Genomic DNA, 83,098 nt, shown 5'->3' on the forward strand with positions numbered 1-83,098 from the left:
CCACGGTGCGATCGCGCCGATCACGCCGTACGGTTCGGCGATCGTCATGCCGAGGTGGTCGTGATCGGTCGCGGCCACGTCGCCACCCAGCTTGTCGGCGAACTCCGCGTAGAAGCGGATGCCTTCGGCGGTGAACGGCACGTCCCAACCGATCGCCTGGGCGATCGGGCGGGTCGAGCCGAGCGCTTCCAGACGGCCCAGCGTCAGCGCATCGGCTTCGACCAGATCGGCGAAACGGCGCAGGATCTTCGCCCGCTCGCGCGGCGCCATCCGCGCCCAGCCGCTCTTGCGGAACGCCTGCCACGCATTCTCCACTGCGCGATCCACCATCGCCGCGCCGGCGAGCGGCACCGAAGCGTAGATCACACCGTCCGAGGGGCGCGCCACCTCGATACGGCGCTCGCCGCCGTTCACGCCCGTGTCGACATCTTCATCGACATACTGGCCGCCGATGAAGTGCCCGCTGCGAACCGCGACGTCGTCCGGATTGAAACTGTCCATGAGAAAGGTTTCCTGAGTGGCTTGCCGATCGCCTCGGGCAGTGCGCCTGAACGGCACCGCCGGCATGACGAAATCGTAGGGCCACGCGCGCGGCATATGTCGCCGACAAAAATCGCCGTTCAGCAGATCACGCTTGTTATGGACGTCCGGACCAGGCGTTTTGCGTCGAACTTCGCTGCGGGGCCGGCGAACGGCCGTGATAAAAAGATCGTCCTAGTCACGCTGCGCGCCGGATGACAAAGTGACGGCGTAAGTCTTCAGCCATTCAGCAACTAACTTGCATGGGACCGGAGTAAGTGCTTTGCATGGGTCCGGAGTAAGCACTTTGCGCTAACTCCCGCCGACAGCTTTGCACTAACTCCGATCAACAGGGAGTACGGCGTGTCCGAACCGATTACCTACAGACGCTTCACCAACGACGATATCGCCGCCGCGCACGCGCTGACAGTCGAGCTGAAATGGCCGCATCGCGCGGACGACTGGAGATTCGTCGCGCAACTCGGCATCGGTTTCGTCGCGGAAGACGCGAGCGGCGTGATCGGCACGGCGCTGTGCTGGAAGTTCGGCGCGGACCGGGCCTCGCTCGGCATGGTGATCGTGTCGCCCGCGCAGCAAGGGCGCGGCATCGGCAAAAAGCTGATGGAGCTGGTGCTGAAGGAACTCGGCGGCCGGGTCACGTTCCTGCACGCGACCCCCGCCGGTCAACCGCTGTACGAGAAGCTGGGCTTTCGCGCGGTCGGCACGCTCGACCAGCATCAGGGCGCGGCGTTCCAGCCGCCCCTCGTTTCTCTGCCGCCGGGCGAGCGTCTGCGCCCGCTCGGTTCGAGCGACACGGCGCGGCTCGTGGAACTGGCGTCGCAGGCGAGCGGCCTCGATCGCGGCGAAGTGTTGCCCGCGCTGTTGAGCTGCGCCGACGGCATCGCGCTCGACCGCGACGGCGAGCTGGTCGGCTTCGCGCTGTTTCGCCGCTTCGGGCGGGGTTTTGCAATCGGACCGGTGGTCGCACCCGGGTCGGCGGACTCGAGCCGCGCCAAGGCGCTGATCAGCCACTGGCTCGCGCTCAACGAAGGCGTGTTCGTGCGGATCGATACGCCGGGCGAGAGCGGTCTGACTGAATGGCTGGAACAGCTGGGGCTGCCGCGCGTGGATACGGTCGTGAAAATGGTCCGCCATGCCGCGCCGGGCGGCGCGGCTAATTCAACAACCCATGCAGCCAATGCGGCCTACGCCACCAAGGCAGCCGGCGAGGACGCGTCTTGTCTGCAGTTCGGCATCATCAATCAGGCGATCTGCTGATTCACCATGGCCTTCCTCTATAAAGCCGACCCGGCGCGCGGCGCGCAATGGGCCAAGCTGTTCGCGCAAAAAGCCCCCGATTTGCCGTTCCACCTCTGGCCGGATTTCGGCGACCCGGCCGCGATCCGCTACCTCGCCGCCTGGCTGCCGCCCGACGACCCCACGCGCATCTTCCCGAATCTCGAAGTCGTGTTTTCGGTCGGGGCCGGCATCGATCAGTTCGATCTGTCGGGCGTGCCGGCCCATGTCCCGGTCGTGCGGATGATCGAGCCGGGGATTGTCGAAGGCATGGTGGAATACGTCACGCAGGCCGTGCTGACGATTCATCGCGATCTGGTCGACTACGGTCTTCAGCAACAGCAGCAGGTCTGGCGGGAACAGCCGGTGAAGCCGGCCGGCGAGCGCCGGATCGGCGTGCTGGGATTGGGCGTGCTCGGCACCGCGGTGCTGCAACGGCTGCGCCTGTTCGGCTTCGCCTGTGCGGGCTGGAGCCGCTCGCCGCGCGAGATCGAAGGGGTCGATTGCCATGCGGGCGACGACGCGCTCGCCGGGTTTCTCGCCCGTACCGATATCCTGATCTGCCTGCTGCCGCTGACGCCCGCCACCCGCGGCCTGCTCGACGCAAAGCTGTTCGCGAAGCTGCCGCGCGGCGCGTCGCTGATCCAGACCGGACGCGGTCCGCATCTGAATCAGCAGGATCTGCTGGCGGCGCTGGACAGCGGCCACTTGCAGAACGCGATTCTCGACGTCACGGACCCCGAGCCCTTGCCCGCCCGCCATCCGCTGTGGACCCATCCGCGCGTGCGGATCACGCCGCATATCGCCAGCGCCACGCGCCCCGACACGGCCGTCGACGTGGTGCTGGAGAATCTGCGCCGGCATCGCGCCGGCCTGCCGATGCTCGGTCAGATCGACCGGACCCAGGGATATTGAACAGACATTGAGGGAACCTCGGGCGCGGCATGGCCGGGCCGCCTCCGCTTTTCAGCGTTCGCAGCAGAAAATGCTGAGCACGTGCAGCAAAACGCGTGGCGCGCGCTTTTCCGGCAATTGTTTAGGTGAGCGGGCACTCGTCGCAGATCAGTAGTATGGAACGGTCAACAGCTCCTTCCCGCGACGAGAAACCACCATGCCGATTCATTCGCTCATCGAAGCCGACCGCAAGCATCTGATTCACCCAGTCATCAACTACCGCGCGCACGAGGCTCGCGGCGTCACCGTTCTCGACTCCGCCAGCGGCGCGTTCCTGCGCGACGCGGCCGGCAACGAGCTGCTCGACGCGTTCTCCGGCCTGTGGTGCGTCAACGTGGGTTATGGCCAGCAGAGCATCGTCGAGGCCGCCACCGAGCAGATGAAGAAACTGCCCTACGCGACCGGCTATTTTCATTTCGGCTCGGCGCCGGCCATCGAACTGGCGGAAAAGCTGGTCGAGGCATCGCCCGCTTCGTTGCAGCACGTGTACTTCACGCTCGGCGGCTCGGATGCAGTCGACTCCGCCATCCGTTTCATCACGCATTACTTCAACGCGACGGGGCGGCCGGCGAAGAAACACATCATCGCGTTGCAGCGCGGCTACCACGGCTCATCGTCGATGGGCGCGGGGCTCACCGCGTTGCCCGCGTTCCATCGCAACTTCGATCTGCCGCTGCCGAACCAGCATCATCTGCCGTCGCCGTACGCGTACCGCAATCATTTCGCCGACGACGCCGCGCTGATCGCCGCCTCGGTCGCGGCCCTCGAAGCGAAGGTGGCGGAGCTCGGCGCAGATAATGTCGCGGCCTTCTTCTGCGAACCGATTCAGGGCTCGGGTGGCGTGATCGTGCCGCCGGTCGGCTGGCTGAAAGCGATGCGCGAAGCCTGCCGCAAGCTCGGCATCCTGTTCGTCGCGGACGAAGTCATCACGGGCTTCGGCCGCACCGGTCCGCTGTTCGCGTGCCAGGGCGAAAACGTCGAACCGGATCTGATGACCGTGGCGAAAGGACTGACCGCCGGCTATGCGCCGATGGGCGCGGTCTTGATGTCTGACGAAATCTACCAGGGCATTGCCGACGGCGACGCCGAAGCGATCGTCGGTCACGGCCACACGTACTCGGCGCATCCGGTCAGCGCGGCGATCGGCCTCGAAGTGATGCGCCTGTATCACGAGGGCGGCCTGCTTGCCAACGGCGTGGCGCGCGCCCCGCGTTTCGCCCGCGGCCTGGATGCGCTGCTCGAGCACCCGCTGGTCGGCGACTCGCGCCATCGCGGCCTGCTCGGCGCGCTCGAACTGGTTGCGGATAAGGACAGCAAAACGGGCTTCGATCCTGCGTTGAAACTGTCCGACCGGATCGCTGCCGCCGCGTATGAAAACCGCCTGATCTTCCGCGCGTTTGGCGACAACATTCTCGGCTTTGCACCGGCGCTGTCGTACACCGAGGCGGAGTTCGATCTGATGTTCGAGCGACTCGAAAAAACCCTCGACGACGTACTCGCGCAAGCCGATGTCCGGGCCGCTCTCAGGGACAAAAGCCATGTCGCTGCGTGCTAGAGTAGAGGGTCCTTCGACCCATTCATCCATCGCCGGAGCGATAACGTTACGATGAGCAGCGACTGCAAGCTGGACCGGATTGACCTGCGCATACTTTCACAGTTGCAGAAGAAAGGCCGCATAACCAACGTCGAGCTTGCCGACGCGGTCGGCCTTTCGCCCAGCCCTTGCCTGATCCGGGTCAAGCGCCTGGAGAAGGCCGGCTACATCATCGGCTACGGTGCGCAGATCCGGCTCGAAAAGCTCGGCGACGTGCAAATCGTGTTTACCGAAGTCACGCTTGCCGATCATCGGCGGGAAGACTTCATCAAGTTCGTCAACGCGATTCGCGACGTCGACGAGATCGTCGAGTGTCATCTGGCGAGCGGCGGCTACGACTATCTGCTGAAGTTCGTCACGCGCAGCGTGAGTCACTATCAGAGCATCATCGAAGGTTTGCTGGAGCGCGATATCGGCATCGAAAAATACTTCAGCTACGTGATCATCAAGTCGCCGTTCGTGAAGAGTCACTACCCGCTCGAAACGCTGTTCTCGCAGAACCACAATTAATGCACTTAGCCTGACCTTGAAAGCCCGCGCTCGTTGCATGAGGACTGCGGGCATCATGCGCGCCATTCAGCGGCGTTCTTAGCGGCGTTCTTAGCGGCGTTCTCAGCGGCGTTCTCAGCGGCGTTCTCAGCGGTCTTCTCAGCCACCCTCTCAGCGGCGTTCTCAGCGGCATACTCAAGCCCCCCGCTCGACCCGAATCGTTTCCCGGTCCGTCCCACGCTCCGCATTTCGCCCTCCTGCTCCGAATTCACAAAGTCTCCTCAATATCGCCATTGTTGCTCCCGCTTTCCTACCTATCATTCGCCCATCATCGATGGCGACCGCGTACGGTCCGCTTTTGAGTTCGATATGTCGTTCCAAAGTGGCGAATTGCTGAACGTGGCGCTCGCCCAGACTGCACCCGTGGATTTCAGTTGGGAGGTAATGCGGATTTATGACTATCAGCCTTCTTGTCGTCGAGCCGGACCCGTCAGCCCGGGATCAGTTGCGCTTTCACCTTCAGAAGAATCAGATCGCGCTCTCGGTACTGTATAGCGCGTCTCAGCTTGTCAGTCGGGTGGAACTGGAATGTCCGTCAGCGATTCTCCTGCGCGCCGAGTCGCCGATGATCGAGGCGCGAGAGGCGCTTCGGGAGCTGCGCCTGGCAGGCTACGACATGCCCGTATTCGTGCAAAGCACCTCCGACGAAATCGTCGACAAAATCGTCGCTTTCGAATTGGGTGCGGACGACTATATCGTCGACCCGATCAATCCGCACGAACTGACCGCCAGGATCAAGCGCGCCGTGCAACGCTGCAACCGCACGCTCTGCGATGCGCCGGAGATTCGCGAGAAGGTTTCGTTCGGCGGTTACCAAATCGACTTCACCACACGACGTCTGATCAGGAACGGTCGCGAAATCTCGTTGCGATCGGGCGAGTTTGCCTTGCTCAAGCTGTTCGCAAGCAATCCGATGCGGGTATTGACGCGCTCGATGGTCAACAGCCAGCTAGGAAGGGCCGAAAGCCAGAAGGGCAGTCTGGATGTGGCGGTCTGCCGCCTGCGCGGCGTGATAGAGGCAGATCCGTCCGCTCCGAGGTTCATTCAGACATTGCGCGGACGCGGCTATATGTTCGTGCCGTCGCCAGAGTAGCCATGCCTCACATGAGGCAGGACGAAGCGTGTGCGACCAGGATCGCACACGCTTGCGCGCATGCCGCCGCACAGCGCTATTCTCGATCTTCCGCCACCGCCAGCCGTGTCAAAGGCAACGTGATCGCGGCGTCGATCACATCGAAATAGTCGAGATACGGGTCACTGGTCGCAGCCAGGAGGCCGCCGAACCCGTAGTGGAAATCCGCCGCAACGATCGGCCTGAACCCCGACGCATAGTGGGCGCTCGACATGCACTCGTTCAGATCGTCCGCGACGCTCTCGAAGGCGCTGCCATTGTCACGAGTGAGAGCATCGATGCTGTCGAGGCGCAAACCATGGCGGATCACAGGACAACAGATCGATGCGGCGGCCAGGACGACTACGAGGATGCGCATAGATGAAACCAGTTCAGCCGCGTCGCAGACGCACGCGGCCCGCAGGCGTGCCGGGGTCGTCCGTCAGGGTGTGACGCTGGCCGTTGCGGTGCATACGCACGCGCTCCCTGATCTCCGCCGCGGTAGCGGCGCCTCGCACGGCAATACAGGAGTACTCGCCGTTGCGATCGATCCACTCCACGATCCTGCAGCATTCGCCCCATGGTTGGATGAGTGGCGCAGAAACGCGGCAGCCGCGTATCTTCACCACGTCTGTAAGCCGTGGCGCGCTAACACCGCTGTCAGCCTTGCCGCGCGTTCTGGCAGCGGCGGCTGTGTTTCGGCCGGGCCGGAAACCGCGCGACACGGCACGGTTCACAGGTGAGGGGACTTGCATGGGAATGCTCCACTGACGGAACTGACCACAGGACACGGCCTCTTTGTCAGGCCACCGTAAAACTGCCATGCCATCGTATCCAGACATCGCGCAGACACGACGAAGAAAGGAAGGAGAAGTTATGGAGATTCTCCGGAAACTGCGGATCGACACGGCCTTCATCTAGAATTCGGCCATGCAAAGCGAAACTATCCGCACTCGTCCGAGCCTCCCGTTCAGGTCCATGCTCTCTCACGCGCGGCAACAGCGAATGAAGGTGCGCTTTGGCATTACCTGGAAAATGTTCCTCGCGGTATTGGTCGCTTGCCTGGCAATTTCCGTAACGATGGGCTACGCCGTGCGCGTGAGCTTCGAAAACGGCTTCCTGCACTATGTGCGGGAGCGCAACTCAGGGCGCGTCAAAGCCGTCATGGCGAAGGTCACGGCGGAATACGCCGCTCACGGCAACTGGAATTTCCTGCGCGAGCATCCCGACGCATGGCTCGCGCTGCTGGATGGCGCCGCACACGACGCCCTGCGTGAAGAACTCGCCGCAGCGCAGTTGGGCAAGCTGCCGGCCTGGAGAACTTTCCCCGGCAGCGGCAGCGTTCAGCAACTGCTCGGGCCGCTCTCGGGCCCGTCCGAAGGACCGCACTGGGGCATGCGCCTGCCGCAGGGTCCGCCGCCGTCCAATCCGGGCATCATGATGGAGCGTGACCGTGTGTCCGCGAGCGGTGTCGCGGGCGGCGACAACAGCTATGAACGGCCTCCCCCGTCGCCCTCGTCGCCGCCGTCGAATGACGGCACGCCCCGCGGCACGTCGCCCGATGGTCCGCCCGCCACACTCTACGACGCCAGCCGCGAACTCGTGGCGAGCAGCGGCCAGCCTGCGCCGCCCGGCAGTCCGATGCGACCGGTTGTCTATAACGGCAAGGTAGTGGGCTGGCTCGCCGCGAACGGGCCCGACTCCCTCTCGGACGCGGCCGACATCGCCTTCCAGGCGCAGCAGATGCGCTCGACCTGGGAGATCGCAGGCGTTGCTGTGGTGCTCGCGGCGCTAGTCGCGCTGGTCCTTGCGCGCATCGTTCTCGCGCCGGTCAAGCGCCTGATGAACGCGACCCACCGCCTTGCCGGCGGAGACTACACGACACGGGTGCCGGCTGGCAGACGCGACGAGCTTGGCAGGCTTGCGTGCGACTTCAACGTATTGGCCGATTCGCTTCACAAAGCCGAGCGCTCCCGGCGCGATTTCATTGCCGATATTTCACATGAGCTGCGCACGCCGCTCGCGGTGCTGCGCGGCGAGCTGGAAGCCATAGAAGATGGCGTGCATGTATTCGACCGCGATTCGCTCACTTCACTGCAAGCCGAAGTGAACATGCTCAACAAGCTCATCGAGGATTTGTACGAGCTGTCCCTGAGCGATGTCGGCGCACTCAGCTATCGCAAAACGCCGACCCAGGTCGGGCAACTGGCGCGGGCTTCGATCGAGGCCATGCGGGAGTCGTTCAAGGCAAAACGAATTGCGCTCGACCTTGACTGCATGCCGGAAATCGCCAGCACGAGGTTCGCGGTCGACGCCGCACGTTTCGTTCAATTGCTGAAAAACCTGCTGCAAAATTCGTTGCGTTACACCGATCCGGACGGCCACGTACGCGTGTCGCTTTCGCAGAGCGCCGGCGGTTGGCAACTGGACGTGCAGGACTCGCTGCCCGGTGTGCCCGAGGCCGCGCTCGACAATCTGTTCGACCGGTTCTATCGGGTGGACGAATCACGCAGCCGTCAGAGCGGTGGCGCCGGTCTGGGCCTCTCGCTGTGCCGCGCTATTGTGACGGCGCACGGCGGCACGATCGACGCCAAAGCCTCGCCTCTCGGCGGCGTCTGGATCACGGCCCGCTTTCCGCCTGAAGGAGGCTGACATCATGACCGACGGGCGCGCTTCGCACATCCTGATCGTCGAGGATGAACCCAAACTCGCCGCCGTACTCGAAGCTTATCTGCACCTCGACGGCTTCAGCACCACGACCCTCGACGACGGCCATAGCGTGATGCCGTTCATTCGCTCGACGCCGCCGGCGCTGATGCTGCTCGATCTCATGCTGCCCGGGCGCAACGGCATGGATATCTGCCGCGAGCTACGGCAATTTTCGGCATTGCCCGTCATTATCCTGACCGCTCGCATCGACGAAATCGACCGTCTGCTGGGTCTCGAGATCGGCGCCGACGATTACGTCTGCAAGCCATTCAGCCCACGCGAAGTGGTTGCGCGCGTCAAGGCGATCCTGCGCCGCGCGACGCCTGCCGCCGTGGCCATGGACGGTTCGACACAAGCGCCACGCGGCCTCGAGGTCGACGAGCAGTTTCATCATGCTTTACTCGACGGCAAGGAGCTCAAGCTCACGCCTTTGGAATTGCGGCTCCTCGCGCTGCTGATGAAATCGCCCGGGCGCATCTTTTCTCGCGACTATTTGCTGAGTCATCTCTACGCGGATCACCGGGTGGTCACCGACCGCACCATCGACAGCCATATCAAGAACCTGCGTCGCAAGCTGCAGGGAGCGCGGCCGGACAGCGAGCCGATCGCGTCGGTATACGGCGTAGGTTACCGTCTGGAAATCTGACCGGGTTCAGTTGCGAGCGCTATGGCGCAGCCTTTCGCTGCCTGGCCCGCCTGATCCGCCTGATCCGCCTGGTCCGCCTGGTCCGCCTAGTCCGCCTAGTCCGCCTAGTCCGCCTAGTCCGCCTAATCCGCCTAATCCGCCGCCGTTGTCCCGGACGGCGGACTCCAATGCGCGAATTCCTCGCTCAGAAAGTCGACGCACACCCTCACCTTCGCCGATTGCGCGAGCCGCGCCGGATACACGGCCCACAGGTTCGCGGGTTGGGTCACGTCGGGAAGAATCTGCTGCAACTGGCCGCTTTCGAGCAGCGGCCGCACGTCCCACATCGAGCGCAGCACAATCCCGCGGCCGGCCAGCGCCCATTGCACGGCCACTTCGCCGTGATTGGTGGACAACGGCCCGGTGACCTTGATCGATACCGTCTCGCCGCGCGTGGACAGACGCCAGAGACCGAACGGATGATCGCGCTCCTTGATCGCCAGACACGCGTGCGCAGACAGGTCGGCGAGTTGCCGCGGCGTGCCGTGCCGCGCGAGGTAATCGGGCGACGCGCACAAGACCCGGTGATTCGACGCGAGCCGCTTCGCGATCAGATGCGCGGCGATTTCGTCGCCGATCCGGATATCGAGGTCGAAGCCCTCGCCGCCCACGTCGACGAGGCGGTCGAACAGATCCAGCCGCACGCTCAGCTGTGGAAAGCGGTCCGAGAAACGGGCGAGCGCGGGCGCTACGAAGCGGCGGCCAAAGCCGAAACTGCTGGAGATGCGCAACTTGCCGGCCGGAATGCGGCGGGTGGTGGAGACGTCTTCCACGAGCTGCTCGACGTCGTCGAGAATTTTTTCGGCCCACGTGTAGACCCGCTCGCCCGCCTCCGTGATCGCGACTCGCCGCGTGGAACGGTGCAGCAGTTTCGTGCCGAGTGTAGTCTCGAGCACGTTGATTCGCTTGCTGACGTACGCCGCCGACACCGACAAAGCCTCGGCCGCCGCGCTGAAACTCGATTTGCGCGCCACCTCGCAAAACACGCGCAAATCGCCAAGATCGGGTGCTGGGACGGTATTCATAGGCTCTTTTGTTTGTACACGAATCGTGCACAGTGGCTTAACTAAAGCAACCATTTTAAGCTCAAATAGCAGGAATAAAATAGTCACTGTCGAAACGTATAAAGCCCCATGGAGGAGCAGGAACATGTCGAAGAAATATCGCATCGCCGTCATCCCCGGCGACGGCATCGGTGTCGAAGTGATGCCGGAAGCCATCCGCGTGCTGGACATCGTCGGCAAGCGCTTTGGCATCGAAATGGAGTACCAGCACATCGAATGGGCGAGCTGCGAGTACTACGCGAAGCACGGCCAGATGATGCCGGACGACTGGAAAGCCCAGTTGCAATCCGCCGACGCGATTCTGTTCGGCGCGGTCGGCTGGCCCGACACAGTGCCCGACCACGTCTCGCTGTGGGGTTCGCTGCTCAAGTTCCGGCGCGAGTTCGATCAGTACATCAACCTGCGCCCCGCCCGTCTCTTTGCGGGCGTGCCTTCGCCGCTCGCCGGGCGCAAGGCCGGCGACATCGATTTCTGGATCGTGCGCGAGAACACCGAAGGCGAATATTCGTCGGTGGGCGGCGTGATGTTCGAAGGCACGGAGCGCGAGTTCGTGCTGCAGGAATCCGTGTTCACGCGGCACGGCAGCGAGCGCGTGCTGAAGTTCGCGTTCGATCTTGCCCAGCGGCGCGAGCGCAAGAAGATCACCGTCGCGACGAAGAGCAACGGCATCGCCATCAGCATGCCGTGGTGGGACAAGTGCGCGGCCGGCATCGCGGCGCAGTACCCGGACGTGACGTGGGACAAGCAGCACATCGACATTCTCTGCGCGCGTTTCGTGCTGAACCCGGATCGCTTCGACGTGGTGGTGGCGACCAACCTGTTCGGCGACATCCTGTCCGACCTCGGTCCGGCCTGCACCGGCACGATCGGCCTCGCGCCCTCGGGCAACCTGAATCCCGATCGCAAGTTTCCTTCGCTGTTCGAACCGGTGCACGGCTCGGCGCCGGATATCGCCGGCAAGAACATCGCCAACCCGATCGCGATGATCTGGTCGGCGGCGATGATGCTCGACTTCCTCGGCCATCACGCGGGCAAGGAACGCGAGGCGCACGACGCGATTCTGGCAGCGATCGAAGCAACGCTGGTCGAAGGCCCGCATACCGGCGACCTCGGCGGCAAGGCGAGCACGACCGAGGTCGGTCAGGCGATCGCGGCGAGGCTGGCCTAAACAAACCTGAGCAAAACTGGGCAAATCTGAGCACAACTGCGCAAAGCTGCGCAGCGTTAAGCAAGGTCGAGCAATTGGGGAATCTTGAGGAACCGTTATGGCACGTACTTTTGAACTGAGCGAACTGATTCGCTCCGACAATTTCATCGACGGGCGCTGGACGCCGGCGCAAGAAGGCGCGCGCTTTGCCGTCACCGATCCGGCCACCGGCAAGACGGTCGCCGAGGTGGCCGACAGCAGCCCCGCCGACGCGCGCGCCGCCACCGACGCCGCGGCCCGCGCGCTGCCGGCCTGGCGCGCGTTGCTGCCGAAAGAACGCGCGGCGATGCTGCATCGCTGGCATGCGCTGATCGTCGCGAATCAGGAAGCGCTCGGCGCGCTGATCTCGCTCGAACAAGGCAAGCCGCTCGCCGAAGGTAAAGGCGAAGTGGCGTACGGCGCATCGTACGTCGCCTGGTTCGCCGAGGAGGCCACCCGCATCTACGGCGATCTGATTCCGCAGCAGCAGCGCGGCAAGCGCATGACGGCCGTGAAGGAACCGATCGGCATCGTCGCGGCCATCACGCCGTGGAACTTCCCGCTCGCGATGATCGCGCGCAAGATTGCGCCGGCGCTCGCCGCCGGTTGCACGGTGGTGGCCAAACCCGCCGAAGATACGCCGCTGACCGCGTCCGCCCTCGTCCTGCTCGCGCACGAAGCCGGCGTGCCGGCGGGCGTGCTGAACCTGATCACCGCGTCGCGCGATCACGCGGTCGCCACCGTCGCCGACTGGCTGCACGATGCGCGCGTGCGCAAAATCACCTTCACCGGATCGACGCCGGTCGGCAAGTATCTCGCGCGCGAATCGGCGGAAACGCTCAAGAAGCTTTCGCTGGAACTGGGCGGCAATGCGCCCTTCATCGTGTTCGACGACGCGGATCTCGACGCCGCCGTCACCGGCCTGCTCGCGGCGAAATTCCGCAATGGCGGTCAGACCTGCGTGTGTCCGAATCGCGTGTACGTGCAAGCGGGTGTGTACGAGCGCTTTGCCGGCATGCTGGCCGAGCGTGTCGGTGCGCTGAAGGTCGCGCCCGCCACCGATCCCGCCGCGCAGATCGGACCGATGATCAACACGCGCGCGCTCGACAAGATCGCCCGCCACGTCGACGACGCGGTATCCCACGGCGCGCGCGTGCTGACCGGCGGCAAGCGCCTGCCCGAACTGGGCGCGCACTATTACGCGCCCACCGTGCTCGCCGACGCCACCGCGGACATGCAGTTGAACTGCGAAGAAACCTTCGGACCGATCGTGCCGCTGTTCCGTTTCGAAGACGAAGCGCAAGCCGTTCAGGCCGCCAACGACACGCCGTTCGGCCTCGCCGCGTATTTCTACAGCGAAAGCGTGAAACGCATCGACCGCGTGTCGCGCGCGCTCGAGGCTGGCATCGTCGGCATCAATGAAGGCGCGGTGGCGAGCGAGGCTGCGCCGTTCGGCGGCGTCAAGGAATCGGGCTACGGACGCGAGGGCTCGAAATATGGTCTGGACGACTATCTGTCGATCAAGTACCTCTGTCAGGGCAATCTCGAATGAGCACGGACATGAGCACGGATATGAGCACTGCGGCCTATCCCATCGAGGTCGAATTCCCGGACATTTCGGCGCATGAACACTCGTCGTCCGGCATAGCCTACGTCCATACGTTCGACTCGGGCGTGCCCGGAGCGCATGTGATGATCAACGCGCTGACGCACGGCAACGAGGTATGCGGCGCGATCGTCGTGGACGAATTGCTGCGCCGTGGCCTGAGGCCACGGCGCGGACGCCTGACGCTGGCCTTCGCGAACGTCGCCGCGTATCGCAGCTTCGATTCCGCGAGGCCCGACGCGGCCCGCTTCGTCGATCAGGACTTCAATCGCGTGTGGACCGCCGCGGTGCTCGACGATACGTCACGTACATCCAGCGAACTGGCCCGCGCGCGGCAAATGAGACCGGTGCTCGACAGCGTCGACGCCCTGCTCGATCTTCATTCGATGCATGAGAAAAGCGCGCCGCTGATCGTGTCGGGACCGTTGCAGAAGGGGATTGATCTCGCAGTGCAGCTCGGCACGCCAGCGACGGTGATCTGCGACGAAGGTCATCCGGAAGGCCGCCGGATGCGCGACTACGAAGGCTTCGGTGATCCGGACAGTCCGAAAAACGCGCTGCTGATCGAATGCGGCCAGCACTGGGAGCAGAGCGCGGTTGCGGTCGCGCGCGACACGACCGCGCGCTTTCTGCTGCTGGCGGGCGTGGTCGACGAAACGGATCTGCCGGCCGGCTGGATTGCTCCGCTGCCGGCCAGTCAACACGTCGTGCGCGTCACGCAACCGGTGGTGGCCGAGAGCATGGATTTTCGCTTTGCGGCGCCCTACACCGGGCTGGAAATTCTTCCGCAGGCCGGCGCCGTGATCGGCTGGTCGAACGGCGAACCCGTGCTCACGCCGTACGACAACTGCATGCTCGTGATGCCGTCGCTGCGGCAACTGCGTCCGGGCGTCACCGTCGTGCGGCTGGGCAAGGTCGAACAAACCATCGCAACCGGCCAGTGAGCCGGCTCCCGCACATTCAAAGGCAACGTGAGCATGAAGGTTCAACACATCAAACAAAGCGTGAATCTGCCGAACCTCGAGGATTGGGGCACGGCCGGACTGCCAGGCACGACGCCGATTCAGGTGTCGGGCGTGCAGCGCGTGATCAAGGGCAGCGAATCCATCGACACCGGTATTTTCGAGTGCACGGCGGGCACCTACCCCCGTTCAGTGAAGCAGGCCGAAGTGATGCACTTTCTGGCGGGTCGCGGACGCTTCACGCCGGACAACGAAGAGACCGTGCATTTCGAAAGTGGCGACACGTTGTTCTTCGAAGCCAACACGGAAGGGCTTTGGGAAGTCGAAGAGACCATGCGCAAGGTCTATGTGATTTTCTGAAACCGTTGCTGCGCGGCCGTACGCTCTGCTGCGCACGGCCGCGCCCGCTTTACCTTGCTCTTCGTGACTAGCCCAGAAATTCAAGCAGATCGGCATTCACCTTATCCGCCTCGACCGTGCACATACCGTGCTGGCCACCGGGATAGACCTTGAGTGTCGCGTTCTTCACGATCGTTGCCGTCTTGCGGCCCGCCGCATCGATCGGCACGATCTGGTCGTCGTCGCCGTGCAGCACCAGCGTCGGCACGTCGATCTTCTTCAGATCCTCCGTGTAGTCGACTTCCGAAAACTGCTTGATGCAGTCGTATAGCCCCTTGATCGAGCCGGCCATGCCCTGGGCCCAGAACGAATCGATCACGCCTTGCGACACCTTCGCATTCGGACGGTTGTAGCCGTAGAACGGCAGCGCCAGGTCCTTGAAAAACTGCGAGCGATCATCAACGACACCTTTGCGGATACCGTCGAACACCTCGATCGGCAAGCCGCCGGGATTCGCCTCGGTCTTGAGCATCAGCGGCGGCACTGCGCCGATCAGCACGGCCTGCGCAACGCGCTTCGTGCCGTGGCGGCCAATGTAGTGCGCGGCTTCGCCGCCACCGGTCGAATGGCCGACCAGCGTCGCGTCCTGCAGGTCGAGGTGTTCGATCAGCGCGGCCAGATCGTCCGCGTAGGTATCCATGTCGTTGCCATCCCACGGCTGACTCGAACGGCCATGCCCGCGCCGGTCGTGCGCGATCACCCGAAAACCCTTGTGGCCAAGGAACAACATCTGCGCATCCCAGGCGTCCGCGGACAATGGCCAGCCATGCGAGAAGACAACCGGACGGCCGCTGCCCCAGTCCTTGTAGAAAATCTGCGTACCGTCTTTCGTGGTGATCGTGCTCATCTGTCAACTCCTGTTGGGCTGAAGTCTGCCGATGCCGGCAGGTGGATGAAGCGGGACTCGATGCGGCCGTTCGATGTTCGGGCCGCACGCTCATACAAGCTTGACACCGCATGTACACATTTTTTGTGACGCGGTGGCTAAGCACCGAAGCGGTTCGTGTGGTGTTCGGAAATGGCTATTCGAATGGCGGCGCCGTGACCGTTTCAATGGACGTTTCAGGGCGTATTTCAGCCGCCGGCTAGCTGCTTGCATGGTAGGAGCAAACCATCCCATCGGCTAGCCGACAGACTGATACAAAGTCCGCTTTGACGGAGTTATTGTCTTGCCAAGGCGAACCGGCTCAGTCGATTCATAGCGGCCCTCCTTCAGCCATCCTCCCGACGTTCGATTCCCGGCCTTGTCATGTCTCCAATGCTGCCGGTCTTCGCTGATCCGCAGCAAAAACCGGCAGCGGTTCCTCAGAGCCGGTCGGACACCGGCTTGCGGGTTAATAACATATTTGTTACTATGGATATCAATGGCATTTCTGATCGACTTCTACAACGAAAAAGTCAAAGTGAACGTTGCCTCATTGCCGAAAACGTTGCTGGCGCGCTTTCTCGCGCTGGCCGATCGGATGGAGCAATACGGTCCGAATCTCGGCGAGCCGCACACCGCGTCGATGGGCGGCGGTTTGTTCGAGATGCATCTGAAAGGCGCCGAGGGCATTGCCAGAGTGTTCTACTGCGCGATAGCGGAACGCAAGATCGTCATGCTTCACTGCTTCTTGAAGAAGTCGCAACAAACGCCGCGCAATGAGCTGGACGTAGCGCGCAAAAGACTGCAGGTGATTAAAAATGGCAACCTATAAGGCAATGCGTGAACGGGCACTGGCGGACCCGGAGGTACGCGCCGAATACGAGCGGCTGAACCGCGAAGAATTTGCGCTGCTCGATCAGATGCTGGCAGCGCGGCGCGATGCCGGTCTGACTCAGGCACAGGTCGCCGAACGCATGGGCACGAAGGCGCCCGCCATCACCCGGCTTGAACGGGCGCTCGCATCGGGGCAGCACTCGCCTTCCATCGACACGTTGCGCAGGTACGCGGCCGCATGCGGCAAGCAACTGTTTATCTCGATCGCGTAGCCGGCGCACGCCACGATGAAACACCAGTTCATCTGTGGGCCGACGGGCGCGAACTACGTTGTTGCAGCGCGGTCGATTGACGCAGTTGTCACTTCAAGCGGTGTGAACGAGCGCAAGCGCGTATTCATGAAAACTTGATACCCATCAATGCTTTAGCGTCTCGAAAATCTGATTCGGCACAAAACAACGCGGTTTTTTGACGCACGTCGCGCCGCAGCAAAAAGTTCCGCCATCCCCTACTCTTGCGTCATCTGCCAAGCGCAGTGCGCACCGACAACGGTCGACGCGCGTAGTCCGCTCCCGGGCATCACGCAACCTCACGCTCATGAACTCCGCACTCACGGCATTCGACCTCGCCCGCATCCAGTTTGCGTTCACCGTTTCGTTTCACATCGTTTTTCCGGCACTGAGCATCGGCCTCGCCAGCTTCATCGCCGTGCTCGAATGGCGCTGGCTCAAAACCGGCAAGGCGTACTACAAAGATCTTTGCCTGTTCTGGTCGAAGATCTTCGCAGTCGCCTTCGGCATGGGTGTCGTCTCCGGCGTGGTGATGAGCTATCAGTTCGGCACCAACTGGTCGGGCTTCTCCAGTTTTGCCGGTCCCGTCACCGGACCGCTTCTGATGTACGAAGTGATGACGGCGTTCTTCCTCGAAGCGGGCTTCCTCGGCATCATGCTGTTCGGCTGGCAGCGCGTGAGTCCGCGCGCTCACTTCGGCGCGACGCTGATGGTGGCGATCGGCACACTGATCTCGACCTTCTGGATCCTCGCCTCGAATAGCTGGATGCAGACGCCGCAAGGCTTCGAAGTCGTGAACGGCCGCGTCGTGCCGCTCGACTGGTTCAAGATCGTCTTCAATCCGTCGTTCCCGTACCGGCTCGCGCACATGGCGCTGGCGGCGTTCATCGTCGCGGGGCTGGTGGTGTCGGCGGTGGGCGCATGGCATCTATTGCGAGGGCGGCGCGATCCGGCCGTCAAGAAGATGTTCTCGATGGCGCTCTGGCTGCTGCTGATCCTCACGCCGATCCAGGCGTTCGTCGGCGATCAGCACGGTTTGAACACGCGCGAATATCAGCCGGCCAAGATCGCCGCGATCGAAGGTCTGTGGGAAACCGAGAAAGGCGGCACCGCGCTGAATCTGTTCGGCATCCCGGACATGCAGGCGGAAACCACACGCTATGCGGTGTCGGTTCCGCATCTCGGCAGCCTGATCCTCACCCATAGCTGGGACGGCGAGATTCGCGGCCTGAAGGAATTCCCGCCGCAAGACCGGCCGAACTCGACGGTGGTGTTCTGGAGCTTCCGCATCATGGCCGGGCTCGGCGTGCTGATGATCCTGATGTCGGTAACCGCGTGGGCATTGCGCCGCGGCGACAGACTGTTCGAAGCGAAGTGGTTCCAGCGGCTCGCCATCGCGATGGGCCCGACCGGCTTCATCACGCTGCTGGCCGGCTGGGTCACCACGGAGGCAGGCCGTCAGCCGTGGGTGGTGTACGGCGTGATGCGCACGTCGCAGGCGGTGTCGCCGCTCACCACGCAACAGGTCGGCATCTCGCTGATGGCGTTCGTGCTCGTCTACTTCCTGGTGTTCGGCACCGGCATCTACTACATGCTCAAGCTGATGCGCTCGGGTCCGGCACTGCCGGGACAGACGCCGCACGGCGTGCCGGAGCACTCGCCGGATGGGACCGCACGCCGCCCGCTGTCGGCCGCCGATCAGCTGATCGATGTCGCCTGACCGTAACGGCTTCACTACCCGCTTCACTACCTGCTTCACTACCCGCTGACGAGATAAAAAATGGACGTAACCGTGGTGTGGGCCGCGATCATCGCGCTGGGCCTGTTCATGTATGTGGTGCTCGACGGCTTCGATCTGGGCATCGGCATCGTATTTCCGTTCTTCCCCGATGAAAAGGAACGCGACCTGATGATGAACACGGTCGCGCCCGTGTGGGACGGCAACGAAACCTGGCTGGTGCTCGGCGGCGCGGGTCTGTTCGCGGTGTTCCCGGCGGTGTATTCGACGGTGCTGTCCGCGCTCTATCTGCCGCTGATCTTCATGCTCGCGTGCCTGATCTTTCGCGGCGTGTCGTTCGAGATTCGCGCCAAGGCCAAGCGCACGAAGCATATGTGGGATCTGGCGTTCATCGGCGGCTCGGCGGGCGCGGCGTTCTTCCAGGGCATCGTGCTGGGCGCCTTCCTGCAAGGCATTCCGGTAGTCGACGGCGCCTATGCCGGCGACGCCTTCGGCTGGCTCACGCCGTTCAGCCTGCTGACGGGTCTCGGCCTACTCGTCACCTATGCGCTGCTCGGCTGCTGCTGGCTGGTGGCGAAAACCGAAGGCGATCTGCAACGCCGCCTGCATCGCGTGGTGTGGCCGCTGACGATCGTGCTGCTCGGGTTCATCGCGATAGTCAGCCTGTGGACGCCGCTGCAAGATCCGAACATCGCGCAACGCTGGTTCGACGACGGCCTCTTCTACCGCCTGCTGCCGGTGCCGTTCCTCGTGGCCATCTGCGCGTTCTTCATGCATCGCGCGGTGCGTGAACGGCATCACAACACGCCGTTCGTGCTGGCACTGACGCTGGTGCTGCTGGGCTACGCCGGGCTGCTGGTGAGCCTGTGGCCGTATGCGATTCCGTCGAGCATGACGCTCTGGCAAGCGGCCGCGCCGCGTTCGAGCCAGATGTTCACGCTGGTCGGCGCGGCGGTGATTCTGCCGATCATCATCGGCTATACGACGATGGGTTATTGGGTATTTCGCGGCAAGGTGCGTCATGGCGACCAACATCACTATCACTAAGCAGGCGGGCGGCCATGCCGCTCGCCCATCTTCGCGCAAACTGCCCGGCTGGCTGTGGTTCATTGCGCTGTGGTGCTTCGGCGTGGCCTCGGCGATGTCGCTCGGTTTCGCATTCAAGCTTCTGATGAACGCGACCTTATTCGCCGTCAGGTAGATGCCTGTTTTGTGCGATTTCATCCGGTCTACATACCCTTCGGGATCCTGTGTGTGGACGGCTTCAAAAAAGGAGTGTGCGGCTCGTCTACCTAGCAAGCCGGAACCTACGCGCGGGAGACCTACCTTACCCAGAACGCTGGTCCATCGAACCAGCCGGCGATCGTTCAGAGAATCACTGAGAGTCATTGAGAGTCAGTTGAGCGGCAACCCGCAAGGCGCGCCGTGTCACCGATCGGCATATGATCGCGGGGTAGCAGGCGATGACGCGATGCACAGGGAGCGGCCTCCGCCTTCAAGGAGGCTCGCAGCAAAGAAAGCGCCACGGGCCGCGGCATGACGGGAAGCATGACCCGGCGTGCCGCGGACTGACGGCCGGGGGTGCGACGGGGGTCGCACCATTTGCGCCGGCAGCCGGGCGGACACTTTCGCTGGCGAAGCGGCAAAATAGAAGTACAACGAGCAGTACGACGGTGGTAGTCAACAACGCGCAGGCCCGACTCGCGGAGACATCATGAAGTTTCTTGTGGCCGACGACCATGAACTGATCCGGCAAGGCGTGAAGGGGCTGCTGCGCGGGCTCGATCCCGACGCCCAGTTCGACGAGGCCGACAGCTGGGAAACCCTCGCCGCCGCGGCGCGTCCCGACGCGGATCACGATCTGGCGATCGTCGATCTGCATATGCCGGGCATGAGCGGCGCGTCATCGCTGGAATTGCTGCTGAAGGCGAACCCCGCGTTGCCGGTGGTCGTGCTCTCCGCCGAAGAATCGCCCGACGAGATGCGCGCAGTGCTGGCGGCCGGCGCACTCGGCTTCGTGCCGAAGCGGCAGCCTGCCAGCGTCATGCTCAAGGCCATCGAACTGGTGTTGTCGGGCGGCGCCTATGTGCCGATGGAAGCGCTCAGCCTGCTAGGTTCGCGCGACGCGCAAGCCGCGCCGGTGCATGCTGAAGCGTCCGCCGAGGCGTCGGCTCAGGCGTGCGGCCATGCCGGCGCCGCGCTGACCGAACCCATCGCGCAGATCCAGGCGTTGCAGCCGCATCAGCAGCATCTGCTGGAGAATCTGTCGCCAAGGCAGCAGGACATCATGCGGCTCGTTCATCGCGGCTGGACCAACAAGATGATCGCGCGTGAGCTGGGTGTCGCCGAAGGGACGGTCAAAGTGCATCTGTCAGTGATTTTCCGGGCGCTCGGCGTGCACAACCGCTCGACGGCGATCGCCGTGATCAACGGCTGGCTGGAAGCCGGCAAAACCCTGTAGCGTTCGCTCAGACACAGGCGGCGTGCGCGCCGCCTACTGTTGCGACTCGCTTTGAGATTGGCTCTGCATCTGGTTGCGTAGCGGGATCTGCGGCTTGGTCTGCAGTGAATTCTGCGGCTCGCGCCCCACTTCGTTCCCTTCATTACTTTCGTTCAGCTCGCTCTGCGCTCTCCGCGGTTCGCCCGCGCGCCGCTCGACGGCGGCCGCTGCCCGCCCTTTATCCAGATCCGCCTGCTGCCACAGCATTTCCAGCGTGCGCCGCAAACGCGCCGGCGTAACCGGCTTGTGCAGCACCGGAATCCCCTGCAAGGCCAGCGCCGCCAGTTCCGCCGACGCCATATCGCCGGTAATCAGCAGCGTCACCACGCCGTCATGGCCCGTTTGCGCGAGCACGTTGCGCACGGCAGTCAGCGCCTGCGCGCCGGTTCGATGGTTCGCCAACTGGTAGTCGCATAACACGGCATCCGGCACGAAGCCGTCGCCGAGCGCCTCGAGCGCGTCGATTTCGTGGCGTGCGCCGCGCACGCTGCAGCCCCAGCGCGCCAACAGGCTGGCGAGGCCTTCGAGAATCGACGGGTCGTCGTCAATGCACAGCACGCGCCGCCCTTGCGCCGACGGGCCGCCCGTCACCGCTTCGTTCAGGCTCGCGACAATCCCGCCGGCGTCGCCCGCCTGCACCGGAAAGCGGAACACCGAACCGCGGCCCGGCGCCGAGCGCACCTGCAATTCGCCGCCGAGCAAACCGACCAGCCGCTTCACGGTAGGCAGGCCGAGGCCATGCCCCTGGCGCGCGTCGCGCTGCGGATTGGCGACCTGATAGAACTCCTCGAAAATGCGCTCATGCTCTTCGGCCGGGATGCCGATGCCCGAATCGCGCACCTCGATATAGCCTCCCGAACGCTGCCCCGCGCGGCGCAAGCCCACCCAGATCGCGCCTTCCTCGGTATAGCGCACTGCGTTCGAGAGCAGGTTGCTCAGCACGCGTTCGAGCAGCACCGGATCGTCGTGAACGACCATCGCGGTCGGCGCGATCCGCAGTGCCAGCCCTTTGGCCGCCGCCTGCGGCCGGTACTGGCTGCCGACCCGCTCGAACAGTTCGGAGAGCCGGAAATGCAGGCGGATCACCTGGGTCACGCCGCTTTCGAGCCGCGCCAGATCGAGCACCTGATTGAACAACTGGTTCAGCGCCTCGACGTTATAGACGATGTGCTCGGCGGTCTTCGCATGCTGCAGGGGCGTCGCCGCCGCGTCGTTGAGCGAGGCCGCCAGCAGGCCGATCGCATGCAGCGGCTGGCGCAGATCGTGGCTCGCGGCGGCAAAAAAGCGCGTTTTGGCAAGGCTGGCTTCTTCGGCGACACGCTTTTGCGCGGCCAGCGACTCCGCCAGATATTGCTGATCCACCCGCGCCTGCACGACGCGCTGGAACAGCTTGCGGTAACTCAGCGCATAGACGTTGATCGCGCAGAAAAAAAACGCGAGGACAATCGCGAGAATCGTGCGGTCGAACGTATGGGTGCCGAAATGCAGCACGATCGACGGCAATAGCAGGAACGGAATCGCGGTCGAAAAATTCAGCAGATCGAAACCGTTCGACATGAACACGCCCGCCGCCAGGGTGACCAGCATCACGGTATGCAGCAGCGGCAGATCGGTTTGGGGACTCTGGAACGCGAACCAGATCGCGACGCCCGGCGCGCTGTACAAAAGCATGCCGCGCAATGCGTGCAGGTAGATCCACGCTCGCGGCGTGACGAGGTCCGGGTAACGGCGATTGCAGATCCATAGCGCGAGGCTGCCGCAATTGGCCGCCGCGTAGAACCCGAAGCACGCAATGAACAGCGGCGGCGACGGGATATTCGGCCAGTAGATCGCTACCAGTACGGCAATCGAAAACCAGTGTGAAAAGAATGCGATCGGGTCCTGGGCGTACAGCACGCGCACCAGGTCTTCGTCGATCGCACGCTGCATAGGGTCGGCCCGCATCCTGCGGTCTCCTTTGTCGATCGGAGTTTGTCGGCCGGAGTTAGTGCTTTAGCTGTCGGCCGGAGTTAGTGCTTTAGCACTTACTCCGGGCCCATGCAAAGCCCTTACTCCGACCGACAGCAGAGCACTTACTCCGGTCCCATGCACCGCATCGTGCACGGCAAGCTCGATGGCTTAGCGCGAGGGGTCAGCGAAACAGAGGTCGCGGGCCGGGCGCGCTGCGCAAAAGGTACTGCATTGTTCTGCTGCGCCGCTGCAGCATTCTGGTGCGGCGCACGGTTCTTTTTCACGGTGAGGCGGACGACGAAACGCGCGGCGGGCCGGATGAAGGGCCGGAGGCGGGTCAACTGGCGAATCGAACAGCGAGCCGGACAGCGAACCGAACAGCGAACCAAATCGCGAACCGAATGGCGAACCGAACAGCGCGTCGGATGGTTTACCCGGCAGTTTACCCATCAGCTACCACTTAATCCATATAGGCGAAGCCGTCGCCGGAAACCATACTGCCTTCACATTCCAGCGCGGCTTCAAATCCTCAAACACCCTTCCCCGCCCGCAGTTCAGGCTCACCGCGCTCTTTGCCTTACCCCTTATGGAGGCTTTCATGGGCGCAGTTCCGAGCCACGAGTTCGTCCGCAATCTCGAAGATGCAATTCTGCCCGACCTGTGGCGCCGGCGTACCCAGCTATCGTCCGACGAAATGGTGTCGATGGTCGAGCTGGTCAGGCGGGCGCTGCGGACCTATCACCCGCTCGAATTGCAGGCGCTCGGCGAAGACAAGGAGGAGCTGGTTGCACAGTTCATCTACGCGAAGGTGCTGCGCCTCGCGCCCGGCCACACGGAAACCAACGCCTGCGCCGACAGCGCGCCGTCCAACAGCTACGCACTGTGCGCGTATTTTCGCCGCTATCTGATCGACTGCCTGCGCAGCGCCGGCCATCAGCGCAACGTGTCGATGGAAAACGAAGGCATGGCGCAGGAAATCGATCTGCACGCGCAAGCGCTGGAAGACCCGGTCGAAAGCGTGTTGTTGCAGTACGGCCTCGACGAACAGTGCGTGCGGCTCGCGGCGCGTACATTTATCGAAAACCTCGACGAACCCGAGCGCATCGTGCTGGCCGGCAGCCTCGGCTGGTGCTCGGAAGGCAAAGGCGGTCTGTCGGCAGTTGCGGCTCAGCATCGGGTGCCCTCCTATCACTATCGCGCCGTCAAGCTCGGCGTCACCATGAAAAAGACGGCCAATGCCAGCGATTTTTCCAACACCAAGATCGGCCGCTGGCTCACCGACGTGCTCGGCATCGAGATCGAGCTCGACAATCGCGCGGCGATTCTGCTCGCCCTGAACCTGCTCGCCGCCGAATCGAGCGACAGCGAAATGAATGAAGCGGCCGCCTAATTGCGCGGATCTGACCGGCCCTCGCCTGTCCTGAGCGCGCCGCAAGCAACGGAAGCGGCCCTGGCGGCAGAAGCAACGCAATCAACGCCCAAAACGCCAATAACGCAAACGACGCAAGCGCGGCGCGCGTACAGCCCCCGCGCCGCATACGATGCGCCTTTTTTTGTCGCTGCGCACCGCCTACGATAAAAAACCAGCGGCCGCGCACCGTCTTTCTTCCGAACCCCGGGCTCCCCCACCGGGCATCCAACTCCTGACGAGGTGGTCGTGATGAATCGCTTATCGAGCGCTATGACGGCGCGCAAGTCGCATTACGATGTCGTGGTCGTGGGTTCGGGCTACGGCGGCGCGATTGCCGCCAGCCGCATGGCTCGCGCCGGCCGCGAGGTGTGCGTGCTGGAACGCGGCCGGGAGTTCATGGCCGGCGAATTTCCGCGCACGCCGCTCGAAGGCGCCGCTCAGGTGCAATACAACACCAGCCTCGCGCATATCGGCTCACCGCTCGCGCTGCTCGAAGTGCACGTGAATTCGGAGGTGAACGCGGTCGTCGGCTGCGGGCTGGGCGGCACCTCGCTGATCAATGCGAACGTCGCGCTCGAAGCCGATCCGCGGCTGTGGGACGATCCACGCTGGCCAGCCGCGTTGCGCGCCGACAAGGCGGGCCGCGACACCGGCTACACGCTGGCCCGCGCGATGCTGCAACCGTCGCCGGTGCCCGGCGATTTTCCGCCGCTGCCGAAACTGCAGGCGCTCGAACAATCGGCGCAAGCGCTCGGTATGCAGGACCGCTTCTATCGGCCGCCGATCACCGTCACCTTCAAGACCGGCAAGAACGCGGCAGGCGTCGACCAGAACCGCTGCGTCGGCTGTGGCGATTGCAATTCCGGCTGCAACTACGGCGCGAAGAATTCGACCCACATGAACTATCTGCCGGATGCCGTCGCGCACGGCGCGCAGATTTTCACGGGCGCCGCGGTGCATTCGGTGGTGCGCGACGAGGACACGCAGAAATGGATCGTGCGCTTCCAGCTGGTGAGTCTCGGCCGCGAGAGCTATGGCGCGCCGGATCTGTTCGTGAGCGCCGATATCGTGATCGTGGCGGCCGGCACCATCGGTTCCACCGCGCTCCTGTTGCGCTCGGCCAAGGCCGGGTTGCCGGTGTCGAAACAACTCGGCGAACACTTCACCGGTAACGGCGACGTACTCGCCTTTGCATACAACACCGACGAGGCGATCAATGGCGTCGGCTGGGGCGCGCACGAGCCGGGCGAGATTGCGCCGGTCGGGCCGACCATCACCGGCATCATCGACCATCGCAACACGGACAACGTGAAAGACGGCTTCGTGATCGAAGAAGGCTCGCTCGCCGGGCCGATCGGCGAGGCGATGATCGGCCTGCTCGGCGGCGCCGCGCCTCTCGAAGGCGTGGACATTCCCGCGTCGCGGCCGGCGGGCGAACTGCTCGACGCGCCCGCGCGCGTGATCGAGAGCATTCTGCGCGGGCCGTATCATGGCGCGCTCAACCACACGCAGACCTACCTCGTGATGGCGCATGACGACGAAAGCGGCCAGATCCGCGTGGACGACAAAGGCAGCCCGCGCATCCATTGGCCGAACGCCGGCAAGCAGCCGATCTTCGAAACGGTCGAGCGGACCCTGATCGATGCGACAGCGCCGCTCGGCGGCGAATTCCTGCGCAATCCGATTTCCGCCGATAGGATCGGCAACCGCGTCGTCACCGTGCATCCGCTCGGCGGCTGTGGCATGGGCGAAGACGCGGAGCACGGCGTGGTCGATCACGCGGGCCGTGTGTTCAGCGGCGACGCGGGCAAGGCGGTGCACGAAGGCCTGTATGTGATGGACGGCGCGGTGATGCCGATGTCGCTCGGCGTCAATCCGCTGCTGACGATCTCCGCGCTCGCGGAACGCAATTGCGCGCTGCTCGCGGCGGCGCACGACTGGCACATCGACTACGAGTCGAAAGGCGACGCCGACACACCGCCGCCCAGCAAAATCGGCTTGCGTTTCACCGAAACGATGGTCGGCACCTATACGCCGGCGGTCGCGGGCGACGCAGTCGCGACGAGTCCGATCCAGTTCACGCTGACCGTCGAATCGGACGATCTGGCCGACATGCTGGACAATCCGCAACACGAGGCGCGCACGGCCGGCACGCTGACCTGCCCCGCGCTCTCCGCGCAACCGATGACGATCAGCGACGGCACGTTCAACCTTTTCGTCGCCGATCAAGCGGATGTGGATCAGCGTGACATGAACTATCGCATGACGCTCGCTTCCACCGAAGGCAAGACGTACTACCTCAGCGGGCGAAAGATCATCACGCGCACGTCGCTGCTCAATCTGTGGGAACAGACCAACACGCTATTCGCCGAGCTTCGCGAGTCGCCGCAAGCCGATGCGCCGCTGCTCGGCAAAGCGACGCTGATCATCACGCCGGAAAATTTCCTCAAGCAGCAGCGCACGCTGGAAGTCACCAACACGCCAGACCTGGCTACGCGCCTCGAATGGACCTTGAAGTTCGGCAAGTTTTTTGCGGGCGTGCTGTTCACGGAATATGGCGGCGTGGCCGCGCCGTTGCAGTTCGTCGACCCGAAGATGTCACCGCGCCTGAAACGGGCGCTGCGTGCGCCGGCGCCGCAAGTCTTCTTTTTCGAAACGCCCGACAAGACGCAACTGAGGCTCACCCGCTACGTCGACAGCGCCAACCAAGCGGCGCGTCCGGTGCTGCTGATCCACGGCTCGGGCGTGTCGAGCCGAATCTATTCCACCGATCTGATCGCGACCAACCTGGTCGAATATCTCTGCGCGGCCGGCTACGACGTGTGGCTCGTCGATCTGCGCGTCAGCATCGAAATGCCGAGCGTGCTGGTGCCGACCAACGTGGACAAGGTCGCTCGCGAGGACATTCCGGCCGCGGTCGCGAAAGTGCGGGAGCTCACCGGCGCGCCAAAAATCCAGGCGCTCGGTCACTGCATGGGCGGGCTGGCCCTGAGCATGTCGTTGCTGTACGGCCTCGATGGCGTGCGCTCGGCGGTCATCTCGCAAGTCTCGGCGCATCCGGTGCCGGGCACGCTGGAACGCATCAAGGCCGGCCTGCACATACCGGACATCATGGAGCATCTCGGCGTGCTCGACCTGAGCGCGTACACGCAGCACGAGAAGTGGCCCCACAACCTGCTCGATGAAGCGTTGCGGCTCTACCCGCTGAACCACAAACAGGGCTGCGGCAACCCCATCTGTCACCGCGCGACATTCCTCTACGGCCTGCTCTACGAACACGAAAAGCTGAACGAAACCCTTCATTCGAATTTGCAGGAACTGCTCGGCGTGCATGACGTCGAGGTGTTCAAGCATCTGGCCACCATGGTGCGGGCGGGCAAGGTTGTCGATGCCGCCGGGAAAGACGTCTACCTGGGGGGGATGAACGGCATGAAGGGGCTCGAGGGCATGCGCCTGCCGATCGGTTTCATCCACGGCGATAAAAACGAAACCTATTTGCCGAAGAGCACCCAGCTCACCTACGACATGCTGGTCGAGCGTTTCCCCGAGCAGCCTTATGAACGGCACGTGATTCCCGGCTATGGGCACATCGACTGCATCTTCGGCAAGAACGCGGCAGTGGATGTCTATCCGGTGATCGGGAGGTATCTCGATGCGCACTGACGGCTGAGCGGAAAACCGCGCATAACGCCCCGCTGCTCAGAACAGCTTGCCTGGGTTCAGGATGCCGTGCGGATCCAGCGCATGCTTGATCGCGGCCATCGCGGCCAACTCGGCAGGCGAACGCGAGATCGGCAGGAACTCACGCTTGAGCAAACCGATCCCGTGTTCCGCCGACACCGATCCGTTGAGCGGCCCGAGCATGTCGTAGACGAACGCGTACACCGCGTGATGATCGACGCCCGGTATCGAACGACCGTCGACGGTCACGTGCAGATTCGAATCGCCGATATGGCCGAAGAAATATGACTCGTTACCCGGCCAGCGCCGATCGAGCGCCGCGCGGCAGCGGTCGACGAATGCGCCGATCTCGCCGATCGGCAAGCTCACATCGAAGTTGACCGGATCGAGCCGCACCGGAAACTCCGCGGTGCATTCGCGAATCGCCCATAAGGCCCGCACGTCGGCGACCGATTGCGCGATCACGGCGTCGCGGATCGCCTGCGCGTCGAGCGCTTCGGTCAGCGCAGCGGAGAAGCGTTCGCCGTCGTCGCCGGCATCGAAGCTCGCGTGTTCGATCAGTGCGTAGAGCGGGTAGGCGTTCGCGAACGGCGAGCGCGCGCCAGTCAGCTTCACGCCGAAATCGTAGAAGTCCGGCCACATGATCTCGAACGCGCCGATGTCGTTGCCAAAGCGCGCCGACAAGCGGCGCAGCAGGTTCACCGCGGCCTCGTAACCGCCGAGCGCGACCAGCGCCGTGTGGCGTGCCGCGCGTGGCGGCTGCAAGCGCAACACCGCGCGTGTAATCACGCCGAGCGTGCCTTCCGAACCGATGAACCAGTGTTTGAGGTCGTAGCCGGTGTTGTTCTTGACCATCTTGCCGAGCGAGCTCAGCACGTCGCCGTTCGCCAGCACGACTTCCAATCCAAGCACCTGGTCGCGCGCGGTACCCGACTGGATCACACGATTGCCGCCCGCATTGGTGGCGAGATTGCCGCCGATCTGGCACGAGCCGCGCGCGCCGAGATCGAGCGCGAGTTCGAAGCCTGCCTCAGCGGCGGCTTCCTGCGCGGTTTGCAAGGTGGTGCCGGCGCGCACCGTCAAAGTGGCCGAGGCAGCGTCGATTTCTTCGACACCGCTTAAACGCTCGAGCGACAACGCGATATCCGTGGCGCGCGCGATCGCGCCGCCGGCGAGCCCGGTCATGCCGCCCTGCGGCACCACAGGCTGATGCGCTGCATGGCAGATGGCCAGCGCGCGCGAGACTTCTTCAGTGCTGCGCGGCAGGAGCAACGCGGCGGGGCGTGTCGGATCGTGACGCGTCCAGTCGGTCATCGCGCGTTCGCCGATCTGTTCGCCGACGCGCACCGCGTCGTCACCCAGCACGGCGCGCAGTGCATCGAGCGTCGCGGCAAGCGGCGCGGCGTGGTTGTCCGTCATGCGGTGGTTCCTGCAGTGGTTCCTGCAGTGGTTCCTGCAGTGGTTCCTGCTGTGGTGCTCTGAGCCGCCTTCTTCCGGTAGCCCATCGAATCGTTGATGCGCCCGAGGATGTAGTCGCCCGCAGCGACCGGCTGGTACTTGAGGTCGCCCTCGCTGGTACCGAGTTCGCGCGGATCGACAGTCGCACCGTAGGTCGGATCATAGAACGTCGCGATCGAATAACGCTCGCGCCCCGACGCATTGATCACGCGATGCAGCGTCGAACGAAAGCGGTCGTTGGTCCAGCGCGCCAGCAGATCACCGACGTTCACGACGAAGCTGCCTTCGATCGGCGGCGCATCGATCCACGTATCGTTGGCGATTTCGCGCACCTGCAAGCCACCCACCCGATCCTGCCACAACAACGTGATGCAGCCGTAGTCCGTATGCGGCGCGACGCCGAACTGATCCGCGTCCGATTGGGGCGGCTGCGGCGGATAGTAGACCATCTGCGTGCGCTGCATCCGCTTCGTATAGCGCGGCACAAAGAAATGCTCGTCGCAGCCGAGGCTCACCGCCACCGCCCGCAGCAGATCGGCGCCGCATGCCGCCACCGCTTCGTAATAGCCGTAGAGCGCGGGACGCAACTCGGGCATGAAGTCCGGCCAGTTGTTCGGCCCGCGCAGCGCCTGGCCGGCGAGCACGTCGGAATCATCCTCCGGCAACTCCAGGCCGATGCTGAAGAACTCCTTGTAGTCGGGGCGTTTCGCCTGATACATGGTCGCGTCGCCGAGTGCGTTGAAACCGCGATGCCGTTGATTCACCGCCGCGCGCCGTTTGGTCTCCACCGGAAACGCGAAGAACTTGCGCGCCGCCTGTTCGGCTGCATCGATCGACGCTTGCGGCACGCCGTGATTGACGATGTAGAAGAAGCCGATCGTCGTGCACGCTTCGCGGATTTCGCGGGCGACGCGCTGCAAAGCTTGCGGATCGCCGGCACGCACGCCGGCGAGATCGATGAGCGGAATACGGGTCACGGGCATCGCCTGACTCCCTGAAAGTCGCTGAAAGTCGTTGAAGAAGCGGCTTATTCAACTGACGAAAGAGGCCCGCTGATCATCCCGCCGATCACGCCGATGGCGGCGCGCGCCTCACGCACCCCAGTTGTATATACCGCCAAAAGCACACCCGCAAGTGACATCGCGGCACCTTGCGTAAGGGCTTTTCTCTACTCGCGTGTTTATTTATTTCGCGGCAAAACCGCGGTATATACTGCCTCGCATGACGCGCGCCGAGCCCGTCTTATCTGCCGCTTTCGCGCACTATCGCTTTGCCAACCGGAGAATCCCATGAGCATCCTTGCAAGCTGGAAGTGTCGTTTGGTCATGCTGGCGTTGTGCGCGGCAAGCGTTGGCGCGCACGCGGAAGACCAGCTCGCCAAAGTGAAGAAAGCCGGTGAACTGGTCGTCGGCACCGAGATGCAGTTCGCGCCTTTCGACTTCCTCGAAAACGGCCAGCAAGCGGGCTTCAACAAGGATCTGTTCGCCGAGATCGGCAAGGAAATGGGCGTGAAGGTGCGCTTTATCGACTTGCCGTGGCCGAGCGTGCTGCCGGGTCTCGAAGCAGGCAAGTTCGACATGGTCGGCGGCCCGCTCACGGTGACCAAGGCGCGCATGGAGCGCTACACGTACACGCTGCCGATCGCGGACGCGACCGACGCGCTGCTCAAGCGCGCCAACGATTCCTCCGTCAAGCAATCGTCGGACATCGCCGGCAAGACGGTGGGTGCGGGCAAAGGCTCGGCGCAGCTCGACCAGTTGAAGAGCTACGTCGCCACCTTGCCCAAGCCGCCTGAAATCCGCGAATACGTCGACAACAATCAGGCCTATGCCGATCTCGCCGCAGGCCGCATCGTGGCAGTCGCGAATTCGATGACCAACATTGCGTATGTCGCCAAGCAGCGCCCGGAAACGTTCGCGGTCGTGCAGCCGCCGTTCGGCGCGAAGGTGTACTTTGCCTACTGCCTGCGTAAGGACGCGGACAGCAAGCCGCTCGCCGACGCCTTCAATGCCGCGCTCGTGAAAATGCATGGCGACGGGCGCCTTGCGGCCTTGCAGAAGAAATGGTTCGGCGTCGCCATGGATGCACCGACCACGATGCCCACGCCGAATTATTGATGTCCTGATGCAGGCGCTGTGATGTACGCGATGCGGGCTCCGCCGCGGGCCGCATCGCCCTTTCCGTTCTAGCGAGTGCGACGCTTATGTTCAGCACGACCGTCTTCGTCCAGGGCTTGCCGCTGCTCTTGCACGCGGCGCTCGCCACCATCGGCATTTCGCTGACCGGTCTCATGATCGGCTTCTTCGTCGCGATCGGCGTATGTTCGGCGCGGCTCTCCGCGAACCGCGCGGCGCGCATGTTCGGCGGCGCCTACGTGTTCTTCTTTCGCGGCGTGCCGATGCTGGTGCAATTGCTGCTGGTGTATAACCTGCTGCCGTTCGCCGGGATCAATGTGTCGCCGGTGGTCGCGGCGATCAGCGCCGTGTCGCTGTGTTCCGCGTCCTATATCGCCGAGATTCTGCGCGGCGGGTTCCTGAGCATTCCGCCGGGTCATATCGAAGCCGCCCGCATGCTCGGGCTTTCGCCGTTCGATATGCTGCGGCGAATTCTGGTGCCGCAGGCCTTTCGCCTGACACTGCCGTCGCTCGTCAACGAAATGGTGCTGCTGATCAAGGCTTCTTCGCTGATCTCGGTGGTGGGCGTGGCCGAGTTGACCCGCACCGCGCAAAATGTCGCCGCCAGCACTTATCGGCCGCTCGAAGCGTACCTTGCCGCCGGGCTGATTTACTTCGTGATCTGCGGCACGCTGGCGCTCGTTGCGCATGCCGCCGAATATCGTTTGCAACACGCCTGACGGAACCGCTGTGCGATAAAGCCATGCAAAAACTCGACCCCGCCGTCATCACGCACAACCTTCAACCGATCGCCGCCGGCCTCGCGACGACGCTAGGCACGTGGGCCGCGGGCGTCGCGATCGGCATCCTGATCGGCTTTCTGATCGCCGTGCTGCAGCTCTTTTGCGGACGCTGGGTGCGAGGCCTGTTGCGCTTCTACATCGAAGTGTTTCGCGGCACGCCGTTTCTGGTACAGCTGTTTCTGCTGTACTACGGCGGTCCTTCAATCGGTGTCACGCTCGAACCGATGACGGCCGGCGTGCTCGGCCTCGGCCTGTACGGCAGCGCGTATTTTGCCGAAGCATTCCGCTCGGGTTTTCAATCGGTGCCGCCGGGACATCTCGAAGCGGCGTCCTGTCTGGGACTTACGCGCTGGCAAGCCGTGCTGCGCATCCAGCTGCCGCAAATGCTGGTGCTGATCGTGCCCGCGCTGACCAATCTGATCATCGTGCTGAGCAAGGAAACCGCGGTGCTGTCGATCGTCACCGTGCCCGAACTCACATTCGTGCTGACCGGCATCGGCTCGGCCACCTTCGCTTTCGTCGAAACCCTGCTGGTGCTGTGCGTGTGCTATCTGGCGCTGGTCGAGCTGACCTCGCGCGCCGGCATGTGGGCCGAAGCCCGCATCGCGCGCTTCATGGCATGAACGGAATCCGGACCACTCTATGAACGCCATCGCCGACATGCCCTCCTCCGCGTCCGCCGCCGCCGATACGCCGCCCGACGCGCCGCTGATCGAAGTGCGCGACTTGCGCAAACGCTTCGGCGAAGTCGAAGTGCTGCGCGGCGTGGATCTCGAGATCGCGCGCTCCGAAGTGGTCTGCATCATCGGACCGTCGGGCTCGGGCAAGAGCACGCTGCTGCGCTGCCTCGCCGCGCTCGAAACCTACGATCAGGGCGACGTGCGCATCGAAGGCGAATTGCTCGGCTATAGCGAGCGCGGCGGCCAGCGCGTCCGGGCTTCGCAGGGCGAAATCAATCGCGTGCGGCGCAACGTCGGCATGGTGTTTCAGCAGTTCAATCTATGGCCGCATATGACGGCGCTCGGCAATGTGATGGAAGCGTTGCTGCGCGTGCGTCATCTATCGCGCGACGAAGCACGGCGCCGCGCCAATACGATGCTGGAAACGGTCGGCCTCGCGCACAAGGGCGATGCGTACCCGTCGAAGCTCTCGGGTGGCCAGCAGCAGCGCGTCGCGATTGCACGCGCGCTGGCCATGGAGCCGCACATCATGCTGTTCGACGAGCCGACCTCGGCGCTCGATCCCGAACTGGTCGGCGAAGTGCTGCAAGTGATGAAGCAACTCGCGCGCGACGGCATGACGATGGCGGTGGTCACGCACGAAATGGGTTTTGCCGCGCAAGTCGCCGACAAGGTCATGTTCATCGACCAGGGCCGCATCGCTGTACAGGGCAAACCGCGCGAAGTCTTTCACGAGGCCGGCCAGCCGCGCTTGCGGCAATTCCTGCAAAACTATTTCGACCGCAACGCCTTCTGGGCGCGCGGTCCCGACGACGCGCAGCCGCTATGAGCGCGTACCCGTCTCCGCCGGCCTCGCGGCACGGACTTTAAGCGCGAGGGCTGCCGATGTCCGCTACTGTGCGCAGCAAAGCTCACGACAAGCCGCTTGCCGCCGCGGCGATGAAAACCGCGCGCGCGAGCGCCGAGGCGCCAGCCGCGCGCTATGAACAGGTCAAGAGCCACATCCGCCAGATCATCGACTCGGGCGCGCGGCAAGCGGGCGACCGTCTGCCCTCCGAACTGGACCTCGTGGCAACGCTGGGCGTGTCGCGCATGACGGTCAATCGCGCGCTGCGCGAACTCACCGATGAAGGCCTTGTCACGCGCGTGTCCGGCGTCGGCACGTTCGTCGCGCAATCCAAGCCGCAATCGACGCTGCTGATGATCGCCCATATCGGCGACGAGATTCGCTCGCGCGGCCACGAATACCGCTCTGACACCGTGCTGGCGCAACGCGAAACCGCGCCGGTGACGGTGTCGAACGCGTTAGGCCTCGCGCCCGGCGCTTCCGTATTTCATGTGATCTGCGTGCATCGCGAGAACGGCCTGCCGGTGCAGCTCGAAGACCGCTATGTCAATCCGGCGATCGCGCCGGAGTTCCTGCAGCAGGATTTCGCGGTGATCCGGCCGTCGGAGTATCTGTACGATATCGTACCCGCACACGACGTCGAGCATGTCGTCGACGCGGGTCTGCCGACGCGCGCCGAGGCCGAGTTGCTGGAAATCCGCGCTGAGGAGCCGTGCCTGACGCTGATGCGCCGGACCTGGACGAGCGGCGTCGCGGTGACGTTCGCGCGTTTCGTGCATCCGGGCTCACGCTATCGGCTCGGTTGCCGCTTCTCGCCGGATATCTCGCAGCGGCAAGGCTAACGGCAGCGGCGCGAACGCCGCGCGCGTACACGTTGGCTAAACGTTCCCCGCCAGATGGAAACGCGACGCCGGATGCCACAACTGCACCGAAGTCGCGACCGCGTCGCCTACCCACGTGCGGCGCCATAGCTGCAGGCATGGCTCGCCGATCTCCATCATCAGATGCCGCCGCACGTACGCGTCGGGCTTCTGCGCGTAGATGCGGAACTCCGCGCGCTGGATCGGCGCGAGCCGCACCATGTAGTGATTCGGCGTCTCGACGGTGAAGTCCTGTTGCAGGTACTCCGGAAACACCAGCGGATTCACATAGCGATCCTCGTACTGGATCGGTTCGCCCTCTTCGCTGTGCACGATGCGCGAATGAAACGCCAGGCCCCCGGCGAGACCCAGCGAGTCGAGCGCCTGGGGGTCGTCGCTGGTTTCGAGCATCAGTACGCGCGCCGAATGGCGATGGCCGCGCGCGGCGATCTCGTCAGCGATATTGCGGATTTCCAGCACCGTCGATTCGTAGTGTTGCGGCGCGACGAAGGTGCCGGAACCTTGCACGCGTGTCAGCACGCGTTCGCTGGTCAGCTCGCGCAGCGCGCGCGACACCGTCATGCGCGCGACGCCGAATTCCTTGACCAGTTCCGCTTCGGACGGGATCAGCCCGCCCGGCTTCCAATCCCCTTCGCTGATGCGCTTGAGCACATAGCGCTTGATCTGCTCATAGGCGGGCATCGCCTTGGGTGGTGTGTCCTGACTGCCGTTAAGGCGGTCCTGCGTGTCTGCGGTTTGCGCGTTTGTAATAGTGTTCACGTCGACCTCGTGGGTGGTACGCGGGGGTACACGTTAGGCCGGCTCACCGGCGGATAAGCCTGCTCACCGGCACTGTCTCCGTCATCTCGAGTCCAGCAACTCTACCGCTTGAACCTGCCTGTTCAATTTATACGGCGGCCGCCAAACCGTCGTTGGCCGCGCGGCCTGCGCCGGCGTTCTCCGCAGCGGCACGGCCGGCCACATTCGCCAGATCGGCAACGCCCAGCTGGCGGGCAGCGCTCGTGAGCGCAGGCCGCATCTTACCCGGGTTCGGCAGCGGTGGCGGCGCGTCGTCGGCGATCATGCGAAACGCGATGCTCATGTCGTCGGCGAGCGGCCGGTCGTCGCGATAGGTCGGCACGGCGCTGCGCACGCGTTGCCACAGCGCGTCGGTGTAGGGCGCGCGCGGCGCCTCGATGCTCTGCAGGTCGTAGGCCTGCGCCGCGGCCAGTAATTCGATCGCCACGATGCGCCCGGCGTTGTCGACGATCTCCAGCGCTTTGAGCGCGGCGGGCGTGGCGTGGCACAGGTGATCTTCCTGCAAGCCGGACGTGATGCCGCCGTCGAGGCTCGCGGGCATCGCCAGACGCCGGTTCTGAGCAACCAGCGAAGCCGCCGTGTACTGCGCGATCATGAAGCCCGAGCAGGTGCCGCCCGGCTCCGCGAGAAACGCCGGCAAGCCGCTCACCAGCGGATTGACGAGACGATCCAGACGCCGCTCGGCCATCGCGGCGACCTGGGCGATCGCGGTGGCGAGGCTGTCCATTGCCAGCGCGATCGACGCGCCGACCGCATGCGCCTGCGAATAGACGCGCGGCGCCTCAGGAGTGCCGGCGACGATCGGGTTGTCGGTGATCGACGCGAGTTCGCGGTTGAGCACATCCGCGGTCGCGGCCAGCACGTCGCGCGCGGCGCCGTGCACATGCGGAACGGTCCGCAAGCTCAACGGGTCTTGCGTGCGCTGGCCGACCACCGCGGCGAGAATGCCGCTGTCGGCGAGCGCCGTGCGCATCCGTTCGCCGACCAGGCTCAGGCCGGGCGAGATGCGCAATGCCAGCGAATCGGCATCGAACGCGGCGAGCTGGCCTCGCAGATTCTCGAAGCTCATCGCGGCAACCACGTCGCTCCAGTCGAGCAGGCGCTCGGCGCGCGCCAGCGCCAATGCCGCGAGACCTGTCACGCACGGCGTGCCGTTGACGAGGCTCAAGCCTTCCTTGGCGCCGAGCACCAGCGGTTCGAGCCCGAGCATCCGCAACGCGTCGCGCCCTTTGAGCCGTTCGCCCCGATAGCGCACATAGCCTTCGCCGATGCAGACCAGCGCGATATGCGCCATATGGCTCAGGTACCCGACCGAGCCGAACGCCGGCACTTCAGGCAGGCAACCGGCATTGAGCAGCGCGACGAGCTGATCCGCGACTTCGAGGCGAATCCCCGAATGCCCGTGCGCAAAATTGTTGACGGCCGCCGCCATGATCGCGCGCGTCTCGGCGACACCGAGCGGCGCGCCGACGCCGACTGCATGGCTCATCAGAATGTTGCGCGACAACGTGTGCTGCTCGGACGGCGACACGATCACGTCGCACAACGCGCCAACGCCGGTATTCACGCCATACGCGCGAATCCCGCGCTCGACGATCTGTTCGACGAGCACCCGCGCCGCCGCGATGCGCGCGCGGGCCTCGGCGGAAAGTTCGAGCGGCTCGCCGGCGGCAACGGCCGCCACCTGAGCCCAGTCGAGAGGACGATTGGAACGGATTACGGCCATGATATTGCCCGTCACGTGGTGAGTTAGTTGGTGGTGCGGTCGTGGTGGCTCGACACGAATTGCCTGAAGCGCTCGGATTTGCACTCGACGAACACTTCATCGGGCGTTCCGTCTGCTTCAACCTGGCCTTGATGCAGGAACAACACGCGATTCGACACGTGGCGCGCGAAGCCCATTTCGTGCGTGACGACCAGCATCGTGCGGCCCTCTTCGGCGAGCGAACGCATCACGCGCAGCACTTCGCCGACCAGTTCGGGATCGAGTGCCGAGGTCGGCTCGTCGAACAGCATCACCTTCGGATGCATCGCGAGCGCACGCGCGATCGCCACACGCTGCTGCTGGCCGCCCGACAGATGCGCGGGATAGTGGCCGCGCTTTTCCGCGAGGCCCACTTTCGCGAGCAGCGCTTCGGCTTCTTCCACCGCTTCGGCGCGGCTGCGCTTTTGCACGCGCATCGGCCCTTCGATCAGGTTCTCCAGCACCGTCATATGCGACCACAGGTTGAAGTTCTGGAACACCATGCCGAGTTGCGAGCGCACCCGGTCCACCTGGCGGCGGTCGCTCGGCTGCAGCTTGCCGTCGCCGCGGCGCTTCATTTTCAGCTCTTCGCCGGCCAGCGCGACCGAGCCGTCATCGGGCGTTTCGAGCAGATTCAGGCAGCGCAGAAACGTGCTCTTGCCCGAGCCGCTCGCGCCGAGAATCGAGATCACATCGCCTTGATGGGCGTCGAGCGAAATGCCTTTGAGCACGTGATGGTCGCCGAACGACTTATGAATGTTCTTGACCGACAGTGCAACGGGTGCCGTAGCGTTCATGGGATTCTCCAGATTCATCCAGTTGGGCGGCCGTTCAGGGCGCGGCGCGACGTGCTTCGGTAGTGGCGGAAACCGGGCGGCTCGGCGCGGCCTGCGTGGGCGCCGCGCGCAGATGGCGAGACAGACGCGTTTCGAGCAGGCCGAGCAAACGCACGATGACGAAATTCAGGAACAGATAGATCAGCGCGGCGCAGATGAACACTTCAGTCGTGCGATACGTTTGCTGAATGATCTGTTGCGCGACGCCGGTCACTTCCCACACGGTGACCAGACTCGCGAGCGCGGTCGATTTGACGAGCAGTACCGCTTCTGTCGAATAGGCGGGCAGACATTGGCGCAGTGCGATCGGGCCGATCACGCGGCGCAGCAGCGCGAAACCCGACAGGCCGATCGAATAACCCGCTTCGATCTGGCCGACCGGCACCGCCATCAAGCCGCCGCGGATGATTTCAGCGGTATATCCGGCCGTGCACAGCGCCAGCGATAAAACCGCGCACATGTACGGCTCGCGCAGCACCGGCCACAGGAAGCTCTCGCGAATCACGCCGAACTGCCCCATCCCGTAGTACACGAGGAACATCTGGATCAGAAGCGGCGAGCCGCGGAAAACGAGAATATAGGCGCGCGCAAAACGGTTCGGCAACCAGTGCGGCGACACGCGCATCGTGACGATCACGAGCGAGAGCAAGCCGCCGAGAATCAACGAACAGAAGAACAGTCCGAGCGTGGTCGGCACGGCCGCAAGCAGTTGCCGCAGCGTGTCGAGCAGGAAATCGAAGTCGAAAGTCATGATGTCCGCGGTTCGTCAGTTGCGCGCGAAGTTGCGCTTGAAGGACCGGCCCGCGCGTGCTTCAGCGTGGTTGAAGACCCGGTTCGAGATGCTGGTCATCAGCAGATACAGCGCGCCGCCCACCACGAAGAACGTGAAGTACTGGTGCGTGGACCCCGCCGCAACCTGGCTCGCGCGCAGCAATTCGGCCAGACCGGTGACGGAGATCAGCGCCGAGTCTTTCAGGCTCAGCTGCCACACGTTGCCGATGCCGGGCAGCGCGAAGCGCAGCACTTGCGGAATCAGGATGCGACGCGCCATCGTCAGCGTCGGCATGCCGATCGAGCGCGCCGCTTCGAGTTCGCCGCGCGATACCGCGAGCACCGCGGCGCGGTACACCTCGGCCTGATACGCGCCGGAAATCATGCCGACCGCGAGCGCGCCGATCACGAACGGCGGCACGCCGACAAAACCCTCGGCGCCGAACCATTGGCCGACGGTCGTCACGAGCGTCGAGCCGCCGAAGTAGAACAGATAGATGACGAGCAGTTCAGGCACGCCGCGAAACACGGTGGTGTACAGATCGCCGACGACGCGCAGCGTGCGAAAGCGCGACAGCTTGGCCGCCGCGATGAGCGCGCCGAATATGGCGCCGACGGCGAGCGCCGCCAGCGTCAGCGCGACCGTCATCAACGCTGCCAGCAGCAGCACGCCGCCCCAGCCTGCCGGCCCGAAACCGAGCATCTCTATCAGAGCCATTCCCTACCCCTCATCCATTACGACGGATCGAACCGGCCGGCAGGCGCGGCGTGACAGCGCGCCTGCCGTGACCTCTATGCGCGACGGCGAATCAAGGCGTGACGTCGGTCTTGAACCACTTGCTGGAGAGTTTCTTGACCGTGCCGTCGGCGAGCGCGGCGCTGATCGCCGTGTCGAACTTCGCTTTCAGATCGGCGTCCTGCTTGCGGAACGCAAGGCCTTCGCCCGGGCCCCAGATCGGGCCGCCGATCTTCGGACCGGCCATCACGATCGACGCGGTTTCTTTCTTGTCGATACTGGCGGCGTAGTAGGTCACGTCGTCGAACGAGGCGTCGATGCGGCCGTTTGCCAGGTCCAGATCGCGCTCAGGCGAAGTCTTGTAGACGCGGATCGTGGCGACGTCCTTGAAGCCGTCGTTGATGAACTTGGTGTAGACCGTGCCCGACTGGATGCCGATGGTCTTGCCCTTCAGCTGCTTGCGCAAAGCGTCGACGGTGGGCTGATCGGTTTTCGGATCGCCCGTCAGCTTGACGACGCCGGCGGTAGGCACAGCCTTCGGCAGCACTTTCGCGTCGGTCACGGCGAAGGTCGCGGGCGTGGCCGCATACGGCTTCGAGAACGCGATGATCTTTTCGCGCTCGGGCGTGATCGAGATCGCGTCCATCAGCACGTCGAACTTGCCGGCTTGCAGACCGGGGATCATGCCGTCCCAGTCTTGCGCAACGAGGTTGCACTTCAACTGGATGCGCTCGCACAGATTGGCGACCAGCTCGGGCTCGAAGCCGCCGAGCTTGCCGCCCGGCAAGGTCAGGTTCCACGGCGCGTAGCCGCCTTCCAGTGCGATCGTCACCGTCTTCCAGTCTTTCGCCTGCACCGGTGCCGCGAAAATGGCCGCGGCGCCGAGGACGGCGCCCATCAATGCTTTTGCTAACGTCGTGCGCTTGAACTTCACGTCGAAACTCCTTTGATTGAGGAAACCACCAAGACGGATTTTTTACCTGCCGCTTAATTTGTATAGACAAGTCTGCATGAGTCAAAAAATCGTCGCAAGTGGAATTGCGGAAATTTCCTCAAATCATCGGGTAAGCCCCTAGTCATCCCCACGGGATGGGGCTTTTAAGGGAGTTTTGAAAGGATGGAGGCCATGCACCCGCTCGCAGCTTCGTGCATCAGCGCAGTGCACTTTGTCTAGACAGGTTGGTGCAAACCGGCCGGATGCGTGTCGCGATCGCGCATCCGCGCGCCTACCAGACGAACGGTATGAAGCGGTAGCGCACGCGTGCGATGTAGTCGGCGTAGCCATCGAGTTGCGCGGCGAGCAGGCGCTCTTCGCGCACGGCGCGCCAGCCCATCGCGATCACCATGACCGGCACGCAAGTGAAACCCCACCACGAACCCAGCAAAAAAGGCGTGCCGATGAAGAACAGCAGCGCGGCGGCGTACATCGGGTGACGGACATACGCGTAAGGGCCGGTGTCGGCGACTTTGTGACCGCGGCTTGCCTGGATTTTCACGACCGGCGCGGCATAGCTGTTCGCCTGGAACACGAAGCGGCACATGAAGATGCAGAGGAACACGCAAAGCGAACCGAAGCTTACCAGCGGCACCGGCAACGGCGCCGACCAGTGGAAACGCATGGCGTCGAGTGCCATCAGGATCAGCCAGCCGCACCATACCAGCATGACGCCGACCAGGAAGAAGCGGTCCCAGCGGCTTTGCTGCTTCTGCACGAGCGGCGCCAGACGCTCGGCGAGCAAGCCGGGATCGTGACGCGCGAGCCAGAATCCGATCCACAAGCTCAGCACGCCGATCTCGATCAGATACCACCAGGCGGCCGGCCACGCGAACGTGCCCGCCGCGCCGAACAACAACATGCCCATGCCGGCCAGCGAGATCAACGTCTGGAAGACGAGGCGCTTGATCATCGTGTCAGGCGACCGCCGCCGAGGACTTGCGCACCCTGGCGAAGATGTCGGCGATATCGATGTCGCCCGTGTTCAGGCGGAACTGATCGCGCAGGCAGGCGGCCAGTTCGGCCGCGCTTGTGAGTTGCCGCGCGCTGATGATCTGGCCGTTAGCGGCACGCTCATTCAATTGATCGTTGAGCAGCGCCAGTCGCGATTGCGCCAATACGCGGCACACGATCAGGTTGCCGGCGAAGATCGAATCCGGCGAGGTCGAGGTGTACCAGTTCGAGGTTTCATAGTCGATCCACTCCACGGGATGCAGATCGAAGCGGTAGATGCGCGACCAGGTTTCGTCGCCTGCTTGCACTTCGAGGTAGAGCGCGCCGTGCGACGCGTCGGCCAGACGAAAGACGCCTAGCTGAGTCTGCTGCGCGGTGCCCGGGGTCAGGCGCAAGGGCGCTGTCAGCGTGACGCTGCCGAAGCCGACGTCGGCGATCCACGGTTCGTTGTTGTTCTTGTCTTTGTCGATGTCGACGCGCAGAACCATGTGCGTGCGAGGCGGTATTGCGTCAGGTTCGCGGCCCCATAGCACCCGGCCTAGCAGTGGCGTGACCTTGAAGCCTAACTGCTTCAGCACGCTTGCGAACAGCGCGTTTTGTTCGAAGCAGTAGCCGCCGCGGTTCTGGATGATCAGCTTTTGCTCTATTGAAGAGAGGTCCAGGTTGACCGGTCTGCGAGTCAAGGGATTCAGATTTTCGAAGGGAATCGATCTCGGGTGGAGCTTGTGAAGTTCTCGCAGCACGTCCAGCGTCGGCGCGCGCGACCCTGTGTAGCCTATGCGGGTGAAGTAGGTGTCCAGATTTACGGTGTCCGACATCGGAGTCATCCAGTGCGGTTTGGGCGCCCGGCGCTTTCGGTCTTTACGTCGTGGCGCGGTTTGAGATGACGATCATAGCTTCTTTTGTGGTGCTGCCTACGGCCCTGGCATTACCTTGTTTTCGTAGTGGCTTATTGGTGTTGCCCCTATGCGGAGCGGCCCTTCCCCATACCTCTCGCGGGGTCTCGCCTTGCCGGGCGACCCGCGCGGATTGATCTGCGTTACTGCCCACTCCCTAACGCCGCGGTCGCTATCGACGGCACGCTAATACCATGGCTCGATGCAAACTGGACCGCGGAACTCAAGGTCGACATCAGCGACTGCAATTGCCCCGGAGCGGACTGCGCGATATACGACGCGGCCTGCGCTGTCTGCGGATTCATCCCCGCCTGCAATAGCGACGTCGGGTTCATCTGCCCAATACCGCCCAGCCCCGACTGCAAGCTCGAATACTGACTCACGCCCTTGCCCAACGACGCCAAACCATCCGTGAACGCCTGCTTGTTGACCGGCGTCGCGGGGGCCGCACCGCTCGCGCGGTTCGCGAATGTCTGGGTCAGCGTTTGCGCTAGCGACTGCTGCGCGCTGCCCACCTGCGTCAGTTGACTCACCGACGGCGTGCCGCCGCCCAGCAATCCCGCCGCCTGTTGCGCCTGACCCGCCGCGCTGCTCAATCCCATCGCCGAGGCAAGACTCGATTGGCCGCTCAATACCTGCTGGTTCGCGCCGACGTACGTCTGCAGCAACTGCGACATACCACCCGATGACGCCGTCGCCCCAGCATCCGCCGAACTATTGCCGCCGCCTATGCCGAACTGCTTCAGATTCAGTTGCGCGTTCGATACGCCGCTCACCAGCAAACCACCGCTAGCCAGCAACGAAAGCAAAAGGATGCGTTTTTTCATATCTATCTCCTGACATTGGCCTTCCGAGGTACTCGTGCGCTTCGACACCCCTCTTCATCAGGCGTTCGATATGATCGAAACCATACTATTTCATTACGAATTTATTCGATTCCAATTACGCTCAAATACCTTTTAACAGCAGTGCGTAAATATCGTAATTACATCTCAGTAATATTGATGCGAATCGTTCTCATTTGTGTTGACGCACCCATTCCGCATGCGTACGATCTCGCCATCCGCTGCATCCGGCGTCGCGAACCGATGCGGCAAATCGCAGGCACGTTTCATCTAACGCCGCGATGATCAGATTCGATACAACTCAAATAAGGATTTCGATGAAGTTCGCCCAGTCCAACGGATCCGCCGCTCACGCGCGCCCGCTCCGGGATGCCAATCCGCACGGCCGCGCCGCGCGCCGTTCGCGCCTGCCCTCGATGCGCCGCGCCGCTCTTTGCACCTTTTTTGCATGGGCCTCGTTGACAGCGGGCCTGGCCATGGCCGAAGCCAATCCCGATGCCGCACCGGAAGCGCCCGAAGCCGATCTGAATATCCAGGCGACCCAAACGAGTCAGTGGACCGGCTTCTGGAATCGCCCAACGATGCTCGGCGATATGGGCGGTCTGCGTCCCTGGCTCGGTAAATACGGCGTGACCTTCACGCTGACCGAAACCAGCGAACTTCTCGGCAACGTGCGCGGCGGTCTCGATCGCGGCGTCGCCTACGACGGTCTGACGACCGCCACCGTACAGGTCGATACGCAGAAAGCGTTCGGCTTGCCGGGCGGCCAGTTCAACGTCAGCGCGCTGCAAATCCATGGCCGCAATCTGAGCGCGGACAAACTCGGCACGCTGAATACGGCGAGCGGTATCGAAGCGCAGGACACGACCCGTCTGTGGGAGCTGTGGTATCAGCAGTCGTTCCTGAACAAGCGCGTCGACGTCAAGATCGGTCAGCAAAGCATCGACCAGGAATTCATCACCAGCACGTATTCGGCGCTGTTCGTCAATACGATGTTCGGCTGGCCGGCTCTGCCTTCCTACGACATGCCCAACGGCGGTCCGGCTTATCCGCTGTCGGCCCTCGGCGTGCGCGTGCGCGGCCAGATCACGCCTTCGCTGACGGCGCTGGCGGGCGTGTTCGACGGCGATCCGCTCGGCAACGACCAGAACAACAAGAGCGGCACCAACTTCAACCTGCATAACAGCACGCTGTTCATCGGCGAATTGCAGTACGCGATCAACCAGCCGGCCGACGGCGAAATGGTCGGCGCGGGCGGCGGCGGTTTGCCGGGCACCTACAAGATCGGCGTCTGGTACAACAACGGCCGCTTCGCGGATCAGCGCTACGACAACACCGGTTTGTCGCTGGCGGATCCGGCCAGCACCGGCGTCGCCGCGCGACATCACGGCGACTACAGCTTCTACGCCGTGGCCGATCAGATGATCTGGCGTCCGAACCCGGACGAAGCGCGCAGCCTCGGCGTATTCGCCCGTGTGATAGGTGCGCCCGGCGACCGCAACCTGGTGAGCCTCGCGGCCAACCTCGGCATCGTGCTGAAGGCGCCGTTCGCCGGCCGCGACAATGACAGCGCCGGCCTCGCGCTGACCTACATCAAGGTCGGCAGCCACGCGCACGGACTCGATGAGGATAACCTGGCATTCAGCGGCGGCCCGTACGGCGTGCGCACCAGCGAAACGACGCTCGAAGCGACCTACCAGTATCAGGTCAACCCGTGGTGGACGCTGCAAGCCGACGCGCAATACACGTTCAACGCCGGCGCCGGCCAGAATCCGAGCGATCCGACGCAGCCGCTGCGCAACACGTTCGTCGTCGGCGTGCGGACCAACATCACGTTCTGACGCCGTCCGCGCCCGTTATACACATTGCACACATTGCACACGCCAATTCGCACGCTCCCAATCCATCATGCTTTCGAACATGACCGCATTCATCGCTTTGTGCGCAGGCACGGAGGCCCACTCATGAACCATCTCACGCGCCAGTTTTCGCCGCGCGCCGCGCGGGCTCTCGTGCGAACCCTGATCGCCGCTACCGTCACCACCGCCGCCTTCGCGACGGCCGGTGTCGCGCATGCCGAGCCGCAAGGTTTCCTCGAAACCGTCAAGCACCACACCACGCTGATCAACACCGTGCCGGACAACGGCGACCAGAACCCGTACGCGGTCGTGGTCGCGCCGGTCACCGCAGGCACCGTCAAGCAAGGCGACGTGCTGGTCGGCAACTTCAACAACTCGACCAATCTGCAAGGCACCGGCAGCACGATCGTCAACTATCACCCGGACACGAAGCAGATGACGGTGTTCGCCACGGTGCCGCGCGATCTGAAGGAATGCCCGGGCGGCATCGGCCTCTCGACCGCGATGACCATGCTGAAGTCCGGCTACGTGATCGTCGGCAGCACGCCGAGCAACGACGGCACCACCGGCACCAAGGGCGCCGGCTGTCTGATCGTGATCGACCCGCAAGGCAAGGTCGCCTCGACCATCGTCAGTCCGAACATCAACGATCCGTGGGGCAACATGGCGGTCGTCGATAACGGCACCACCGCGACGCTGTTCGTCAGCAACGCCGGCTTCGGCGTGGGCGGCGCGAACGGCAATCCGCCGGTCTTCAAGCAGGCCACCGTGCTGCGTCTCGACCTCGACGTGCCGGCTGGCAAGCCGCCGGTCGTGAAGAAGGAAACCGTGGTGGGCAGCGGCTTCGGCGCGCAAGCGGACAAGGGCGTATTCCTCGTCGGTCCGACCGGCCTCGCGCTGTCGGCCGATCAGAAACTGCTCTACGTGTCCGATGCGATCGGCAACCGCGTCACCGAAATCGACGAGCCGATGACGCGCGATACCAGCGCCGGCGTCGGCCGCCAGCTGACCGCCGACGGCCTGCTGCATCGTCCGCTCGCGATGGTCACCGCGCCCAACGGCCACCTGCTGGTCACGAATGCGCTGAACGGCCAGGTCGTCGAAATCGATCCGGCCAGCGGCAAGCAGCTTTACGCCCGCTGGATCGACACCGACAAGGCGCAATCGCCGCCGGGCAGCGGCGACCTGTTCGGCATCGCGATGACGCCGGAAGGCGACGGCTTTTACTACGTGCAGGACGACGTGAACACGCTGGTGCTGGCGAAGTAAGCGACGCCTTGACGAGACCCAAATACGCGACGCAAACAGGCGATACAACAGGCGATACAACAGGCAACACAAATGAGCAACGCCAACCCGACAATACCCAAGGCCCAATGAAGGCGAAGTAACCATGGCAAACGATCATCCGTCGCGCCCCGCAAGGCGCGGCTTTCTCAAGGCGGGCGGCGCAGCGGTGGCGGCCGGCGCGAGCCTCGGCGCGGGTCTGGGCACCCCCCAGGCTGCGCTCGGCAAGACGCCCGCGCACCATGCCGATCCGCACATGGCGGTCGAGCCGTTTTACGGCGCGCATCAAGGCGGCATCGTCACGCCGCAGCAGAGTCACACCTACGTTGCCGCACTCGATCTGACGACCGACAAGCGCGACGACGTGATCGCCCTGCTGCGCGCGTGGACCGAAGCCGCGGCGCGCCTGACGCCCGGCGGCACCGCCGCACCGCTGCCGCCGGGCGACGACAAACCCGCGCCCGATGCCGGCGATGTGCTCGGTCTCGGCCCATGCGGCCTGACGATCACGTTCGGCTTCGGCCCCGGCCTCTTCACGCACGACGGCAAGGACCGCTACGGCCTCGCCGCGCGCCGCCCTGCCGCGCTCGTCGATCTGCCGCGCTTTAACGGCGACCAGCTGATCACAGAGAAAACCGGCGGCGATCTGTTCATCCAGGCCTGCGCGAACGATCAGCAGGTGGCTTTCCATGCTGTCCGGCAGTTGGCGCGCCTCGGCTACGGCGTCGCGACGATGCGCTGGGGCCAGTCCGGCTTCGTGTCCGGTCCGCGCGGTCAGACGCCGCGCAACCTGATGGGCTTCAAGGACGGCACCAACAATCCGTCGACCGCCAAGCCGCAGTTGATGAACGAGTTCGTCTGGGCCGGCGCCGCCGACGCACCGTGGATGGAAGGCGGCACCTATACGGTGGTGCGCCGGATCCGCATCACGCTCGAACACTGGGACAACACCGAGCTGGGTTTCCAGGAACAGGTGTTCGGCCGCCACAAGTACAGCGGCGCGCCGATCGGCAAGAAGAACGAGTTCGATCCCGTGGATCTCAAGGAAGAGGACAAGGAGGGCAATCCGGTGATTCCGGAGAACTCGCACGTGCGTCTGTCGAATCAGGCGAGCAACAACGGCGCGCAGATTCTGCGCCGCTCGTACTCGTACAACGAAGGCACGAACTTCTACATCGAGCGCTGGCCGCCATGGCGCCAGGAAACCGAGTACGACGCGGGTCTCATCTTCGTCGCCCACCAGAGCGACCCGCGCACCGGCTTCATTCCGATCAACGGCAAGCTCGCGAAATTCGACTTGATGAACCAGTTCACGACGCACGTCGGCAGCGCGGTATTCGCCGTGCCGCCGGGCGCGAAGCCGGGTTCGTATATCGGCGCGGGGCTGTTCGAGACGTAATGCAAGCCGCACAGCAAGCAGAACACCGATCAACTACAACATCATCAATGGACTTTAGGATCATGACTCACTCCTGGTTTGGCACCCGCCTGCGCCTCTTCAGCAGCGCCGCCGCGCTCACACTGGCCGCGCTCGGCACCGCACCGACGGCGGCTCACGCCGCGTCGATCACGCTGTACAACGCGCAGCACGAGCAGGTGGTCAATCTGCTCGCCAAGGACTTCGAAAAGCAATCGGGCATTTCGGTGAAGATCCGCAACGGCGAAGGCCCGGCGATGGCCGCGCAGCTCGTCGCGGAAGGCGCAGCCACGCCCGCCGACGTGTACTTCACGGAAAACTCGCCCGAGCTGACGCTGCTCGAGGAGAAAGGCCTCCTGAACAAGGTGGACGGCTCGACCCTCGCCACGGTGCCGGCGCGTTTCAACTCGCCGACCGGCGTGTGGGTCGGCGTGACCGCGCGTGAAAGCGTGCTGGCCTACAACACGAGCAAGCTGCAAGCATCGCAGCTGCCGCAATCGCTGTTCGACCTGGCCAAGCCGGAATGGAAAGGCAAGGTCGGCATTGCCCCGAGCGACGCCGATTTCCTGCCGCTCGTGAGCGCCGTGCTCGCGTCGAAAGGCGAAGCGCAAACCGTGCAATGGCTGAAGGGCCTGAAAGCCAACGCGCAGATTTTCGACGACGAAGAAGGCGTGGTCGCCGCCGTCAATCGCGGCGGCGTGGCCACCGGCGTGATCAACAACTACTACTGGGACCGTCTGCACGCGGAACTCGGCGACGCGAAGACCCGCAGCGCGATCCATCACTTCGGCAAAGGCGACCTCGGCGCACTGGTGAACGTATCGGGCGCAGCGGTGCTGAAGTCCGCGCACAATACGGACGGCGCACAGAAATTTCTCGCGTATCTGGTCAGCGAACGCGCACAGCAGTTGATGGCGAACAGCCACGTCATGTTCGAATATCCGCTGCACGCCGGCGTGGCACCGGACCCGATCCTCAAACCGTTCGCCGAGCTGAGCCCGCCGTCGCTGACGATCCAGCAACTCGGCGACGACAGCCAGGCCGGCAAGCTGCTGCGCCAGGCAGGTTTGCTGTAAATGAGCGATGCCTTGTCAGCCGGTCCACCGGCTGTCCCCCCCGCCCCGGCGCGCGCCCGTTCGCGCGCGCCGCGCGGCCTGTTCGCGGCAGCAGCACTCAGCGCTTTGCTGGTGTTGCTGCCGATTGCGTTTACCTTCTGGCGGGCGGCGAGCTTCGGCATCGGCGAAGCGGTCGAACTGATCTTCCGGCCGCTGGTCGGTGAACTGCTGGTCAACACGCTGCTGATCGCCGTCTCGACCACACTGGCGTCGGCGGTGATCGGCACGGCGGCCGCATGGTTCGTCGAACGCACGCATTTGCCTGGGCGCCGCGCGTGGGCCGTGCTCAGCGCCGCGCCGCTCGCAATGCCGGCTTTCATCTCCAGCTATGCGTGGGTGTCGTTGAGTCTCGATTTGCAGGACTTCGCGGGCGCGTTGCTGGTGCTGACGTCCGCCTATTTCCCGCTCGTCTATCTGCCGGTGGCCGCCGCGTTGCGCGGCATGGACCCGGCGCTCGAAGAAAGCGCGCGCGCCCTCGGCTGCAACCGCTGGAACACGTTCATCCGCGTGGTGCTGCCGCAATTGCGCCCGGCGCTGCTCGGCGGCATGTTGCTGGTTGCGCTCGGCGTGCTGTCGGAATTCGGCGCGTTCACGCTGCTGCGCTTTCGCACTTTCACGACGCAAATCTACTCGGAATATCGCACCAGTTTCGACGGCGGCGGCGCGTCGCTGCTCGCCTGTCTGCTGATCGTGATCTGCCTCGTCGTGCTGGCGTTCGAGTTCCGCGTACGCGGCGCGGCGCGCTATGAACGCGTCGACCGCGGCACGCGCCGCGCGGTGTTGCGCTACCACCTCGGCGCATGGCGCTGGGTCGTCGCGGCCGGTTTCGCCGCGCTGGCGATCGCGACGCTCGGCGTACCGCTCGGGATGATTGGCTATTGGCTCACGCAGCCGGGCGCTGCCGCCGTCACGCCGGCTGACGTGTCGCCCGAACTGCTGTTCAACGCGACGCTTTCGTCGCTCGGTTTCGGCCTCGCCGCCGCCGCGCTTACCACGCTGCTGGTCGTGCCGCTCGCGTTCCTGCTGGTACGCTATCCGACGCGTTTCGCGATGCTGTTCGAGCGCACGGTATTTCTCGCGCAAGGCATTCCGGGTCTTGTGATCGCACTGGCGATCGTGTCGCTCGCAGTGCACGCGCTGCAACCGCTTTATCAGAGCGCGACGCTGCTGGTGATCGCGTATGCCATGCTGTTCATGCCGGTCGCGCTGGTGAGCGTGCGCGCCGCCTTCATGCAGGCGCAACCGCGCCTCGAAGAGACTGCTCGCGCGCTCGGCCTCAGCTGGTCGCAGACCGTGTTCCGCGTGTTGTTGCCGCTTGCCGGCCCGGGACTCGGCGCGGCGGCGGCGATGGTGTTCATCTCGGTCGTCACCGAACTCAACGCGACGCTGCTGCTGTCGCCCCTCGACACCCACACGCTCGCGACGCAAGTCTGGGCCGACACATCGACGATGGCGTTCGCCGCCGCCGCGCCGTATGCTGCGCTTCTGACCGGCATTTCGCTGTTCGCCTCCGGCCTGCTGTTCGCGCTGCTTGGCAAATCGGCGCTGCTCGGCGAGCGCGGTTGACGCCAACGCTCGGGCCGGGCATTTTTTCATCGGATTTTCATGAGCGAACTTCGTATCCGCGGACTGCAAAAATCGTTCGACGGCCACCCGGTGCTGCACGGCATCGATCTGTCCGTCGAACGCGGCACGCTGCTCGCGCTGCTTGGGCCGTCCGGCAGCGGCAAGACCACCCTGCTGCGCGTGCTGTGCGGCTTCGAACACGCGGACGGCGGCAGCGTCGAAATCGACGGCCGACTCGTGACCGGCAAGAACCTGCATGTGCCGTCCGAACAGCGCCGCATCGGTTATGTACCGCAGGAAGGCGCGCTGTTTCCGCATCTTTCCGTGGCGGACAACATCGTGTTCGGCCTGCCGCGTGCGCAACGCCGCGCGCGGCATCGCGTGGCCGAATTGCTCGAACTGGTGGGCTTGCCGGCGAACTTCGGCGAACGCGCGCCGCAGCAACTGTCCGGCGGCCAGCAGCAGCGAGTCGCGCTGGCCCGGGCGCTCGCGCCGTCGCCCACCCTGGTGATGCTCGACGAGCCGTTCTCGTCGCTCGACGCAGCCTTGCGGCTCGAGACGCGGCAAGCGGTGGCCAGCGCGCTGGCCGCGACCGGTGCGACGGCCGTGCTGGTCACGCACGATCAATCGGAAGCGTTGTCGCTCGGCCATGAAGTCGCCGTGCTGTGGCAAGGCAAGCTGATCCAGAAGGCGACGCCGGAGACGTTGTACCGGCGGCCGGTGACGCGCGAACTGGCCTCGTTTGTCGGCGAAGCGGTGCTGCTGCCGGGTGTGGTCGAACACGATCGCGTGACGTGCGAGCTGGGCGATTTGCCGTTGTGCGCGCCGCTGGGCAATGGCGCCGTCGACGTGATGGTGCGGCCCGAGCAGATCCGTCTGCTGCGCGCGGACGAAACAATCGCGAATGGGACGGCAGCGCATGATGCCGTCGTGCTGGACATCGTCTTCCAGGGGCAGGACGCGGGTGTCGCGCTGCAATTGCAGTCGGCCGCACGGACCGTGGTGCGCGCTCGCGTGCCGGGCTATCTGACGCCGCAGCCGGGCGAGCGTGTCAGGTTCGCCGTCGATGGCGACGTGACGGCCTATCGTCGCGATTGACGGACGCGATTAACGGACGCGATTGAGGGACGCGATTGACGGACGCGTTACGCGGACGCCGCCGCACCCTGAGTGCGCGTCGTGGGCGGACGCAGCGACAAGTCCTGCACCATCTGCGCGGCCAGATAGTCGCACGTGGGCCGATCCGATTTGGCGCTGCGCGCCACCACGATTTCCAGCGGCGCGATTTTCGGCAAACCTTGCGCTTCGCCGAGCATCGCCAGCCGCGACGGCACGCTGCAACGCGTCAGCGCAATCACCGACAATCCCGCATCCACCGTCGCCACGAGACCCATCAGGCTTGCGCTGCTGAACGCGGCCCGATAACGGATCCGCGCGCCGTCGAGTGCGGCCAGCGTATGCTGGCGCGCGACGCAACCCGGCTCGTAGAGTCCCACCGGCAACGGCGACGCCGCCAGCACCGGCGTATCCACCGAAGCCCCCACCCACACCATCGGCTCGCTGCGCACGAATTCGCCGCGCAACTTGCGGTCGCGCGTGACGAAGGCGAGATCGATCCTGTTATCCGCCAGCATCGGCGCAAGCGACGTGCTCTGCGCGCAGACGATCTCGATCTCCACGTGCGGATACAGATTCGAAAAGCGCCGCAATACCGGCGACAGCAACGACGACACGTAGTCGTCAGGTGCGCCGAGCACCACCCGCCCGGTCACCTCGGGCCGCACGATCGCCGACCACGCTTCCTCATGCAAAGCCAGCACTTGCCGCGCGTACTCGAGCAGCGTATTGCCGGGCCGCGTGAGCGCGAGATTGCGCGTATCGCGGGCGAACAGCGTGGTGCCGAGCATGGTTTCGAGCCGCTTGATCTGCATGCTGACCGCCGCCTGCGAGCGATGCACGGTGACCGACGCCTTCGTGAAGCTGCCCGCCTCCACCACCGCAATGAAGGTGCGCAGCAAATCGACGTCGAAATCGGGATGCATGATTTATCAATCCGGCTTATGGGATTTCTCAATTTAATTCGTTTGCCGGTGCCATGCAAGCCGCACGATACTTGAGACTCACTGTCACGGAGCCGCTTCGCATGTCCCTCACCCAACGTCAACAAGGCGCCGTCACGCTGGCCAGTGGCGGGCTGTTGATGGGCACGCTCGGCGTGTTCGTCGAGGAAGCGCGGCTCGACGCGCTCACGCTGGTGTTCTTTCGCTGCCTGTTCGGTTTTCTTGCGCTCGCAGCGTATTGCGCCTGGAAGGGTTTCTTCACGCGTCAGCACTTCACGCGGCGCACCGTCGTGCTGGCGCTGATCTCCGGCCTGCTGATGGTCACGCAGTGGGTCGGTTTCTTCGATGCGATTCATCGCACCAGCATCGCCGTCGCGACCGTGGTGTTTCATGTGCAGCCTTTCTGGGTCGTGCTGATCGGCGCTGCGCTCTTCAACGAACAGCTCGGCATGGACCGGCTCGGCTGGATCGCGACTGCGTTCGTCGGACTCGTGCTCGCGTCGGGCGTCGCGGCCACCGCCAATTTGCAGGGCCACGCGAGCTATCTGATCGGCATCGGCGAAGCGTTGGCGGGCTCGGTGCTGTACGCGGGCGTCACGCTGATCGCCAAAGGGCTCGGCAATTTGCGGCCGCACTTGTTGACGCTCGCGCAATGCTTCGTGGGCGTGGTGTGCCTGCCGTTCATCGCGCCGCTTGGCGCCGTGCACATCGGGCCGATGCAGTGGTTCTGGCTGGTCGGCATGGGCGTGTTGCACACAGGATTGTCGTATGTGCTGATCTACGGCGCGCTGCCCAGGCTGACGACGCCCGTCATCGCCGTGTTGCTGTTCGTGTATCCGCTGACGGCGATCGTGGTCGACGCCGTTGTGTACGGACGGGCGCTGTCGCTGCCGCAACTCGCGGGCATGGCGCTGATCGTGGTGGCGAGTCTGGGTGTCAATCTCGGCTGGCCGCTGCTTTCGATGTGGCGGCCTGGCGGACCGGCGCGGCGTCACGCCGAGTGAGGTTCAGCCACGCTGCTTGCAGGCGGACCGCGCGCGACTGGACTTTCAGGTGCTGCCGGCGTTGAAGGCGTTGAACGAACAACCGGGCGTTGCGCCCGGTTTTTTTTAGTCGTCGTAGTGAAAGCGGCAGGCAATCACATAGACCTTTCCGTCTCTCGGCATATAAACCAGCCGATCCGAGTGCGTGATGCGGCGCGACCAGAATCCGCTTAAGCTGCCGACCAGCGCCTCCGGTTTTCCCGTGCCGCTATAGGGATCGCGCCGGCATTCCTCGAGCAACGCATTGATCTTGCGCAACACCTTCCTGTCGGCGTCCTGCCAATACAGATAATCGTCCCACGCTTCGTCGGTAAACATAAAAACGCTATCAGCCTTTGCGGCCTCCTGGTTTCGGCTTTTCTGTTTGTTCATCGATCAGCAGTTCACGCGCAACCGCACTGCCGGCATTCATTTGGGCAATAGACTTGGCAAGCCGCTGGGCGTTCTTCGACGAACTCAATAGATACAAGGTCTCCTGCATCGCATTGAAATCCTCGAGCGAAACCATGACCACACTCTCGCCGCTCTGCCGGGTTATCAGCATGGGCGTGTGATCGCGGCAAACGTCGTCCATCGCTTGCTTAAAGCCGGCACGCGCCTCGCTATAAGTAAGGACGTTCATTCGTTTTCTCGACCTGAGAGGTTGCCCTCCAGTCGCTCCTGTCAAAAAGTCAGAGATGGTTCCACCGCCAATCGGATTTCTTCTCCCCCAGCGGCAGCCAGATAAGCCGGTGACCCGAATGAAAAATCATTCCGAGCCACGCAATCATTGTACAGACCACCGTACAAGTCAGCAAACCCAAAAATGGCGGAGGAACGCGTCGTCTAACCGACAGAAAGCATGCCCGCTAGCACCCATGCCCGCCACTCGGCCAAACGGCCAACCTCACTGCGGCAACTCCTCCCCCATCGTCTCCGGCGCAAACGGAATCACAAACAGGCCGGCGACAAAGACCAACGCCGTCAACGCCACCGGCACGCCAAGCGTATGCATATGCAGCACGGCCGCGCCGAGCAAAAAATTGACGCCCGCACCGACAAACCGTCCGAACGATGTACAGAACGCGAACGCCGTCGCCCGCACGCGGGTCTCGAACTGCTCCGGCAGCCACAAGCTGAACAGCGCGAAATTACCGCCGAAAAAGCCGAGCACGAAGAGCCACGCGATGAACGGCGCAAGTCCATTGGGCAGATAGAACGCCCAGCCGAAACTGCCGACGATCGACACCGCCATCCCCGTGAAGTAAATCGCCAGCGTCTTCTTGCGGCCGAATCGCTCGGCGAGCAACGGCAAGGTGAGACAGCCGAGAATCGTCGCGATCGATAGCAAGCCGGTGGCAAGCGACGCCGTCCTGATCGCGTCGTTCTTGGCCATGCCGGCGCGCGTCGCTAGCTGAATCACCGCGGACGGTTCATACACCGCGCCCGCCCACAAGCCGATAATCGCAATCGTCAGCAGAATGCACGCAACCCACGTGCGGCGCCGATAAGTCGGCCCGAGAATCTCGTGCAGCGGTTTGGCGCGCCCGGCGCTCGCTTCGGCCTTCTGCCACTTCTCCGACTCTTTCACGCGCAGCAGGATCAGAATCGCGACCACCACCGGTACCGCGCCGGTCAGGAACATCGCGCGCCAGCCGTAATGCACGCCGATCGTGTAGTTGAGCGCGGCGGCCAGAAAAAAGCCCGCGTAGTAGCCCGTTTGCAGATAGCCTGCGCCCATCTTGCGGCGATCTTCCGGCCACGACTCGGCCACATAAGTGCCCGCCAACGCCCACTCGCCGCCAATGCCGACACCGGCAATGAAGCGGTAGATGCCGAGCTCCCACACGTTGTGCGACGTCGCCGCAAGCCCCGTAAAAATGGCGAACGTGAAGATCGTGCCCGCCAGCACCCTGGTGCGCCCAAAGCGGTCGGCGAGCGGGCCCCAGATGAACGACAGCCCCCACCCGACCAGAAACAGCGCGAACAGAATCGAACCGGCAAGGCCGACGTTCGCGGGCGTCGCCGCATAGCCGGAGCGCGGCAGCAGCTCGGTCAGGGCCGGCGTCAGAACGAGCGCGTAGATGAACGAATCCATCCCGTCGAGCGTCCAGCCGGCCCACGCTCCCCAAAAACCTACAATTTGCGAACGATTGAGCGGCGTGCGACGCCGTGCAACCGGCGTGCGGTCGGTCAGTGAATTCATCATGCTCCTCCAGCCCTACAAAGTTGGCGTACTTGGCGTACATATCGGGAACGACGGGATGGCGCGCTTGTGGTGGAGTTGAATTGCCCCGTTGCAACCACGGCGAGGGACATTGCCGGCGGCCCGATGGAAAACATTCCGGGTTTGCCCGCCTGTAAAACGCGTCTTTTTATATATAATATTTGATCTTATGAGCGACGCAACAGATGGTTTTCCCCTGGACGCCCCGGCGCGCACCCCGCTTCTAGCCGCGGCGGCGCCGCGCGAAAGCACGTCCCGCGTTATTGCGGAGGCGCTGCGCGCGGCGATTGTCGACGGCACGCTGGCGCCTGGTGCGCCGCTGCGGCAAGACGCCATTGCGCGGCATTTCTCGGTCAGCGCCATTCCTGTGCGCGAAGCGCTGCGCCAGTTGGAAAGCGAAGGCTGGGCAAAGGCGGCGGTGCATAAAGGCGCCACCGTCGCGCCGTTGTCGGCGGATGAAGCACGCGAAATCTACGAGATCCGGTCCGCGCTGGAGAGCCTCGCCATTGGTCTCGCGATTCCGAATCACACTGCCGCCACGCTGAGCGTATCCGTCGAGCTGTGCCGCGCGGCCGAACGTGAAGCCGATCCGTCGCTGTACGTTGCGCGCAATGCCGCGTTTCACATGAGCCTGTACGCGCCCGCTGCCCGTCCGCAACTCGAGGACATGATCGGCGCCTTGCATCGGCGCGGTGAGCGGTATCTGCGGCTGAAGTTCGGGCTGCCGTCGTACAAGGGCGAATCCGACGAAGAGCACGCCGCCTTGCTCGATGCGGTGCAGCGTCGCGACGTGCCCGCTGCACAAGCGCTGGTCGTCGCGCATCTGCTCGGCACAGGCGACCTGCTCTACCGCTTTCTGACCGAACGCGCGCAGGCGGAAGCCGCGCTAGCGAATCAACCCAAGCCGCGCGGCAGACGCACGCGCACCACCACCGGGAGCTGAATCCGCCGATGAACCGACCCGCCGAAGCGTCACCCCCAACCCGTTCATGGACCACCCGCCGCGACGAGAAGAATCGCCGCCTCGCCGCCATTGCACCGTGGCTGGAAGACGGCGTACTGCCGACCCACCGTATCGTCGACGCACTCGAAACGCTGATTCGCCCCGGCGAGCGCGTCGCGCTCGAAGGCGACAACCAGAAGCAGGCCGACTTCCTGTCGCGCTCGCTCGCCAAAGTGGATACCCGGAAGATTCACGACGTGCACCTGCTGATTTCGAGCATCAGCCGTCCTGAACATCTGACGCTGTTCGAGCGCGGCATCGCGCGCAAAGTCGATTTCTCTTTTGCTGGTCCGCAGAGCCTGCGGGTCGCGCAACTGCTCGAAGACGGGCAGCTGGAAATCGGCGCGATCTACACGTACGTCGAGTTGTACGCCCGGATGTTCGTCGACCTGACGCCGCATGTCGCGCTGCTGTGCGCGGACAAAGCCGACCGTCACGGCAATCTGTACACCGGGCCGAATACCGAGGACACGCCCACCATCGCCGAAGCCGCCGCGTTCCGGCACGGCATCGTGATCGTGCAGGTCAACGAGATCGTCGACGAACTGCCGCGCGTCGACATTCCGGGTTCGTGGGTCGACGTGGTCGTGCAGGCGGATCGGCCGTTTGCCGTCGAACCGCTTTTCACACGCGATCCGCGGCACATCGGCGACTTGCAGGTGCTCACCGCGATGATGGTGATTCGCGGCATCTATGAACCGTACTGCGTGACGTCGCTGAATCACGGCATCGGCTTCGACACCGCGGCGATCGAATTGCTGCTGCCGACTTACGGCGAATCGCTCGGCCTGAAAGGCAAGATCTGCCGCAACTGGACCCTCAATCCGCATCCCACGATGATCCCGGCGATCGAATCGGGCTGGGTCGACAGCGTGCATTGCTTCGGCAGCGAAGTCGGCATGGAGGCGTATATCGAAGCGCGGCCGGACGTGTTCTTCACCGGCAGCGACGGCAGCCTGCGTTCGAACCGCGTGCTGTGCCAGTTGGCCGGGCAATACGGCGTCGATCTGTTTATCGGCTCGACGCTGCAGATCGACGCGGACGCGAATTCATCGACGGTGACGCGCGGGCGTCTGGCGGGTTTCGGCGGCGCGCCGAACATGGGTCACGACCCACGCGGCCGGCGTCATTCGAGCGAAGCGTGGCTCAAGCTGTTGAAGGATCAGGGGCCGGTTTCGCGCGGCCAGAAGCTGGTCGTGCAAATGGCCGAAACGTACAAGAAAGGCGGCGAACCGACTTTCGTCGATGAACTCGACGCGGTCGCGGTCGGCGCGCAAAGCGGCATGCCGGTCGCCCCCGTGATGATCTACGGCGACGATGTGAGCCACGTGGTCACCGAGGAAGGCATCGCGCATTTGCACAAGGCCGAAGGTCTCGACGAACGGCGCGCGGCGCTGGCGGCGGTGGCCGGCGTGACGCCGATCGGCCTGCGTGCGAAGCCGGAGAAGACGGCCGAGTTGCGCCGTCGCGGCATCGTTGCGTATCCGGAAGATCTCGGCATTCGTCGCGGCGAAGCGAAGCGTTCGTTGCTGGCCGCACGCAGCATCGACGATCTGGTGACGTGGTCGGGCGGGCTTTACGCGCCGCCTGCGCGCTTCAGGAGCTGGTGACGATGGCGCCCGCTGCTGTGCTCGAGCGTGCGCAGGCATTGTCCGGGTGTGCCACGTGTGCTGATTGGCCTGCACGGGTTGAGCCGCGCATCCCGCCGCCACACGAGAGCGCTTCCGACGATGCCGGGCTTGCCCGGCTCGCCGTGACCGCGCTGATCGAAGAGGCCCAGCTCACGCCGAAACCCGCGCTCGTCGACCGGCGCGGCAGCGGCGCGCATCGCGACCTCGATCTGGCCGTCATGCTGCGTTCCGCCTATTCGCTCGAGCCGACCTTCGCGGCGCTCGCGCGCGCATCGCGGCGGCGCGAGCCGTCCGCGATTCTGCGCGCCGAACTCGCGCAGATCGGGCGCGCCGGCGAAGAGGACATGCTGCGCGCCACCGGCGGCAGCAATGCGCATCGCGGCGCGATCTGGATCGTCGGCTTGCTGGTGGCGGGCGCGTGTGGAGCTGACGTGGGCGGAGCTGACGTGGGCGGAGCTGACGTGGGCGGAGCGGGCGCGGGCGGAGCGGGCGGAGCGGGCGGTTCGGTCGGCTCGGTCGGCTCGGTCGGCTCGGCAGCTTTAACGGCGGCGCGCATCTGCAAGCGCGCCGCGCAGATCGCCTGTTTCCCCGATCGCTTCGCCGCGCCCACCGGGAGCCACGGTGCACGCGTGCGTCAGCGCTACCGTGTCGGCGGCGCGCGCCGCGAGGCGCAAGACGGTTTTCCGCACGTCGTCGACGTCGGCCTGCCCGCGTTGTGGGCGGCACGTGCGCGGGGCATCGGCGAAGACGCCGCGCGCGTCGACGCCCTGCTTTCGATCATGGCCTCGCTCGACGATACCTGCCTGCTGCATCGCGCGGGCCTGCCCGGTTTGCATGCCGGACAACGCGGCGCGCGCCGCGTCCTCGACGCGGGCGGCAGCTCGAGCGCAACCGGCCGCGCCGCCTTCGCCGCGCTCGAGGACGAGCTGCTTTCGCTCAATGCATCGCCCGGCGGCGCAGCCGATCTGCTCGCCGCCACCCTCTTTCTCGACATGCTGGCGCCTCGCGACGCCGGCGGGAGCCCAGTCTCATGGAACATCTGACCTTCGACTATCCGGCGCAACGCGCCGTCACGACCCGCGCGCATGTCGGCGTAGTCGGCTCGGGCGACCTCGAAGTGCTGCTGTCGCCGGCCGGGAGCGCCGCTGCGCTGACCGCGCATGTGGTCGTGCGCACCAGCGTCGACGGCTACAGCCATATCTGGAAGAGCGTGCTCGACCGTTTCTTCACGCGCTACGACGGTGCCGTGCACATCGAAATCAACGACTTCGGCGCCACACCCGGCGTCGTGGCATTGCGGCTCGCGGAAGCGGTCGAAGCCGCCGAACAGGGAGACGACGCATGAGCACAGTTGCTACAGCGTCTGCCACGGGCGTCGCGCCGATGCTGCGCGACAGCTTCATCGAACAGCCGGCGCGCGAACGCGCCCGCACGCTGCTGGATGCGGGCAGCTTCCGCGAGTTGCTCGGTCCGTTCGACAGGATCGAGTCGCCGTGGCTGCCGCTGCAAGGCGTCGTTTGCCAGGCGGACGACGGCTGCGTGATCGCGCGCGGCACCATCGACGGCGAACCGGCCGTGGTGGCCGCGATCGAGTCCGCATTCCAGGGCGGCAGCATCGGCGAAGTGTCGGGCAGCAAGATTGCCGCCGCGCTCGAGATGGCCTTGCGCGATTGCGAGCGCGGCAAACCGGTACGGCCTGTCGTGCTGTTCGAAACCGGCGGCGTGCGGCTTCAGGAAGCCAATCTCGGCCTCGCGGTGATCGCCGAGATTCAGGCCGCAATCGTCGCGTTGCGCCGGCATGTGCCGGTGGTCGGCGTGATCGCGGGGATGGTCGGCTGCTTCGGCGGCATGTCGCTCGCCGCGGCGCTGTGCTCGTATCTGGTCGTGACCCGCCAAGGGCGGCTCGGCATGAACGGCCCTGAAGTGATCGAACAGGAAGCAGGCATCGAGGAGCTCGATGCGAGCGATCGCCGCCACGTGTGGCAGTTGATCGGCGGCGAACAGCGGGTAGCCACGGCGCTCGCGGACCAATTGGTCGACGACGATGCAAACGCAGTGCGCGCCGCCGTGCGTTCGGCATTCGCGCAGGGACTGCCGGCCGCGCATCGCAGCGAACAGGTCGACACGTTTCTGGAGCGTCTCGCGCAGATCGATCCGGCCAGCGTCACGCCGGAAACGATGCGTGCCGTGTACAACCCGCGCAACCCGGACACCGAGTGCAAGGAGCAGACATGAGCGACACCACCCTCAGCCGCGGCGCGCGCTGGTTCCGCGCGCTGGCAGGCGAGCCGTCCGGCAACGCGCCGGTATGGAGCGGCGATGCGTCCCTCGGCGACGAGACCGCGCGTTTCATCGCGGTCGTCCCCGATCCCGGCAACCGCTTTCCACGCGCGACCGATAACGTCGTCGGCCTCGAACAGGGCTGGCTGCTCGCGCGTGCAGTGCGCGACGCCATCGCGCAGGACGAAACAGGCAGCACGCGCCGACCGATCGTGGCGATCGTCGACGTGAAGAGCCAGGCCTACGGTTATCGCGAGGAGATGCTGGGCATTCACCTCGCCTGCGCGGCAGCCGTGGATGCCTATGCGTCGGCACGCGCCGCCGGGCATCCGGTGATCGCGCTGATCGTCGGACCGGCCATGTCGGGCGCGTTCCTCGCCCACGGCTATCAGGCCAACCGGATTGTCGCGCTCGACGCGCCCGGCACCATGGTTCACGCAATGGGCAAGGAAGCAGCCGCGCGCGTCACGCGGCGCACAGTCGAAGCGCTCGACGCGCTCGGCGAAACCATCGTGCCGATGTCGTACTCGATGAGCTCGTTCGCCAAACTGGGCCTGCTGGATCAACTGATCGAAGGCATCGACGCGGATGCACCGGACGCAGTGCAGATCGAACGCGTGCGCCAGGTGTTGACGGATTCGGTTCGCAGCGCGCGTGCAGGTAGCCGCGATCTGTCGCATCGGCTGGAATCGGCGGCGGCTAAACAGAACCGCGCGGCGTCGATCGAGGTGCGGCGGCGCCTCGCCGAACAATGGGACGCTGTGTGATGCGAGCGTGTGCGGCCCCGCCGTTCGCAAATGTTCGCGCATCGGAGCGCGCATCGGATCGCATGCCGGATCACGTGTTGGATGACGACACGCGGTGGCGGCCGCATGATCTGCTGCGGCTGCGTCATTTGCAGCAGCTCGACGGCGAACCCGCGTGGGTGCGCGAAGCCTTCGAACGTGCGCCGTATGCGGTCGTGAGGCGCGCACCGGGCACGGGAGGTTTCGTGGCGATTGGTCTGCGCGGTGCGCAGCGATCGCAGCGCTATGGTGCGTGGGCGCACGAAAGCGATATCGAGGCCGTGATCGCGCCGGAGTCCCTGGCGGAATGCCGGCCTGCTCCCGAGCGCAGTCCGTTGGCTGCTTTTGCCGCGCTCGCCACGTTGCAACACGACATGTCCGGCGCGTTAGCCGGCTTCATCTGGGGGCCGACCGGCAGCACCGGCTTCGAACTGGCAACGCAGGTACTCGCTGTCACTGCATCGAGCGATCTGGATCTGCTGATTCGTGCGCCGGAAAAACTCTCGCGCAACACCGCCGTTGAGATCCGGAACCGCTTGCAGGCACACGCGCAACGCGCCGGAATTCGCGTGGATGTGCAAATCGAAACACCCGCCGGCGGCGTTGCGCTGGCCGAGTGGGCCGCGGGCAAGACACGCGTGATGGTCCGGCATGCACGAGGCCCGCAACTGATTGCCGATCCGTGGGCGCCTGCTCACGGCGATGCCTGATGCTTGCCCTTCTGTTTCCCGGCCAGGGCGCGCAGACCGACGGTTTCCTGCACCGTCTGCCGCAAACCCACGCGGTGCGCGAAACGCTGGACGAAGCGTCTCAGACGCTCGGCATCGATGTGCTGACGCTCGACACGCCGGACGCGCTTCGTTCGACCGTCGCCGTGCAGGTCGGCTTGACGGTCGCGGGTGTAGCCTTTGCGCGCGCGCTCGCGGACGAACAACTCACGCCGGAGATCGGCGCAGGCCTGTCGGTCGGCGCCTATGCCGCGGCGGTCAGTTGCGGCGCGGTTCGCTTCGACGACGCATTGAGGATGGTTCGCAAGCGTGCCGAAATGATGGAGATGGCGTATCCGTCCGGCTATGGTCTCGCGGCCGTGTCGGGTTTGACCGAACATCGACTCGCAACACTCGCCGCGCAACATGCGGACGAAGGCCAGCAGCGTGTCTATATCGGCAACGTCAATGCGCCACGTCAGATCGTGATGGCCGGCGCGAGCGGCGCGCTGGACACGTTTATCGAGCGCGCCCTGGCCGCAGGCGCGCGCAAGGCAACCCGCCTTGCCGTAAGTGTGCCGTCGCATTGCGAACTGCTCGCGCATGCCGCGGACGAACTGGTCGCCTACGCGCAGGACGTGCCCTTTCGCGCGCCGCGAAGCACCTATGTCGGCAATCGCGGCGGCCGGCCGCTGCATACCGCGGAGGCCGTGCGCGACGATCTCGCGACCAATATGCGCTACACCGTGCGCTGGTTCGACGCGCTCAGCGTAATGCTGGAAATGGGCGCCCGCGTGCTGCTCGAAGCGCCGCCGGGCCAGGTGCTGACCGATATCGCACGCGAGAACTTTCCGGACACAGCCGCGCTGGCCGCGAGCACCTTCTCGTTCGACAAACTGGTCGCGACCGTGCGGCGGCGTCTCGCGTCCGGCGATCAATAGCCATATAGATCACCGCCGCTCGATCAATTGCCGCCCCATCGTCTTCACATACTGATCGCAGGCGCTGCGCGCAACGCGTGACGCAGCCAACACGCTCACCTCGGCGTCGTCGCGGTAATACATCGCGACGGTAATCGGCGGCGGCAGCGGACGCACCTGCAATTGTCCCAACTCGCCGCTGCTCAAGAAAGGCTCGACGAACAGCGCCGGCACTGCCGCGATCCCATAGCCGTCGCGCAACAGCTTCACGATCACCGCCACCGACGGCATGCAGGTCACCTGCGTGTCCGCGAGCAGGACGCCGGCGCGCCTGGCGAGCGTCGCCACAATGGCTTCGACGGCGATTTGCGGCGCGGTGCCGCGGCCGAACGTCAGCACGGGTTTGTGGAGCAAGGTCTGAACCTGCTTCGCGTGGCTGGCCGGAATCAGGTCGCTACGCGCGATCCAGCGCACCGGATAACTGGCCAGCACGGTCGAGACGATCGACTGATCGTCGTCGCCGTCCGTCTGCTCGACCTGAATCACCAGGTCCAGTTCGCCCGCGCGCAGCCGTGGCGCCAGCGCGGCGCTCGAATCGACCGTCAGATCCACGACGATGCGGTTGTATTCGACATTCAGCATCCGTATGTAGTCCGGCAGCCAACTGTGCACCACTGTTTCGACCACACCGAGCCGCAGCCGCTTCGTCACCTGGGTTTCATCCTGCGCGGCCAGCTGCAGCGAACGCGTCGCCTGCACCACGGAGCGGGCATGCGCCAGCAGCCGCTCGCCATTCTCCGTCAGTTGAAACGCCGCGGCCTCGCGCTCGATCAGCTCGACACCCAACTCTGCTTCGAGCGTCTTGATGCGCAGCGAAATCGCGGCAGGCGTCGCATGCATCGCCGCGGCGGTCGCGCGAAAACTGCCCAGACGAGCAAGCGTCAGAAACGTTTCGACAAAGCGGGTATTCATTGCGTTAGTTCTCCAAACAGCCACTCGAGGCACTCGATCATCGCCGCATAACACGTTCCACCTAGTTAAGTTTAATTTAACAAAACACAATAAAAACTCGCTGGATGGATATTTTTGTTGTTACTAATCTGGCCTGCATCAGTTACCCGGAACTCACCCGGAACTCATCTGGAGTCCAGCCGTTCATGTCCTACACGCCATCCGAGTTTCGTCAGCAGATTCGCAGCCGCCGGCTGTCCGGCCCAACGGCCGGTCACTGCGGCGACTATGCGCAAGTCAATCTGGCGATCCTGCCCAAGCAATACGCCGACGATTTCCTGCGCTTCTGCACGCTCAATCCGAAGGCCTGCCCGCTGCTGGGTGTCGGCGAACCGGGCCTATGGCGCGTGCCCGCGCTCGGCGCCGATCTGGACGTGCGCAACGACGTCCCCGCGTTTTACGTGTACCGCCATGGCGAGCGTGTCGAGGAAGTGCGCAGTCTCGACGCCCTATGGCGCGACGATCTGGTGGTGTTCGCGATCGGCTGCTCGTTTTCGTTCGAGGAGATGCTGCGGCGCGAAGGCATCCCACTGCGCCATCTCGAACAGCGCGTCAACGTGCCGATGTATCGCACCCGTGAGCGCAACGTGCCGTCCGGTGTGTTCGGCGGCAACCGCGTGGTGTCGATGCGGCCGATGAAAGCCGCCGACGCGATCCGCGCCATCCAGATCACCAGCCGTTTTCCCGCGGTGCACGGCGCGCCGGTACACATCGGCGATCCGTCGCTGATCGGCATTCGCGATCTGACGCGGCCGGATTTCGGCGATGCGGTCGAGGTGCGCGGCGACGAGTTGCCGGTGTTCTGGGCCTGCGGCGTCACCCCGCAAGCCGCGATCGAAAGCGCGCGCCTGCCGTTCGCGATCGCGCACAAGCCGGGACACATGCTCGTCACCGATATTCCTAACACCGCGCTGGCGATTCTCTAGCCGCAGCGTATCGATTCCCACCACGCACCGCGCGGCAAGATGCGGCCGAACACAACACGACCGGAGTTCAAGCATGAAAAGCGAAGCGCAGTTAACCGCGGACGCCGAGCGCTACGAAGCGCCCGGCAAAGGGAAAGACCCGTTCGCCTGGTATCGGCAGATCTCCGCCGGCGAGAAGCGCGCGTTCTGGAGCTGCAAGATCGGCTACATGCTCGACGCGATGGACACACAGTTCCTGAGCTTCGTGATTCCGACGCTGATCGCCACATGGGGCATCACACGCGGCGACGCCGGCCTGATAGGCACGGTCACGTTGCTGAGTTCGGCGGTCGGCGGCTGGGCGGCCGGCGTGCTGTCGGATCGCATCGGCCGGGTGAAGACCTTGCAGATCACGATCCTGTGGTTCGCGATCTTCACGCTGGCTTGCGCGCTGGCGCAGAACTTCTCGCAATTGCTGTGGGCGCGCGGGCTGATGGGGCTCGGCTTCGGCGGCGAGTGGACGGCAGGCGCGGTATTGATCGGCGAAGTGATCCGTCCGCGCGTTCGCGGCAAGGCGGTCGGTCTGGTGCAGGCCGGCTGGGCAATCGGCTGGGGCCTGTCGACATTGCTGTTCATGGCCGTGTTCTCGCTCGTGTCCGCCGATTACGCGTGGCGCGCGTTGTTCGCGATCGGTATTGCGCCGGCGCCGTTCGTGATCTGGATCCGGCGCTTCGTGGAGGAACCCGAGGTGCATCGGCAGCAGAAAGAGGCGCAGGCGGCCGCGCAAACGCGCACGTCGTTGCTCGATATTTTCCGCGCCGAAATCGTCTGGATCACGCTGCGCGCTTCCGTTCTCGCCACCGGTGTGCAAGGCGGCTACTACGCGGTGACCACGTGGCTGCCGACGTATCTGAAAACCGAGCGGCATCTGAGTGTGATCGGAACCGGCAGCTATCTGGGCGTGGTGATCGCCGGCTCGTATTGCGGGTATCTGACAGGTGCCTACGTCAGCGACAGGATCGGCCGCAAGCGCGCGTTCATCGCGTTCGCGCTGGCATCGTGCGCGATCGCTTTGATCTACACGCAACTGCCGCTCGATAACATGTCGATGCTCGCGCTCGGTTTCCCGCTCGGCTTCTGCGCGTCCGGCATTTTCTCCGGCATGGGCGCGTTCCTCACCGAACTGTTTCCGACACGGATTCGCGGCTCGGGCCAGGGATTCTGCTACAACTTCGGCCGAGCGGTCGGCGCGACTTTTCCGTTCCTGATCGGCTACGTCTCGCAGACGATGACGCTCGGTCACGCCATCGGCGTGTTTGCCGCCGCGGCGTACGGCGTCGTGATCCTCGCCGCGCTGACGTTGCCGGAAACCAAAGGACGTCAGCTGAACGCGTGAGAAGCCATCGCGAGTCGCCCTACAACGCCTGTTCCGGCGCGCGTCCGATTGCATGCGAATCGGACGCCGCCATGTCGCCGCGACTGCGGCCGCTTTCTCGCCCCGGCGTCACGACTGCTCCCGTTCCTCCTGGCCGACGCACCGATTTCGCATGCCGCTCGATCAGCCGTTGCAGCAGGCAGAACGCGCACAGCAAGGCGCCGATCACGATGCGCGTCCACCACGAGCTGAGGGTGCCGTCGAAGGTAATTAGCGCCTGGATCGTACCGAGAATGCCGACGCCGAACAACGAGCCGACCACGTAGCCGACGCCGCCCGTCAGCAAGGTTCCGCCGATCACCGTCGCCGCGATCGCGTCGAGTTCCATGCCCTGCCCCTGCAAGCCATAACCGGACAGCACGTAGAAGGTGAACACCGCGCCGCCAAGCGCCGAACAGAAACCGCTCAGCGCATACACGCCGATCCGCGTGCGCGCGACCGGCAGGCCCATCAGCAACGCCGAGCCCGCATTGCCGCCGATCGCATACACGTTGCGGCCAAAGCGCGTGAAATGCGCGACATAGATCGCCGCGATCAGCGTGGCGAACGCGATCAGCACGTTGGCCGTGACCGAGCCGATGCCGATGTCGAGGCGGAACGCGGAGATCTTCTGGAAAGCCGGATCGGTGATGGTGATCGACTGCGTCGTGATCAGGAAGCACAGGCCGCGTGCGAAGAACATGCCGGCCAGCGTGACGATGAACGCCTGCAAGCGAAAGAAGTGAATCAGCACGCCCTGGATCGCGCCGAACATCGTGCCCATCAGCAACACGATCGGCACGATCAGCCAGACCGGCAGATGCACGCGCTCGGCCAGCACCGCTTCGACGATGGTCGTCAGCGCCACCACCGAGCCGACCGACAGATCGATCCCGCCGGACACGATCACGAAGGTCATGCCGATCGCGACGATCAACAGGAACGCGTTGTCGACCAGCAAGTCGAGCAGCACTTGCCAGGAGAAGAAGCCGGTGTACATCACCGAGCCGAAACCGAACAGCGCGCAGAACAGCAGGATCGTGACGGCGATCGGCAGCGTGCGCGGATCGACGATATAGGCACAGGCGTCGAGGAATCGTCTCATCGCGCCACCCCGCGCTGCGTGACGAGCGAGAGGGCGAGCGAGCGCGCCGCCGGCGACTGGATCACACTCACCGCGAGCACCACGGCCGCCTTGACGACGAGCGTCGCCTCGGGCGGCACGCCGATCGAATAGGTCGTGTAAGTGAGCGCCTGAATGATCAGCGCCCCGAGTACGGTGCCCGCGAGACTGAAGCGTCCGCCGAGGAGCGATGTGCCGCCGAGCGTCACCGCGAGAATCGCGTCGAGTTCGAGCAGCAGGCCGGCGTTGTTGCCGTCGGCGCTGCGCACGTTCGAGCTGATGAGGATGCCCGCCATCGAAGCGGTCAATCCCGAGAAGCCGTACACCGCGAACACGAGCGCTTTCGAGCGCAAGCCGACGAGGCGCGTCGCCACCGGATTCACGCCGATCGCGCGAATGAAAAGCCCGAGCGCGGTGCCTTCGACGAGGGCCGCGGTAGCCAGCACGGCCACGCTTGCGATCCACACCGAACACGGCACACCCAGCCAGTAACCGCCGCCGACGAACAGGTAGCCCGGCGCGCCGATCGGAATGATCTGCCCGGCGGTCAGCAATTGGGCGATGCCACGGCCCGCCACCATCAGGATCAGCGTGGCGATGATCGGCTGCATGCCGACGAACGACACCAGCAACCCGTTCCACATCCCGCTCAGCACGCCGACGATCAGCGCCGCCAGCAACGCCTGCAAGATCAGGCCGGCACCCGGCACGGGCTGCGTCGCCAGAATCGTCGCCGCCGCGGCGCCGGCAATCGCCACCACCGCGCCGACCGAAATGTCGATGCCGCGCGTCGCGATCACGAGCGTCATGCCGGTCGCGACGAGCACCAGCGGCGCCGCGCGATTCAATACGTCGATCGGCGCGCCGAACAGGTGGCCGTCGAGCATACGCAGCGACAGAAAATGCGGATTCACCCACAGATTCAACACGCACAACAGCGCGAGCGTCACGCACGGCCAGATCAAAGGACGCTCCGCGCCGTCACGAGCGAACCAGTTCGATAGCTTCATTCGCCGCTCCCCGCGATGAGTCGATAAATGTTGTCTTCGTTCGAAGCCTTACCGGCCACCTCGGCGATCTTGCGGCGGTCGCGCAGGACCACCACGCGATGACTCACCCGCAACACCTCACCGATCTCCGACGAAATGAACAGAATGCTCAAGCCGTTCGCGCACAGCGCCAGCAAACGATCCATGATGTCGAACTTGGCGGCGACGTCGATGCCCCGCGTCGGTTCGTCAAGAATCAGCAGCTTGGGATTGGTCGCGAGCCAGCGCGCCAGTAACGCTTTTTGCTGGTTGCCGCCGGAGAGAAGGCCGATGGGCTGTTCGGCATCTGTTGCCTTGATGCCGAGCCGTTCGATCCACATGTCGGCCAGTTCGCGCGCGCGATTGCGGCTGATCTTGCGCAACCAGCCACGCCTCGCCTGCAGCGCCAGCAGGATGTTCTCGCGAACCGACAGCTCGGCGACGATGCCCTCCTTCTTGCGATCCTCCGCGCAATAACCGATGCCGTGACGGACCGCATCGCGCGGCGAACGCAGCCGCACGGCGCGGCCTTCGATCACGATCGTGCCGCTGTCGGCGCGGTCGGCGCCGAACAGCAGCCGCGCGGTCTCCGTGCGGCCCGAGCCGAGCAAACCGGCGAGACCCAGAATCTGGCCCGGCTGCACGTCGAGATCGATCGGCTGCAGCGTGCCGCGCCGCCCGAGCCCGCGCAGTTCGGCGAACGGCTGAACGGCCTGTCTGCCCGTCGGCCCTTCGTGTACCTCAGGTCCTTCGTGGGCCGCTTCGCGCAGCCGCGCGCTCATGCGCTCATGGCCGACCATCTTCGCGACCAGTTGATCGGCGGGCAAATCGCGCGCGAGGTATTCGCCCTCGCGCTCGCCATTACGCATCACGGTAATGCGATCGGAGATGGCATAGGTCTGCTCGATAAAATGCGTGACGAACAGAATCGCGATGCCCGACTGCTTAAGATGCCGAAGTATTTTGAAAAGCTGTGCGACTTCGCTGTCGTCGAGGCTCGAGGTCGGCTCATCGAGAATCAGCACGCGCGCATCGACGGAGAGCGCTCTTGCTATGGCCACCATTTGCTGTACGGCAATGGGATAGGCATCGAGCGATCTGCTGACGTCGAGCGTCACGTCCAGACGGGCGAGCGCCAATTGTGCACGCCGTTTGATGCCGGGCCAGTCGATCGCGCCGAAGCGCTTCGGCTGCCTGCCCGCGAAGATGTTCTCGGCCACCGACAGATTCGGGCACAGATTCACCTCCTGATACAGCGTGCGCACACCCGCCGCTTCGGCCTCCTGCGGCGACGCAAACGCCACGGTTTCGCCACCGAGCCGGATCGTGCCGGCATCAGGCGCGAGCACGCCGGTCAGCACGTTGATCAAGGTGGATTTGCCGGCGCCGTTCTGCCCCATCAGCGTGTGGATCTCGCCGGGAAACAGCCGGAAGTCGACTCGCTGCAGCGCTTTGACGCCCGGAAACGTCTTGCTGACGCCGGCGGTCGCCAGAATGGGCTCGAGTTCGCGCGAGGCGGCACCTTCAACTGCGCCGCCGGCTGACGGAGTCGGTTCGGAAGCGGGATGCGTCATAGACCTCGCTCGATCGGCGCTGCGTTGGTTTGGCAAGGTCCGCGGAAAAGAGACCGCCCGCTGCCGAGACAGCGAGGCGGTCAGGCACCACTGGAGAAACCCTTGCAAGCTGCCTGTACTGCGCTTTTGTCCTGCCTCTGTCCTGTGGAGTGCTCAGTACTTGCGCGTCGGCAGAGTCTGCGCCGCGACGCTCATCGGGAAGACCGTCTCTTCCGTCAGGATGCGCTTGGGCAGCGGTTTGCCTGCCATCACGTCCTTGACCGCCGACATCAGCTGCGGCCCCAGCAGCGGGCTGCACTCCACGTCGACGTTCATCTTGCCCGCGGCCATCGCCTGGAAGCCGCCCTTGGTCGCATCGAACGAGACGACGGTGATGTCCTTGCCGGGGTGCATGCCGGCCTCTTCCATCGCCTGGATGGCGCCGAGCGCCATATCGTCGTTATGCGCATAAACTACATTTATTTTATTTCCATAAGTTTTTATAAATGCCTCCATCACCTGCTTGCCACCGGCAAGCGTGAAGTCGCCGCTTTGCGAGGCGATTATCTTGAATTTGGGATCGCTTTTGATCACTTCGATCAAACCCGAGTGCCGGTCGTTGGCGGGCGCGGAACCGACCGTTCCCTGAAGTTCCGCGATGTTAATAGGACCTTGATCGCTTTTATAATGATCCGCGAGCCAATGTCCGCCCCGCCGGCCCTCTTCCATGAAGTCCGAGCCGATCATCGTGACGTACAGCGAGGTGTCTTTCACGTCGATGTTGCGGTCGGTCAGGATCACCGGAATCTTCGCGGCTTTAGCCTCGCGCAACACGGGCTCCCAACCCGACTCGACGACCGGCGAGAACGCGATCACGTCCACCTTCTGCGCGATGTAGGAACGGATCGCCTTGATCTGGTTTTCCTGCTTTTGCTGGGCGTCCGAGAATTTGAGCTTGATCTTCGCGTCCGCGGCCGCTGATTTCACCGACTCGGTGTTCGCTGTTCGCCATGCGCTTTCAGCGCCGACTTGCGCGAAACCGAGCGTGATCTGTTTGTCCTGCGCGTAAGCGTCCGGTGCTGTCAGCGTCAGTGCTCCGATGCCCGCGCACATCACGAGTGCGCCCAACGCACGACATGCGGCGCGTCGTGTATTCGCCATGACTGTCTCCTGATCGTTGTTGTGTGGCGATCCATCGAACCGCCCGGCGCTTCCGGCCTGTCTCGGAGCGTGGATCGTGATGTAGCGTAGTGTCTGGGGCGTTAACCGTCCAATCATATGATTTGCGTTGGCGATACCAATTTCGGTATAACGCACGATATCAGCCGTGGCACCGGGATGAGAAGCACTGTCGTCACGCGAGTCGCGCTGACTGACGAGCAGCGCCTTCGACGTGCTTTTTATGTGCCTAACTACTCCGCGGCTTCGCGGCCGATTCGTCTAACGGCTTGTCGTACGCGGCGTCACCCAACGGAATGTCAGATTGATTCGCTCGCCGGCGACGTTGGGCTCTTTCGGCACACGGTGCCGCCACTCGGCCTGCGTGTTGCCCCTCATCACCAGCAGGCTGCCGCCCTTCAGCGAGAACGACTGCACCGTGCCGGTACTGTTGTGCCGCAAATCGAAAGTACGCGCCACGCCCAGACTGATCGAGGCGATGATCGGGCGCATGCCTAGCTCAGGCTCGCGGTCCGCGTGCCATCCCATGCTGTCGGCACCGCTGCGATAGCGATTGATCAGCACGCTGTTGAAGTGGGCGTTGCAGGCGGCCTCGGCGGCAGCTTTCAGTTCGGCGACGGTTCGGGTCCACGGCTGGGGCACGTTGCGAATGCCCGAGTAGACATAGACCGCGTCCGGCTCGCCTTGCCAGGCGGTCAGCCGCGGCAGCGGCACGCGCCCCGCGGGCGTGCCCATCATGTCCTGGCGCCACGCGACTTCGCCGATGAGTTGTGCCAACGCGTGCGCCGCGGCTTCGGGCGCCAGCCAGTCCGGATACCAGTCGACGTCGGGCGCCGGAAGGTCATTGAAAAGATCCGCCATGAGATTGCCTGAATACGATTGCGCACGCGCAGCGCAGCGTGCTCATGTGAGAACCCTGACTATTGTGGCAGCGGCGACGGCGCCGCTCAGCCACGCGGCTTGCGCTGTCATTCGATTTGCTTCATGTTAGCGGACCACCATCATGATTCTTTCTGACCAGGCTCTCGATCAACTGTTTCGCGAGGCACGTACGCGTAACGGCTGGCAGCCCAAACCGGTCGACGACGCCTTGCTCAAGCAACTCACCGAACTCGTGCTGCTCGGCCCTACCTCGGCCAATTCGAGCCCCGGCCGCTTCGTCTTCGTCAAAACGCCGGAAGGAAAGGAGAAGCTGCGCCCGGCGTTGTCGCCCGGCAACCTCGAAAAGACGATGGCGGCGCCGGTCACCGTGATCGTCGCGATGGATATGGCGTTCTACGAACACCTGCCGAAACTGTTCCGCACGCCGACGCGCGCAGCTGGTTCGTCGGCAACGACAAGGCGATCGCCGACACCGCATTCCGCAATTCGACGCTGCAAGGCGGTTATCCGATTCTCGCGGCTCGCGCGCTCGGTCTGGACACGGGCGCGATGTCGGGCTTCGACGCTGCCAAGGTCGACGAAGCCTTCTTCGCCGGCACGACGGTGAAGTCGAATTTCCTGATCAATCTGGGCTACGGCGACGCGTCGAAACTGTTTCCCCGCAGCCCGCGCTTCACCTTCGACGAAGCGGCGCGGATCGTCTGAACATGCCGGGTGCGTTCAGGTGAACAGCGCCACGTAGAACACCACGACGCCGATCACCGCCCCGATAAAACAGAAACCTTCTTCGGCGTCGTCGCCATTGGAACGCAACCAGGCACCGACGACGCCGAACAAGCCGGCAATGCCGAGCGCGACGCATACCATCACCACGTCGAACAACGCACTTCGTCCCAGCTCGGAAATGTCGATGTCGCGCACGCCGTAGTACAAGCCGATTGCCATTAACGATACGGCGACCAGCGGCAGCATCACGTGGCTTCCCTCATGCCCAACGTGATGCGCGTGATGTGCGTGGCGTGCCTGATTACCCGATCTGAGCAGTTTCATTATGCGTCTCCTGCCTCGCCCTCTGCCGGCGATAAACCGAACCGCCACTGGGCCGCGGCGCCGCTTGAAACAAGCGGGTTCTCTTCCAGAATAGTCCACGCGCGAAGACGATTCAAAGCCCGTTTAATTAGGTCGAACAGCCGGCCTGAAGCGAACGGCGGATGCTGTATTGCGGTAGCCGTTTACGGCAACGACTGTCGCCTTGCTCGCACCCGTGAGAGCAAATTTGACGTGTCCGGCAAGGGATAGCACATGCCAGTAGAATGAACCGGCTGCCAGCCAGTTTCTGGTTCGAACCGCCGAACTGACGAGCCGCCGCTCGTCAGTTCGTGTCCGGCCTCTTCCCGCCTCTATCCTCTCTATGCGCCGCTTATCGTTTCTTGTTCGCGTCATCCTGATTGGCATTCTTCTGCACATTTACGTCGGTTTCCGCCTGATTCCCGATCTGCCGATCAATGCCGCCGGTCGATGGCTGTGTGCGTTGTGGCTGGTGCTGTCGATTTTTCTGATTCCGCTTGGTGTGCTGGCGCGCACGGTCAAGCAACAACCGCTCAGCGACCGGCTCGCGTGGATCGGCCTGCTGACGATGGGCTTCTTCTCATCGCTGCTCGTGCTGACTTTCGTGCGAGATCTTGGTCTGGCGTCGCTGCTGACCGTCGATGCAATCTGGCCGAACACGATAGCTCTGGCGCACTGGCGCACCGGCTCGGCGGCAGCCGTGCCGGTGCTCGCGCTCATCTCGACGCTGGTTGGCTTGTTCAACGCGCGGCGCCGCGCCCGGGTCGTGACGATCGACGTGCCGATCGACGATTTGCCGGCAGCGCTCGAGGGCTTCACGATCGTCCAGATCAGCGATATCCACGTCGGCCCGACCATCAAACGGCGTTACGTGGATGCGATCGTCGACGCAGTGAATCGCCTCAAGCCGGACCTGATTGCCGTAACCGGCGATATCGTGGACGGCAGCGTGCCGCAGTTGACCAGGCACACGCAGCCGCTGGCTCGACTCAGCGCACGCCACGGCGCCTTTCTGGTGACCGGCAATCATGAGTATTACGCCGGCGCTGACGCATGGATCGACGAGTTCCGGCGCCTGGGTTTGAACGTTCTGCTCAACGAGCACGTGATCGTCGATCACGACGGCGCACGCGCCGTGATTGCCGGAGTAACCGATTACTCGGCAGGTCATCATGACCCGCTGCATCGCAGCGACCCGGTCGCGGCACTCGCCGGCGCACCGGGCGACGTGCTGATCAAAGTGCTGCTCGCCCACCAGCCGCGCTCCGCCGAAGCGGCTGCAGCAGCAGGCTTCACCCTGCAGTTGTCCGGCCACACGCATGGCGGCCAGTTCTTCCCGTGGAATTTCTTTGTCCGTTTTCAGCAGCCGTTCACGGCCGGCCTCGCGCGCCTGAACGGACTTTGGGTCTACACGAGCCGTGGCACCGGCTATTGGGGGCCGCCGAAGCGCTTGGGCGCGCCCTCGGAAATCACGCGACTGCGTCTCGTGCCTGGCGAGCCTGACTGAGGCGCCGCGTCATCGAGCATTGCGTTGAAACGACAGCGCGGATGTCCTGACAGGACATCCGCGCCTCGGAGCAAGCGCGCCGCTTGAGATTGACGCTTGAGATTGACGCTTGAGATTGACGCTTGAGATTGACGCTTGAGATTGACGCTTGAGATTGACGCTTGAGATTGACGCTTGAGTTCGATTGACTGCGGCCCGACTTACCGCTTACTGAGCGGGCGCGACCGCCACGCTCACCTGCGGTGCGTACGCCACCGATACCTGCGTGCCCGGCGTCACATTGGCGATCTTTGCCGGCTCACGCCCCTGGATGTGGAAAACGTCGCCATTCGGACCTTTCAAAGCCATGATGCCGGTGGCGTGATCGATAGCCTGAACCTCGGCGGTCACGTTCTGTGCCGTGTTCGCATGAGCGGGTTGAACGGCAGCGCTGTGCCCGTCCGCACTATGCGTCACGCTAACTACGGCGTTGCGCATCATCCGGATATGGACTTTTCCGCCCTGCTTGATCTGCGCAAGGTTACTGGTTTCCGTGATATTGAACGAGGCTTCGGCGCCCTGCGCGTCAAGCACGGTGACCGAATGCTTCGCGAGATCCACCGATTTCACGACGCCGTCCGCCTGCAGCGTGCTGCTGCCTTCAAATGGCGCCGGTAAGCCGGTCGCGAACGACATGAGCGGTGCAGCTGCGATCAACGCACCGGCAACGATGCCATGAGCCTTAACTTTCATAGATTCCTCAATTGGGTGAACAACGGAAAAGAGATGACGTCGCACAGAGCATTCTGCGAAGCCGTGAGAAGTGAAACGCGGATTGAACGCCAAAACAGCTCGGCGCAGCACGGCATGTTCCGAAGCATCAAAACAGTGTGTTTTCCGGGACGGTTATCGTCAATATTCGGAGTCCGTATTTATGCGGTGAAAGATCCGAGTTCGCTATAGAAAAATCCCCAAGGTTTCGTAAAGTTAACGTCACCGCAAGCCTTCATCCACGCTTGACTTAGTTTTTCAGAGCTGCCTAAAATTCGCCCAGTTCATTTAACCGGAATCACGATCTTGGACAGTAGCAGTAGTACCAGTCGAGCTTCGATTTGCCCGATCTCCTGATCGGCAAGATTTCCGCGTCAGCAATTTGCCTGTCGCCGTCTTGCCTTGAGGCCAGACGGTGCACGTCGTTTATCCCCCGTCGTTTTCCGCTCGTACTGCCCATGAAGCGCCGCATGGCTGGATACCGTGCAGATGCTCCATTGCATTTCGCGCTGCGAGCGTTGGCTCGCACGCCTCGTCACGCCTGACCGCTACCGCGCGTCCACGTCCGGATACGTGCTGCTGTCACGCGTAGCGTTCACAATGTGCGAACGAGCACCAACCTTTCTTATCGATGACACTTGAATTCGTCTCACGGCTCCTCGCCGCTTTCGCCTGCGGCGTCGCCATCGGCCTTGAACGGCAGATGCGGCAACGCAATGCCGGCCTGCGCACCATCACGCTGGTCGCCAGCGGCGCATGCCTGTTCGTTACACTCGGCGTGCTGACCGGCAACGGCACCGCCGGCATCACGCAGATTGCCGCGTACGTGGTTTCCGGCGTCGGCTTTCTCGGCGGCGGCGTGATCATGCGCGACAAAGGTTCCATTCAGGGGATCAACACAGCCGCGACCTTGTGGTGCTCGGCAGCGGTCGGCGTATTGTGCGGTGCAGGACATTACGGCCCGGCGCTCGCCGGCACCGCGATCGTGCTGCTGACCAACACTGTGCTGCGCGAAGTCAGCCGTACTATCAACGCGACGCCGGTTTCAAACGCGGACCTTGTGCGCGAGTACGTACTGACAGTGGTATGCCGGGAGGCTGACGAGATTCATATTCGTACGGCCCTGTCCAATTCGATGTATTCAGCACCGCTGTCGTTCCAGAGCTTGACGAGCGAAGACGTCGAAGACGAGTCGGGACGCATTCGCGTCACGGCGACGTTGAAGCTCCATCCGAAAGATCAATCGAAACTGGAACAGATGGCGAGCCGCATCAGCATGGAAAAGAGCGTATCCAGCGTCAGTTGGATCGCCCGGGAAGCGGAGCCGACCCCGGAGTGACCGACCACGCATAACTCGCCTTTATCTCTTCGTATCGTCTACACTTAGCTTGCAATAGATTTAGACAATGTTAATTCCGCGTCCTGAATGTGGACTGTCCCATAACCTTCGACTAAGCTCTGTCACCGTGAATTTTTCACACTCAACCATGGAGTCTCGAATATGGAACACGGCATCATTGCATGGCTCATCATTGGCGCGATCGCCGGCTGGCTGGCGGGCGTGCTCGTCAAGGGTGGCGGCTTCGGCCTGATCGTCGATATCATTGTCGGGATTGTCGGCGCGTTCATTGGCGGCTGGCTTTCGGGGGTGCTGCATATTTCGCTCGGCGGCGGCTGGATCGGCTCGATCATTACGGCCGTGATCGGCGCGGTCATTCTATTGTTCCTTATCCGGCTCATCCGACGCGGTAGCTGAGCGCAGCAATGGATGTCATGCGGCGTCAGGAGCCAATACCACCTGACGCCGGCCTTACTTAACGAAGCGCTTCCACTGCCGGCAACATCGAGCCGGTGTCACGCAGCCGCGTATGCCATGCGAAAGCCTGGTCCAACCGATGCGGCGTTTGCCCACCCCATTGCAAGGCGTCGCGATAGTAGTCGCGAAGCAGATCGCGATACAACGGATGCACGCAGTTCTCGATGATCAGCGTGGCGCGTTCGCGCGGGGCAAGTCCGCGCAGATCGGCAAGCCCCTGCTCCGTTACCACCACATCCACGTCGTGTTCGTTGTGATCGCAATGCGGCACCATCGGCACGACGCTCGAGATGCGGCCGCCCTTGGCCATCGACTTGGTCGCAAAGATCGCGCACGACGCATTGCGCGCGAAATCGCCCGACCCGCCGATACCGTTCATCATGTGCGTGCCGCCTACATGCGTTGAATTCACGTTGCCGTAGATGTCGAACTCCAACGCGGTATTCAAGGCGATCAACCCGAGCCGGCGAATGACTTCGGGATGGTTGCTGACCTCTTGTGGACGCAACACGAGACGGTCGCGATAACGCTCGAGCTCGCCGAACACCTGCGCCTGGCGCGCGGCCGACAACGTAATCGACGCACCGGAGGCGAACGTCACCTTGCCGGCGTCCATCAGGTCGAAGGTCGAGTCCTGCAGCACTTCTGAGTAAATTTTGAACGCAGCGAACGGCGAATCGACGAAAGCGGCGAGCACCGCATTGGCAATCGTACCTATGCCCGCCTGCAACGGCGGCAAACTGCTGGGCATGCGCCCGTGCGACACCTCATGCTGGAAAAATTCGATCAGATGACCGGCGATCAGCTTGGTCTCCTCATCCGCAGGCAACACCGTGGACGGACTGTCCGCCATATCGGTAACGACAATCGCGGCGATTTTCTCGAGCGGAATCTCGATTGCCGGCGTGCCGACGCGGTCTTGCGGACGGACGATCGGCAGCGGTTCGCGGTTGGGGCGGCGGCCGGGAATCCAGATGTCGTGCAGCCCTTCGAGTGCGAGCGGCTGGGCGAGATTGATTTCGACGATGACCTTCTCCGCGAGGATCGCGAAGCTGGCCGAATTGCCGACCGAGGTGGTCGGCACAATGCAGCCGGTCTCTGTGATCGCGGCGGCTTCGATAATGGCCACGTCGAGCGTACCGAGTTGATTCGCGCGCAACATCTCGACAGTTTCGGACAGGTGCTGATCGACGAACATCACTTCGCCGCGATTGATCGCGTCGCGTAAAGTCTTGTCCACCTGAAACGGCAAGCGACGCGCCAATACGTGCGCCTCCGTCAGCATGCGGTCGACTTCATGCCCAAGCGATGCGCCGGTCATCAACGTAATGCGCAGCGGTTTGCTTTCGTGGCGTGCCCGCTCGGCGAGCGCGACAGGGACAGCTTTGGCGTCGCCCGCGCGCGTAAATCCGCTGGCGCCGACACGCATGCCGTCCTGAATCAGCAGCGCTGCCTCGGCGGCTGAAGTGATCTTCCCGCGCAACGCGGTACAACGAATCCGGTCTTCGTACATGATACTGAGTCTCTCCATAATCACCATCCCGGTCTACCGGTGCGCACGTCTACGGTGTGCTTCGCTCAGAAGCCAGATTGCCGCACCCTGCCGCGGCATCAAGATGAACGGCGTCGCGGCCAGGTGTTTCGTCGCGCATTAAACGCTCGCGACATGTCTTGCAGATGTTGATCGTGTTACGCGCGGCGCTGCTTAGCTGCCGAAATAGATGTTGCAGAAGCTCACAGGACCGACACATTCCTCAACTTTGGTCCTCGGTGCAACGGCATGGCCTTGCACAGCGACGCTGCTGGTGCGCGGCGCATTCGCTTGCGCAACTTGTTGTTCCGGCGCGGCAGGGGCAGTTTGCGCGTGAGCAGCTGCAGCGGACAAAGAGCAGGCAATCAGGACCATCTTCAACACTTTCATTTCGTTCTCCGGTACTTACTGTTACGCCGCGTAGGAAGTCCCCTTGGTGGACTGCGTGGCAGTGGTGAAACTATATGACTGCCATCTGCCCGGATAAACGGGCTTGCCCGGAAGTGATCTTTCTATCTGGCAGAAGGATCTGAAGGATCTGAAGGATCTGAAGGATCTGATCGGCAAGTGACCGAACGCATCGTTCAACGCGCATTGAACGGCGCGTCCTTGTCGAGCAAGGCTGTGCGAATGAAATGCAGACAACTGAGGATGCGTTGCAGGTCGTGACGCTTATCGCGATCGGTATGAACTGTTTCGAGGACGTCCTGCGCCGTCCACGTGGCCGAGCGCACGGATACGAGCGCGCGTTCGAGACCATGGGAGTCCGGTTGTATGAAGAGCTGCGCGAGATCGGCAGCGGTCCGCTCGAGGCTGCGGCTCCACCGCGGATGGAGCGCCCGCGCGTAGGGCGCGCGGGCTACTTCGTTGCGCAGATCGATCACGGCATGGCCCACTTCGAGTGTGACCAGCATCCAGCGCAAAGCGTCGCGTCGACGACGTGAGTGCCGAGTCAGCAGCATACGTAGTTGTGAAGTCAGATCGTGCGTGCTCGACTGAAAGCGTTGATTGAGCCCTTGCAGTTCGCCCTCGCACGCGAACACGACCTGGGCACGCAAGTCGCCCTTGATCCTCTCGGTCAGCCACGGCATACCGGCCGGAAAGACCACCACAAAGACAATCGCGGCCAGCAATAGGGATGCGGTGACCGCTATACCATTGTTGATCAGCAAATCGGGGGCATACGTGACGACGTTGTCCGGTCCGGCGAGCAGGCAGAAGAACACTGCAAAGCCGATGCCGTAGCCTGACGCAAGCTTGCGTGTCGCGATGAACGCGCCAAGCGCGAGCACGGGTGCGAGCGTCGTGCAAAGCAGCGGAAAGCCGTCGATGTTCGGATAAACGTAGCAAGTGAACAGATAGCCAGTCATGGTCGCAAGGGTGGCGCCGACCGCCATCTGCACGGTCATCTTCGAAGCGTTCGGTGCTGTGGACGTCAGCGCGCACGCTAGCGCTGCACCAATGACCGCAAGACCGCCGCTGGGCCAGTCTGTGGCGATCCAGAAACAGCCGACGACCGCCATCGCCACCGCCGCCCTGACAAAGGTAAACGCGACGACAAATCCGTTCGTCTTGCTGACATAGCGGCTCGCGAAGCGTTGCCGCCCAGCGGGTTTGCGCTGCGCCAGCGATGCGTAGGTCTCCGAATAACCGATCCATTCGTCGACAAACCGGTACAGCAGCTCCGCCGCCGTATCGAAGTCCGCCAGAGATTCAGCGGGCGCGGCTTCCAGAGGCCGCCTTGTTTCGCGCACGCGACGTGGCAGCGTCGTCTGAAAGACTCGCAGACGGGCTGCCACGCGCGATGCATCATCAACTGCGTCAGGCTGTGGCGCGATCAACGCCGACAGTTCGCGAAAGTACGGTGTGATGGCTTCGACGATCCGTCGCGACCCGCTTGCGCGCAAACGCTTGAGCAATTGATGCAGCGCATGCAACCGCGCGCATGCGCCCATGAATTCGCCGTTCAGACGGCCGAGATGCTGGCTGCGCGAGCGCATCGCAGGATCTTCGAAAGCGGCAAAAATGCGCGTCGCTTCGAAACCGACAATTTCATCGACCAGATCGGCAAAGCGCCGCTCGAACTGCCCGCGCTCGAGCCCACGGCCCAGCACGTCGGCGGCGAACACAGTAAAATTCATATATCGAATTTGTAGCGCGCGCCGCAGCGCAATGCTCGAACGCTGCGGCGCGATCAGTGCGCTCACCGCACTCGAACACACGATGCCGACCGCCACTTCCGCCGCACGCGTAAACGCGGCCAGAAACAGGCCGTGAGGCTCGGTGACATTCGGAATGCCGATCAAGGCGGCGGTGTAACCCGCCAACACAAAGCCGTACCATCTGAAATGCCGATACCGGACCGCTGCGGCGATACAGGCGCTCACCCAGCAAATCATGCCGAGCATGTACAGCTCGGGCTGCTGGACGAACAGCGCGCCGAGCACGAGTGCCGCGACCGTGCCCACCGCGGTTCCGAGAATCCGATAGAAGCTCTTGGCGAGCACCATGCCGCTGAACGGCTGCATCAGCACGAACACCGTGGTCATCGCGATGCGCGGCTGTTGCAGATCCAGCAGCATCGCAATACCCAGCGCCAGCAGGCCCGCGGTGACGGTTTTCAGCAGATGCAGCCAGATCAGGCCGTCGCTGCTCGCCCAATCGCGAGTGGCGACACCGAGCGCTTGCAACATAGCGCCCCACTGTCGGCGGGAATCCACCGTCGGTTTGATCGCATGTTGGCGTTTCATCAAAAAGCAACGCGCCCCAGTTTGTCGCTGAAAGAAGCACCGGCGAAGAAACCGCGCACACCGGCAGGCAAGGCGCCGATTGTAGAAGCATGGACTGCGGGCATTAAGAGGACGGGGGCGGAACGTCCCTTCCAGAATGAACAACAATGAGCTTTCGAGACAGACGGACAATACGGCTTCTGCCGTGAAATAGAAGGATCGATGGATACGTTACAAAATATGCGAGTGTTCGTGCGCGTGGTCGAAGCCGGTAGTTTTACCGCCGCCGCGCAGTCGCTCAATTCAACCACCGGTGCGATGTCGCGCGCGGTCTCAGAACTTGAAGCTCATTTACGCACGCGTCTGCTGAACCGTTCGACGCGACGGCTTGCGCTCACCACAGCGGGCGAACGTTATCTGAAGCGCAGTCTGCAAATCCTTGCAGACGTCGATACAGCGGAAGAAGAAGCAAGTTGCGCGCACGAACGGCCTAGCGGCGCTTTGCGCATGCATAGCTTTGCCAGCATCGGCCAGCATTACGTGCTGCCGGCCATCTCGCGCTATCGTGCGCTTTATCCGGAGGTGACCGTCGAACTCACACTATCGCAGCGGATGCCCGATCTGTTCGAAGGCAGCAGTGACGTGGCGGTGGTCGGCGCGTCGTCGTTGCCCAATTCGGATCTCGTGTCGCTGCTACTGGGCTCGACATTCAGCATCTTGTGCGCGTCGCCGGCCTATGTGCGCGCCCGGGGCGCACCGAAAGAACCTCGCGATCTTGCACATCATGAATGTCTGATCTTGCATACGCCGGCCTTTCCGCCGAATGAGTGGGTACTCGATGGACCTAACGGCAGTGAAATGATGGAGGTAAGTGGACCGGTTCAGGTCAATATCGCGGAATCGCTGCTTGTGGCGATTCGTGAAGGAATGGGCATCGGCATGGTGCCGCTTTATGCAGCGATTGCAGGCTTGCGCGACGGAACGCTGGTGCGTGTGTTGCCGCAGCATACGCTGCAGAAGATGAATATTTACGCGCTGTACCCGTCGCGTAAGTTCATCGATGCGAAGACAAGGACATGGGTCGAATTTCTGCGTGCGCATCTGCCAAAAGTGATTGCCCGCGACGAAGCACTGCTTGCGGAAGTCGACCAGGCGCTCGCAACCGATGATGTACTACGCGTTCCAGCGGGCGTGATCGCCGACAACGATCGCCAGCGAGGACATTGATTTAGAACGAAAGGTCGAAGCACGTGCGCTGGTTTTTCAGCGGATGTGCTTCGACGGGGAAAGCACTGCGAGGAAGGAAAAATCGGGCGTGTTTTCAACCGCGATGGTTTTTAGCATGAATTTGAATTTAGACGCCGTAAACGCAGAAACCCCACCGTTTGGGGGTGGGGTTTCTGTTGCTGCTGGGGAGCCTGACGATTACCTACTTTCACACGGGAATCCGCACTATCATCGGC

Annotated in this window: 78 protein-coding genes and 1 pseudogene; 46 read left to right on the top strand and 33 right to left on the bottom strand. The window is 63.7% G+C overall.

Annotation, left to right across the window (positions count from 1 at the left end; all coding sequences use genetic code 11):
- Nucleotides 1-501: aldehyde dehydrogenase family protein (locus DLM46_RS31445; RefSeq protein WP_115107513.1), on the bottom strand; the 501-nt coding region annotated here is incomplete at its 3' end.
- 381 nt (nt 502-882) lie between these two features.
- Between DLM46_RS31445 and DLM46_RS31450 the strand changes: the two genes are divergently transcribed.
- From DLM46_RS31450 to DLM46_RS31465, 4 genes are all read left to right on the top strand, one after another.
- Nucleotides 883-1,797, top strand: coding sequence for a GNAT family N-acetyltransferase (locus DLM46_RS31450; protein ID WP_115107339.1), 915 nt, complete (start codon nt 883-885; stop codon nt 1,795-1,797).
- Between the two features lie 6 nt (nt 1,798-1,803).
- A complete protein-coding gene (locus tag DLM46_RS31455; RefSeq protein WP_115107341.1) occupies nt 1,804-2,730 on the top strand; it encodes a 2-hydroxyacid dehydrogenase in 927 nt (308 codons plus the stop codon).
- Nucleotides 2,731-2,926: 196 nt separating this feature from the next.
- Nucleotides 2,927-4,324 carry an aspartate aminotransferase family protein gene (locus tag DLM46_RS31460; protein WP_115107344.1) on the top strand — a complete coding sequence of 466 codons (1,398 nt, stop codon included), beginning with the start codon at nt 2,927-2,929 and terminating at the stop codon, nt 4,322-4,324.
- A gap of 51 nt (nt 4,325-4,375) precedes the next feature.
- On the top strand, nt 4,376-4,873 hold the full coding sequence (locus tag DLM46_RS31465) for an Lrp/AsnC family transcriptional regulator (RefSeq protein WP_115107346.1): 498 nt from the start codon (nt 4,376-4,378) through the stop codon (nt 4,871-4,873).
- Nucleotides 4,874-4,926: 53 nt separating this feature from the next.
- Here the strand turns inward: DLM46_RS31465 and DLM46_RS39675 are convergent, their stop codons facing one another.
- Nucleotides 4,927-5,124: a hypothetical protein gene (locus DLM46_RS39675; protein ID WP_165848089.1), complete on the bottom strand. Its 198-nt coding sequence runs from the start codon at nt 5,122-5,124 to the stop codon at nt 4,927-4,929.
- A 182-nt stretch (nt 5,125-5,306) separates the two neighbouring features.
- On the opposite strand from DLM46_RS39675, the gene DLM46_RS31475 reads away from it, so the two are divergent.
- Nucleotides 5,307-6,005, top strand: coding sequence for a winged helix-turn-helix domain-containing protein (locus DLM46_RS31475; RefSeq protein ID WP_115107352.1), 699 nt, complete (start codon nt 5,307-5,309; stop codon nt 6,003-6,005).
- Nucleotides 6,006-6,081: 76 nt separating this feature from the next.
- Here the strand turns inward: DLM46_RS31475 and DLM46_RS31480 are convergent, their stop codons facing one another.
- Nucleotides 6,082-6,402, bottom strand: a complete 321-nt coding sequence (locus tag DLM46_RS31480) for a hypothetical protein (RefSeq protein WP_115107354.1) — start codon at nt 6,400-6,402, stop codon at nt 6,082-6,084.
- Between the two features lie 13 nt (nt 6,403-6,415).
- Complete coding sequence (locus DLM46_RS41360) at nt 6,416-6,940, bottom strand: DUF2866 domain-containing protein (RefSeq protein WP_425274034.1); 525 nt, start codon at nt 6,938-6,940, stop codon at nt 6,416-6,418.
- 88 nt (nt 6,941-7,028) lie between these two features.
- Between DLM46_RS41360 and DLM46_RS31490 the strand changes: the two genes are divergently transcribed.
- Nucleotides 7,029-8,675, top strand: coding sequence for an ATP-binding protein (locus DLM46_RS31490; protein WP_115107359.1), 1,647 nt, complete (start codon nt 7,029-7,031; stop codon nt 8,673-8,675).
- A 4-nt stretch (nt 8,676-8,679) separates the two neighbouring features.
- Nucleotides 8,680-9,378, top strand: coding sequence for a response regulator (locus DLM46_RS31495; protein ID WP_115107361.1), 699 nt, complete (start codon nt 8,680-8,682; stop codon nt 9,376-9,378).
- 131 nt (nt 9,379-9,509) lie between these two features.
- Here the strand turns inward: DLM46_RS31495 and DLM46_RS31505 are convergent, their stop codons facing one another.
- On the bottom strand, nt 9,510-10,442 hold the full coding sequence (locus tag DLM46_RS31505) for a LysR substrate-binding domain-containing protein (protein WP_115107363.1): 933 nt from the start codon (nt 10,440-10,442) through the stop codon (nt 9,510-9,512).
- A 124-nt stretch (nt 10,443-10,566) separates the two neighbouring features.
- Between DLM46_RS31505 and DLM46_RS31510 the strand changes: the two genes are divergently transcribed.
- From DLM46_RS31510 to DLM46_RS31525, 4 genes are all read left to right on the top strand, one after another.
- Nucleotides 10,567-11,649 carry a tartrate dehydrogenase gene (locus DLM46_RS31510; RefSeq protein WP_115107365.1) on the top strand — a complete coding sequence of 361 codons (1,083 nt, stop codon included), beginning with the start codon at nt 10,567-10,569 and terminating at the stop codon, nt 11,647-11,649.
- Nucleotides 11,650-11,746: 97 nt separating this feature from the next.
- Nucleotides 11,747-13,219, top strand: a complete 1,473-nt coding sequence (locus DLM46_RS31515) for an NAD-dependent succinate-semialdehyde dehydrogenase (protein ID WP_115107367.1) — start codon at nt 11,747-11,749, stop codon at nt 13,217-13,219.
- A gap of 20 nt (nt 13,220-13,239) precedes the next feature.
- On the top strand, nt 13,240-14,217 hold the full coding sequence (locus DLM46_RS31520) for a M14 family metallopeptidase (RefSeq protein WP_115107515.1): 978 nt from the start codon (nt 13,240-13,242) through the stop codon (nt 14,215-14,217).
- Nucleotides 14,218-14,250: 33 nt separating this feature from the next.
- On the top strand, nt 14,251-14,595 hold the full coding sequence (locus DLM46_RS31525; protein WP_115107369.1) for a cupin domain-containing protein: 345 nt from the start codon (nt 14,251-14,253) through the stop codon (nt 14,593-14,595).
- Nucleotides 14,596-14,662: 67 nt separating this feature from the next.
- Here DLM46_RS31525 and DLM46_RS31530 read toward each other — a convergent pair whose 3' ends face one another.
- Nucleotides 14,663-15,481 carry an alpha/beta fold hydrolase gene (locus DLM46_RS31530; RefSeq protein WP_115107372.1) on the bottom strand — a complete coding sequence of 273 codons (819 nt, stop codon included), beginning with the start codon at nt 15,479-15,481 and terminating at the stop codon, nt 14,663-14,665.
- Between the two features lie 517 nt (nt 15,482-15,998).
- Between DLM46_RS31530 and DLM46_RS31535 the strand changes: the two genes are divergently transcribed.
- From DLM46_RS31535 to DLM46_RS31560, 6 genes are all read left to right on the top strand, one after another.
- The gene (locus DLM46_RS31535; protein ID WP_115107374.1) at nt 15,999-16,331 is read left to right on the top strand and encodes a type II toxin-antitoxin system RelE/ParE family toxin; all 333 of its coding nucleotides are present in this window, start codon (nt 15,999-16,001) and stop codon (nt 16,329-16,331) included.
- Nucleotides 16,318-16,605 (top strand): helix-turn-helix domain-containing protein, encoded by a 288-nt coding sequence (locus tag DLM46_RS31540; RefSeq protein ID WP_115107377.1) that lies wholly within the window; start codon nt 16,318-16,320, stop codon nt 16,603-16,605. Before DLM46_RS31535 ends, DLM46_RS31540 begins: the two co-directional genes overlap by 14 nt.
- Before the next feature lie 325 nt (nt 16,606-16,930).
- The gene (locus tag DLM46_RS31545) at nt 16,931-18,343 is read left to right on the top strand and encodes a cytochrome ubiquinol oxidase subunit I (RefSeq protein ID WP_115107379.1); all 1,413 of its coding nucleotides are present in this window, start codon (nt 16,931-16,933) and stop codon (nt 18,341-18,343) included.
- Nucleotides 18,344-18,403: 60 nt separating this feature from the next.
- Nucleotides 18,404-19,408, top strand: coding sequence for a cytochrome d ubiquinol oxidase subunit II (gene cydB / locus DLM46_RS31550; protein WP_115107382.1), 1,005 nt, complete (start codon nt 18,404-18,406; stop codon nt 19,406-19,408).
- Nucleotides 19,383-19,562 (top strand): hypothetical protein, encoded by a 180-nt coding sequence (locus DLM46_RS31555; RefSeq protein ID WP_115107384.1) that lies wholly within the window; start codon nt 19,383-19,385, stop codon nt 19,560-19,562. Before cydB ends, DLM46_RS31555 begins: the two co-directional genes overlap by 26 nt.
- Before the next feature lie 513 nt (nt 19,563-20,075).
- Nucleotides 20,076-20,822 carry a response regulator transcription factor gene (locus DLM46_RS31560; protein ID WP_115107386.1) on the top strand — a complete coding sequence of 249 codons (747 nt, stop codon included), beginning with the start codon at nt 20,076-20,078 and terminating at the stop codon, nt 20,820-20,822.
- A gap of 33 nt (nt 20,823-20,855) precedes the next feature.
- On the opposite strand, the gene DLM46_RS31565 is transcribed toward DLM46_RS31560, so the two are convergent.
- Nucleotides 20,856-22,805 carry an ATP-binding response regulator gene (locus tag DLM46_RS31565; RefSeq protein ID WP_115107389.1) on the bottom strand — a complete coding sequence of 650 codons (1,950 nt, stop codon included), beginning with the start codon at nt 22,803-22,805 and terminating at the stop codon, nt 20,856-20,858.
- A gap of 604 nt (nt 22,806-23,409) precedes the next feature.
- Here DLM46_RS31565 and DLM46_RS31570 point away from each other — a divergent pair.
- Both DLM46_RS31570 and DLM46_RS31575 read left to right on the top strand, forming a co-directional pair.
- On the top strand, nt 23,410-24,201 hold the full coding sequence (locus tag DLM46_RS31570) for a hypothetical protein (RefSeq protein WP_115107517.1): 792 nt from the start codon (nt 23,410-23,412) through the stop codon (nt 24,199-24,201).
- A gap of 270 nt (nt 24,202-24,471) precedes the next feature.
- Nucleotides 24,472-27,885: an alpha/beta fold hydrolase gene (locus DLM46_RS31575; protein WP_115107391.1), complete on the top strand. Its 3,414-nt coding sequence runs from the start codon at nt 24,472-24,474 to the stop codon at nt 27,883-27,885.
- 36 nt (nt 27,886-27,921) lie between these two features.
- Here DLM46_RS31575 and DLM46_RS31580 read toward each other — a convergent pair whose 3' ends face one another.
- Complete coding sequence (locus DLM46_RS31580) at nt 27,922-29,322, bottom strand: FAD-binding oxidoreductase (protein WP_115107394.1); 1,401 nt, start codon at nt 29,320-29,322, stop codon at nt 27,922-27,924.
- Nucleotides 29,319-30,344, bottom strand: a complete 1,026-nt coding sequence (locus DLM46_RS31585) for an isopenicillin N synthase family dioxygenase (protein ID WP_115107397.1) — start codon at nt 30,342-30,344, stop codon at nt 29,319-29,321. Before DLM46_RS31585 ends, DLM46_RS31580 begins: the two co-directional genes overlap by 4 nt.
- A gap of 306 nt (nt 30,345-30,650) precedes the next feature.
- On the opposite strand from DLM46_RS31585, the gene DLM46_RS31590 reads away from it, so the two are divergent.
- The 5 genes from DLM46_RS31590 to hutC (DLM46_RS31610) all read left to right on the top strand — a co-directional run bounded on the left by DLM46_RS31590 (nt 30,651) and on the right by hutC (DLM46_RS31610) (nt 34,647).
- Nucleotides 30,651-31,478 carry a transporter substrate-binding domain-containing protein gene (locus tag DLM46_RS31590; RefSeq protein WP_115107399.1) on the top strand — a complete coding sequence of 276 codons (828 nt, stop codon included), beginning with the start codon at nt 30,651-30,653 and terminating at the stop codon, nt 31,476-31,478.
- Between the two features lie 86 nt (nt 31,479-31,564).
- Nucleotides 31,565-32,215 carry an amino acid ABC transporter permease gene (locus tag DLM46_RS31595; protein ID WP_115107402.1) on the top strand — a complete coding sequence of 217 codons (651 nt, stop codon included), beginning with the start codon at nt 31,565-31,567 and terminating at the stop codon, nt 32,213-32,215.
- A 23-nt stretch (nt 32,216-32,238) separates the two neighbouring features.
- Nucleotides 32,239-32,901: an amino acid ABC transporter permease gene (locus DLM46_RS31600; RefSeq protein WP_115107405.1), complete on the top strand. Its 663-nt coding sequence runs from the start codon at nt 32,239-32,241 to the stop codon at nt 32,899-32,901.
- Nucleotides 32,902-32,920: 19 nt separating this feature from the next.
- Complete coding sequence (locus DLM46_RS31605) at nt 32,921-33,787, top strand: amino acid ABC transporter ATP-binding protein (protein WP_115107407.1); 867 nt, start codon at nt 32,921-32,923, stop codon at nt 33,785-33,787.
- Between the two features lie 56 nt (nt 33,788-33,843).
- Nucleotides 33,844-34,647, top strand: coding sequence for a histidine utilization repressor (gene hutC, locus DLM46_RS31610; protein WP_115107410.1), 804 nt, complete (start codon nt 33,844-33,846; stop codon nt 34,645-34,647).
- 36 nt (nt 34,648-34,683) lie between these two features.
- Here the strand turns inward: hutC (DLM46_RS31610) and hutC (DLM46_RS31615) are convergent, their stop codons facing one another.
- From hutC (DLM46_RS31615) to DLM46_RS31655, 9 genes are all read right to left on the bottom strand, one after another.
- Nucleotides 34,684-35,367 carry a histidine utilization repressor gene (hutC, locus tag DLM46_RS31615; RefSeq protein WP_115107412.1) on the bottom strand — a complete coding sequence of 228 codons (684 nt, stop codon included), beginning with the start codon at nt 35,365-35,367 and terminating at the stop codon, nt 34,684-34,686.
- A 205-nt stretch (nt 35,368-35,572) separates the two neighbouring features.
- On the bottom strand, nt 35,573-37,210 hold the full coding sequence (locus DLM46_RS31620) for an HAL/PAL/TAL family ammonia-lyase (RefSeq protein WP_115107415.1): 1,638 nt from the start codon (nt 37,208-37,210) through the stop codon (nt 35,573-35,575).
- 23 nt (nt 37,211-37,233) lie between these two features.
- Nucleotides 37,234-38,025: an ABC transporter ATP-binding protein gene (locus DLM46_RS31625; RefSeq protein WP_115107521.1), complete on the bottom strand. Its 792-nt coding sequence runs from the start codon at nt 38,023-38,025 to the stop codon at nt 37,234-37,236.
- A 34-nt stretch (nt 38,026-38,059) separates the two neighbouring features.
- Nucleotides 38,060-38,815, bottom strand: a complete 756-nt coding sequence (locus tag DLM46_RS31630) for an ABC transporter permease (protein WP_115107418.1) — start codon at nt 38,813-38,815, stop codon at nt 38,060-38,062.
- Between the two features lie 15 nt (nt 38,816-38,830).
- Complete coding sequence (locus tag DLM46_RS31635; protein ID WP_115107420.1) at nt 38,831-39,553, bottom strand: ABC transporter permease; 723 nt, start codon at nt 39,551-39,553, stop codon at nt 38,831-38,833.
- Nucleotides 39,554-39,644: 91 nt separating this feature from the next.
- Nucleotides 39,645-40,469, bottom strand: a complete 825-nt coding sequence (locus DLM46_RS31640) for a transporter substrate-binding domain-containing protein (RefSeq protein ID WP_115107422.1) — start codon at nt 40,467-40,469, stop codon at nt 39,645-39,647.
- A 328-nt stretch (nt 40,470-40,797) separates the two neighbouring features.
- The gene (locus DLM46_RS31645; RefSeq protein ID WP_115107425.1) at nt 40,798-41,478 is read right to left on the bottom strand and encodes a methyltransferase family protein; all 681 of its coding nucleotides are present in this window, start codon (nt 41,476-41,478) and stop codon (nt 40,798-40,800) included.
- Nucleotides 41,479-41,482: 4 nt separating this feature from the next.
- Nucleotides 41,483-42,337 (bottom strand): arylamine N-acetyltransferase family protein, encoded by an 855-nt coding sequence (locus DLM46_RS31650; RefSeq protein ID WP_115107427.1) that lies wholly within the window; start codon nt 42,335-42,337, stop codon nt 41,483-41,485.
- 221 nt (nt 42,338-42,558) lie between these two features.
- The gene (locus DLM46_RS31655) at nt 42,559-43,242 is read right to left on the bottom strand and encodes a hypothetical protein (protein ID WP_115107428.1); all 684 of its coding nucleotides are present in this window, start codon (nt 43,240-43,242) and stop codon (nt 42,559-42,561) included.
- A gap of 335 nt (nt 43,243-43,577) precedes the next feature.
- Between DLM46_RS31655 and DLM46_RS31660 the strand changes: the two genes are divergently transcribed.
- From DLM46_RS31660 to DLM46_RS31685, 6 genes are all read left to right on the top strand, one after another.
- Nucleotides 43,578-45,101 carry a carbohydrate porin gene (locus DLM46_RS31660; RefSeq protein ID WP_115107431.1) on the top strand — a complete coding sequence of 508 codons (1,524 nt, stop codon included), beginning with the start codon at nt 43,578-43,580 and terminating at the stop codon, nt 45,099-45,101.
- Nucleotides 45,102-45,224: 123 nt separating this feature from the next.
- A complete protein-coding gene (locus DLM46_RS31665; protein ID WP_115107433.1) occupies nt 45,225-46,388 on the top strand; it encodes an NHL repeat-containing protein in 1,164 nt (387 codons plus the stop codon).
- A gap of 124 nt (nt 46,389-46,512) precedes the next feature.
- Entirely contained in the window at nt 46,513-47,805 is a 1,293-nt protein-coding gene (gene efeB / locus DLM46_RS31670) for an iron uptake transporter deferrochelatase/peroxidase subunit (RefSeq protein ID WP_115107435.1), read from the top strand.
- A gap of 62 nt (nt 47,806-47,867) precedes the next feature.
- Entirely contained in the window at nt 47,868-48,899 is a 1,032-nt protein-coding gene (locus DLM46_RS31675; RefSeq protein WP_115107437.1) for an iron ABC transporter substrate-binding protein, read from the top strand.
- Nucleotides 48,900-50,504, top strand: a complete 1,605-nt coding sequence (locus DLM46_RS31680; RefSeq protein WP_115107439.1) for an ABC transporter permease — start codon at nt 48,900-48,902, stop codon at nt 50,502-50,504. It begins immediately after the preceding gene.
- Nucleotides 50,505-50,543: 39 nt separating this feature from the next.
- The gene (locus DLM46_RS31685) at nt 50,544-51,602 is read left to right on the top strand and encodes an ABC transporter ATP-binding protein (RefSeq protein WP_115107441.1); all 1,059 of its coding nucleotides are present in this window, start codon (nt 50,544-50,546) and stop codon (nt 51,600-51,602) included.
- A 47-nt stretch (nt 51,603-51,649) separates the two neighbouring features.
- Here the strand turns inward: DLM46_RS31685 and DLM46_RS31690 are convergent, their stop codons facing one another.
- Entirely contained in the window at nt 51,650-52,546 is an 897-nt protein-coding gene (locus DLM46_RS31690) for a LysR substrate-binding domain-containing protein (protein ID WP_115107442.1), read from the bottom strand.
- Nucleotides 52,547-52,647: 101 nt separating this feature from the next.
- Here DLM46_RS31690 and DLM46_RS31695 point away from each other — a divergent pair, with 101 nt between their 5' ends.
- Nucleotides 52,648-53,568 (top strand): DMT family transporter, encoded by a 921-nt coding sequence (locus tag DLM46_RS31695; protein ID WP_115107444.1) that lies wholly within the window; start codon nt 52,648-52,650, stop codon nt 53,566-53,568.
- A 105-nt stretch (nt 53,569-53,673) separates the two neighbouring features.
- On the opposite strand, the gene DLM46_RS31700 is transcribed toward DLM46_RS31695, so the two are convergent.
- The 3 genes from DLM46_RS31700 to DLM46_RS31710 all read right to left on the bottom strand — a co-directional run bounded on the left by DLM46_RS31700 (nt 53,674) and on the right by DLM46_RS31710 (nt 55,792).
- The gene (locus tag DLM46_RS31700) at nt 53,674-53,925 is read right to left on the bottom strand and encodes a Txe/YoeB family addiction module toxin (protein ID WP_115107446.1); all 252 of its coding nucleotides are present in this window, start codon (nt 53,923-53,925) and stop codon (nt 53,674-53,676) included.
- 10 nt (nt 53,926-53,935) lie between these two features.
- A complete protein-coding gene (locus DLM46_RS31705; RefSeq protein WP_115107448.1) occupies nt 53,936-54,229 on the bottom strand; it encodes a type II toxin-antitoxin system Phd/YefM family antitoxin in 294 nt (97 codons plus the stop codon).
- A gap of 264 nt (nt 54,230-54,493) precedes the next feature.
- On the bottom strand, nt 54,494-55,792 hold the full coding sequence (locus tag DLM46_RS31710) for an MFS transporter (protein WP_208866360.1): 1,299 nt from the start codon (nt 55,790-55,792) through the stop codon (nt 54,494-54,496).
- A 190-nt stretch (nt 55,793-55,982) separates the two neighbouring features.
- Here DLM46_RS31710 and DLM46_RS31715 point away from each other — a divergent pair, with 190 nt between their 5' ends.
- From DLM46_RS31715 to mdcH, 8 genes are read left to right on the top strand one after another with little or no spacing between them, the layout of a single operon-like run.
- Nucleotides 55,983-56,756 carry a GntR family transcriptional regulator gene (locus DLM46_RS31715; protein WP_115107453.1) on the top strand — a complete coding sequence of 258 codons (774 nt, stop codon included), beginning with the start codon at nt 55,983-55,985 and terminating at the stop codon, nt 56,754-56,756.
- A gap of 8 nt (nt 56,757-56,764) precedes the next feature.
- Entirely contained in the window at nt 56,765-58,426 is a 1,662-nt protein-coding gene (gene mdcA / locus DLM46_RS31720) for a malonate decarboxylase subunit alpha (RefSeq protein ID WP_115107455.1), read from the top strand.
- Nucleotides 58,427-58,428: 2 nt separating this feature from the next.
- Nucleotides 58,429-59,490, top strand: a complete 1,062-nt coding sequence (locus tag DLM46_RS31725) for a triphosphoribosyl-dephospho-CoA synthase (RefSeq protein ID WP_115107457.1) — start codon at nt 58,429-58,431, stop codon at nt 59,488-59,490.
- The gene (locus DLM46_RS31730; RefSeq protein WP_115107459.1) at nt 59,478-59,792 is read left to right on the top strand and encodes a malonate decarboxylase subunit delta; all 315 of its coding nucleotides are present in this window, start codon (nt 59,478-59,480) and stop codon (nt 59,790-59,792) included. The genes DLM46_RS31725 and DLM46_RS31730 overlap by 13 nt, the downstream gene beginning before the upstream one ends.
- The gene (locus DLM46_RS31735; protein WP_115107462.1) at nt 59,789-60,682 is read left to right on the top strand and encodes a biotin-independent malonate decarboxylase subunit beta; all 894 of its coding nucleotides are present in this window, start codon (nt 59,789-59,791) and stop codon (nt 60,680-60,682) included. Before DLM46_RS31730 ends, DLM46_RS31735 begins: the two co-directional genes overlap by 4 nt.
- On the top strand, nt 60,679-61,494 hold the full coding sequence (gene mdcE / locus DLM46_RS31740) for a biotin-independent malonate decarboxylase subunit gamma (protein WP_115107465.1): 816 nt from the start codon (nt 60,679-60,681) through the stop codon (nt 61,492-61,494). The genes DLM46_RS31735 and mdcE overlap by 4 nt, the downstream gene beginning before the upstream one ends.
- The gene (locus tag DLM46_RS31745; RefSeq protein WP_115107467.1) at nt 61,494-62,222 is read left to right on the top strand and encodes a malonate decarboxylase holo-ACP synthase; all 729 of its coding nucleotides are present in this window, start codon (nt 61,494-61,496) and stop codon (nt 62,220-62,222) included. The genes mdcE and DLM46_RS31745 overlap by 1 nt, the downstream gene beginning before the upstream one ends.
- Nucleotides 62,222-63,160, top strand: coding sequence for a malonate decarboxylase subunit epsilon (gene mdcH / locus DLM46_RS31750; RefSeq protein ID WP_115107469.1), 939 nt, complete (start codon nt 62,222-62,224; stop codon nt 63,158-63,160). The genes DLM46_RS31745 and mdcH overlap by 1 nt, the downstream gene beginning before the upstream one ends.
- Nucleotides 63,161-63,169: 9 nt before the next feature.
- On the opposite strand, the gene DLM46_RS31755 is transcribed toward mdcH, so the two are convergent.
- Nucleotides 63,170-64,111 (bottom strand): LysR family transcriptional regulator, encoded by a 942-nt coding sequence (locus tag DLM46_RS31755; RefSeq protein ID WP_115107471.1) that lies wholly within the window; start codon nt 64,109-64,111, stop codon nt 63,170-63,172.
- A gap of 185 nt (nt 64,112-64,296) precedes the next feature.
- Between DLM46_RS31755 and DLM46_RS31760 the strand changes: the two genes are divergently transcribed.
- Together DLM46_RS31760 and DLM46_RS31765 are read left to right on the top strand one after the other, a co-directional pair.
- Complete coding sequence (locus DLM46_RS31760; protein WP_115107473.1) at nt 64,297-65,076, top strand: putative hydro-lyase; 780 nt, start codon at nt 64,297-64,299, stop codon at nt 65,074-65,076.
- Between the two features lie 73 nt (nt 65,077-65,149).
- A complete protein-coding gene (locus DLM46_RS31765) occupies nt 65,150-66,451 on the top strand; it encodes an MFS transporter (RefSeq protein WP_115107476.1) in 1,302 nt (433 codons plus the stop codon).
- A 19-nt stretch (nt 66,452-66,470) separates the two neighbouring features.
- Here DLM46_RS31765 and yjfF read toward each other — a convergent pair whose 3' ends face one another.
- The 5 genes from yjfF to DLM46_RS31790 form a co-directional block, all read right to left on the bottom strand.
- Entirely contained in the window at nt 66,471-67,574 is a 1,104-nt protein-coding gene (gene yjfF / locus DLM46_RS31770; protein ID WP_115107478.1) for a galactofuranose ABC transporter, permease protein YjfF, read from the bottom strand.
- Nucleotides 67,571-68,602 (bottom strand): ABC transporter permease, encoded by a 1,032-nt coding sequence (locus DLM46_RS31775; protein ID WP_115107481.1) that lies wholly within the window; start codon nt 68,600-68,602, stop codon nt 67,571-67,573. The genes yjfF and DLM46_RS31775 overlap by 4 nt, the downstream gene beginning before the upstream one ends.
- Nucleotides 68,599-70,194, bottom strand: coding sequence for a sugar ABC transporter ATP-binding protein (locus DLM46_RS31780; RefSeq protein WP_115107484.1), 1,596 nt, complete (start codon nt 70,192-70,194; stop codon nt 68,599-68,601). The genes DLM46_RS31775 and DLM46_RS31780 overlap by 4 nt, the downstream gene beginning before the upstream one ends.
- Nucleotides 70,195-70,347: 153 nt before the next feature.
- The gene (locus DLM46_RS31785; RefSeq protein WP_244306436.1) at nt 70,348-71,286 is read right to left on the bottom strand and encodes an ABC transporter substrate-binding protein; all 939 of its coding nucleotides are present in this window, start codon (nt 71,284-71,286) and stop codon (nt 70,348-70,350) included.
- 327 nt (nt 71,287-71,613) lie between these two features.
- Entirely contained in the window at nt 71,614-72,213 is a 600-nt protein-coding gene (locus DLM46_RS31790; protein ID WP_115107489.1) for an alpha-ketoglutarate-dependent dioxygenase AlkB family protein, read from the bottom strand.
- 142 nt (nt 72,214-72,355) lie between these two features.
- Between DLM46_RS31790 and DLM46_RS31795 the strand changes: the two are divergent.
- Nucleotides 72,356-72,939, top strand: a pseudogene (locus DLM46_RS31795) (malonic semialdehyde reductase).
- A 15-nt stretch (nt 72,940-72,954) separates the two neighbouring features.
- On the opposite strand, the gene DLM46_RS31800 reads toward DLM46_RS31795, so the two are convergent.
- Nucleotides 72,955-73,284: a hypothetical protein gene (locus DLM46_RS31800; RefSeq protein ID WP_115107491.1), complete on the bottom strand. Its 330-nt coding sequence runs from the start codon at nt 73,282-73,284 to the stop codon at nt 72,955-72,957.
- A gap of 361 nt (nt 73,285-73,645) precedes the next feature.
- On the opposite strand from DLM46_RS31800, the gene DLM46_RS31805 reads away from it, so the two are divergent.
- Nucleotides 73,646-74,809, top strand: a complete 1,164-nt coding sequence (locus tag DLM46_RS31805) for a metallophosphoesterase (protein WP_115107493.1) — start codon at nt 73,646-73,648, stop codon at nt 74,807-74,809.
- Nucleotides 74,810-75,016: 207 nt separating this feature from the next.
- Here DLM46_RS31805 and DLM46_RS31810 read toward each other — a convergent pair whose 3' ends face one another.
- On the bottom strand, nt 75,017-75,541 hold the full coding sequence (locus DLM46_RS31810) for a hypothetical protein (RefSeq protein ID WP_115107496.1): 525 nt from the start codon (nt 75,539-75,541) through the stop codon (nt 75,017-75,019).
- Between the two features lie 649 nt (nt 75,542-76,190).
- Between DLM46_RS31810 and DLM46_RS31815 the strand changes: the two genes are divergently transcribed.
- Both DLM46_RS31815 and DLM46_RS31820 read left to right on the top strand, forming a co-directional pair.
- A complete protein-coding gene (locus DLM46_RS31815) occupies nt 76,191-76,898 on the top strand; it encodes an MgtC/SapB family protein (RefSeq protein ID WP_115107498.1) in 708 nt (235 codons plus the stop codon).
- A 162-nt stretch (nt 76,899-77,060) separates the two neighbouring features.
- The gene (locus DLM46_RS31820; protein ID WP_115107500.1) at nt 77,061-77,315 is read left to right on the top strand and encodes a GlsB/YeaQ/YmgE family stress response membrane protein; all 255 of its coding nucleotides are present in this window, start codon (nt 77,061-77,063) and stop codon (nt 77,313-77,315) included.
- 58 nt (nt 77,316-77,373) lie between these two features.
- Here the strand turns inward: DLM46_RS31820 and DLM46_RS31825 are convergent, their stop codons facing one another.
- From DLM46_RS31825 to DLM46_RS31835, 3 genes are all read right to left on the bottom strand, one after another.
- A complete protein-coding gene (locus DLM46_RS31825) occupies nt 77,374-78,888 on the bottom strand; it encodes an acetyl-CoA hydrolase/transferase family protein (protein ID WP_115107504.1) in 1,515 nt (504 codons plus the stop codon).
- A gap of 192 nt (nt 78,889-79,080) precedes the next feature.
- Entirely contained in the window at nt 79,081-79,296 is a 216-nt protein-coding gene (locus tag DLM46_RS31830) for a hypothetical protein (RefSeq protein WP_115107506.1), read from the bottom strand.
- Between the two features lie 194 nt (nt 79,297-79,490).
- Nucleotides 79,491-81,656, bottom strand: coding sequence for an FUSC family protein (locus DLM46_RS31835; RefSeq protein WP_115107508.1), 2,166 nt, complete (start codon nt 81,654-81,656; stop codon nt 79,491-79,493).
- A 201-nt stretch (nt 81,657-81,857) separates the two neighbouring features.
- Here DLM46_RS31835 and DLM46_RS31840 point away from each other — a divergent pair, with 201 nt between their 5' ends.
- Entirely contained in the window at nt 81,858-82,862 is a 1,005-nt protein-coding gene (locus tag DLM46_RS31840; protein WP_115107511.1) for a LysR family transcriptional regulator, read from the top strand.
- Nucleotides 82,863-83,098: the final 236 nt, after the last annotated feature.

The sequence above is a fragment of the Paraburkholderia lacunae genome, assembly GCF_003353175.1.
Lineage (GTDB): Bacteria > Pseudomonadota > Gammaproteobacteria > Burkholderiales > Burkholderiaceae > Paraburkholderia > Paraburkholderia lacunae.

Coding starts and splice junctions, on each gene's coding strand:
- mdcE (WP_115107465.1), top strand. CDS start 60,679: ATGAGCGACACCACCCTCAGCCGCGGCGCGCGCTGGTTCCGCGCGCTG.
- DLM46_RS31705 (WP_115107448.1), bottom strand. CDS start 54,229: ATGAACGTCCTTACTTATAGCGAGGCGCGTGCCGGCTTTAAGCAAGCG.
- DLM46_RS31625 (WP_115107521.1), bottom strand. CDS start 38,025: ATGAACGCTACGGCACCCGTTGCACTGTCGGTCAAGAACATTCATAAG.
- DLM46_RS31560 (WP_115107386.1), top strand. CDS start 20,076: ATGAAGTTTCTTGTGGCCGACGACCATGAACTGATCCGGCAAGGCGTG.
- DLM46_RS31540 (WP_115107377.1), top strand. CDS start 16,318: ATGGCAACCTATAAGGCAATGCGTGAACGGGCACTGGCGGACCCGGAG.
- DLM46_RS31660 (WP_115107431.1), top strand. CDS start 43,578: ATGAAGTTCGCCCAGTCCAACGGATCCGCCGCTCACGCGCGCCCGCTC.
- DLM46_RS31525 (WP_115107369.1), top strand. CDS start 14,251: ATGAAGGTTCAACACATCAAACAAAGCGTGAATCTGCCGAACCTCGAG.
- DLM46_RS31605 (WP_115107407.1), top strand. CDS start 32,921: ATGAACGCCATCGCCGACATGCCCTCCTCCGCGTCCGCCGCCGCCGAT.
- DLM46_RS41360 (WP_425274034.1), bottom strand. CDS start 6,940: ATGAAGGCCGTGTCGATCCGCAGTTTCCGGAGAATCTCCATAACTTCT.
- DLM46_RS31480 (WP_115107354.1), bottom strand. CDS start 6,402: ATGCGCATCCTCGTAGTCGTCCTGGCCGCCGCATCGATCTGTTGTCCT.
- DLM46_RS31530 (WP_115107372.1), bottom strand. CDS start 15,481: ATGAGCACGATCACCACGAAAGACGGTACGCAGATTTTCTACAAGGAC.
- DLM46_RS31505 (WP_115107363.1), bottom strand. CDS start 10,442: ATGAATACCGTCCCAGCACCCGATCTTGGCGATTTGCGCGTGTTTTGC.
- DLM46_RS31675 (WP_115107437.1), top strand. CDS start 47,868: ATGACTCACTCCTGGTTTGGCACCCGCCTGCGCCTCTTCAGCAGCGCC.
- DLM46_RS31790 (WP_115107489.1), bottom strand. CDS start 72,213: ATGGCGGATCTTTTCAATGACCTTCCGGCGCCCGACGTCGACTGGTAT.
- DLM46_RS31590 (WP_115107399.1), top strand. CDS start 30,651: ATGAGCATCCTTGCAAGCTGGAAGTGTCGTTTGGTCATGCTGGCGTTG.
- DLM46_RS31730 (WP_115107459.1), top strand. CDS start 59,478: ATGGAACATCTGACCTTCGACTATCCGGCGCAACGCGCCGTCACGACC.
- DLM46_RS31735 (WP_115107462.1), top strand. CDS start 59,789: ATGAGCACAGTTGCTACAGCGTCTGCCACGGGCGTCGCGCCGATGCTG.
- DLM46_RS31835 (WP_115107508.1), bottom strand. CDS start 81,656: ATGAAACGCCAACATGCGATCAAACCGACGGTGGATTCCCGCCGACAG.
- DLM46_RS31815 (WP_115107498.1), top strand. CDS start 76,191: ATGACACTTGAATTCGTCTCACGGCTCCTCGCCGCTTTCGCCTGCGGC.
- DLM46_RS31635 (WP_115107420.1), bottom strand. CDS start 39,553: ATGGCTCTGATAGAGATGCTCGGTTTCGGGCCGGCAGGCTGGGGCGGC.
- DLM46_RS31665 (WP_115107433.1), top strand. CDS start 45,225: ATGAACCATCTCACGCGCCAGTTTTCGCCGCGCGCCGCGCGGGCTCTC.
- DLM46_RS31695 (WP_115107444.1), top strand. CDS start 52,648: ATGTCCCTCACCCAACGTCAACAAGGCGCCGTCACGCTGGCCAGTGGC.
- DLM46_RS31655 (WP_115107428.1), bottom strand. CDS start 43,242: ATGAAAAAACGCATCCTTTTGCTTTCGTTGCTGGCTAGCGGTGGTTTG.
- DLM46_RS31555 (WP_115107384.1), top strand. CDS start 19,383: ATGGCGACCAACATCACTATCACTAAGCAGGCGGGCGGCCATGCCGCT.
- DLM46_RS31820 (WP_115107500.1), top strand. CDS start 77,061: ATGGAACACGGCATCATTGCATGGCTCATCATTGGCGCGATCGCCGGC.
- DLM46_RS31810 (WP_115107496.1), bottom strand. CDS start 75,541: ATGAAAGTTAAGGCTCATGGCATCGTTGCCGGTGCGTTGATCGCAGCT.
- DLM46_RS31490 (WP_115107359.1), top strand. CDS start 7,029: ATGAAGGTGCGCTTTGGCATTACCTGGAAAATGTTCCTCGCGGTATTG.
- DLM46_RS31585 (WP_115107397.1), bottom strand. CDS start 30,344: ATGCCCGTGACCCGTATTCCGCTCATCGATCTCGCCGGCGTGCGTGCC.
- DLM46_RS31725 (WP_115107457.1), top strand. CDS start 58,429: ATGGCGCCCGCTGCTGTGCTCGAGCGTGCGCAGGCATTGTCCGGGTGT.
- yjfF (WP_115107478.1), bottom strand. CDS start 67,574: ATGAGACGATTCCTCGACGCCTGTGCCTATATCGTCGATCCGCGCACG.
- efeB (WP_115107435.1), top strand. CDS start 46,513: ATGGCAAACGATCATCCGTCGCGCCCCGCAAGGCGCGGCTTTCTCAAG.
- DLM46_RS31800 (WP_115107491.1), bottom strand. CDS start 73,284: ATGAAACTGCTCAGATCGGGTAATCAGGCACGCCACGCACATCACGCG.
- DLM46_RS31700 (WP_115107446.1), bottom strand. CDS start 53,925: ATGTTTACCGACGAAGCGTGGGACGATTATCTGTATTGGCAGGACGCC.
- DLM46_RS31570 (WP_115107517.1), top strand. CDS start 23,410: ATGGGCGCAGTTCCGAGCCACGAGTTCGTCCGCAATCTCGAAGATGCA.
- DLM46_RS31755 (WP_115107471.1), bottom strand. CDS start 64,111: ATGAATACCCGCTTTGTCGAAACGTTTCTGACGCTTGCTCGTCTGGGC.
- DLM46_RS31765 (WP_115107476.1), top strand. CDS start 65,150: ATGAAAAGCGAAGCGCAGTTAACCGCGGACGCCGAGCGCTACGAAGCG.
- DLM46_RS31690 (WP_115107442.1), bottom strand. CDS start 52,546: ATGCATCCCGATTTCGACGTCGATTTGCTGCGCACCTTCATTGCGGTG.
- DLM46_RS31830 (WP_115107506.1), bottom strand. CDS start 79,296: ATGAAAGTGTTGAAGATGGTCCTGATTGCCTGCTCTTTGTCCGCTGCA.
- DLM46_RS31825 (WP_115107504.1), bottom strand. CDS start 78,888: ATGTACGAAGACCGGATTCGTTGTACCGCGTTGCGCGGGAAGATCACT.
- DLM46_RS31475 (WP_115107352.1), top strand. CDS start 5,307: ATGACTATCAGCCTTCTTGTCGTCGAGCCGGACCCGTCAGCCCGGGAT.
- DLM46_RS31640 (WP_115107422.1), bottom strand. CDS start 40,469: ATGGGCGCCGTCCTCGGCGCCGCGGCCATTTTCGCGGCACCGGTGCAG.
- DLM46_RS31600 (WP_115107405.1), top strand. CDS start 32,239: ATGCAAAAACTCGACCCCGCCGTCATCACGCACAACCTTCAACCGATC.
- DLM46_RS31575 (WP_115107391.1), top strand. CDS start 24,472: ATGAATCGCTTATCGAGCGCTATGACGGCGCGCAAGTCGCATTACGAT.
- DLM46_RS31565 (WP_115107389.1), bottom strand. CDS start 22,805: ATGCGGGCCGACCCTATGCAGCGTGCGATCGACGAAGACCTGGTGCGC.
- DLM46_RS31595 (WP_115107402.1), top strand. CDS start 31,565: ATGTTCAGCACGACCGTCTTCGTCCAGGGCTTGCCGCTGCTCTTGCAC.
- DLM46_RS31745 (WP_115107467.1), top strand. CDS start 61,494: ATGCGAGCGTGTGCGGCCCCGCCGTTCGCAAATGTTCGCGCATCGGAG.
- DLM46_RS31680 (WP_115107439.1), top strand. CDS start 48,900: ATGAGCGATGCCTTGTCAGCCGGTCCACCGGCTGTCCCCCCCGCCCCG.
- DLM46_RS31515 (WP_115107367.1), top strand. CDS start 11,747: ATGGCACGTACTTTTGAACTGAGCGAACTGATTCGCTCCGACAATTTC.
- DLM46_RS31465 (WP_115107346.1), top strand. CDS start 4,376: ATGAGCAGCGACTGCAAGCTGGACCGGATTGACCTGCGCATACTTTCA.
- DLM46_RS31545 (WP_115107379.1), top strand. CDS start 16,931: ATGAACTCCGCACTCACGGCATTCGACCTCGCCCGCATCCAGTTTGCG.
- DLM46_RS31785 (WP_244306436.1), bottom strand. CDS start 71,286: ATGTGCGCGGGCATCGGAGCACTGACGCTGACAGCACCGGACGCTTAC.
- DLM46_RS31630 (WP_115107418.1), bottom strand. CDS start 38,815: ATGACTTTCGACTTCGATTTCCTGCTCGACACGCTGCGGCAACTGCTT.
- DLM46_RS31760 (WP_115107473.1), top strand. CDS start 64,297: ATGTCCTACACGCCATCCGAGTTTCGTCAGCAGATTCGCAGCCGCCGG.
- DLM46_RS31780 (WP_115107484.1), bottom strand. CDS start 70,194: ATGACGCATCCCGCTTCCGAACCGACTCCGTCAGCCGGCGGCGCAGTT.
- DLM46_RS31685 (WP_115107441.1), top strand. CDS start 50,544: ATGAGCGAACTTCGTATCCGCGGACTGCAAAAATCGTTCGACGGCCAC.
- DLM46_RS31510 (WP_115107365.1), top strand. CDS start 10,567: ATGTCGAAGAAATATCGCATCGCCGTCATCCCCGGCGACGGCATCGGT.
- DLM46_RS31645 (WP_115107425.1), bottom strand. CDS start 41,478: ATGATCAAGCGCCTCGTCTTCCAGACGTTGATCTCGCTGGCCGGCATG.
- hutC (WP_115107412.1), bottom strand. CDS start 35,367: ATGCCCGCCTATGAGCAGATCAAGCGCTATGTGCTCAAGCGCATCAGC.
- DLM46_RS31495 (WP_115107361.1), top strand. CDS start 8,680: ATGACCGACGGGCGCGCTTCGCACATCCTGATCGTCGAGGATGAACCC.
- DLM46_RS31650 (WP_115107427.1), bottom strand. CDS start 42,337: ATGTCGGACACCGTAAATCTGGACACCTACTTCACCCGCATAGGCTAC.
- DLM46_RS31620 (WP_115107415.1), bottom strand. CDS start 37,210: ATGGCCGTAATCCGTTCCAATCGTCCTCTCGACTGGGCTCAGGTGGCG.
- cydB (WP_115107382.1), top strand. CDS start 18,404: ATGGACGTAACCGTGGTGTGGGCCGCGATCATCGCGCTGGGCCTGTTC.
- hutC (WP_115107410.1), top strand. CDS start 33,844: ATGTCCGCTACTGTGCGCAGCAAAGCTCACGACAAGCCGCTTGCCGCC.
- DLM46_RS31775 (WP_115107481.1), bottom strand. CDS start 68,602: ATGAAGCTATCGAACTGGTTCGCTCGTGACGGCGCGGAGCGTCCTTTG.
- DLM46_RS31535 (WP_115107374.1), top strand. CDS start 15,999: ATGGCATTTCTGATCGACTTCTACAACGAAAAAGTCAAAGTGAACGTT.
- DLM46_RS31805 (WP_115107493.1), top strand. CDS start 73,646: ATGCGCCGCTTATCGTTTCTTGTTCGCGTCATCCTGATTGGCATTCTT.
- DLM46_RS31580 (WP_115107394.1), bottom strand. CDS start 29,322: ATGACGGACAACCACGCCGCGCCGCTTGCCGCGACGCTCGATGCACTG.
- mdcH (WP_115107469.1), top strand. CDS start 62,222: ATGCTTGCCCTTCTGTTTCCCGGCCAGGGCGCGCAGACCGACGGTTTC.
- DLM46_RS31715 (WP_115107453.1), top strand. CDS start 55,983: ATGAGCGACGCAACAGATGGTTTTCCCCTGGACGCCCCGGCGCGCACC.
- DLM46_RS31455 (WP_115107341.1), top strand. CDS start 1,804: ATGGCCTTCCTCTATAAAGCCGACCCGGCGCGCGGCGCGCAATGGGCC.
- DLM46_RS31840 (WP_115107511.1), top strand. CDS start 81,858: ATGGATACGTTACAAAATATGCGAGTGTTCGTGCGCGTGGTCGAAGCC.
- DLM46_RS31460 (WP_115107344.1), top strand. CDS start 2,927: ATGCCGATTCATTCGCTCATCGAAGCCGACCGCAAGCATCTGATTCAC.
- mdcA (WP_115107455.1), top strand. CDS start 56,765: ATGAACCGACCCGCCGAAGCGTCACCCCCAACCCGTTCATGGACCACC.
- DLM46_RS31710 (WP_208866360.1), bottom strand. CDS start 55,792: ATGAATTCACTGACCGACCGCACGCCGGTTGCACGGCGTCGCACGCCG.
- DLM46_RS31520 (WP_115107515.1), top strand. CDS start 13,240: ATGAGCACTGCGGCCTATCCCATCGAGGTCGAATTCCCGGACATTTCG.